Origin of the sequence: Nitrosomonas sp. H1_AOB3, assembly GCF_015709435.1 — a bacterium.
Taxonomy (GTDB): Bacteria; Pseudomonadota; Gammaproteobacteria; order Burkholderiales; family Nitrosomonadaceae; genus Nitrosomonas; species Nitrosomonas europaea.
Genome location: NZ_CP054389.1, coordinates 749,731 through 865,073, shown reverse-complemented (window position 1 = coordinate 865,073; position 115,343 = coordinate 749,731). Strand labels below are relative to the sequence as shown.

The window sequence follows — 115,343 nt, the reverse complement described above, 5'->3', positions numbered from 1 at the left end:
TGGCAGAAAATCATCATTGCTGCCTGTGAGCAATGTGGAAGGAACCAAATCCCTCTACTTTTGCCGCTCATGCCCCTGTCACACTGGCTGGAACAGAAATTGGCAGAAAAATACAAAAACGACAACCCAGCCGGGCACGATATCATGCTTTCCCCCGCTGCCCATCAGCGCCTGGTCGAATTATCCCCTCCCCGGACCGGAGAATGCCTGACCTTACTGACGGGCCCGGAAGGGGGATTCACCGGGGAAGAGACTGATGCCGCCCACCTCGCTGGATTCATACCCGTTCGCCTGGGCAACCGCATTCTGCGCACCGAAAGCGCAGCACTGGCTGCCATTGCCGCCGCTCAGACGCTCTGGGGGGACTATTGATAACATTTCTATTTTGATCAGCCATGAAATCGGATACCGAATTTGTCACCTGGTTTCGTTCCGTCACCCCCCATATCCATGCCAGCCATGGAAAAGTCTTCGTCATCGCTTTCGGGGGTGAAGTCGTTGAGAACGGAAAATTCGTTGAGCTGGTGCAGGATTTCAATCTGCTTGCCAGCCTCGGCATCCAACTGGTGCTGGTACATGGTGCACGCCCGCAAATTGAATCCCGGCTTCGGGCAAATCAGCAGGAAATGAGCTATGTGCAGGGCATGCGTGTTACTGATGCTGCAACCCTGCAATGTGTGAAAGAAGCCGTCGGCAAAGTACGAGTCGAGATCGAAGCCCTGCTGTCGATGGGCTTACCCAACACACCCATGGCCAATGCCGCCATACGGGTAGCCAGCGGTAACTTCGTAACCGCCCGGCCGGTCGGTGTGTTGGAAGGCGTGGATCTGCAATATACGGGAGAAGTACGTCGTATCAATACCACGGCAATTCTCGATCAGCTCGAACAAGGGACGGTAGTACTGCTCTCCCCTCTGGGTTATTCGCCGACAGGGGAAATTTTCAACCTGACGCTGGAAAATATTGCCGCTGAAGTAGCTGCCGCTCTCCAGGCCGATAAATTAATTTTTCTGGTGGATACACCAGGAATCCGGCAGCAAACTGAATCAGGCGCCGTATTACTGCCGGAACTCACTGTCAGGCAGGGTAAAACACTACTTGCAACAATGGAAACAGCAACAGATCAGCCGGATGAGGATACCCGGCTCTACCTGCCATGGGCGTTACATGCGTGTGAAAAGGGAGTGAAGCGCGTTCATCTCGTCAGCCGCCATATCGATGGCGCACTGCTGCTCGAACTGTTCACTCATAGCGGTATTGGCAGCATGATCACACGTGACCCGTTGCAAATCATCCGCCAGGCTGAAATCGAAGACATCGGTGCTATTCTCCAATTGATCGAACCATTAGAGAATGCAGGTATCCTGGTACGGCGCAACCGGGAATTGCTGGAAATGGAAATTGAGCGCTTCACAGTGATCGAACACGACAACATGATCATTGCTTGTGCGGCACTCTACCCTTTCCCGGATGACAAGGCATGCGAACTGGCCTGCCTCGCAGTACACCCCGAATATCGCAAGGCAGGTATCGGCCGGATACTGATCGATCACCTTGAAGATCGGGCCAGGGAACAAGGTTACCGCCGCCTGTTCGCACTCACCACCCGTACCACTCACTGGTTCGTAGAACGCGGCTTTTCGGAAACCACCCCTGACCAGCTTCCTCGACTGAAACAGAATTTTTACAACTACCAGCGGCGTTCCAAGGTATTCGTCAAATTGATCTGAAGAACCACAGATACTGCTCTGGTCAATATCTTGCGGTAAGGGTGATGAGTAGTTTGTAACAATGGGAAACCTGTTTTTTTATAGGGAGATGTGATGAGTGATCCAAACAACGGGGCTATCATTTTTGTTCATGGATTGCTGGGTTTTTCATCTTTTTCCATTTTCGGAAAAAGGGTGCATTATTTCCGGAATCTGCGCTCCAGTTTGAGGAACAGCACTCGGCAGGTTCTCTTTCCAGAATTACCTGCTACCGGATATATCGAAGATCGCGCACGTGTTCTGGCAAATTTCTTAGCTCACATCAGCGCGGATCGTATCGATCTGATCGCGCATAGTATGGGGGGTCTGGATTGCCGATATTTGATCCACCATCTGGACCCGATGCACCGGGTACGGAGTTTAACCACGGTTGCCACGCCTCATCATGGATCACCTTTAGCAAAATGGACTATCGAAGGATCAGATATGTGCTTTCGTTTGATGCACTCCATTTCCATACCCGCCGTCAATGATTTAACCCCCGAATCATGCGCCCGATTCAACATAGAAATCAGTAATCGGAAGGATGTCAGATATTGCTCGTATGCGAGTACGCGCTGCCCTACTGACATGTCATTCATTCTGCGTTCCTGGGGAAACAAGATTGCTGCAAACAGTGGCGATAATGACGGGATGGTGCCCGTGGCATCGGCACAATGGGGAGAATTCAGAGATGTATTGCAGGCAGACCATTTTGAACTGACCGGCTGGAGTTTCGCCTGGCCGGATGCACGCAAAGCACGACCGTTTAATCATCTTCAGTTTTATCTCAATCTGGTGCGGGAACTTACTGAAAATCACTCATAACGTTTAACCATTCTTCAAGCTTGGGAGGATAAAAATGTCTGGCGAGAAATCTGGAAGAAACTTTATCTTTTACTTTTACCCAAGCTTGTTCATTGCGGCGAATGCGCTTTTTATCGGCATGGTACTGTTTTTATTCTATGCCAGCATGCAGCCACCCCACCTGCTGGAAGATACGGTAAATACCTCGCCCTACAGGCAGATCGCGTCATGGTTTGATCCCATATTTTTTCAATATAACCTGGTATTGCTGGTTTTCGCTGTCGGGATTATTCCACTGATCACACTTTGTTATACCAGCTCGATGCGCGAGGAAAAGAAGCGCCGCCTGCAACGGGAACTTCCGCCCGCGATCTATTCCGCCAACAGCAACTATATTCAGAATTACCTGAGCAAGATTTCCAGCATACGCAGTTATCTTGGTAGCATGATGAGCCTGATGTTCGTGGTGATGTTTGGCTGCATGATCATCTTGCTGCTGAAACCGGCTCCGTTGGCACTTCCGGATCTGGCATACGCTAACGGAGTCGATTACAGCAAAGGAGCCAACTTTCTAATGCTTGGCACGTACATGAAATCTTACATGGTAGGAAACAGAGACTATATCAACGTCCTCGTCTATACCCTGACCGCGTTTCAGTTTGGCTTCCTGGGCGGGTATGTCTACTTTATCGGGTTAATGGTCCGGAGCTACTTCACTCTGGATATGACGCCCAACATCTTTATCAACAGCAGTGTGCGCATGATTACGGGATCTTTACTGGCGGTGGTTCTGAGTTATTTCCTGATCGATCCCGACAAATTTTCAGAACCCGATGCAATCCTAATCAGAAGTCTGCCCGTATGGAGTTTCTTCATCGGCCATTTTCCTGATCGTGGTCTGGTATTTCTCGAAAATATCGCAACCAAGGCACTTGGTTTAGTCCGGATTCACGAATTTGCCTCACCACTCTCAGATTTACCGGGTATCAACTATAACCAGGAAATTCTTCTGAAACGGGAGGGATACGACAATATTGAAAATCTGGCTAATGCCAATGCGCTGGATATCGCCCTGCGAACCGGTTTCAGTTACCAGCAACTCGTGCAGTGGATCAGTCAGGCACGTTTACACGGTCATCTCCGGAACGATTATCACGCGTTCGTCAATTGCACCGGCATTGTTTCATTGGATGATTTCGTTCATTTCTACCGCACGGTTAAATTACAGAATGGCGCTGCAGACCCGATTGAACTGATCGTCGCCAGTCTCAAGAACGAAAAACATGATCTCGATGACAAAATTCGCATTCTCAGATATCTGGCAGATCCCCGCGATTTGGCCACTGACATACCTCATTCCATGCGTGATGAAAACAGTGCTGCTGATCAGGAAACAATTTCAAATAAATCCTGATGATCGACTCATGGAAAGGCAGATTTCATCTGCTGCCCATGCTGTTCTCGTGAAAATCACCAACACAGGTATCCTGCCGGACTTTCTCAAATAAACAGATGGCTGCTGCCGTAGCGACATTGAGTGATTCGGTACACCCTGGCATAGGTATCATCACTCGCTGATGTACGGTTTCCAGAAGTTCTTCTGAAATCCCGCCCCCTTCATTCCCGAAAACAAACACGACCGCCCCTCGTAAATCTGTGTGAAAAAGATTGCTGGCATCATGCAATGTCGTTGCCACGACATTGCCGGCAAACTGGCGGGCAACTTGGATCAGGTCGACATTCTCATGAATTTTCAATGAAAAATGCGCTCCCATGCCTGCTCTCAGTGTTTTGGGCGACCAGGCGTCGGCACAATCGGAGGAAAGGAAAACACCTTCTACGCCGGCAGCAGCGGCAGAGCGCAGCATCGAACCCAGGTTACCGGGATCCTGAATACCTTCCAGTAAGATACTAAAAGAATTCTGGTATGTGTCTGCAGGTAGTGTATGTTGAGGAATATCAATGAGCGCCAGTATGCCAACCGGCGTTTTAACAGGCGATATCTGATTGAATAATGTATCACTCAGCATCAGACAATCTGTTTTCTGAGGATCTTTATCAATATGAATCAGTAACTGACTGATTTCAGGATGCTGGCTACCGGATTCACTGACAATCAGCAACACCGGGGTCTTGCCAGATGCCAGGCAGGACTGCAGTAAATGGATGCCATCAAGCAGCGTCATGCCTTCATCATGACGCTGACGTGCCGAGTGTTGCAGCTTAAACAGCTTCTTGAATAAGGGATGTTCGCGAGAAGTAATATGGCGCACGCCGCTGCAATCTGTAGATTACTTGAATGACGGCATACTATCAGGAATACTGCGAAGGGAAAAATATCCCTGTTTGAAAGCAGGCTACAACAGCCAATCAGACATTGCTTATGTAACCTGCGAAGCTATACCAAAGCCTGGTTATCACAATGGCAACCAGTAGAAACCTGCAATTTCCTATTCGATTGATCTGGGTTTTCCCCCTCCTTCCTGATCTTCAGCAGGAATCTGGTGAAATGGCTGAACAGTTTTTCCATACGATGACGAGTCAGGCGAATTGGGTACAGATGGTTTGCAAGCGGCCACAGCCATTACCATCGATACGATGACCATCAATTTGATCTTCATACTTATCCTCTTATCCTTGAGATTTACGAAATGTTTCCCGGAACTGCATCAAGAGAGTAGAGGAAAGAGGACATCGAAATACTGATCCAGATCAAACTCACATGATTGCGATACCGGGAAATAGCAATGCCGAGGTCAGCAAATTGCATTTATCTCGTTATTTCAAGGTCGATGGAAAGCAACGGTCTTGACTACCTTTCCTGCAGAAGGCAGAATACGCGCTCTGTCGTTCAGATACATGGCGAATTAGCTCAGTGGTTAGAGCAGCGGAATCATAATCCGTTGGTCCGGGGTTCAAATCCCTGATTCGCCACCACTCATCATCATTCAGCAGCTCACACCGCAATATAGACCCGTACAGCCAATCCATAGCCCTGTTGTAGTCAGCCATATTTTAGTTTGGCTCACCATCACGGCTCGAATATGGCTTTCAGTCAAGCGCTTCGGCATTAAAGGGGCCGCAAACAGCCAGATCCGATTCGCTGCATGCAGGTAGTTTCGAAGCCAGGTTACGTAACGCAGTACGCAATCCTTCTTCCAGCACCGGATGATAAAACGGCAATCGCAATAAATCCCATACACTCAAGGACTGATCGATTGCCAGTGCCAGCAAATGCGCAAAATGTTCTCCAGCCGGTGCACACATTTCTGCACCCAGCAGCCGGCCACTGTTTGCAGCAGCATACACACGCAGCACACCACGATTAGACTGGGCCGAACGTGCCCGCCCCTGACGGCTGAAATCTACTTCACCCGTCCGGATATCCTCATGTTCGAGCAATCGAAAAGATTTTCCAACCACGGCGATATTAGGATCAGAAAATACAATAGCCAGTGGCACGCGCCGTTTGAAACAAACCAATTTTTCTCTGGTTGCATTCAAGCCGGCAATATGTCCGTCATCCGCAGCTTCATGCAATACAGGAGAACGTTGATTGACATCACCCGCCAGGAATACCGGCAGATCAGCAATCTGTAAAGTATCAGGATTTACGGGTGGCAAACCTCTTTCATCAAGCGGCACACCCAATGCTTCCAGATTGATATCATCAATGTTTGGTCGCCTCCCCAAAGCAGCCAGTACACTGTCGACCTCGATTCTAATGTCACCCGAATTGACCGTAATCACGTCACTATCGGCATTTACCGTAATATCCGCTCTGGTTCCAAGATGCAAAGAAAATTCTTTGGATAACAGTGTCACTGCTGCCTGATTGATAAGAGGGTCAGTAATACCGCCGATCATTCTGCCGGAACCAAAGCCGGTAACACGCACACCCAGCCTGGATAGTGCCTGCGCCATTTCCAGACCTACCGGCCCCATACCGATAACAGCGATGCGTTCTGGCAAAGCTTCCTGTTCAAACAGCGTATCTGTCGTAAGCAAACGTTTGCCAAGACTTTGCCAGGGCTCCGGTACGACGGGCCGGGAACCAGTTGCAATGATGATTTTACGAGTATGAAATTTTTCACCATTGACCATCACCTGATGCGGAGAAAGAATATGAGCACGGCCTGATATGGCCCGTTCACTCAATTCCCTGGTCGCGCCAAGTGTACTGGTGACAAAATCATCCCGTAGTCTGCGCACACGCTGCAGAACCCGTTTATGATCCACTCCCAACTGATCTGCACCCGTAATGCCGAATTCATTAAAACTGACTCGCCGGTAAAAAGCATTGGCAGCCTCGATCAATAATTTGGAGGGCATGCACCCCACCCGGGCACAAGTAGTTCCCCATGGACCTTCATTGATCAATATGAAGTTGTCAGTGTGTTTTTTTACCTCACGCAGAGCAGATAAACCAGCGCTGCCTGCACCAATGATTACCACATCAAATTTATGCATAAAGCTCTGATCCGGATAATTTGTTTAGCATATAAGGAAAGTATATTGTGATTTCTGTATTCAGATCATTTCTATTATTTTTTACTCTCAACCAACAAAGTTACAGTCCAGGTGACGCTTACCTTTCTTGATGTTGAGATTTGCCGGTATAATTCCTAACTGTTTTTTCCACCCGATCTCTTTTCCCACTGGGAAATATATCAAATACTCAAGGAGCAGGATTTGGTGTCTTCACCCATTCGTATTGCCGTCACCGGCGCAGCAGGACAAATCAGCTACAGCCTGTTATTCAGAATTGCCGCCGGAGATATGCTGGGCAGCAGCCAACCCGTAATTCTTCAGCTCCTCGATATTCCGGAATCCGGAAAGGTACTGGATGGTGTTCTCATGGAGCTTCAGGATTGTGCTTTTCCGTTGTTGACGGACATTATCGTAACGCATGATCCGATGATAGCATTTGATCAGGCCGATATTGCAATACTGGTTGGAGCACGCCCACGCGGTAAAGGTATGGAGCGCAAGGATTTACTGCAGACCAACGGCGAAATTTTCAGGGAACAAGGCAGAGCCTTGAACCAGGTGGTAAAACGAGATGCGAAAATTCTGGTAGTAGGAAATCCTGCTAATACCAATACCCTCATTACCATGAAGAATGCACCAGATTTGTCGCCAGAGAATTTTTCAGGAATGCTCAGGCTTGATCATAACCGGGCGCTATCACAAGTTGCCATGAAGCTGAACCAGCCGGTCAGCCATATCAGAAAAATGATCGTATGGGGCAATCATTCATCTACCCAATTTCCTGATTTATCTCATGCAGAAATCGATCATCAAAAAGTGATCGATCTCATCAAAGATCAGACCTGGGTTGAAAACAGTTTCATTCCTACTGTCCAAAACCGAGGTGCTGTGGTGATCGAGGCTCGCGGCCTATCCAGCGCAGCCAGCGCAGCAAACGCCATTATTGATCATATGCGTGACTGGATTTTTGGAACCAGAGACGATGACTGGATCACAATGGGAATTTTGTCTGATGGCAGCTATAAAATACCGGAAGGTGTAATTTACGGATTCCCGGTAGTTTGTAAAAATGGCGGAAGGAAGATTGTGCAAGGGCTTGAAATCAGCCCATTCTCTCGTACCAGACTGGATATCGCTTATGATGAGCTGACCCAGGAACTGGATTCAATCAAGCATTTGTTACTCTGAGATGACAAAGCCAGCTTTCGCCGGCTCCGAATGACAGATCAGCCGTTCTCAGGCTGTAACTGATTTGATAAACGCCAGAACTTCCTCTGCATGCCCTGGAACCTTGACACCTCGCCATGCCTTATACACTTTGCCATCCCGATCCAATACAAAGGTGCTGCGTTCTATTCCGCGTACCTGTTTACCATACATGTTTTTCATCTTCATGACACCAAACAGCTCGCATACCACTTCATCACTGTCACTCAGCAAATCATAAGGTAAATCGTACTTTCCTCTGAATTTATCGTGGGATTTCAGGTTATCGCGAGAAATACCAACAATCTCACACCCTATCTGCACAAATTCCGGATATAAATCCCTGAATTGCTGGCTTTCACTGGTACAGCCAGGCGTATCATCTTTAGGGTAAAAGAAAATAACCAGGTATCTGCTCTTTACGTCTGACAGACGAAATTGCTTGTTACCTGTAGAAGCCAGCTCAAAATCCGGAATCAGATCATCAGACATAAGAATACGGGTTCTATCAATAGTTAAAATTTATGGAACGACGTGATCGATCGTAATGGAAACCTCTCCATCACCGATTTTTACAGGGTCACTATGGCCTTCCAGATCTCCACTGGCAGGAATAGCCTGCCCGGTTTTGCTGATTCTCGCTCCAACCACCACCTCCGGAAAACTGGAAAGTTTCATCGCAGGAGTCATGGCCATATTGTCATCGAGTTTGAATGAAACAGGAATATCTCTGGCATTCAATCTCAAGATTGCCAATGGCATTTTTGGCCCCTGACTGGCTCTTGCAAAAACGAAGAGCGTATCATCCGGAGAGACTTTGTCAGCCAGAGAGGGATCCAGCGTCACCGAACCCGAGATACTTGGCACACCAGCAGAAATTTCCTGTTTTTCCGCAGAAGAAGATCCCGCCGTAGCATCAGTTCCCACATTTGAATTCTGAGCGAGCTGTACGGGAGCAGATTCACCTTTACCTCTCATCGCCAGAGATTTAGCCTGTACGATACTGTCACTCACCGATTTATGAAGTCTCGAATCGGCAGGTATGGCACTCAACAGGCGTTCCCAGTAAGCAACTGCCTGATCAAATTTATCCTGTTCAAACTCGAGAGTACCAGCCAGAGCCAGTGCCTTGGGAAAATTCGGATCGATAGCAAGCGCTCTGGCAATCATTTCAGCAGGTTTACCCAGTAAACTGCCATTATTTATCATGGCCAGCATATCTGCGTAATCACTCAGAAACTGGGGATTATCCGGAACCATCTGGACCAGTTTGGCATAGGTTGCACTGGCATCATCAAAACGCTCCATGATTGCATAAGAACGTCCGAGCATCACCCAGCCCTCTATATCCTCCGGGTTTTCCCTGAGGCGGGCTGCAAGACTCTCAACCATTGAACTGATATCGATATGTCCTTCCTCTCCTCCCGCCCCATTCTGAGAAAACTGGGTAGCATTGGCCAGTTGTGACTGAGGCAGCAACCCGCGCGTATCTCCGATTACCAGGTAGAGATAGATAGCGGCAAGTGGAATTACCAGGGTAACAATGATACCCGCAACGACACCATGGCGACTGGTTGGAACCAGATGGGTGACAGATTCACCATTCTCCGATACATCCTGCAACATTCGTTTCTGCAACTCCTGTTTACTGGAGCCGTACTGTTCTCTGGAAAGGGTATCATCGCGTAAATCCCGCTCCAGTTCTGCAAGCTGGTCACGATAAATAGTGATGTTTGCAGCCTGGCGTTCAATCTGTTCCTGGGATTCGTTTCTTTTACTTCTCAGTAATACAGGAATCACGAACAATAGCGCCACTACGATGAATATACCGGCCACCACCCAGAATGCGGTCATATGCTTTGATCCTTGTTCATTTCTTTGATGAGAGACTCGGCCCGAAGACGCTGACTTTCAGTCAACGGTAAGTCCTTTTCATTTATCTGAATACGACGCCGCCGCAAATAAAAAATGAGAGCGGCACCACCACCCAGAAACAAGGCAAACGGGCCAAACCACAATAACCAGGTCGTTGATTTCAAGGGAGGGTTAAAAAGTATAAAATCACCGTAACGGGCAACCAGAAATTCTACGATTTCATCATCGCTTTTATTCATCCGCATCTGTTCCCGGATTTCACGCCTCATATCATTGGCAAAATCCGCACGGGATGCAGCCAGTGATTCATTCTGGCACACGAGACAACGAAGATTTTCTGCCAGATTCACCAACCGTTTCTCAAGTTCGGGGTCTTCTGCAACAGGTACTGCTTCAGTTGCTGCATAGCCCTGCAAAGACGTAAAAGACAAAATCAGTACTACCAGATAACGCTTCAGTGAACTATGTATCAATCGTTTCATCATGACCAGCTCAACCCTTCAGTTCCTTGATTAAAGGAAGAATTTTGTTTTTCAGCGATTCGACTGTTACCGGACCAATGTGTTTGTACCTGATAATTCCTTGTTTATCAATCACATAAGTCTCCGGCACACCGTAAACACCATAATTGATACCAACTTTCCCATCCGCATCAACGATACTGATTTCATAAGGGTTACCAAACTGTTTGAGCCATTGCATGGCGGTATCGCGCTGATCCTTGTAATTCAGACCATAAATGGGAACGATACCCAGTTTTGAAAGCTCAACCAGCACAGGATGCTCATCGCGACAGGCAACACACCAGGATGCCCAGACATTCAGCATCCATACCTTTCCAAGATTTTCTTCGGATGAAAGCGTCTTAGTAGTATCGTAGAGCTGTTGCAGACGGAAAGGCGGCGCGGGTTTATCCACCAGTGGAGAAGGAACCTGACGCGGGTTCAAAGTCAGGCCAACCCCCAAAAATATCACCAGTACTACAAATGCCGCGAGAGGCAGCAGAAATCGCATCATACCTTACCACCTTCCTCCGAGAGAATAACTGAATTGGTAACCATGTTCCCGGCCGGTATATCTGCAGTTTCCGGTGCTACTGGTCCTGAAGCTGCCTTATTCCTCGATTTCTTGCCAATTGCGAGACGATAACGTCGATCACTGGCAGCCAGCGCTCCTCCTAAAGCCATCAACATACAACCCAGCCATATCCAGTTAACAAAAGGTTTGTGATAGACACGAACTATCCAGGCACCGTTTTCCAACGGCTCACCCAGTGCAACATACAAATCACGCAACAGCCCCATGTCAACCGCCGCCTCAGTCATAGGCATACCTGATGCGGTATAGGTTCTTTTTTCAGGCTGCAACTCACTGACTTTTTTACCTTCCCTGAATACCTCGACTTGTCCCTGAGATGCATTGTAGTTAGGGCCGGTAACCGACTTGGTTCCATTGAACTGGAAGGTATATTCCTTGAGTGTCACGGTACTGCCGACTTCCATTCGCACATCTTTCTCGGTTTCATAACCATTAACCAGCGTCACACCGATGATGAACACTGCAATACCCAAATGTGCACAGTGCATACCGTAATAACCCCTTGGCTGTTTTGCCAGTCTGGTAAACAATCCACCTTCACCACTATTCCGGAGTCGATGGCTGATGCTGACAAATATACTGGCGATGACCCAGAAAGCCAGAAGCAATCCAAAACTGACCATAGGTTTCCACTCGCCCATGATGAACGGCATAATCCCTGCCGCTATCAGACTTACAACGAATGCCCATCTCATCAGCACCGCCAGGGCTGGCAAGCTGGCTTTCTTCCAGCGAGCAACCGGCCCCAACCCGATCAGAAAGATTGCCGGTGTCATCAGAGGCACAAAAACAGCCTCAAAATAAGGAGGGCCCACAGAAATTTTCCCCAGATCCAATGCATCGATCAGGAGAGGGTAAAGTGTACCCAACAATACGCTGCCTGCAGCCACCAGCAGCAATACATTATTGGCAAGTAGAGTAGTTTCACGTGAGACAATTTCAAAATTACCGCCGAGACCTACTTTCGATGCTCGCCATGCAAACAGTGTCAATGAACACCCTACGACCAGCGAGAGATAGACCAGAATAAATATCCCGCGTGCCGGATCTGTTGCAAAAGCATGTACGGAAGTCAGAACCCCAGAACGAACCAGGAAAGTCCCCAACAGACTCAGTGAAAAAGCAGTAATTGCCAGTAACACCGTCCAGCTCTTGAAACTTCCGCGTTTTTCAGTCACGGCCAGTGAATGTATCAGTGCGGTACCTACCAGCCAGGGCATGAATGATGCATTTTCAACCGGATCCCAGAACCACCAGCCACCCCACCCCAGCTCATAATATGCCCACCAGCTGCCGCCCATGATGCCAATAGTCAGGAAAATCCAGGCAACAACGGTCCATGGACGTGACCATCTCGCCCAGGCCGCATCCAGCTGGCCGTTAAGCAGTGCTGCAATTGCAAATGCAAATGCCACTGAAAAACCTACATACCCCATATACAACATGGGTGGATGCATAACCATTCCCGGATCCTGCAGTAGTGGATTGAGGTCATTCCCTTCGATTGCTGCCGGCAACAACCTGTCGAAAGGGTTGGAGGTAAACAAAAGAAACAGCAGAAAACCAGCACTGACCAGCCCCAGCACACCCAAGACACGAGCTACCATATCGTCCGGCAACTGACGACTGAAAACACTTACAGCCACAGACCAGCCGGCAAGCATGGTCACCCATAGCAATAATGAACCCTCATGAGATCCCCATGTTGCAGCAAAACGAAAATGCACAGGAAGATCAGAATTCGAGTTGGATGCCACGTTCAATACAGAGAAATCATTATTTACGAACGAATAGGCAAGGCACCCGAAAGCAATCGCGATAAATACAAAATGTCCCTGTGTGACCGGACGCGCCAAAGCAATCCACGAGGGTATACCACGTGCCGCGCCAATGATGGGTAGTGTTCCCTGGACCAGGGCCAGCAGCATTGCGAGGATGAGGGCAAAGTTACCAAGTTCCGGAATCATGGTTTGAAGTTATCCCTTGTTAAATTACGAAATGAACAAACTCACTGCGCAAGTGAGGTTTTCTGTGCTTTGGCCGCCTGCTCCAGTGCACTGGCAGCTTCGGGCGGCATATAATTTTCATCGTGTTTGGCAAGCACTTCATCAGCATAAAAAATACCATCATCTGCCATTTTTCCTTGTGCCACGACACCTTTCCCTTCTTTAAACAAATCAGGAAGAATTCCTGTATAAACCACTCGAATGACTTCAGCAGTGTCAGTTATGGCAAATTTCAGGGTAGTGCCATCTCCCTCTCGTTTAAGTGAACCTTCTTCCACCAGCCCACCTATTCTGAAACTTTTTCCGATAGGAGCTTCTTTGGCAGCCACCTGACTGGGACTAAAGAAAAAAACCAGATTACTCTGAAATGCATTCAGCACCAATACGACAGCAACTGTCAAAGCACTGACGCTCAATGCAATAACAGCCATTTTTTTATGACGTGGCTTCATTTCTCTCCTCGCAGAATTGATCTTTTTCTCAGACCGAGATGCTTGTATAAAGTTCGCCTACGAATACGAATCGCGACAACCTCGCCAATTATGCACAGTATTGCAACCAGGTAAGATCCCCATACATAAAGGCCATATCCCCCCATGGCAAAAAAATCAGATACGCTTTCCCACTTCATTCCAACACTCCTTCTTTCAATTCTGACACCCATGCCGTGTGGCGTTCACGCTCCAGAATGATGAGACGGGCCCGAATCAGAATCATTACAATCGAGTACATCCATACCGCCAGCGCCATGATCAACATGCCCGACAGCATAGCAGTTGCCATTTTGGGTGATTGAATCAGGCTGACTGAGGCACCCTGATGCAAGGTATTCCACCACTGAACCGAAAAATAAATGATCGGAATATTGACCACCCCAACCAGAGCAATAATGGCTCCGGCTTTGTCCGCACGCCTTGGGTCATCGATTGCGGCCTGTAATGACATAAAACCGATATACAGAAAAAACAAAATCAGTTCGGAAGTCAAACGGGCATCCCAGACCCACCATGTTCCCCACATCGGCTTACCCCACCATGCCCCCGTCCACAGAGCAAGGAAAGTAAACATGGCACCCGTCGGTGCTATGGCACTTGCCACCATGGATGAAAGCCGGGTATTGAATGCCAGTCCTATCCCGGCCCAGAATGCCATGACTACGTACAAAAACATCGACATCCAGGCAGCTGGAACATGGATAAAAATAATCCGGTAGGCCTCACCCTGCTGAAAATCGGTCGGGGCAGAAAAAAAGGCGATATACAGGCCCACGATCAGAAAAATGATTGCCGCAATGGAAAAATAGGGAATCATCCGCCCCGCCAGAAAATAAAAACTCGCGGGAGAGGCATATTTAAACCAATTGATTGTCATGTCCTGAATATTCTCTCTTAATTAATCCGGCAGAAAACGAAATTACTTGCTTTTACCTTACCAAATACCTCACCATCCGCTACTTGCAGCCCTGATTGCTGAGATCAGCCCATGGAAATCCGGAGAGATGCAGCAGTCGCCCAAGGTGAAAAAACGATGGAAACCAATAAAAATGCACCTAATATCGAAAAATGCGCCCCGAACCCCATTCCCGCAGTACTTGCCTCGACTGCGCCTGTTCCAAAAATCAACACGGGAATATAGAGCGGCAGAACCAGTATCGATACCAGTACACCTCCTCCCCTCAACCCCAATGTCAACGCAGCACCGATCGCACCAATCAGACTCAGCACAGGCGTCCCCAACAACAGTGAGAGCGTTAGCACAATCAATGCCTCTACCGGCAAATCGTACTGGATCCCCAATACCGGTGCCATCAGCACCAGCGGAACCCCGGTCACCAGCCAGTGTGATATTGCTTTACCCATGACCAACGCAGACAAAGAAACCGGGGAAAGCAGCATCTGTTCCAGAGTTCCATCCGCATAATCACTGGAAAACATACGGCCCAGCGACAACATCGAAGCCAGCAAAGCAGCCACCCATACCACACCCGATGCCATTATCCGTAATATACTAGCCTCAGGCCCCACACCCAGCGGGAACAGGCTGACAACGATGACAAAAAAGAACAGAGTCGTCAGCACGTCGGAACGTCGACGCATTGCCAGCAACAAATCCCGCTTGATTATCCACCAGATCATATCGAATCAGGACAAGACCAAATGATGCACCATCACAGTGCTCATCACGAGCTCCTGGTGAGTAGTCATAATGACCATACCTCCTTTTGCCAGATTATGCTCCAGTATGCCTTTGATCAGCTCCACCGCTGCAACGTCAAGAGCAGTCAAGGGCTCATCCAGGATCCATAACTTGGTTCGAGTCACCAGCAAACGAGCCAGAGCCACTCTCCTGCGCTGCCCTTGCGACAACACTCTGGCGGGCAGCATTTCACGTCCAGCCAGCCCGATCTGCCCCAATGCATCTGCCGCCTGATCCTCATCGATCTCACAACCTGCCAGTGCGCAGGATATCCGCAGATTCTCGATAGCTGTCAGATCATCCTTGATGCCTCCCAGATGCCCCAGGTAAGTCATCACGTCGCGATAATCCCCTCCCAGCTTCCGGATATCAGTTCCATTCCAGTAAATTTCCCCATCATCAGGCAAAGATAATCCGCACAACAATCTGAGCAGGCTGGTCTTGCCACTGCCGTTGGGGCCACCCACAAACATCAGCTCACCGGGATTTACGGAAAAAGAGAGATTACTGAAGAGTCTGTGCTCCCCCCGTATACACTCCAGGTTCCTGGCTGTCAGCATCTCAATCGGTGATGGGCCTGTGGTCATAAAAGTCGGAGATTATAGCGTATTGCTGTCCGCCTGGTGTCGTTGCCGCTCATCAGGCAATAAAAACTTACTGTAAATCCACCGAACCGGCTATCGCACCCGTAACAGCTTCATGTAATGAAATCATTCTTCTAGGCACGATGACTTCAGGATCGATCCGTTCACCGAGGCCAAGAAAAACATTGCGATCATCGTACAACTTCAATTGCGTGTTGACCGGTAATCCATATCGAGACATATTTTTCCTGATTTTCTGTCCCTGTCGCAAACGTAATGCCTCATCATCATCAAGTACTATGGAAGGAATATCGTTTAGAAGACTGTCGATCGGACACAAAAGTTTCTGACGATTGACAGGAGTCTCGGATTCGAGCTGATCCAAATCACAGGCCTGAGATAATTCAAAATGACCGACACTGATACGGGAAAGCGCTGTGAGATAGGCACCGCCATAACCAAGTGCCTTTCCGATGTCCTCAGCCAGTGTTCGGACATATGTACCTGAACTGCATCGAACCGTAATCGTCATCTCAAAACCTGACAAAGTATCGAGTGACACGGCATGAATTACGATTTCCCGTGCTTTGCGCTCAACCGTAATTCCCTCACGTGCATACCGGTAAAGCGGTTTGCCATGTTGTTTCAATGCGCTGAACATAGGTGGAATCTGACTGGATCGACCGAGAAATGTTTGCAGAATCCCAGTCACTTGCCCGAAATCAGGTGGGTTTACATCAGAACCGACCACCTGTCTGATTTCACCTTCGGCATCTCCCGTGTTGCTGATATAACCAAGTCTGAGGGACGCAACATAGGTTTTATCCACACCTAGCAAAGTAGAGGAAAATTTGGTAGCCTCACCGAGGCAGATTGGCAGCAGCCCCTGTGCCATTGGATCCAATGTTCCGGTATGCCCTGCCTTGGCGGCCGACAATAAACGCTTACTGATCTGAAGTGCTCGATTGGATGAAATACCGGAAGGCTTGTTGAGCAACAAAACTCCGCTGATGCTGGCAGATTGGGACAGGGGAAGACCTTACAGTAAGTTGAATCAGAAAATCGAAGCGGCAGGATTCAAATATCAACCTTCCGGGTCAGGCTTTACCTACAGCCTCATCGATCAGCCGAGAGAGTTTCATACCGCGTTCGACCGATTCATCGTAAACGAATTGCAACTGTGGAACGACTCTCAGCCTGATTTTGCCAGCCAGCTGACTGCGCAGAAAGCCAGCTGCGTGCTTCAATCCCTCTTCAACAAGCTGAATATTTCCATCCCCTCCCAAAGTGGTGTAGAAAACTTTGGCATAGGCATAATCACGTGTTACTTCCACGCCGGTCAGTGTCACCATCCCGACTCTTGGATCCATGATTTCATTCTGGATCAGCAAAGCCAACTCACGCTGAATCTGGTCAGCCACCCGTACAGTACGCGAAAAATCCCTAGACATGATCACCTCCTGTTCAATCCGGAGAACCACTCACTTCACAGAATGCTCAATATCACAGCACACGAGCAGTTTCGACAATCTCATACACCTCGATCTGATCACCCTGCTGAATATCATTGAAATTCTTCAATGAAAGCCCGCATTCGAAACCGGATTTCACCTCCCGAACATCCTCCTTGAATCTTTTCAGAGAATCCAGACTACCACTATGGATGACCAGACCATCACGCAATAACCTTACCAACGCATCACGTTTGATCAATCCTTCGAGCACATAACAACCGGCCACGACTCCGACCTTGGATATCCGGTAAATTTCACGAATATCGACCATACCCAGGATTTTTTCCTTGCGATCCGGCATCATCATTCCTGACAATGCTTTTTTGACTTCATCGACCGCTTCGTAAATGATGTTGTAGTAGCGCACATCCACCCCGGTTGAAGTGATCAGCTTGCGCGCGCCCAGATCGGCACGACAGTTGAACCCGATGACGACAGCCTTGGATGCCAGAGCCAGATTGATATCAGATTCGATGATCGCTCCCACTCCACTGTGCACGACATTGATTTTCACTTCATCGGTTTCCAGCTTCTTCAACGCATAGACCAGTGCTTCGCAAGATCCCTGCACATCTGCTTTGATGATCAGATTAAGTGTACTGACGTCCTCATGCTGACCGAATACATCCTCCATTTTTGCCACCTGAAGCTTGTCCAGTCGCACATCACGGAATTTACCCTGGCGAAAAAGAGCAATCTCACGAGCCTTGCGCTCATCATCCAGCGCAATAAACACTTCTCCGGCGACCGCGACTTCTGACAACCCCTGAATCTCGACGGGAATCGAGGTACTCGCTTCACTGATGGATTTACCCCGCTCATTCAGCATGGCCCTGATTTTTCCAAACACGGCTCCAGTCAGAACCGCATCACCCCGTCTCAAAGTGCCAGATTGAACCAGAACCGTCGCAACCGGACCACGCCCCTTGTCCAGACGGGATTCGATCACCACGCCTTTGGCTGGCGCCTCCCGGACAGCCTTGAGTTCCAGCACTTCTGCCTGCAATAAAACTGCCTCCAGCAATTCGTCGATTCCCAGACCGGTTTTTGCTGAAACACCAATGAACATGGCATCACCTCCCCAGTCCTCGGGGACGACACCATGATTGACCAGTTCCTGCTTGATACGATCAAAATTGGCTTCCGGCTTATCCATTTTGTTGACCGCTACGACAATAGGGATATTCGCCGCCTTGGCATGGTGAATGGCTTCAATCGTCTGGGGCATCACACCATCATCCGCAGCCACAACCAGTATGACGATATCGGTAATCTTGGCACCGCGAGCGCGCATCGCAGTAAACGCTTCATGTCCTGGCGTATCGAGAAATGTAATCACCCCGCGTGAAGTTTCGACATGGTAGGCACCAATATGCTGGGTAATTCCACCGGCCTCCCCTCCTGCAACACGGGTTCTGCGAATATAGTCGAGCAGCGAGGTCTTGCCATGATCGACGTGTCCCATCACCGTGACTACAGGGGCGCGTGGTTCCATCCTGGCTTCATCGGAAGATACATCGACTTCCTCCAGGAAAGACTCAGGATTATCCGACGCAGCAATCTTGGCGATATGTCCCATCTCCTCGACGACGACCATGGCAGTTTCCTGATCGAGCATCTGATTGATCGTCACCATACTGCCCATTTTCATCAGTACCTTGATGACCTCTGCTGCTTTGACTGCCATTTTCTGCGCCAAAGCTCCCACTGAAATAGTTTCAGGAATCAAGACTTCATGAATGACCGGTTCAGTAGGTACCGAAAAAGCATGCTGGGATTGCAATTCATCTGACTTATATTTGCCGTGCTTATCCTTACGCATGCGCCATTCCTGCCCGCCAGACAGATCACCACGTGCTTTCGGTTCACGACGTTTGACCGGCTCATCCTTCCAGGCATCCTGCTTGGTTGGCTTCTTTTTCTTTTCGCCCTTCTCTTCCGGTTTGACAACCGGTTTCTGAGGAGCATGTCCCTTGGTCGCTGCAGTCGTCGAGGTTGTCGCTGGAGCAGTTGAAGTAGCAGGCGTGGCTGCCGCACCTGTTTCCGGCGATTTGGATGAAATTTCAGTCACTGATCCCGGCGTGACAGCTGTCGCCGGCCCAGATTCCTGCTCAGCCGGGGCCGGTTCTTTTTTCACGTTCGCCTGAGCAGCTGCCTGTTGTCTCCTTTTTTCCTGCTTTTCTTTCAGCTCAGCAGCCTGACGGGCAATCAACTCTGATCTTTTCCTGGCTTCTTCAGCACGCAAGGCCATCTGCTCAGCATCGACAACCGACTTTACAATCGTCGGTTCCGGCGTTTCGACCATTTTCAAAGGTGCGGGTTCTTCACTCACACTTTTTTCAATCACCTCAGGTTCATTCTGTCTGGTCAGCACCCGCGTTTTCTTGACTTTGACCTCAATGGTCCTCGGCCTGCCTGTGCTGTCTGACTGTTTTATCTCTGTCGTTTGTTTACGCGCCAGAGTGATCCTGGTTCTTGGTCCGCTACTTCCATGCGATTTACGCAGATAATCGAGAAGCCGGGTCTTATCCTGCTCCGTGAGAAAATCTGCTGCAGAACGTTTATCTACCCCGGCAGCCTGAAGCTGTTCCAGCAACAAGCCAGGTAACATACCCAGATCATGCGCAAATTGCTCTACAGTCATTTGAGTCATCAGCAACCTTTTACTTCAAATCCAACAAAAATCCGAAAACACAACAAACATTCCCTTTTCCCTGCCCGCATGTACGAGACTATCCGGCCCTGACCGGGAATCATGCGAACCAGGGTTCACGTGCCTTGATAATAATTTTACTTGCACGTTCAAAGTCTATGCCCGTCAATTCGACCAGATCATCTGCCGCCAGATCAGCAAGCTCTTCCTGAGTACTGATCCCTTTTGCCGCCAATTCACGCACCAGCTCGATATCCATTCCTTCCAGGGCAAGCAGCGCTTCGGATGCATGGCCAATTTTTTCTTCAGTCGCAATAGCATCCGTCAACAAGGCATTACGGGCACGGTTACGTAACTCCTCAATTGTCTCACGATCAAACTCCTGTATTTCCAACATTTCTTCAATTGGAATATAGGCGACCTCTTCCAGAGTGGAGAATCCCTCTTCCACCAGGATACGCCCAACGTCTTCATCGACATCGAGTTTTTCCATGAACAATCCACAAATGGAAGCAGCTTCTTCTTCAGTTTTTTCCTGCGACTCTTCCTCTGTCATGATATTGAGCTGCCAGCCCGTCAATTCAGATGCCAGCCGGACATTCTGCCCGCCCCGGCCGATGGCCTGAGCCAGATTCTCCTCATCCACCACGATATCCATACAATGCTTCTCCTCATCCACCACGATACTGCTGATCACAGCAGGTGCCAAAGCATTTACGACGAATGTGGCCTGATCATCCGACCACTGAATGATATCCACCCGCTCACCGGCAAGCTCACTGGTAACTGCCTGTACTCTCGAACCGCGCATACCCACGCAGGTACCGATCGGATCCACGCGACTGTCATTCGATTTAACAGCGATTTTTGCTCTGGAACCAGGATCTCTCGCTGCTGCTTTGATTTCCAGAATCCCCTCTTCTATCTCGGGCACTTCAAGCTCGAACAGCTTGGCCAGAAACGCCGGTGAAGTCCTGGACAATACCAGTTGTGGCCCTCTCACTGACCGATCAATTCTCAGAAGATAGGCACGGACACGGTCGCCCATGCGCAGATTTTCATGTGAAATCATCTGGTCGCGTGGCAGAACTGCTTCGATCTTGCCAAACTCAATGATTGCATTTCCACGGTCCATACGCTTGATCACGCCGTACACCAGATATTCCCCGCGATCAAGAAAATCATTCAGATTCTGTTCGCGCTCGGCATCACGTATCTTCTGGAAAATGACCTGTTTGGCAGCCTGTGCACCGATCCGGTCAAAAGTGACATCCTCCATCAGCTCCTCTATATACTCCCCAGGAACAGCCTGTGGATTGCGCCCTACAGCCTCACTCACCGTAATTTGCCGCTCCGGGTGCTCTGCCGGATCATCTGCAACGATCAGCCATCTGCGAAAACAGTGAAATCCACCGGTATCACGATCGATCGAGACACGCACATCAATATCATCCCGGGTATGCTTCTTGGCAGCAGAAGCCAGCGCCATTTCGAGTGCGGTAAAAACGATATTTTTATCCACATTCTTCTCATGCGCCAAAGCATTGACCAACAGTAAAATCTCGCGGCTCATATTCCTCCAGCCCTATTTTTCAACCCCAAACCCATCGTCAGATCTACCAGAATCACAATTTTGGAATCAGCCGAGCTTTTTCCAGGTTTCTCAATTCAATCTGCAACAATTTTCCATCAGTATTCAATGTCAGGACATCATCATTCACTTCGACCAATGTTCCCACAAAATTTCTTTGCCCCTGCAAGGCGATTCGCAGCCTGATCCGCGCCGATTCCCCCATATAACGAACAAAATCAGCCTTTTTCTTCAATGGCCGATCCAGACCCGGAGAAGAAACCTCGAGCCGGTTATAATCGATATTCTCGACTGCCAGCAACTGGCTCAAATGATTACTGATGGCAACACAGTCGTCGAGCGTTATCGATCCCTCTTTTTTATCGATAAATACCCGCAACAACCTGCCAGGAGCAGACTGCTCGATATCGACCAGCTCGTATCCCATGCCCGCAATCGTTGGTTCGAGCAGCTCAAACAATGACATAGTCTCACCACAAATAAAAAATGGGCTAACCAGCCCACCCTCAAAACCATGCTTGCCATTATAGCAAGAATTGCAACTCATAAAAACAGAAATTTATATTACACCAATGTTTCCAATAGGTTATCAAAACCTCTCTTCAAAAATCCACTGATATACAGTTTATCCCATCAACATAAACAGATGCACCAATATCCTTACACAAACGGATAAAGTCATTTATTTTCAAAATTTCAGACAACGAAATCGAAACAGCAATATCACAACTCCTGTACTGCCTCGAAATCGATCATAAATATTCTATTTTTTTCCGATTCAGGGTCAATGTGACAAATTGTCGCATTGGCATATCGAACCCTCATACATTCCCCACAGCTGCAAGGCAATTATCGACCCGTAAAGACTCCCCGTTCATCCGTCGATGATCCTGAAATTTGCCTCAGGAAATGCTGCAGACGCCCTGGCTGCGACAATTTGTCACATTGATCAAACAACGCGTTAAACACAATAATGAAAAAAAAATTCAACAACGACTTGTTTATCATGAAGAAAACCGCCTGTATTTTCCTCGTTTCAAACCTCACACTGCCGTTATCTCCCAACGCTCTGTACGCTGCACACGAAACAGGTATCTCCAAAAAGAAAGATGAACCTGTCGTATTCAATCCCATGGTCATCTCAGCCACACTCTCTGATAAATCCATCGAAGAAATTCCCGGCACATTGCACCTGTTCGACAAAGAAAAAATCCGGCTGCGCAACGTACGCCGTGCCGGTGACATCCTGCAGGAAACACCAGGCGTCTATATCTGGGGAGCCAGTCAGGGCAGCCAGGCGCCCTCGGCAAATCGCGGCAACCGTATTTCGATCCGCGGAGTCTCAGGTGTCTCAAGAACGCTGGTTTTGCTGGACAACCAGAAAATGAACGACCCCGCATTCGGAACCTTCAACTGGGCTACCCTGTTTCCGGAAGATATCGAACGCATCGAAGTCATTCCGGGTGCTGCTTCTGCGCTTTATGGCGGCAATGCTTTTGCCGGTGTCATCCGGGTGGTTTCAAAGAAGCCAACCGAAAAAGAAATTTCGCTGACTGGCGGCTACCAGTTCAATTCACCTGAAAGTGGCTACGGCAGCGCAGTTTATCGTGATGTTTTCGATAACGGGCTAGCCATCAGCATCGGCTATCGCTATGAAACGAGCAGTGGCTACAGGGACAGCTGGTCTTTCAGCGATCCGGCTACCAATCAGGCAGGTCCGCAAGGCACTCGCGTCACCGGTGCAATCCCGACGCACACTACCAATGGTACACCCACTTTCCAGATCGGAGATCGTGGCAACGTGCCGTGGAATTACCATGTCGGACAAATCAAAGCTTATTATGATTTCAGTCCGACTACCCGCATCTCGGGCGGATTGCGCTACCTTTTTTCTGATGTCGGATCGGAAAATCCGACCTCATATCTGCGTGATCCCGGCGGCAATACGGTTATCAGCGGCACAGTCAATGTTGGTGGAACAATCTTGGGCCGAATCACTCCTTCACTTTTTCTGAATGCCGAAACCCACGAAGATGATCTGCGCAGCTTTCTGGATTTCGAACATGAATTTGCCAATCATTCCAAACTTTCACTGAGCTTCAATCACCTGTCGCGCGGTTACTGGTCAACCCTGGTCGGACAGAATTCCACATTCGATGGTGGCCCGGGCACCTCCGCACACCGCCCCCAGCAATTGATCAACGGCCAGGGAATGTATTCGTTTCATCTCGGCGACCGTCACTTTCTCACCACCGGATTCCAAGTTGAACATGGCACGTTAAAACGGCGTGAATACACACTCAGCAACTGGCAGGACATCGATTCTCGCACCGCCCTCAACCTCACCGGCGACTCGGAAAGCCTGACTACGTCATTTTTTGTTCAGGATGAAATCTTTCTGACCGATCGTCTGACCGCCTACTTTGGCACACGACTGGACTGGTGGACGGCTGAAGGGAAAAGCAGGAATCTGCAGACTGGCGTGGTCAAACCTACCGAAAAACAGTCAGTCGTTGAAATCAGCCCGAAACTTGCACTGGTGTATCAGGCACCCTGGCAAGGCGGAGTACTGCGTGCCTCGGCCGGACGCGCATTCCGCCCGCCGACACTGCAGGATATGTTTGCCGATTCCAGACGAGGAGTTGTCATAAATTATGCCAATGCCAGTTTGAAACCTGAAACCGCACTCTCCTGGGAAGCAGGCATCGAACAACACCTGGCTGCAACCGGCACCCGGCTCAAGGCCACTTTCTTTGAAAACCGCCTGTTCGATCTCATTACTTCAAAAAATCTGACATTTACCACTACCCTGCGGGAAGCGACCGATGTCAATGCAGGGACAGGGATCACACGCGGAATCGAGCTCTCGGTCGATCAGGTACTGACCGGCTGGCTCAAGCTCCACGCCAACTATACCTGGACGCCAACCGCCAGAACACTGAAAAACAGCGCCAGCCCCGATTCCGAAGGCAAACGGATGCCAAACAGCCCTAAACATATCCTGACTGCCGGGCTGGAAACCAACTGGCACGACTGGTCAGGCAGCCTGACCGGCCGTCATGTATCAAAATCCTTCAATACCGCAGAAAACATCGATGTCTTTCACAATGTTTACGGGGGAAATCAGGCTTTCTGGCTGCTCGATACCAAACTCATTTATACCTGGAACAAAATGGCCGAGCTCAGCTTTGCCGCAAACAACCTGCTGAATGAGCGCTATTTCCAATCGCTGATCAGTACTGGCCGCAACTATGTCGCGCAAGTCAATTTGCGATTCTGACACACGGCATCCAGCCAAATGACGACACGTTCCTATCAGCAGAAACCACTTACAGCCAATTGGTCCGGGACGGCATGGAATGTATCAATCTGATGGCGGTGACCGATTTACATTCTTTGTACATGACAACAGATACATGAAACGAATATTTCTCCTGATCACACTGATACTGCTAGCCCCTGCCGCTTTTGCACACAAGGTCGCCCTGTTGTCGACCCAGTTCGTCCTGGAACACAAGTTCCGTCTGATGCAAGCTGCTTCGGAGGGCTCGGGGATCGATCTGCACTGGGTACAAGCAGACCGGGAAGGTGAAGAGGGAGTGCGCAAGGCACTGGCAGAAGCACGGCTGGTCATCATCGATGCTCCCCGTGCCGAAGATCAGGCACAAATCGAACATATCGCCGGCAAGCTGCTGCGCGAAACTGCTGTACCTGTCGTCACCTTTCAAACCTTCGGCGGCCAGATCAGCCCGATACGATTGGCACCGGAAATTGCCGAACGACTCCACGGCTATTATGTGGCCGGCCAGAAAGTGAACCGGGAAAGGCTTTTTCATTATCTGCGCATCTGGATGCAGGGAGGTGATCTGAGCGAAGTACCACCCCCGGCAGATCTTCCTGATGGTGGCATTTATCACCCGGGGCATGCCGACAGTATTTTTCCGACACTGCCCGAGTATCTGAACTGGTGGGAAAAACAGATGGCAGACCCTGCACTGGAAAGACCGGTGATCGCCATGGAAATCCCTTCCACCTATATCGCCGACGGACAGACACGCATGCTGGACGAAGTCGTGTCGGCATTGGAGCAGGCAGGCGCATTGCCGCTCGTGTTTTACCGCAGCACGCGCATATCACGCGGGTCAACCGTGCAGGTATCGGGTTCCAATGAATCTAACAGGCGACCCGGGGCAACTGGCAACCGAGGTTTTGGCGAAAGAGGATCCGCCGGCGCCGGAGCAGACAACTCCCGGGAAAATCCCGTTGATATCGTTCAGCCACGCGGAAGTGCCGATTTCCCGAATCCTGCTGAACGTCGGAATATCACAATCGATGAGCCGCTCATCACCTATCAGGGAAAAATCATCCCGCAGGTCATACTCGTCAATACCTTCCTTGGCAGCGCTCCGGAAAACCGCAAGGCATGGCATCAGGCACTCGGTATACCGGCTATCAATGTCCTTTCCTACCGCGGCGGTACACGCACCGACTATCTGAAGGATAGCGCCGGGATCGGCAGCTACTTCGTTCCCTTTACGCTGACTACCGCCGAATACATCGGATTGCAGGACCCGGTCGTACTCACTACCAACGAAGGTGGAGAATTCGTTCCTCTGCCGGAACAGCTGGATCTATTGGTCGGAAAAGCTATCAATCTGGCACGTCTCAGCCTCAGGGCCAATGCCGATAAACGTGTCGCTTTGCTGTTCTGGAATCATCCCCCCGGTGAGAAAAACCAGGGAGCCTCCAATCTGAACGTACCCAGGTCACTTGAATATCTGGTGGAACATCTGCGTTCGGAAGGCTATGCCTTTGAAGCCGTAACCGAACAACAAATGATCGATACGGTCGGACAGATGCTGCGACCAGCCTATCGTGCTGGCGATATTCCGGAACTGATGCGCACCCCGCATTGGGATTTCCTCCCGCTTGCCCGCTATCGCGCGTGGTATGCAACCTTGCCGGAATCGGTGCGAAATGACATCGAAGCTCACTGGGGAAATCCGGAAGAAAGCGTGTGGCTTGCGCACAAGGATGGCGCAAGTGGATTCGTGATTCCGCGTATGCAACTGGGCAATCTGGTCGTGATGCCGCAGCCTTCACGCGGCGAAATGGCGGGTATGGAAGAAGAAAAGAAACTGTTTCACGATACCCGGCAACCTCCCGGGCACGCCTATCTCGCCAGCTATTTGTGGATACGCGAACAATTCAGCGCCGATGCCATCGTACATTTTGGCACACACGGTACCCAGGAATGGACACCGGGGAAAGAGCGCGGTCTGTGGGCGTATGACTATCCCAACATTCTGGTTGGCAACCTGCCGGTGATCTATCCCTATATCGTGGATAACATCGGCGAGGCCATTCACGTCAAACGCCGGGGACGCGGGGTCATCATCAGCCATCAGACGCCTGCCTTTTCTCCGGCTGGTCTCTCCGATGATTTCGTCCGGCTCAATGACCTGATCCGGGAATACCAGTCACTGGACCAGGGCCTGGTGCGCGACAATAACCGCAAGCTGATCATCGAACAGGCAGTCAGAATGAATATCCATCAGGATATGCAATGGAAAGTCGCTGAACTGGAACGAAATTTCGACAATTTTTTGCGGGACATCGAAGATTATCTCGAAGATCTCGGGACAGCCCAGCAACCACTGGGTTTGCATACTCTCGGACGCGATGCGGAACAGGCTCATCAGATCAGCAACGTCATGCAGATGCTCGGGCAACCCCTCTACGATCTGCTGGGTATCGAAGATGCCCGCACTCTGCTGCGCGAAGACTACCGCAAAATTCAGCAATCCGAACCCTATCGCTTCGTTGAGACGTATGTCTTCTCCGATCAGCCACTGAACGATATCAACGATCCCGGATTGCGAGCAATGGCTGAACGCGGCCGCACATTTCGCATGAATCTGCATGCAGCCCCGGAAATAGATTCAATCGTAAAAGGATTATCATCGCGCTGGATCGATCCTTCGTATGGTGGAGACCCGATCCGCAACCCGGATGCACTGCCGACCGGCCGCAACATGTACGGATTCGACCCCGGAAGAGTCCCCACTCGTGCGGCTTATGAAGCGGGCAGGCAGGCAGTCGAACAATTGATTGCCAGCTACAAACTCACACACGACAAATTTCCGGAAAAACTCGCCTTCTCGATGTGGAGCACTGAAACCATGCGCCATCTCGGCATGCTCGAGGCACAGATATTCTATGCCATGGGTGTGCGACCTGTATGGGATGAGGGTGGGCGGGTAACCGGTATGGAAGTCATTCCCCTGAGCGAGCTGGGGCGTCCCCGTATCGATACGGTCATTTCACTGACCGGACTGTATCGTGACCAGTTTCCAAATGTAATGGAACGATTCAACCAGGCAATCACACTATTGGCTGAACAGGACGAACCCGACAGTGAAAACCCCATACGTGCCAATACCCGGCGTATCCGGGCACAATTGGAGAAGCTGGGAGTAACACCTGAAACGGCCAGGGAATTTGCCTTGACACGTATTTTTGGCAATGAAAGTGGTGACTACAGCACACGCCTGACCCAAGCCACTCTGGCTTCGGATAAATGGGACGAGAAGGACGGCAAGCTCGAGAACCTCTATCTGTCACGCATGTCCTGGGCTTACGGGCCGAACCCGGCACACTGGAGCCAGAAACTTACCGATGGCAAAGGAAACGAAATAAACGCCTACGCGGAACATCTGCGCGGCACGAGTGCTGCAGTGTTTTCACGTTCATCCAACCTGCGCGGCCTGCTCGATACGGATCATCCATTCGAATATCTGGGAGGAATATCGATGGCAGTACGGCATCTGGATGGGACGAGCCCGCAACTCTATATTTCCAATCTGCGCGATCCGGCACGCGCCAGGCTTGAGTCGGCAGAAAAATTCATGGCCAGGGAATTGCGTGCGGTTTACCAGCACCCGAACTGGATCAGGGAAATGCAGAAAGAAGGCTATTCCGGAACATTGCAGATGCTCGATACGATCAACAACTTCTGGGGATGGCAGGTCATGGATCGTAATATCACCCGGGATGATCAATGGGAGGAATTTCACCAGAGCTATATTGCCGACCGTTATAACCTCGACATGCGTGACTGGTTCGAGAAATCGAATCCTGCCGCGCTGGCCCAGATCGCTGAACGCATGCTGGAAGCTATCCGCAAGGATTACTGGGAAGCAAGCGAACAGACCAGACGCGAACTGGTCGAGGTCTATACCGACATCGCAAATCGCCATGATATCCAGACCGACAACGCCACTTTCAAAGCATATGTCGCTGAACTGGCAGCCGGCTATGGTCTGAATACCCCCGATACTCCTGTTGAAAGCCAAGCCAATCCACAACCTGAACCACAACAGACTGCGGACATCGTACGCGGCCAGCAAATGGTCGAGACCCCTGTTCAGCCAATGATCGAAGAAGTCCTGTGGAATTATGCCTGGCTGCTCATCGGCATCATCGCTGCAGGCGCTGTCTACCAGTCCTGGCGCACCTACCGGGAACGGCAGGCATTCTCCGGCTTGAAACTTTCTTAAACACAAAAATTCCTGACTGACCTGACTTAAAAAACCATGAATGCGCTTGAATCATTATTTTATGAAATCTCCCGGCTGTTTCTGACACCCGTCCTGATCGTGCTTGGCCTGATGTTTATCTATGCCCTGTTTACTGCAGGCACTCTGCTGATGGATACATTGCTGCGTACTGTCGGCAGCAGGCAGAGACAGCCACTCGTCCTCTTTATGCGTGCTCATCCGGCCGCCACCCAGGAAATGCTGGAGCTGAAACTGCTCCGTCTGATCGAGCCTTTGCGCATCACCAGCCGGGTTGCTCCGATGCTCGGGCTGGTAGCTACCATGATTCCAATGGGTCCCGCACTTGTTGCGGTATCTGCAGGGAATGCGCAAGGAATGGCCGAAAGCCTGATCGTCGCCTTTTCTGCAGTAATCATTGCCCTGCTCACGGCTTCTTTATCGTATTTCGTGCTCACTATCCGTCGGCGCTGGTTGCTGGAGGAACTCGAGCATATCCTCGGTTCACATGAAATACCCACTCACCTGGATGGAGTCGTTCATGGCTGAGCGCAGATCGCTTTCAATCCTGGAAGATGAAGATGGAGATGATCCGATCCTAAGTGTTGTCAATATCATCGATGTCTTTCTCGTGATCATCGCCGTATTGCTGATCGCAGTGATGGAAAACCCGCTCAATCCGTTCACGCTGCAGGACGCGGTGATCATCAAGGATCCCGGCAAACCATCCATGGAAATGATCATTAAACAAGGTGAGGAACTGAAACATTACAAATCCACGGGACAGATCGGAGAAGGGGAAGGCACCAAAGCCGGAACAGCTTTTCGCCTCAAGGATGGTTCGATGATCTACGTACCAGAACAGGAGCAGTGAAATCAGATCGGCACACGATATTTCGACTGGCGACAGAAGTCCAGCACACGTATGGCGCATCGGCTGGCTCAATGAAAAATCCGGATTCAAACCCAGCCGGCTCGTCTGGCTGATTGCCCTGGCGCTGTCCAGCGCTCAGGCACAGGAGTCAATGGTCGTACTGGGGGAAGTGACGATCAATTCCGGCAACACCGGCTCCTTGCCAACACGCAGCATCCTGACTTCGGTCGACGTAATGGGTGCCGAGCGTGTGCAGGACAAAAACGTGATGAACAGCTGGGAATTGATCGGCCAGATGCCCGGCATACAGTTGACCGAATTCCGTCTCGGCGCCGAATCCGGCAAGCCCTCCTTCCGCGCCTTCAACGGCGAGGGCTACATCAACGGCATCAAGCTGTTGATCGACGGTGTACCGGGTAATATCAATAGCGGGAATATGCGCCATCTCGACATGATCTTCCCGCTAGATATCGAGTATATCGAAGTCGTCCGTGGCACCAACGATCCACGTTACGGTCTGCACAACATCGGCGGCAACATCAATGTCGCTACCCGCCAGGGCGGCAACTACATCAACGCCCGACTGTCCGTCGGCAGCTTCAACACACAGGAAGTGCAGGCAACGCTGGGTCATGAATCGGGTGGCTTCGCGCAGAACTATTTCGTAGCCAAGCAGGATTCCGACGGCTATCGCGATCATTCCCGTTCCAAAAAATACGGCGTCGGCGGCAAATGGTTCTACACCTCGGATGCCGGCGGCCTGAAGGCCGGCCTGATTGCTCGCATTTACAGCCATGAGGCGAAATCCCCTGGCTACATGACTGCCAGCGAACTCGCCGCTGACCGCTGGCAGTCCGCCCCCCGCAATGCCAACGACCACGACAGCCGCGACATGCAGCAGTTGAGCGGCCATCTGGATTATCAACTCAGCCAGAACCTGGCCTACAGTAGCAAACTGTATTACAACAGCATCGATGATGATCGTCATGTCACCTACAGCAGCTACTCAGGCAGTACCCTGCCACGCCAACGCCGCCTATGGAACGAGAAACACCTGGGCTGGATCAACACACTGACTTGGCAGGCTAACGAGCAAATCGCCATCGAGGGCGGCTTCAACTACGAACACCAGAACAACCGCTATCGTCGCTATCGTTACGCCTATGCCGAGCCGACAAATTTCTCCACACCTGCCTCGACAGCCAACGACGACAGCTATACCCTCGACAACTTCGGCGCCTACGTTCAGGCAGTCATCAAACCGGGTAGATCCTGGAAGATCGTACCAGCGATCCGAACTGACACGTTCAAGGGACACACCACGCTCAACGCGACCGGACAGACCTATCCCTTGCAAGATTACGACTGGATCAACCAGCCCAAGCTGAGCATCGTATATAGTCCGTCGGCAGCCTTCAGCGTCTATGGCAACTGGGGACGTACCTTCCAGATCGTCACCGGATCCCGCTCACCGGCCTACCTGACTACTGGTACTGCTGAAATCAAGCCGTCAATCAATACCGGCATCGAACTGGGCACCAAGTTCCGTCTGACTGAGCGGACAGAAGCCCGAATCGCGCTCTGGCAGCAGGATGCCACTGCCGAGGTCGCCAACCTGCCGAGCGCCAATGCAACGCAGAACCTGGGAGAAACACGCCGCAAAGGCGTCGATTTCCAGATCAACGCTCACATTACCGACAAGATCAAATTGTGGTTCTCGCACGCCTACCAGGAAGCCAAGATCGTCGGCGGCTACACCTCCGACGGCATTTCTCTGGTCGGCAAGGAAGTCTTTTCCACACCGCGTCACATCACCAATGTCGGCATGGACTACCAGGTCACCGAAAGCCTGCGTTTCGACCTGCAAGGGCGTGCCCAAAGCAGCTATTACATCGATGACCAGAACAGCAAGGGCAAGTACGGTGGATACATCTTGTTCAACGGTGGCGTGCACTATGCGCTGACCAAGAACCTGGAAATCGACCTGCAGATCAAGAATATGTTCAACCGCAAGTACGAATACGTCTGGTACGACAATTTCTTCTACCCGGCCTCGTCCTATCAGCCGATGTTCTCGCCAGGTGCCGGCCGCTCTTTCTATGCCTCGCTCAACGTGAAAATATAAACGCTCGAAACGAAGGGGGCGGATATACTCGACCTATCCGCCCGAGCTCAATCCGGTTGAGCAGCTTTGGATACACCTTCGGGAGAAGTATTTCCACAATCGTGCATTCGACAGCTTGGGCGCCTTGGAGGATCACTTGGTCAATACGCGCTACACGAGCTGGAGGCCAGCCCCAATATCGCCAAACACATCACCCTGTGCCCCTGGATTATTAATGTGTTTCTAACGAAAATTAGAATTACATCACCGGATACTGATAAACAGTCGGCCAGAATCCGGACAAACGGTCAAAGTTCTGTTTTCTTATCTGTAACATATTTCGTGCAGATTTACGAGGCAGGAGGTGAAGTATAAAATCTATGATTGCAACCGGATGATCGGCTTGATCGTGATGCCCTTTTCACTATCCTCGGCAGCCTGATTGATCTGATCGAGGGAATAAAACTTCACCAGCCTGTCGAAAGGAAATTTCCCTTGCTGGTAGAGCTCGACCAGTGCCGGGATGAAAAGGTCCGGCTTACTGTCCCCTTCGACGATCCCGATGATGCGCTTGCCTGTCGTCATTACGCCATTGACATCGAAACTCGCCTCAGTACCCAGTGCAGGCGCGCCGACGATACCGCATGTCCCCCGGATCGCCAGTGCATCGATGGCCTGGCGCAATACGGCCGGGCGTCCACTCGATTCCAAAGTGAAATCAGCCCCTCCATTAATAATCTTGTGAACCGCTTCAACAGGATCCGTTTCACGACTGTTGATGGTATGGGTCGCGCCAAGTTCCATTGCCAGCGCCAAGCGTGAAGGAACTACATCGACAGAAATGATTGTCGTAGCACCGGCAGCATGTGCCGCCATCACCGCACTCAATCCTACCGCACCCCCGCCGAATGCTACAAAACTGCTGCCCGGGCTGACTTTAAGTGTATTAATGACCGCCCCGGCACCCGTCTGAATGCCGCAACCCAATGGCCCAAGTAGTTCCAGTGGTGCAGTTTCGGGTACTTTGATCACATTGCGTTCATGCACCAGAGCAAATGTGCCAAATGACGATTGTCCAAAAAAATGATCGTGAATCGGTCTCCGGGTGTCGTTTGCCAGAGAGGTCGAAGTACTGCCGTCTTCACGTACTCCCCCGAAATTCAGCGCATAAAAATGCTCGCAGTAGGTCAGGTCGCCACGCAGGCAGGGTTTGCAATGACCGCACCACATATAGGTAAGTACAACATGGTTACCAACTGCCACTTTTCTTACACCATCGCCGATCTGTTCAACGATACCTGAACCTTCATGCCCGAGGACTACCGGTAGCGGTACATCATAAAGCTGGTCACGAGCCACCATGTCGGTATGACACATCCCGGTCGCTACGATGCGTACCAGCACCTCATCGGTACGCGGCGCTTCCAGCCTCAGATCTTCGATCTGAAAAGGCCCGCCTTTCTGGTAAACCACTGCAGCCCTGATTCGTCTCATCTGTACTCCTCGCTTTGAGATGGTCATTTCTTGTACAAAGAACAAATACAGTCAACGAATGCCTGATTTTCCCGGTGCCAGGATCCCGTTAGGATCCAGCGCCTTTTTAAGTGTTCTGTGAATATTTCTCTGTACCGGGCCATAGGTTTCAGCCACCTTATCCATGAACGCCGTATTGACACGATAAATTCCATACCCTCGTGCAGAAAATTCGGTCAGTAACTCGTCAAAACACTGATAGGCTGCTTTCGTCTGCTCTGCATCGGTCTTGTCGTACAAGACATCGACGATATGGTGCATATCACGCATCCCGACGATAAATTCACCGGAATAATCCAGCCCGTACTTGGCAAGAATCTGCTTGGTCAGCGCCATCTGCTTGAGTGTTTCGCTTCCTCGCGCCTGGGAAACAGGTGCGAACCACATCGACCCGCCACCTCCACGCCAGTTATACAGCGAAAATTCTGTCAATGTCATTTCTCCACGCATGAGCTTGGTGCGATAAGCAAATGCAGGATCATTTGCCGCTTCCTGCTCTGTCAGGATTTTGGCCTTGCCCGACTGACCAAATGCCTGTGTCACGATCTTCCAGTTCACATCAATCTGTTCCTGCGTGCCATAGAGCGCCGCATACACATTCCAGATCCCGAGTTTATGATCTTTCATAATCCGGTAAACGGCCTCATCCGGAATCGAACCCGGTCCGCTCACATAATCACCCCGCCGCGCTTTCACAGGTGCTTCATACAGCGCATGTGCAATAACGACTGCATTTGGAATGACTCCACTGATACGCAGCGGGCGGATCGTTTCCACGATTTCCACGATGTCTTCTTCATGTTCGTATTGAATCACGAATGGCTTGAACGCCGGGGGTTCAGGCATCAGCCAGAATCCGAATTTGGTAACGATGCCATAGTTGGACTGCGTAAAAATACCATCCAGATAGGGGCCATACCCCCATTTGAATACCTGCCAGGTATTAGAGTTAGGCATCGATCCCATCCCCGTGCGCAGCACTTCACCATTGGCAAGCACCACTTCCATACCGCAAGCGAACAGAAAATGTTCTCCATAGGGTGTATACCCGACACCACGATCCAGCGTATTACCAACCGGCCCGGCAATGGCTGAAGGCGCAGGCATGGATAACCACAGACCCAGTTTATGTTCTTTGATGTAATCGTAGAGCTGCTGGTACGTCACCCCGGGCTCAACCAGGGCAAAGGCCAGATCCTTATCCACTTCGAGGATACGATTCATACGTTTGAGATCGAGCACTATCTGACCGCGCTCCGCCGGAGCTGCCGAACCATAACCTGAATTTTTGCCGGTGGAAATCGTCCAGACCGGTATCTTGTACTGATTACAAACCGCAACGATTTTCTGGATCTGTTCAACCGTTGTCGCCAGCAATGCGATGGAGGGCGTATGCTCGGCATCAGGAACCGGCATCATGGTCTTGGTATAGGGTATCAGCTGTTCCGCACTGGTGAGTACGGCGTCATCACCCAGTATTCCGCGAAAATGACTGACGGCCGCCTCGAAATCTTTTTCTGATACTCCTTTCGGCAATGCAATATATTTACTGGCCATACTGTATTCTCCCTACACGTCGATTACAAATGAGGCAAAATTTACTCCCGACAACCCTTTATGATCCGGATGACCCTGACCTGACCGATATACGAATGCGCGCTCAGAACATGATTCCCGGTTTATTTTCATCCCCAGTGCAGCTGCTGCAACTGCATAACCGGTAGCTTCAACCCAGTCACCGGATTGCGGATATTCAACTGTCGTACTACCTGCTGTTTCATTCCGGCTGGCAGTAGAGGCAATGGCCCGGGAAAATAAGGATTCCTGATTTTTTGATGTTTCCCAGCCGAGCAGCCGGCCGGCTTCCGGAAGCGGTACACCAGCACAATACAAACGGGTTACAGGCTGATCAGCCCGGTGATACGGCAAAAATTCCGGGAGAGATGGTGCACCATTCTCTATACCTTCCCCCGCTGATTGCGTGAGAAAACGTTCGACAATCGAGAAACTGTACTGCTCGCGAGCCAGCATCGATGCCAGCAGCCCTCCTGTACTGTAGGCTGGTGATGCCGCAGCCCATACATGACGCAACGGCAGAGCCGCATGATCACCGGCTGCAAAAGCATGTGAGCCTGATGCCAGCAGGTGAGCGGCGGAATTTCGTATCAGCTCAGTAAATATGGCTGCATCGGCATGATCCATGACAGCAATCCAGCGTGTATTCCGCGATTGCATCAACAAATCGACCAGATGCAAAAAACCGGTTGATAGCTCACTTTCGAACCGGAATACCGGTAACGCACCATGACGGCGGCTGCCATGGTTGAAACAGGCAGACTGCACACCTTTTGCAAATGATTCGGCACCGGTGGTATTTCCCAGCAATAACCGGCAATTCCGTGTGCTGTCGAAAAGTGACCCAACCGATGCCGCTCGAGCAATTCCGGGCACACCAAGAGCCAGGAAAGTTCCACTGGCAAACATACCTTTGATGAAGTCACGTCGGGTTTCATCCATGGAACAGGACCTCCTTCAATACTGAGATGCTTTCTGAGAAATGAAATCTGCCACTTTTGCCAGTGATTCATCGTCGATTTCAGAAGAGCGAAAAGCGGGCATGGCCCGGCTTCCATTACGAACGATCGCACGGATATAGATTGCAGGAAGTTCACGGTTACGAATTTGCGGCCCGACATTGGCCTCATGACAATAAGCACAGATTTTGGCGTAAATTTCTGCACCATCCTTCCACGCGAAACCGGTACCGGGCTTCTCTTCTTGTGCCGACCATGCACTGTTCATTAACATGGCAGTAAACAGGAAACCAGATACCGCGGCTTTTAATTTCAGTTTTTTCATACGGATTCTCCACTGAGTTTCATCACGATTCCAAATGTTCCAGGCCGATGATACTGAATTCGCATGTTCCGTCAGCAGCCTACTGCCAGAGAAAGCTCGTTACTTTCCTGCCCATGATTTCTCCGTTGAATACAGTCCGTGCTGTCGGGGTATCGACACAAGCGACACCATAACAGACATGCAATGGCAACAAGTGTTCTTCTCTTGGATGACAGAATCGGGCAAAAGGCGCCTTTTCCCACTCGATCAACCGCTGTTCACGTGCTTCGGGTGCAATTGCCGGATGGGTGCATGTTTCAATCAGCCAGTTGTCAAATGCCTCATTTTCTCCGCGGCCATCAACCGTGCTCGAGAAAAATGCTTTCAAATTGTGAAATGACATGCCTGAACCGACGATCAGAATATTTCTGCTTCGCAAAGCGGTAATGGCTTTGCCAAGCGCAATATGCATTCGGGGATTCAGGTTATTCAACAACGACAACTGGACACAAGGAATCCGGGCGTGTGGAAACATCAGCTTGAGCGGTACAAACATCCCGTGATCGAAACCGCGTTGTTCATCGAGTCTCGCCGGAATACCGTTTGCTGTCAACAGGGTATAAATTTCATTCGCCAGCCCGGGATAACCAGGCGCTGCATATTGAATTTCGTAAGCCGCAGCAGGAAATCCATAATAATCATAAATTATTCCAGGTTGACTATTGCTCGTTATCGTCGCCTGTTCCTCTTCCCAGTGGGCACTGATAATCAGAATTGCTGGCGGTTCACCCAGCTCGATCGCGATTTTTCTCAGAAAGGAAACCATCTTCTCATGCCCTTTGTCACCCAGGATAGGTAACGGCCCGCCACCGTGCGGTAAAAATAAAACGGGCGCAAGTGCTTGTGATACCCGACTCATCATTAAAAACCATCCGTTGACAGAAAACACGAGTGTTGCCGGTCTAGTGTACTACCATCGATCAGGAAAGGTAAGCACTTCAAACCTACCCGATCAAATCAGGGCAGGGATATTCATGCACCCGTCATGAATCAGGTTGAAATTGCGCAGTTCCACCTTTACCGGAAATCATGTTTTCTTCGGTGTATGATGACAGCAGAATTATCCTGTCATCTTCTGGTATCACCCTTTACAAAATCTGCGGTAATGTTCAACCCATCGAGAGATCAAGCACGCCGGCTGTTTTTTGATACCTGGCAGAAATATCATCGAAAAGAACCGTTATCCGGCATGGAAACCATTGCGCTGGAAGTCATTCTGCAGCACCCGGAATATCATTCCATGCTGCAGGACGTGGAACGTTATCTCGACAAAGACTTCCCGCCTGAACTGGGTGAGACGAATCCCTTTCTGCACATGAGTATGCATGTCGCTATCCGCGAGCAGCTTGCCATTGATCAGCCGGCTGGTATCTTGCAGCGTTTTGAGCAACTGAAAACCAGATTGCAGGGAGATGAACACGAAGCGATGCATCACGTAATGGAATGCCTTGCAGAGATGCTCTGGCATTCACAGCGCAATCAGACTGCACCTGATGCCGAAATTTATCTTGAATGTATGGATAAACGCATTGGAAACAAATAAAAAAGCGGAATGTACCCGACCCCGGGACACACTCCGCTTCTCAGCCTCCGTATAAATAACGGAAGCGGTTTTACCGCTTGACTTGTAATCCTGACTGGCTGGAATAGTAAAACGCCAGATTGTCGATATCTTCCGCACTCAAGGCAGCTGCCATACCGGCCATGACCGGATCCTTACGTACCCCTGATTTGTAATCTTTCAATACTTTCTCGATGTAGGTTCTGGGCTGGCCGCCAATTTTCGGAAACATTGGCACCGGACTGTTGCCATCCAGACCGTGACAGGATGAGCATATCTCCTCTGCTTTCTTTTTCCCGGCTTCAATATCTGCTGCGCTTACCTGTCCCGATAAAAAAAATATCAACCCGCTGACTGCGGCCACCAAATAGCTTTTCATGTTGTTTATATCCCCCTGGATTAAGAAGAGTAATCAATTACCGGCGTAATAAGCAGCCAACGCATCGATATCCTCATCGGAAAGTGTCCCTGCAATACCAACCATGGTTGGATGGTTACGCTCTCCGGATCTGTAATCTTTCAGTGCTTTGACCAGGTAAGCTGAATGCTGTCCACCCAGTTTCGGCACATGATAAACATGTGGGTACGCAGTACGATATCCCTCTATACCATGACAGCCTTGGCACATGACAATTTTGCTCTGGACCGAATCAGTATTCCCGGCTGCACTTGCCATGCCGGAAAACGACAGAATCATGCCAGAAGCGATAAGTAGTTTAATGGCTGCTGCCTTTTTCACTTTTGCATCCTCCTCTCAAAAAAAGCGAACTTTAAACGATGGGGGTCGTTTAGTCAATGAAGCCTATCGCTATGTCCCTGTTGTGTATAAGGAAATTTATTTTTCTAGTTCTTCTTGCGGGCTGATTCTGCCATGGTCTGCTTATGCTCCAGCGCCTCCCAGCGAGTATAGTATAGGGAAAGCTCCTTTTCCAGTGCTGCAGCACGCGCCTGCAATTCCATTGCTTCATTATGGTTATTCTTGTAAAGGGCAGGATCACTCAGTTTCCGGGTAACCACTATCTGCTCTTGTTCGAGTACATCGATTTTCCCCGGCAGCGCTGCAAGCTCATTTGTCTCCTGATAACTCAAACCGGCAGGAAGAGATGACTTGTCTTTCCTGATCTGGCCGAGTCCGGCTACCGGCACGGGAGAATCACTGTTCTCTTTTCGGATGGCTTTCGTAGCTGATCTGGATTGCAGCCATTCCTGATAGCCACCTGCATATTCACGCAAATGCCCGTTTCCTTCAAATACGATGGCCTGAGTAACCACATTATCAATGAAGGCACGATCATGGCTGACCAGAAAAAGTGTGCCGGTATAGTCCTGCAATAACGTTTCCAGTAATTCGAGCGTCTCGATATCGAGATCATTGGTAGGCTCATCCAGAATCAGCACATTGGCCGGACGCGTAAACAGGCGAGCGAGCAGCAACCGGTTGCGTTCACCACCGGACAGAGATTTCACGGGTGAGCGGGCACGCTGAGGCGGAAACAGGAAATCCTCCAGATAACTGATGACATGCCTGCGCTTACCATCGATTTCAATAAACTCCGAGCCCTGGCTGATGGAATCGACCAGCGTCATATCTTCATTCAGCTGCTCTCGCAACTGGTCAAAATAGGCAACGGACAAACGGGTACCCAGCCGAACCGTCCCGCTATCCGGCTGCAATTCGCCCAGTATCAGTTTCAGCAGGGTAGATTTACCAGCACCATTGGGGCCCAGCAATCCGATACGATCACCCCGCATGATGCGACAGGAAAAATCCTGAATGATGGTCTTATCTCCAAAATTTTTGGTCACATGCTCCAGTTCCGCGACCAGCTGCCCGGAATGCTGCCCGGCATCCACCCGGAAATTGACATTACCGATCCGCTCCCGCCGGGCAGCACGTTCCAATCTCAGTGCTTCCAGCCTTCTCACCCTGCCCTCGTTGCGGGTGCGTCTGGCCTGAATGCCTTTGCGTATCCAGACTTCCTCCTGATCCAGTACCTTATCGAACTTTCTGTTATGAATCGATTCGACTTCCATCAATTCAGCTTTCTTTTGCTGATATGCAGAGAAATTACCAGCAAAACTTTTCAGCTCACCGCGATCCAGTTCAATGATACGGGTCGCCACGTTATCCAGAAAACGCCGGTCATGGGTAATGAAAATCACGCTGCCGGGAAAATTCTGCAATGTTTCTTCCAGCCATTCGATGGAGGAAAAATCCAGATGATTAGTGGGTTCATCCAGCAACAGCACGTTTGGCGATACAACCAGTGCCCGTGCCAGCGCCACCCGTTTTCTGGCCCCCCCTGACAATGTGCCCGCAATGGCATCTTCCGGCAGTTCGAGCCGGTTGATCACTGTTTCCACCTTATGATGCAGACTCCAGCCATTTTGGGCTTCCAGCACTCCCTGCAAATGCTGCATGCGATCGAGCAGTGCTTTGGTATCCGCCCCCTCCTCTCCCAGTGCGTGAGAAACTTCATGATAATCCAGCAGAGTCTGCGCCAGCGTACCCAGGCCGCGCGCCACTTCGGCAAATACGGATGCGCTCTCATCCAGCGTCGGTTCCTGCGGGATGTAGGCGACATTCATCCCTGGCGCCACCCACAGTTGTCCATCATCCAGCTTGATCTCACCTGCCAGAACGCGTAACAGGCTGGATTTACCGGCACCATTGCGCCCGATCAGCCCGATCCGTTCACCCGGGTCGAGTTGAAGCGCGGCATGATCGAGTAAAGCATGATGACCAAAAGCCAGGCAGGCGTTGTCGAGCGTAAGAAGTGGCATGGCAGAATTATTGATAACGAGACAGGTTAACCCTGGCGCTATTATATACCGTCACCGACCATGGGGTTTCAGTCCGCCAGCGGACAACCGCAATTCCACTGAATTTGCCATGGGCCGGTACTGCCGGAGTATTTGACACATCAACCTCATTCCCTATACCTTCTTCCTCTCAAGAACGCTTTCTCTTTCGAACAATCATGCCCTCAGAAAAAATTGCACTGACCCAGACGGTACAGAAAGGCGGGTGTGCTGCCAAGGTTGCAGCAACGGAACTGCGCCGGATTTTGCAGCAGGTCGGTTTTCCAGTTGCGCACCCCGCACTGATGGTGGATGGCCGGTATTTCGACGATGCTGCCATCTACCGGGTCAATGAAGAAACTGCTCTAGTACAGACGTTGGATTTCTTCACGCCAATCGTCGATACCCCGAAGCTTTTCGGTGAAATCGCTGCTGCCAATGCGCTCAGCGATGTTTATGCCATGGGCGGCAGACCGGTGACAGCCATGGGTATTCTGGCATTTCCGCTGGCGGCTCTGCCCGAACATGTCATCGTCGATGTTCTGCAAGGCGCCAGCGACAAGATTGCCGAAGCTGGTGCCAATTTCGTTGGAGGCCATTCGATCGACGATGACACCCTGAAGTTTGGCCTGTCGGTCACCGGGTTTGTCAATCCTCGTCAGGTATGGACCAACGCTGGCGCCAGACCCGGAGATCATCTGATTCTGACCAAGGCGCTGGGAACGGGCACCATGACAGCCGCAGTGAAACGACAGCAACTGCGTGAGGAAGACATCATCGAAGCGCTCGATAGCATGACAGCCATCAATAACGCTATCGACTGCATGTCGCCGGATTTACAGGCATTCATTCACGCTGCCACCGACATCACGGGATTCGGTTTTTCCGGCCACGCCATGCAACTGGCGAATGCCAGTGATGTCACCCTGCGCATCGAAACCGGCAGCCTCCCCCGGTTTGACAAGACTTTCCATTGCCTGGAAAACGGTTGCCTGACCAAAGCACACCGGACAAACGCGGAATACACCACACCACACATCGACGATTCAACACTGGATGCGCTGCATAAACTACTGATCCATGACCCGCAGACCAGCGGCGGTTTGCTGCTGAGTGTAGCACCCGAAACCAGTCAGACCATGCTGCAGGCGTTGCACACCCGGTTCCCATCTGCCGTCATAGTGGGAACCGTTCACCCCCATCAAGACAAAGCGGTACAGTTTGTGTAATCCAGACATCGGCATCGATGACCTGACGGCCTTATTCATAGCAGATACGCCGCTGATTGACGTACGTGCACCCGTCGAGTTCACGCAAGGATCTCTGCCCGGCGCAGTCAATCTGCCCATCCTCAACGATGAGGAACGTGCCCTCGTTGGCACCACCTACAAGCAACAAGGCTCTGAAGCGGCCATCAAACTGGGCTATGAGATGGTTTCGGGTTCAGTCAAACAAAATCGACTGCAGCAGTGGCTCGATTTCATCCATCAGCACCCTCAAGCCATACTGTATTGTTTCCGCGGGGGCAAGCGTTCACAGATCACACAGCAATGGCTGAGAGATACCGGTATTGACAGCCCCCTGATCACTGGCGGTTATAAACGGGCAAGACAATTTTTAATCAGTACCATCGACCGGTTCAGTGAACATCGTAAACTGCTGGTGATTACCGGGCCGACGGGCAGCGGCAAAACCCGGCTGATCCATGACATCAGCAACAGTCATCCAGTCCTCGACATCGAAGCCCTTGCCCGGCATCGCGGCTCCGCCTTCGGCGGAATGTCTGTTCCTCAACCTTCACAAATCGATTTCGAAAACCACCTGGCCGTCAACCTGCTCAAGCTGGAACAAAACAACCTGTCTGAACCAGTAATCGTGGAAGATGAAAGCCGGCATACCGGCAAAGTATATTTGCCTGACAGTTTTTTCCATCATCTGCGCAATTCGGAAATCATCTGGGTAGATGAACCCCTTGCCACCCGAGTAGATAACATTTTTGAGGATTACATCCTCACTACACCGATCGGCCAGGCACAACGGATCCGGCAAGCGATCCCGCCACTGGCTTCAACGGTTGAAACTCGGGAAATACTGCGTCAGCAGGCAAGACAGCTATTTGACAAATACGCCGGTGCCTTGCAGGCAATCAGTAAGAAACTGGGAGGAGACAGATTTCAGGAAGTGTCAGAAGATCTGGAAAATGCACGATCCGACTTTGAAAACAAAAATGAAATTCAATCGAACAAAATCTGGATCGAAAAACTGGTGAGATACTACTACGACCCACTGTATCTCGGATCGCTGCAGCGCCGTCGCGTAAACCCCTGTTTCAAGGGATCAGGGCAGGCCGTAATGGATTATCTTCAGGCTCGTAAAAATAAGGCTCTATATTAACGCAGTCCCGCAATATTGAGCCCAATAGCGGCACATCTGGTCACAGCCAAACAACCTCTGCGGAAATAAATTCCCGCAGAGGTTGCCCAGGTTTGTATTCACCCGACTGGCAGGATACTTATCTGCCTGCCATACAACATCAGAATTTTAAGTTCAGGTTGACAAACGCAACACGTCCCGGTGCCGGTATAGCATAGTGGCGAAAATAGGTCGTATTGAAATAACGTTTGTCCGTCAGATTCTGAACATTCAACTGCACGTCCAGATTCTGGCTGATGTTATATTTTGCCATCAGGTCGAAACGCACATAGGACGGGAGATAGCCATTGTTACTGGGATCAGCATATACCTTGCCGGTATAGAATAGCCCCCCACCAAACGTTACACGTGGCAGCACCTTGTAGGTAGTCCAGAAGCTGGCAGCATGCTTGGGAGTACCATGCAATTGTTTACCTTTGGTACTGGCTGAGCCAACTGCATTCTGGTCGGTGCTGTCGCCTACCCGAGTCTGTTCCGCATCGAGGAAGGTATACCCCCCGAATACATTCCACTTATCAGTCACGTTCCCTGCAAAACCAAGTTCAAAACCATTCACTACAGCTCTACCTGCATTCTCAACAGATGGGCCCACGTTGACGCGTGCATTGGTTTTGATCGTGTGGAACACTGCGGCAGTCAGCGCCAGATCGTGCAATACATGCCACTTGGTACCTACTTCATAAGTTTCGGTACGTTCTGGCTTCAAACTTTCTGTATTAGCATTTAGATCACCGCCCGCATAACCGAAATCTCCCATGGACAAACCAACAGGTGAAGAAGATGTGGCAAAGGCTGCATAAATGTTCGCATTGGGCTGCATCTTATAAACAGCCCCTACCTGATAATTGAAGAAACTTTTGTTCTGCTTGAAAGAAGTCGTATTGGCACCGGTACTGGCATTGCGATTCTGTAAATCGACCTGATAATTATCAAATCGAATACCGGCATTGAGCAGTATTTTTTCTGTCAGCTCCATACTGTCAAATATATAAGCTGATTTGTTATGAGCTTCTATTTCTGCACTGGGATACGGGTTGCGGGTGACGGGATCGAACGCAACTGATGAATCAGGATTACCCAGCGGCGCCAGACGGTCAGCCGCATTTGTGATCCTACCACCGGCATAGGTACGATTCCGATAATCTTCCCAACTGACTTCAAAACCGGCATTCAAACTATGTTTGATGAACCCGGTATCAAAGATGAACGATACATCCGTCAGGTTGGCAACCGTCTCGGTTCTGGTGCCACGGTTTCTCGTAGCGTCCCTGTTCACAAGGCCCGCTGCAAAATCAGCACTGCTGATGTTAGGGCGACCGACGAAGAATTCATTGGTCGTGATGCTATAGCGCGTAGTATTGCGCACGACCAGATTATCGCTGAATGCATGTGAAATTTTGAATGTACCGATATCGGCTGAAGTATCCTGAAAATCCCGGCCCTTAACACCATACCAGGCGCTTCTGGAACCCACCGGCTTCCCTTCCGGAATGCCGCCATTTGCAGTATTCTGAATGAACGGAATTCCCCAGTCCGACTTATCATCCGTTTCAAAATGATACCAGCTGAAGGTAGCACTGGTCGCGGTATTCAGTCCCAGAGTAATGGAAGGCATCAACCCCCAGCGTTCAACATCGACGCCATCACGTCCCGGGGTATCCGCTTTGTGTGCCATTCCTACCAGACGGACAGCAACATTTTCCCCAATCGTATAATTACCATCGATTGTCCCGCGCTTGAATTTTTCGGTACCGAGCCCGGCAGAACCCTTGAAAAAGTTGCCTGCCCGCGCCTGCTTGGTGACGATATTGATACTACCCCCTGCAGAACCTCTACCGTCAAAACTACCGCTCGGGCCTTTCAGTACTTCCATCTGCTCGACTGCGAAGATTTCACGTGTCTGAGTACCGAGATCGCGTAAACCATCCACATAAATCGATGAAAAAACGTCGAATCCACGAATGAACGGGCGATCACCTGACGCAATACCCCCTTCACCACTACCGAAAGTAATCCCCGGTGTGGTCCGCAGCGCATCCTGGAACGTCAGCGAACCGCTATCCTTGATGACTTCATCGGTAATGACAGTGATCGATTTGGGTGTATCAATGAGCGGAGCGGTAAATTTCTGACTGGCAGATTTATCTACCTTGTATTCATTGCTTCTTTCACTGGTTTTCCCTGATTTGACCTTGATTTCAGGTAGCGGCACAGGCTCACTTGCATTTGCACCTGCCATCCCACCAAAAGCCAGTGTCAATGCAGATACAACCGGCCTGATCGGGAATATCCCCCATGAACGAGAAGACACCTTTGCCATTTTCAATCTCCCTTAAGTTAAATAATTGGTTGAAAACCAAATTTTTGTTATAAAAATAGTAAATACAAAGAAAATATGAGTATCAATCAGGTGACAATCATTGTTTTTTCATCTGAATACTCCTGTTTTTGAATCGTGCCCATCCGCTGGATCGGGTGTGATGCCCCTCCCTGCTGCCGGGAATACCGGAAAAATGTATAGCACATACGCCCCTTCATTTTGGCTGTTCATTTCACTCGCACTCAATTGGCCAGGTCACATCAGATGCCTTATTCTTTCGACGCCTGGCAGGGAGTAATGGCATGGAATGTTGAAGTGTCGGAGAAGTATTCTTTTCATGAAGAGCCTTTTTGTCTGACGCCCCTGCACAACGACCACAGGTCATATGAATCGTCACGGGCTGTTCCGTCAGGACAAAACCATGCCTGGAAGCGAGTTGTCTCAGGTGTTCATGCAGTAATACAGAATCGTCCATAGGCACACTGGCTCCACACTGACGACATACGATGGCTCCTTTACGATCTTGCAAATCATGCGAGCTCAACCTGTAGACAGCCTTTCCACCACTGGCCCCGACGCGCCATTCACGTAACAGCACCCCGCGATGATCGAGATCCTTGAGCGCACGATATACAGTTGCCAGGCTGATGGTCGTCCCGCGTGCAATCAGTTCCCTGAAGATCGCCTCACCTTCAATCCATCTTTGCGAATCAGCCTCCAGGACTTTCAGTATGCTCAATCGTGTGGATGTGGAGCGCAAACCCGCTGCCTGCAACTTCAAAGAACAAGGATGACCCGCTCTGGAACCCATTATTTATCCCCTCCACACTCGCACAGTACAATCAGCCCACGGCACTCTCTACCGTATGGCACTATGAATATAAACAGAAATCGTTCGTGTTTTTGCTATGATACAAACCGAAATGTCGTCGTTTTGTCAGCAACGTCTGAAATAAACCATGAATCCTTCTTTTCAAGCCCGTATTCTCATCCTCGAGGATAATGCCAGCCTCGTTGCCAACCTTTTTGCCTACCTGGAACCGCGGGGATACCTGCTGGATGCAGCCCAGGATGGTCTTGCAGGTCTTACGCTTGCACAGCAGGGGAATTACCATGCGCTGATCATCGATTGGGGGCTGCCAACGAAGGAAGGAGTAGATGTCATCCGCGCTCTGCGTGCACGGGACTGCCATATACCCATCCTCATGCTGACCGCTCGTGACGATCTCGATGACAAAATTTCCGGATTCAGAGCAGGTGCGGATGACTACCTGATTAAACCATTCGCGTTCGCAGAGCTTGAGGTGCGCATCGAAGCGCTGCTTGCCCGAAGTCGTGGCAGAAGGCGCAAGCTCACTGTGGGCGACCTTTCATTCGATCTGGATACTCAGCATATATGGCGCGGATCACGGCAGATACAACTGTCCGCAAGTGAGCGACGGCTTCTGGAAGTACTGATGCGCGCAAGCCCGTCAGTCGTTTCTCGTCCTGAACTCGAAGAAACGCTTTGGGGTGACGAGCCACCGGAAGGCAATGTGCTCCGCTCACATATGTATGAACTCCGGCGGGCTGTGGACGGAGAGCAGGAAGAAAAACTGCTGCACACACTTCGATGTGTCGGCTATCGCCTTGCTGTGCAGGAGCAAAACTGATGGCGACCAAAAGCCTGCGACGACAGATCATGCTCGGAATGCTGGCGTACACACTGCTGCTTTCACTCGGGATAGCAACCTATGGCGTAACCGTGATCAAAAATGTGGAACACCTTATCTGGGAGTCACTGCTGCGGAGTGAGTTCGAATACTTCCTGGAATGCCAGCGCACCGAAGCCGGTTACCGATGGGATGACACGGAGCTGCTGCGGCTCTTTGGAAAAGGCAGCGATACACCCATTCCTGCAGAATTCGATCTGCCAGCAGGAGTTCATGACGGAATATCTGTCGAAAAGAAACAATTCGTCGTGCTGGCAAGTGGTATCGGCCCGGATCGCAGTGTGATGACACTGGACATTACGAACATAGAAAGAGTGGAACGGCAGCTCATCTGGATGATTCTCGGATCCGCTGCTGTACTGGTATGTATCCTCGTTCTGGTTACGATTTTCGGTGCCAGACGACTGGTACGACCGCTGAGCAGCCTTGCACGAGCAATTGCAGAATTGTCACCCGATCAGAACGGACAGCGTGTACAAATTGAACCACATGCCCCGAAAGAAGCCCAGGTCATCGCTGAAAGGCTCAATTCCTATCTCGTGCAGATCGACGATTTCGTGGAGCGCGAGCGCAAATTCATCCGCATGGCCAGTCACGAATTGCGCACCCCGCTTGCCGTGGTCGTCAGTACCGCCGAGGTGGCACTCGACCCCCTGGTATCACCGCATTCAACCGAAGCACACCTGCGCCGCATCCTGGCAACGGCTCACGAAATGCAGAATCTGGTCACACTTCTCCTCGCTCTTGCCAGAGACCCTGCACGCCTGCAGTCGATGATGGAGCTGGTCGACCTGGCTGAGCTGGTACCCTCCATCGTCCAGGATCATCGGCTGCTGGCCGGATCAAAGGAACTGGCTTTCGACATCATCACAACGCCCCCTTGTTCAATCCACGCTCCTCGCCAGATTGTGAGTGCCACCATCGGCAATCTTGTCCGCAATGCGATTGAAAACAGCGAGCACGGTACGATTCGTGTGATCACCACCGGTTCCGGTGTCACCGTTCAGGATTCCGGGCATGGTGTTTCAGAAAGCGAACGCAGTCGTATTTATACACAGCTTGCACGTGCTGGCTCCGCTGCAGCCGGTGGCATTGGGCTCGAACTGATCGCCCGGGCATGCGCTCATCTGGGCTGGCGCCTGGATATCGACAGTCTGGAATCCGGTGGCACCAAAGCCACACTCACCTTCCGTTGATCTTCCCGGTATCCGGTCGACAGTGGTTCATACCAGTTTCCAGCGAGCGTGTTCCCCTGCTCTGAGGGGGATCAATTTTTCTTCACCCAATTCAACCTGCTCCGGAATCTGCCAGCTTTCCCTGATCAGGGAAATCCGATCACTGTTGTGCGGCAAGCCATAAAAATCAGGGCCGTGAAAGCTGGCAAAAGCCTCCAGCCGATCGAGCCGGCCAGCCTGTTCGAATACCTCGGCATAAAATTCGATGGCTGCATGAGCACTGTAAATACCCGCACAACCACAGGCCGATTCTTTGTCTCTGACCGGATGCGGTGCGCTGTCCGTACCGAGGAAGAATCTGGAATGACCACTGGTCGCCGCTTCCAGCAGTGCCTGACGATGTATTTCCCGTTTCAGTACCGGCAGACAGTAATGATGCGGCTGCAACCCGCCGGTAAACAAAGCATTCCGGTTCAGCATCAGGTGGTGTGCGGTAATCGTGGCAGCAATCCGGTTTGGAGCCGTCTGTACAAACTCGACTGCCTCTCTGGTAGTGATATGTTCGAATACCACTCGCAGCCCGGGAAAGCGTTGCAGTAGCGGCGTCAGTACCCGGTCAATGAAAATTTTTTCCCGGTCGAAAACATCCACTGCAGGATCGACCACTTCTCCATGCACGAGTAAAGGCATGTCGAGCTCTTCCATCCTCTCCAGCGTAGCTTCGCAGCGTGCAATATCCGTGACACCCGCATCGGAATGTGTGGTCGCTCCAGCAGGGTAGAGCTTGATACCTTGCACGATACCACTTGCCTGAGCCCGGGTAATTTCTTCGGGTGATGTCGTATCCGTCAGGTATAGCGTCATCAGCGGCTCGAACCGCCCGGCCAGCTCAGCCGGTAAAGCAGACAGAATACGGGCACGATAGGCAGCTGCCTGTTCAGTCGTCACGATGGGCGGCTTGAGATTCGGCATGATGATAGCGCGTGCAAAACGCCTGACAGTGTCAGGCAGCACTGATCGCATGGCATTGCCATCACGCAAATGCAGATGCCAGTCATCCGGACGGGTAAAAATCAGCTTGTCTGCTGTGTCGTTCAATTTGTTGCCTCGCTGATTCAAAGTAAGAATCAGCCACTATATGTCATCCGGGTGGCATACGTCATGGAATCCGGAACATCACGCAAACTTTGCTCCTCAGATTGGTCTGCTGCGGTACCGTGTCATCGATCCAATCAGAATCAGGCCAGTCAGCATGATAGCCAGCATGTACGGTTCCGATACCTGGGCGATATCCACCGCCACTTGCGCAAGCGATATAAACGGTTGATTTGTAAGATCAAACTCGAAATGATTTACCGTGTTGGCAAAATACCACAGCCCAAGATACTGGTTCAAATCATGATCGGTCACGGAAGTGCCCGTGAAAGTCCTGGTCCAGCTGGATGCAGCAAGACCATTGAGCAGAGGCGCAGCAGGCTCATCTCCCCACATCTCGACCTGCAATGCAACGACGAGCGGGCCGCTGAACAAAGATACGGGCGATATACGAATGAAGAATTCTTGCACTACACTAGGGGTAATGAGATTACCCGTGCTGGTGACAAAAACACCCGGGTTCCAACTAAGATAAGCATCAGCCACGTTATGGGTACCTATATCAGGCGCAGCTGTCCGATCACCACTACCACCATAACTGGCATCGGAAATGGTATCCCACTCGGCATAAAGCGTACTTGCACCACCTCGCATCCAGCCACCCCAGCCGGCTGTTCAGTCTGTTTTTCTTTGAACCAGCGGACTTGCACCACCTCGCATCCAGCCACCCCAGCCGGCCTCATCCGGTGTATCGAAACCATACCCGGCATCATAAGGATTCGGGCTGTTGGAAATATCGGCAGCAGCCTGACCACTCAAGCCGACCAGCAAGAGACTGATGATGATTCTGCATAAAGACAACATACGATTACGCTCCTGAAATTAAACTGACAGCACGACATGTACTGACGGATTTTTAAGGAACCTCTGCACGAATCCCACATGGACGGCTCATGAAGGATTCGTGCAGAGGTTCCCACTCAGAGCTGGCGGACCGAAAACAGGGTCTGGCTGGCAACCAAATACTGACTCCTGGCAATACGAAACACGAGGCTGGCAAAAGCTGGCAGAAATGTTGGCCGGGTAGAAAACCAGAAGATGCTTTCCTGGCCAGAGAAAAGAAATTTATCTAAAACTTAAAACTTCAGCCAATCAGCCGACTGAAGTAAAAACATTTATATGCAAATCCAATTTTTCCGGAAAATAGCAGATAATGAGAATCATTGTCAACTATCCATCCCGGACTGAACGAACTTCTCCGGTAATCAATCGGAATAAATCTGGTTCCGCCTGACTTTGTTCGTATTTTCATGTAATACGCTACTATCAGAGGGTCATCATCCTGTTTCAGCCTCATTCAGCTGCACTGCTTTAGAAACAGGATGATCCATAAACAAGCTTCTTTCGTTTCCGGATACGAGATTATTTATGATAAGGTTGAAAGGTAACTTCGCCCTACATCTTTGGCCAGTGCGAGATAGGTATTGTGCGAATCAAACGCCGATCATGCGGGATAGGATGATCATCCTTCCCGGAAAATCCGGAAACTTGCCCCGATCGAATATGAATAAAATGAATTCCTCTGAAAAGGAATACTTTCTTTTTTCTATGTGAGAACGACGATGACGACAACGAATGATGCAGATAATGAAACTTACGATCAGTCTCTTGAGAATGACATGAGCAGATTATTACCCGATCAGTCAGTGCTGGGAGAGCCCGAGCCCTGGGAAAGCTGGGAAACCAGCCTGTGCCTGTGGAGTATAGGAATCGGTATCGCGGCACTGGTCATTCTGGGTATTCTGGTGGACTGGTTCCTCCTTCCGGGACAAAAATGAAAGCTGATCTGGAAGTTCGGTTGATACATGATGGAATCAAATGGATCGCATACCATCAGGATTTCGAAGCTTGCGGACAAACCCTGGCAGAACTGGATCAGGCTCTGATCAGGTATCTGCTGGACAGGCAATTATTTCCGGAAAATAGCTGCGTGACAGTATTCATGATTTTCGATCATAGCTGCATTCCCGCCTGGATACGCCAATACGCCTACCATTACTTCAACCGTTACATCCGTCTGGACTTGAAATCACCCGTATCAGCGGTGCAATAAAAACAAGGAAACAAGCAAGAAATGAATGCAATGAATGACAAATGGTATTCAGGTATGGCAAGAACGGAAGACTGGTGGGCAGTCTGGCTGGGATTGATCATGTTCATGGCAAGTGTCAGCTCGCTCTGGGGGCTGGAGCTGACCGGCTGGATGGCCAAACCCGAAACCTGGGTATGGGAAAAATTTTCCATCGAAGGCGTACTGAAATCCAGTGGCAAGCCGGAATGGCATCCAGCATTATCGTTACTGGTGACTTATCTGGTATTTACCGCCCTGACCTGTCTGGCAGCATGGTCGATGAAATTTGACCTGAAACAGTTTTTTATCGGTTGGACCATTCTTTTCATCATGACCTGGGTCATCTGGATCATCGGCAATGAAGCTCATTTCAAGGCCTCTGTCTATGAAATGGACAAATATGGCCTGTCCTGGGGATTGTCTCTCGGCAGCGGTTTTTCTTACCTGCTGGCGTTGCTGGTCGGGCTCGTCATCGGCAATTTCTTCAAAAATACCGCCAGGTTTCTCAACGAAGCAGCAAAACCGGAATGGTTCATCAAAACGGCAATCGTATTCCTGGGTATCAAAATCGGCGTCATGTCCATCGAAGCAGCCGGTTTCATTACAGAACTGGTCATGACCGGGGTTGCGGCTACTTTTGTCGCCTACATGCTGTTCTGGCCGATCGTCTATGCGCTTGGCCGCAGAGTATTCCATTTATCACGTGATGCCGCAGCGGTCCTTTCTTCCGGCATTTCCATCTGCGGCATATCGGCTGCCATCGCCACCGCCGGTGCCATTCGTGCCCGCCCGGCACTTCCGGCATTCGTCTCGATTCTGGTCGTAATCTTCGCCATGTTCGAACTCATCATCCTGCCGGGGTTTTATACGGCAATAGCACCGGAGCAGCCTATCGTCAACGGCTCCGCTCTGGGGCTGACAGTCAAGACGGATGGTGCCGATGCAGCTGCCGGAGCCATGCTGGATGAATTGATGCGTGCCAATGCCGAGGCCAACCTGGGCATCGTATGGAAAGAAGGCTGGATTTTGATGGCATCACTGACCACGAAAATCTGGATCGATATGTTTATCGGTGTCTGGGCCTTCGTTCTGGCGCTGGTGTGGGTATATAAAGTAGAACGCAAACCCGGCCAGTCCAAAATCGGACTGATGGAAATCTGGCACCGGTTCCCGAAATTTGTACTGGGTTATCTCCTGGTCTGGTTTTCGTACATCATGCTCGCCTCCAGCGGATCAGAAGCCGCTGAAACCCTGCATAAAGCTGCTGCCGCAGTCGAGGGGCCAATGCGTAACATGATGTTCATGCTCACCTTTATCAGCATCGGCATCATAACTGACTTCAGCAAGCTCAAAGGAATGGGCAAGTTGGCATTGCTCTATGCAATTGCGCTGTTCGGCATCATTGCCCCGATTGCTTACGGGGTTGCATGGATATTTCATCGCGGCATGATGCCGCCCGTTCTCTGAAGAATTGCGCAAAAACTAATGACGAGCGGTGACAACAGATCGCTTGCTAAAAAAGCACATATTATCGTCGCCAATCGTCAGAAACCGATGCGCAGCACTGCAGTAGCGGCATGATCATGCCCGTTATGTGCGAAGCGGCCGGTATAGCTGGCACCAATCGCTGCACGCCTGCCCAGTGACAATTCGAACCTGCCCTCGATCAGCAGATTGTTGCGTGCGAGTGGCGTACCGGCGATGGTAAAGGGATCACCCATGGAAAAGCGATGGGTCGAACGCGGAATCACATCACCCCAAACATGCTGCCAACCGATCATGCCAACGGTTCTGATGCCTGTCCCGCGGAAAACATGTGCAGCTTCGATGCGTTGGCCCAGCGTCATGACAGTCGCAGACATCGTGCTGCGTCGGCCGGCCAGAGCCATACTGCCCCCGGTTTCGGTAAACCTGTTCGAACGTGTGTGAATATGGGCGAGGTTAGCAAATGGCTCATAGCGCACAATGCCAAAATGGAGGGTATGAGCCAGCTCTCCGAAAGCCTGGGTCGTACTCGCACCATGAGTACTGCGCAAAGTTCCGGAAAGACCGGGGACGGCAACCGTGCGCCGGGTGTCGATGTCATGCTCGCCATGCAACAAACCAAGACGCAGGCCCAGATCGCCCCATTGGGTGCCTCCATAGAGACCGGCATACCACGTTCCGGCCTCGGCGGTCGAGGCCCGGTCAGCAACCGTCACACCAGTCCAGCTACGGCCGGTCATGACGCCTGTCCGCCAGTTGCCAAGCTGACCATCGAGACCCAGGAGCAATCCGCCAGTATCGCGCTTGAGGGAGGCAGCGTTGCCATCACTCTGCCAACCGGCCCAGGCCCCATAGCCATGTGCCCAGAATGCGGTGTCGGTATTTGTGCCAAACGCGGATCGAAGCCGGTCATTGACTGCTCTGCGCGGAAAGCGGCTTTCTTCGAGCAGCACGCCGGATGCAGTGGCATGGATTTCTCCCGAAAGAAAGTCGAAGCTCCGGCGCACGGCGACCTCATCGCTCATGAGCGCAATCGTGTTCCATATCGGGTGGCCATAGGGCAGCATGTCGATTCCCCTGCCCGTCGCGATCTGGTTCGGAGTGAGCGCGACCGATGCAAAGGCAACGTCATTGCGCACGAAATCGAGCGTGATGTCGTTGCCATCGCCACCGGCATAATTCACGTATGGATCGAGGAACAACAGATTGTTGTTGACCGCGCCGAAGCTGCCAGCCACTGCGCTGGCACTCTGCTTGTCGATGATAGTGAACGGCCCATTGATGATATTCCAACCCGACGTCACAGGAGGAGAAAGCTGGAGATCGAGGGTGGCACCGGTAATATCGACGCCACCCTGCACAATGAGCATGTCCATCCCCGCCGGTGTACCGTCGATTCGCAGTGTGCCGTAATTGACGTAGTTGCCGGCAATGGTCTGAACGCCAACGCTGTTACCCGGCGCGTGCACACCGCCGCCAAGGATGGTGACGTCGGCCCCGGCGCTACCGACCGTGCCCGAACCGCCAAGTGTTGCGCCATCCAGCACATTGACCATACCGCCGAGCGTCCCGGCGCCGCCCATGCCAACGATCAGACGGCCATTCGTAACCGTCGTCGTACCGTTAAAAGCAGCGCTGTTGCCGGTGAGCATCGTCGTACCGGTGCCCAATTGATCGAAGACGCCAGTCCCGGAAAGGATACCTGCATAGGTCCAGTCATTTGAACGATCAATGCGCAGTGTTCCTGTGCTGTCGATCTGGATGTCGCTGGTGACCGAGCCGCTCGTGCCGCCATTGCCGAGCTGGAGCACACCGCCCGCAATCATCGTAGAACCGCTATAGGTGTTGTCGCCGGTCAGGATGGTCGTGCCGGAATAGTGATTGAGCGCCCCATTTCCGGTGATGACGGGTGAGAAGAGATAGGCGCTATCGGTATGATTGAAATTAAGCCTGCCGGTGCCGTCGCCAAAACGAACTTCGGCGGTGCCCAGCGTGCCGGCCCCGACCGGCGCACTACCCGCCGCAGCCCCGATATTCACCACGCCATTTGCTGTCGCGGCTTCAGCGACATGAACAATGCCGTTGCCGCCGCCGACACTAACATGGCCACCGTCTGCGACGGTCAGGGTGGCGCTGCCGTTGGTACCGACGGTTAAATCACCGCTGTTGATCCAGCGTGCGCCAGCGCCGGAAACCAGGGCCGCGCCCTGGCGGCCTGTACCGACGCCAATACCTGCGGTTGCATTCGAAACCATGCCGCCGTCTGAGACGGTGAGCGTGCCGTTGCCCAGTGCTCCTACAATGAGGGCGCCGCTGTTGGTCCAGGTGGAGTCCGCACCTGAGACGATTGCTTCGCCGAGACCCGAAGTGTTGGACCCGATAGTGGTCAGAGTGCTGGTGACCGAGCCGCCGTCTTCGATCGTCAGCGTGCCATGGCCGCTTGCGCCGATGGTCAGGATGCTGCCTGCGATCCAGCGTGAATCGGCGCCGCGAACCGCGACCGATCCGGTGCTGCCTGACGAGACCCCGACCGAGAGGTTGTTCGATTGGCCCACGCCGCCATTCTCGACGATCAGCGTACCCTTGCCCGCGCCGCCGACCTGCGTGGAACTGGTGTTGATGAGGCTCGATCCCGCGCCGCTTAAGGTCACGAGACCTTCGGCGCCCGCCTGGCGGCCAATCACGAAGCTGGCCACGATATTCGCCTTGCCGCCATCGGCAACAGTCAGCGTACCTTTGCCGAGATCGCCGATGTAGAGCGTACCCATGTTGCTCCAGGTGGAACCCGCATCCTTGATCGTCACGGTACCGATAGCGCCAGCCTCCCGCCCGATCCGGCCATCCGTGTTGCTGAGTGCGCCACCGTCTTCGACCATCAACTCGCCCATGCCGAAACTGCCGATCTCAAGGGCTGCGCTGTTCGACCAGGAAGAACCCGCGCCTGAGACCATCACCTCACCGGTCGATCCGGTCTCGCGGCCGACAAAGCCTTCGACATTGCTTACAGCGCCACCATCTACGATCAGCAATCTGCCAGAGCCGCCGAAACCCACGGACATCGAGTTGTTCGTTGTCCAGCTTGAACCGGAACCCTGAACGATAGCCGTACCTATACCTGTCGAGCTCCAGCCGATCCGGGTCACGTTCGTGCTGTTCACCGTTGCGCCATCTTCGATGATCAAAGCGCCGGTGCCTTCGCTACCGACCTGCATCATGTTGCCGTTGGTCAGCCTCGATCCCGCGCCGCTCACAGTCACGAGGCCATCGGAACCAATGAAACGGCCGATATAAAGGAATGTACCGATATTGGCGGTGCCCCTGTCCTCAATCTTGAGAGTGCCCGTGCCACTACTACCCACGTGCATTTGCAATACGGTGGAGAACAGGGAATCATTACCACTGACCATCACCGTGCCAGAACTACCAACGGCAGCGCCGAGGAGCGCCTGACCCGGACCGGCAACCATACCACCATCAGTAATGGAAAGCGTGCCCGCTGCATTCACGCCCACACGTAAATTGGCAGGTTGCCATAGCGCAAGAGGCGGCGCCGGGATACCGGGAAGAATATTACCGCTGGCGATGATACTTTGCGCAAGTGCGGCAGGATATACGAAGGTGGTGCCACTCAGGAAGGTAAGGATTGTGGAAAATTTCATACGGACACATCTTTTTCATAACGAAACGGGATACTATTTTCGGTTGTCACCGAATTCTTAATCGTTATGAGGTCCGGGATTATTAAGTGCTTCGCCGGGATTCTTTAATTTTCATCCCCTTATACTTCATAATTTGAGACATTGAAGCCCAATCAAGGGGCTACCTGCGATTCCGTTGCAAGTTTTATCCGCTATATTTCTTCCCTTCACGATCGTTCGCGCCCATCAGGTAGAGGCGCAGCCCAAAAAAGAAGGAGAAGATTTCTGGCAGACAAAAGAATGATTGGGCGGCGAGAGCCCTACATCCGTGCGAATTGCCTGTTTGGATTCGATGATCTCGTCCATTCATCCGGTGGTGATCTCCATACCCTGGCCGACCAGGCAGGGCTGCCAAGGGAAGCGTTCAGCAATCCCGACATACTCATCTCCTGGCCCCGCCAGGGCATATTCTGCGAACTAGCGGCGCAGGAACTAGGACGTCCGAACTTCGGCCTGGATCATGCTTTTTCGCTGCCGAATACTTATCCCACCGCAGGAGCAGCAATCTTTCTTTCACAGATCACGCACACCTTTGAAGAATGGCTTGACGCATGCGAGCGCTATGCACGCTACTACACGAATGCCTGGGTTCCGTTACTGATCAGGGACGGCGGCCCGTTCGCATACGTGCGGCTGTTGAAGGACCCCCTGGCAAAATCCCCGCGCCAGCAGACAGAAGGACTGGTCGCTACATTCTACCGAATGGCCAGAACCGTGATCGATGCTACAGATGAAAAAGCCCATCTCATCCGGTTCCGCCATGCCCGTCCTTGTGACACGCAACCGCATGAAGCACTTTTCGACTGCCCGGTCGAGTTCGAAGCTGCGCACAACGAGCTCGTATTCCCGCATGAATATCTCAATCGACCGACCAATGGCCGCCTGGCCGGACTCGAGCCATTGCTCGATCTCTATCTGCGTTACCGGATTGCCAAGATGCCGCTCTATGATCAGTCGGTCGCGGCAACCGTCGCCGCTGGCATCCCGATCGTGCTCAATACCAGCCTGTGCAATCTCGAGTACTTCGCGGTATCGCTGGGACTCAGTCCAAAGAAGCTGCAGCGCCTGCTGCAGCAGGAAAACACCAGCTTTTCGGCGATCCTGGATAAAGTGAGGGAATCACTTGCATGCGAGATGCTGGAAACGACCGATGTTCCCATCAGCAACATCTGTGGCCTGCTGGGATATACGGCACTCCCGGCGTTCAATCTCGCCTTCAAACGCTGGGTCGGCGTGGCGCCGAGCATTTATCGCGAGTTTAATCGCAGGAAAGAAAAAGATTGTGACTCATGATCATTGCGAGTGGATAATTGTCTATGTTTCCGTTTTTCGTTCCAGCAGCGCCCGGGCATAGAGCTTTTTTCTGCCTTCACCGGTAATTTCTGCAGCCAGTTGCACCGCCTGTTTCAAAGGCAGTTCTCTTTGCAGGATGGCAAGCGCATGTACAGCTTGCGGGCTGATGTCCTCCTGCCCAGGTTCTTCTGCCGGCGCCAGCAACAGAACGAACTCGCCTCTCAGCCGGTTTTCATCGGCCTGCAGCCAGTCCAGCGCTTCTCCCAGCGCACAGGTATGAATCGTCTCGAATAGCTTGGTCAGTTCACGGGCAAACGTGATTTCACGGGTAGCACCCAATACAGCAGCCATATCCGCAACACATTCAAGCACACGATGCGGAGCTTCATAAAAAACCAGGATACAGGCGTATAGCGTTTTCAAACCGGCCAGCTTGCGCTGACGCTCCCCGCTTTTTGCCGGTAAAAATCCATAAAAGAAAAAATGCGGTGCAATCAGACCGGATGCGGACAAAGCACACAACGCCGCATTGGCGCCAGGAATGGGCACGACCGGGAGGCTTCGCGCCAGTACCTGCTGCACCAGCAAAGCGCCCGGATCGGAAATCGCCGGCGTACCGGCATCGGAAATCAGGGCAACCGATTTGCCGCTCTCCAGCAGTTCGATGATTTTCTCCACCGCACTACCTTCGTTATGCTGATGTAATGGCATGATACGGGTAGACGTGGTATGCAAAGCATGCCCTGCCAGCAGCTTTTGCGCATGCTGAATGTGTTCAGCCGCAATACAGTCGACCGCAGACAATATTTCCAATGCGCGCAGGGTAATGTCGCGCAAATTCCCGATGGGGGTACCAACCACATATAATGTCCCTTTGGATACTCCTGCTGCAGCTGGCATATTCGTGGCCCTGACTGAAAATGGCTGATCCCGGTGTTTTCGGCGGGTGTGGGCGCACTATACGGCAGTTGCCCGCTTTTTCCAATGTGCCGGATGCTGCCGGTAAAACAGATAAGGCTGTTCCATACCGCTTCCGATCTTTCGGATTTGCTCAATCCCAATTCAAACCAACCACCGTTCTTATGTCCAATCATTCATCCGCTCCGCTGATTCGCCTGCTGCGCTACGGCCATGCTTTTCGCGGCCGTATCTGGCTGGCTACATTATTTTCGATTCTCAATAAGCTGTTCGATCTGGCGCCGCCGGTATTGATAGGGATGGCAGTAGACATCGTCGTCAATCAGCAATCTTCGGTATTTGCCCGGCTGGGATTTCCGGAGGTCTCGACCCAGCTCTGGATACTGGCTACGATCACCCTCATCGTCTGGGGATTCGAATCCATCTGGGAATATCTGCTCAAGCTCTGCTGGCGCAACCTGGCGCAGAGTATTCAGCATACGTTGCGCCTGGATGCCTATGATCATGTTCAGAAACTGGAGCTGGCCTACTTCGAGGCACGCAGCACCGGCGGGATGATGGCGATCCTGAACGATGACATCAATCAGCTGGAGCGGTTTCTGGATGTCGGGGCGAATGATCTCATCCAGCTTCTGACCACCGTCATCACAGTGGGTGGCATGTTCATCTACCTGACACCTGGCGTGGCATGGATGGCGTTATTACCCATGCCATTCGTCGTTGCGGGTTCCTACCTGTTTCAGAAACGCATTGCTCCGCGCTATATGGCCGTCCGCGAGCAGGTCAGCATTCTGAACAGTTATCTGTCCAATAATCTCGGTGGCATTGCCACCATCAAAAGTTATACGACTGAACCGTATGAATTACGCCAGATCGAGCGCGAAAGCCAGATCTATCAGGAAAAGAATCAGCACGCGATTGCCCTCAGTGCTGCCTTTGTACCGATCATCCGTATGGTAATCGCACTTGGTTTCAGCGCCATCATGGTTGCAGCGGGGTTAATGGCCGCCGACGGTGAGTTGAATGTCGGCGCGTACAGTATTCTGGTATTCATGACCCAGCGCCTGCTGTGGCCGCTCACCCGCCTGGGGGAAACACTTGATCTGTACCAGCGCGCGATGGCCTCCACTCATCGTGTGCTGGATTTGCTGCAGGCTCAACCGACCATTACAGACGGGCCGCAAACACTACCCGCGGCACAGGTCAGCGGCGAAATCATTTTTGACGATATCAGCTTCAGCTATGAACGGCGGGCACTGACACTAAACCATCTCTCTCTGACCGTTCACGCCGGCCAGACGATTGCCCTGGTCGGAGCGACCGGCAGTGGTAAAAGTACGGTAGTCAAACTGCTGCTCCGTTTCTATGAGCCGCAACAAGGACGTATTCTGCTGGATGGTCACGATATCCGTGACTTGCGTCTGCATGATCTGCGCAAATCGATCGGCCTGGTCAGCCAGGATGTTTATTTATTCCACGGCACGGTGTATGAAAATATCGCATATGGTTCGTCGAGTGCCAGTATGGAAGATGTCATCGCCGCAGCCAGAACGGCTGAGGCACACGATTTCATCATGGAGCTGCCGGATGATTATCAAACCATCGTGGGAGAACGCGGGCAGAAACTCTCCGGCGGTCAGCGACAACGCATCTCGATTGCCCGTGCTGTTCTCAAGAATCCGCCGGTGCTGGTACTCGATGAAGCCACTTCAGCAGTAGACAATGAAACGGAAGCCGCCATCCAACGTTCCCTGGAACGCATTACCGTTGGCCGCACCACCATTGTGATCGCACACCGCCTGTCCACCATCCGTAACGCCCATTGCATTTATGTACTGGACAAGGGTGAAGTAGTGGAAACCGGCACACACGAGGCACTCCTGTCGCGTAACGGTCTGTACGCCAACCTGTGGCAAGTGCAAACCGGGGAAAAGATGAAAACACACGGATAAAAATGGATTCTTCCAGATGTAGTGCGTAACCGTAAAAAACTGTCTTTGCCCGCCTGTCTGCGGCACGGGTAGGAGAATCCTGAAAGGATGAAACAATCCAGAATCCTTTGCCAATAGTTACAGACGTTCCCATGTCATCCACAGAAAACAAAGGCAGTGATGCCGAGCAGCGAGCAGCAATCTTTCTCCAGCAGCAGAAACTGACGTTGCTGGAAAAAAATTACCGCTGCCGCTTCGGTGAAATCGATCTGATCATGCGGGAAGGCGATACGGTGATATTCATCGAGGTCAGGATGCGCTCCAGTGATCGGTTTGGTGGCGCAGCCGCCAGCATTACCGCTGCCAAACAACTCAAGTTAACACGCGCCGCTCGTCATTATCTGGCGGAACATGAAGGTGACTTTCCCTGCCGCTTCGATGCAGTCCTGATCAGTGGCAACCGGGAAAATGAAATCGAATGGATCAGAAACGCGTTTGATGAAAGCTGATGGCAGGATATCAGTCACCCTCATTCTCACCGCAATAAACAGATAATTCTTCCTTTACTCATTGATTAAGATCAACTGCAAACGCAGCAGAATGCCTGAAACCTCATTTTTGATATTTCAAAGCAGCTGTTTTTCTCTTGGTCAGGGTAGCAGGCTGCCGCGAGGTTGATTGAATGAATAATGAGTTTTGTTATACACCCACTTACAAAGAAGTATGCACCGCTTACGGTGCATACTGAACGTTAGCCGTCAACAACAGAAGAATCAAACATGGCGATACCTGATTACCAGTCAATCATGCTTCCCCTGCTCCGTTTCGCTGAGGATGGGAATGAACATTCTCTCCGGGAAGCAATCGAAGGTTTGTCCGAAAAGTTCGGGCTTACGGACACAGAAAGGAATGAGCTGTTGCCGAGCGGGCAGCAACCAAGATTCGACAACCGTGTTGCGTGGTCGCGATCTTATATGAGTAAGGCAGCTTTGTTAGAGTCCACGCGGCGTGGGTATTTCCGTATAACCCAACGCGGTCGGGAAGTTCTCTCCAAGAATCCGCCCGAAATCAATGTGAAGTTCCTGGATCAATTTCCCGAATTCGTAGAGTTCAGAGCAAAGCACCGAGAACGGGAAGAAACCACAGAAACTACAGAAACAGAAACCCTTCAAACACCCGGCGAGCTTCTGGAAACCGCGTACCAGAAACTGCGCGAAGATCTCACGGCTGAACTTCTGAAATTCGTAAAGGAATGTTCCCCGTCTTTCTTTGAGCGCCTCGTCATCGACATTCTCGTAAAAATGGGCTATGGCGGTTCCCGGAAGGAAGCCGGTAAAGCCATCGGCCGCAGCGGCGATGGAGGCATTGACGGAATCATTAACGAAGATCGTCTTGGCCTCGATGTCATTTATATTCAAGCTAAGCGGTGGCAGGCTACGATCGGGCGCCCTGAAATCCAGAAATTTGCAGGAGCGCTACAAGGACATCGTGCGAAGAAAGGAGTGTTCATTACTACTTCCGACTTCAGCCGTGAAGCCGGAGACTATGTAGCAAAAATCGATTCAAAGATCGTGCTCATAGACGGCGAGCAGTTAGCCCAACTCATGATTGACCATAATGTTGGGGTTACTCCTGTCACATCGTATGAAACGAAGAAAATTGACAGTGACTACTTCATTGAAGGTTAAGACGGCGAACAACGCCATCAACTCGGACAGTAAGCGGCGCGCCTTTGTCGCCCCGCTTTTTACTGCCGGTTATAGCGAGCGTTGGGCATATCTATGACGCTATCTCTAACCGCTCTTACCGTGGCGATTTACGTTCTGCCTGTGATTTTCTCTTTGCTGGCAGGCTGGGTTGTCTATCGAAAATTTTCCTTCAAGAAAGATGGAAGACGCCGATCGAAGGTCTTGCTTGTTCTAGGTCTTCTATTCTGCGGTTACATCGGCGCTTCTTTGCTTACTGCAACGACAATTGGTCTTATTTGCACCGAGAGTTCTGGAGCCGGTTGCGCATTCGGAATTTCGTTCGTGGCGCTTCCGCTCTACTGGGCTCTAAGCATTACCGCATTCCTCTTCGCGTGGGCTGCCTCTGGCCAGCAGGCCGAAAACGTCAACACAAGTGCTCGCTAAACCAGTTATGCCCAACCCTACATTCCCGAAACGGCTACCACAAACGCGACGAACGCTATCATGGGCAAGCGGCACACAAGGCCAAGCCCAATCCGCTCTGGGATAAGCGTGGACAGCCCGAAACGGTTCGATCCAGGTGATTTCCAGCTCGCAGGGAATGGCTCACACTGTCTCTGCCCGGCTGGCAAACGACTCTATTCGAATGGTTCGAACTGCATCTTCAACGGCTATGCAGCGATGAAGTTTCGGGGTGCCGAGCGGGATTGCCAGCCTTGCACTCTCCGAGCTCAGTGTTTGCGCACACCGGAGAAAACCAAGACCCGGCAGGTTGCATTTTTCCGAGGCAAACGCGACGGCTATGAAACCCATACTGACCGGATGAAGCGGAAGATCGATTCTGATCAGGACCGACAGATGATCACCCGCCGCTTTGCGACGGTCGAACCAGTATTCGGTAACCTCCGCAATAACAAACGCCTTGATCGATTTACCCTGCGGGGTCGGAGCAAAGTAGACGGACAATGGAAACTATACTGTCTGGTTCACAACATTGAGAAACTTGCCCATTATGGGGTAAGCCAATGAAAATAGGGGATCAAAGACAAAATACGCTGTTCATGTACCTGTGCGCATCAGGCCAGGTATAAACAATACGTTGGCACTATGAATATAGTTCTGAAAAAACCAATTTCCCGCTTGTCAAAGTATTTCAAAAATTTAAAGCTTGGATAACGCCTGAAAAACGAGTTTTTCTACATCCTCGTTAGGTTCGGTCAGTAGTGGTATCTCAGTTGAGCAATAAACAACGAGTCATCCGCAATTTTATAGACGATCCGGTGCTCGTCATTGATACGGCGTGACCAATAACCTGACAGCGCATGTTTCAGTGGCTCGGGTTTGCCGATACCCTCGTGTGGCGTTCTTGTAATCTCTTTCACCAGTGTATTGATTCGCTGTACGGTTTTTCGGTCTGTCTTTTGCCAGTGCAAATAGTCCTCCCAGGCCTGCTCAGAGAAAACCAGCTTCACTCTGTCAGGCTTCTCGTTTCGCCTCTGCCTGATTCAAGAGCTGCGATGCTCTCCAGCAGCCGCTTCGCGTTCTTTGGGCTACGGAGCAGGTAAGAGGTTTCCTCCAGCGCCTTGAAGTCGTCGAGCGACATCATTACAACGGATTGTTCTCCGTTGCGTGTGATTATGATAGGTTCATGGTTATCGCAAACGCGGTTCATGGTGTCGGCAAGTTTGGCTCTGGCAGTGCTGTAAGTGATAGTGTCCATAAGGTTCTCCAGTTGTACATTTATTTGTACATTACATTCTGCCAAAAGTCAATGTCGGCACCTGACTGCGCGTTCAAGCGGACAGTATGAAACAACGTGAACCACATGCCCAGTTTGAACAATGCTCGCAGCGTATTAGCGGTTCGAGACCTGTACGAACAAAAGGACATTCATTTTGTTTTTTTGGCAAGTGGAGATCAATCAACCGGGCACCCAAACTTGCTGCGCAGTCTCAGACTCCCCTTCACTGTGCTCCGATACCGGTTACTTTCAACATTAGATCTGGCAAAATGGCTACAGGTGAACAACCAAGGAGCACATTATGCTTTTAACTGTGGTTTTACTGCCGACCACCGAGGATGGCTTCACGGCTCTGAATCCTGAAACAGGGACAACCTCGCAGGGGGAAACGGTAGAGGAGACTTTGGCGAACCTTCGAGAAGCCACCGAACTGTATGTGGAAGAATTCCCCCTCACAATTGCCGGTCACCCGTTAATCACGACTTTCGAGCTTCCCGCACATGCCTAAGCTGCCTCATATCTCTGGTGCGCAAGCGATCCTCGCACTGGAGCATCTGGATTTTTCTGTTGTGCGGCAACGCGGAAGCCATGCCGTACTTCGCCGAGACGCAGCTGGCTGCGTTGTACCGAATCACAAGACAAACAAAAGCGAACAAAATGGATGTCCTTTCTTTTGGAACGTTAGGCATCAATGCCATGCGCATCACTCTGATCTGGTTGGTGGCACTCTTCCTGATGTTTTACCCACTGATTGCGCCGTGGAAAAGACCTTTCATCGCTGGATGGCTAGTGATCTGGTTTTCATTGTGGGCTCTATTTTTCGCGCGCGTAGACTATGAGTTGACCCATACCATTAAAGGTGTCGTTTCAAGCTCTGCATTGATTAGTGCCACCATTTTCATCTTTGCAGTTTCTAGTTTGCTAAGGACAGTTGGCTGGGGAATACTCCAATGGTGGAGAAGAAAGCAATGATTACTTGGAAAATAGATAATCCAGAAAGGGAATACTACCGCCCGGCACTGTAGTCAAGCAGCCCGCCTGCACAAACAAACAAAAGGATATCCATTTTGTTTTTCTGGACAAGGGTGAAGTAGTGGAAACCGGCACACACGCGGCTCTCCTGTCGCGTAACGGTCTGTATGCCAATCTGTGGCAAGTGCAGACCGGGGAGAAGATGAGAGCGCATGGATAAAAATGGATTCTTCCAGATGTGGTGCGTAACCGTAAAAACTGTCTTTGCGAATCCTGAAAGGATGAAGCAATCCAGCATCCTTTGCCAATAACGACAAATAACACCCCATGTCATCCACAGGAAACAAAGGCAGTGATGCCGAACAGCGAGCAGCAATCTTTCTCCAGCAGCAGAAACTGACGTTGCTGGAAAGAAATTACCGCTGCCGCTTCGGTGAAATCGACCTGATCATGCGGGAGGGCGATACAGTAGTGTTCATCGAAGTCAAAATGCGTTCCAGTGACCGTTTTGGTGGCGCAGTCGCCAGCATCACTGCTGCCAAACGGCTCAAGTTAACACGCGCTGCCCGGCACTATCTGGCGGAACATGAAGGTGATTTACCCTGCCGCTTTGATGCGATCCTGATCTCCGGTGAATGGAAAAATGAAATCGAATGGATCAGAAATGCATTTGATGAAATGCTGATGACAGGATATCAGTCACCCTCGTTCTCATCGAACTAAACAACTACCAGCTATGGCCGGTGAGCTGAAGAAAATGGCTTAACTGGGTTGTCACAAAATGCTTGACCACTCCAATGATCGTTACCCGGAGATAGGATTATTTGACCAATTACAGGCTGGATACCGCCATTTGAGATGAAGCCACCAACATAAAATCTTTTTAAAGCTTGTAAGGTGCATCGAGCATCTTGAATTTTAAAACCAAAATTAACTTTTGTTATAATGTGTAGCCACATTGGTTATAACATTAGGATACGAGATGATTGAGTTGAAAGTCAGAAAGTTTGGCAATTCTCTTGGCATTGTTTTGCCAAAAGAAGTAGTTAACCATTTACGCACTGGAGATGGGCAACGGCTGTTTTTAACCGAAGCATCTGATGGAAGGTATCTTATTACACCATACGATCCTTCATTCGGCGAAAAAATGGCAAAGGTAGAAGATATATGTAATCGGTACCGTAACACGCTCCATGTACTGGCCAAGTGACAACGCCTGTCTGGATAAACGAACAAGATGTCCTTGCCATTCATGAGCGTTTAATTTTTCTGCATGGCGGTGCATCAGGTATTCGTGACAGGAATCTTCTGAAATCAGCACTTGCAAGACCACTCAATTTTTTTGTCTACGATCAGCAGCCTGATATTTTCCTTTTGGCTGCTACTTACACAAGCGGAATTCTGCAAAACCACCCTTTTGTGGATGGGAACAAACGGACAGGATTTGTAATTGGCGTACTATTTCTTGAACTCAATGGCTACAAGTTTATCGCTAACGAAGAAGATTCAGCACAAGCCATAATTTCGCTTGCTGAAGGCTCTCTTGACGAGCCTGGATTCAGATTGTTCATTGAACATAACTCAATTGCAACGTAACGAACATCGATCCATCCGCACCACAATGCGGGACTAAACAGTTAGAGCACACATGCTCATCCGTTCTGCCAAGCCTGAAGACGCAGAGCTCATCGGTTCAATCCGAGTAGCGGCTTGGCAGGCCGCCTATCGCGGCTTCATGCCCGATACTTATCTCGCCTCCCTAGATCCGGGAGCGAACCTCGACGAACTTCGAGCAGCGTTGCGCGCAGAGAATCCGCCATTCACTCTTCGCATTGCAGAGACTGAGGGACAGCCAATAGCTTTCTCGATCCTGGGCAAGCCGCGGTATAATGCTGATCAATCCATTGCCGAGTTATGGGCATTGAATGTTCATCCTACACACTGGCGAAAAGGCGCAGGTCAACAGCTTGTCAGGCAGGTACTGCTGGACGCCAAAGAACAGAAATTCGTCTCTGTGGAACTCTGGTGCATTCAAGGTAATCTGGCCGCCCAGCGTCTGTATGAAATTTGTGGTTTCGTGCCCAACAGCCAGGTTCGTACCACAAGCTCGCTCACGGGCTACCCGCTACACGAGTTGGCGTATACGTATGCGCTCTAACAATGCAGTCAATCGGACACCAAACTACTTGCTCCGGTGCCGGTTACTTTCAACGTTATGCATCATGAGTATCGTTAGCCAGATGATAAAAAAATACGACTCAACTGTTTATTTTGTAGAAGATATACATAGCGCCTCTAAATGGTATTCCGATATCGTTGGAGTCGAGGTGAAATATGAAAACGAGATGTATGCCTATATTGAGAAAGACGATCTTAAAATTGGCTTTCATCCTGAAGACAGAAAGTCTTCTCATGGTGTGACCGGACAAACTACGTATTGGCGCGTTGGTTCACTCAGAACTTCGATCGAGTTTCTTGGCAGTAAAGGAGCTACGCTTTATCGGGGGCCAATTTGCACGTCACTAAACGAGTATGCATGCATTTTAATTGACCCGTTTGGTAATGCTTTGGGCTTAATCAGTGAAAATACATAACCCGGCACTCAAGCCAACATCCGAGGACGCCGCTTAGTTTTCTCAATCTTCGGCGCGAGCGCCGGCTTGGTTCTACGTAACAAACAAAAGAACATCCATTTTGTTTCTGGCAAGTGCAAACACCATGAAGGCCGCAGATTCTGCGGCTTTTTTATAACGCTCTCGCCCGGTTCAGCGCCGCCGCCCGCCACCAAAAATGGAACCCAGCACGCCACGGATCACCTGGCGCCCAAGCTGCGAGCCAATGGTGCGCGCCGTGCTTCTGGCTATCGTCTCCACGATACCCTCGCGTCGCCCGCCGCGCGGTCCGGTGCTGCCGCCCAGCAATTCGCCCCAGTTAAAGCCGCGATCGGCTTCAGCCGGCGCTTGTTCCGGTGATGTTGCGGCACGCGCCTTGAGGATTTCATAAGCTGATTCCCGATCCACCAACTGTTCATAATGCCCGTACAGCAGGGAACCGCGAATGGCCTGCTGACGCTCGGCCTCGGTAGCCGGCCCCACTCGGCTGCCCGGCGGTACGATCAGGCCACGCTCCACGGGGTGAGGACGTCCCTTTTCATCCAGTAGGGAAATCAGCGCCTCGCCTACGCCCATCTCGGTAATGGCCGCCTCCACGTCGATTTGCGGATTGGGGCGAAAGGTTTCGGCTGCCGCCCGCACCGCCTTCTGGTCACGTGGCGTAAAGGCGCGCAGGGCATGCTGGACACGGTTGCCCAGTTGTCCCAACACTGCATCCGGAATATCCAGCGGATTCTGGCTGACAAAATACACGCCAACACCCTTGGAACGGATCAGCCGCACCACCTGCTCGATTCTGGACAGCAGCGCGGCGGGTGCATCGTTGAACAGCAGATGCGCTTCATCAAAAAAGAATACCAGTCGGGGCTTTTCCACATCCCCCACTTCGGGAAGGTTCTCGAACAGCTCGGAAAGCAGCCACAAAAGCAGCGTGGCATAAGCGCGCGGTGAGTTGTAAAGCGTTTCTGCCGCCAGGATATTGACTACGCCGCGTCCGTCTTCTGCAATCTGCATCAGATCGTCAAAATTGAGCGCAGGCTCGCCAAACAGCTGGTCACCGCCCTCATGCTCCAGTTGCAACAATCTGCGCTGGATAGCACCAACGCTGGCGGTAGAAATATTGCCGTATTTCGCACTGTAGCTGCTGGCGTTTTCCGCCGCGTGCTGCAACATCGCACGCAGATCCTTCAGGTCCAGCAACAGCCAGCCATTGTCATCGGCAATATGGAATATCGCCGTCAGCACCCCGCTCTGGGTATCATTCAGATTCAACATGCGTGCCAGCAGCAACGGCCCCATGTCAGATACTGTTGCCCGCACCGGGTGCCCCTTCTGGCCAAACACATCCCAGAACACCACCGGGCAGGCCGCATGACTAAAGCCCTTCAATCCCAGCTCTGCCACACGCGCTTCCACCCTGGTATTACCCCCGCCCGGCTGGGACATACCGGAAAGATCACCCTTCACATCAGCCATGAACACCGGCACCCCGGCACGCGAAAACTGCTCTGCCAGACTTTGTAACGTGATGGTCTTACCCGTGCCAGTCGCCCCGGCAATCAGCCCGTGGCGGTTGGCCATGCTCGGCAGGATGGCCAGTTCGGTGTTGCCGGATTTAGCGATGAGGAGAGGCTCGGTCATAAGAGAGTTCCTGAGGTCGTGGATCAAAGTTCAGTCAAGGGGTTCGCCACACCACGCCCGTCTCTATTCAATACGTGAGTGTAGATCCATGGTATCGCCACATTCTCGTGCCCCGGCAACTCCTGTATGAGCGCCGCCTTGCAGCAAATACGTGACCAATGAAGGATGCAACGTATGGAGCGTGGCCGGTTTTATCATACCGGCATGGCGGTAACAAGACAAACCTACACATACTGCCCGGCCACGTAACCCGAGGACCAGGCCCACTGGAAATTGAAGCCGCCCAGGCGCCCGGTAACATCCACTACTTCACCGATAAAGAACAAGCCTGGTTGCTTGTTTGCCTCCATTGTCTGCGATGACAATTCACGGGTATCTACTCCACCCCGTGTCACTTCAGCCGTCCGGTAACCTTCGGTGCCCACCGGTTTGACATGCCAGGCGTTGACAGCCCCGGCCAGCGCCGCGAGTCGGGTATCGGATAAATTGGCCAATGGCCCGCTGTCGTTCCGTTCATCACAAATACTTTGAGCAAGCCGCCTGGGCAGGATTTCCGCCAGTGCGTTGTTGATATACAGCCTGGGCTGGCTTTGTTTTTGTTCTTTCAGAAATGCCAGCACATCCATACTGGGTGCCAGATTGATCACAATCGGCTCTCCTTCCTCCCAATACGACGAGATTTGCAAAATGGAAGGGCCGCTCAATCCCCGGTGAGTAAAAAGTAATCCTTCAGCAAAAACCTGTTTCCCGAAGCACACATCCGCTTCGACTGAAAGCCCGCTCAATGCCTGACAGCGAGCCAGCAACGTGCCATCGAACACCAGCGGCACCAGTGCCGCGCGCGGCTGAATTACGCGCAGCCCGAATTGTTTGGCAACCTCATAGCCAAAACGGGTTGCGCCGATCTTGGGAATCGAAAGACCGCCCGTCGCGATCACCAGCGAAGCACAAATCTGCTCGCCCCGGCTGGTTCTGAGCCGATAACCACCCGCAACGGTTTCGATGGTATGCACCTGCACCGGGTTTTCCAGTTTCACACCCGCTTCGCGCGCTTCCGCCAACAACATGGCGATGATCTGTTTGGCGGAATCATCACAAAACAATTGCCCCAGCTTCTTTTCATGGAAAGCGATGCCATGCTTGCGTACCAGCGCAATGAAATCCTGCGGTGTATAGCGCCTGAGTGCCGATTTACAGAAATGCGGATTCTGAGAGAGGTAACACTGGGGTTGGGTATGCAGATTGGTAAAATTGCAGCGCCCGCCACCGGAAATGCGGATCTTCTCGGCGATTTTAGTGCTATGGTCGATCAGCCACACCCTGCGCCCACGCTTGCCCGCCTCGATCGCACACATCAATCCGGCTGCACCCGCACCAATGATGATTACATCAAAGGAATGAATCATATGTAAAAATAGTTAAGACCGATTCCATGTCGATTCAAAGAAAATTGAACAATGAATAAATGCTTTCGCACCCTCACGCTCTACTTCACACATTTAATACCGGGTGTATTTCTGTTAATTGCCTTTACCAGTCCGGCTTATGCACAAGCCAATGCAGTTGAAGCATTGATCGAATTCAGAAATCCGGATGGACTCGTCAAATCTCTGAAGCCAACAGAACTGAATACCCTCGCCCGGCAGAAAACATTGAAAATTTTTGAAGTACACGAAGGCAGGGAGCGGCAATACAAAGTTTATCCAGCGCAAGCCATTTTTGACCTGATGTTTGGTTCAAGCTGGCGAACAGCGGATGAAATCATCTTCACCTGCCAGGATGGCTACCAGCCCAGTATTCCGGTTGCGAAATTCCTCATTTACGATGCTTATCTCGCTGTTGCCAGCGCGGACAACAAACCCTTCACACTCAGTAATGCACTCCAGAATCATGAAGTTGTCGCGCTGGAACCAGCTTACCTGATATGGGATAACCTGAAATCTCCCGCCTTGCTCGATGAAGGCGCATCCGACATGCCTTATCAGATCGTCCGTATTGAGCTGGCTTCTTTTGCAGCGCGTTTTCCGGAAATGCTTCCACCAGCCGGTGCATCTACGGAAACCAAGCGGGGGTTTCTACATTTTCGCAAATACTGCATGGCGTGCCATACGATCAATGGTCATGGAGGTGGCAAAGCACCCGAACTGAATTACCCGGTCAGCGTGACCGAATACCTCAAACCCGGATACCTGGAGCAATGGATCGATAACCCGGCCAGCCTACGCTACAACACCACCATGCCAGCTCTGGCTGCAGAAATACCGGAACGGGAAAAGGTCATAGAAGAAATCATTGCCTATCTGACAGCCATGCGTGATGTGAAGCACATGCAACCTAAACCATAATCACAACTGCCTGAAGAAAGCCATAAACAACACTGGAAATCCTTGCCGCCTGCCCGATAAACTTGATCCGGCCATTTCTTCCGTAACCGGAAGCGCATCCGGAAATCACTCTTTCAACCGGATATCAACTTTGCCATCCGTCACCTGGATGTGTTCAACGCCCTCGGAAAAAGATTTCCAGAAACCGGGATCCATACCAAATTCGCTGACCAGATCGATATTTTTCAATCCACCCAGCCAGGCATTAGGAACGGGAACGCCCATGATGCTGACACCCTTGAGGATGATGATAGGCTTATCGTTGCGATAAGCCATACCGAGACCAGCGTTCAGACGCAACGTTTTCCCGCCCAGTACCGGAAAATCCTCATCGAGCGGAAGGAGCAGACGTGCGCTCACCAGATCATCGGCAAAATCGATCGCCAGTTTTTGTGCAAGATCGGTATTTTTGGCCAGCAATGCGTTTACTTCCCGCTCGGTAAAGTTGACTTCACGTTTTGCTCCCTGCTCGGAATACGCTCGAGGTTTCAGAAAACCTTCCTCATCGATCTCACCTTTGAGATCATCATTCCGCTTTGCTATCGGTGACGAAAATGAAAAATCGTAACCGATCGTCCGAAGCTTTTGCTCCAGCGTTTTTTCTTCCTTTTTGCTCAAAATAACCGGTTCAAAGGATGAAACAAAAACATAGGTTGTGAGCACCCAGTAAGTACCGGCCACAGTCAGCACGATCGTAGCCAGAACGATCAGCAGCACATGCGACCAGTGCAAATGAGCGTTATTACTCGTATTTCCGGTTGAATTCATCTTTGTCCGTCCAAGTTATTCAGCCGAAATTATAGCTGCTGCTCTATAAACCTGTACGCTACTATGCAAATAATGCCAACCGGTAGAATCACTACGGTAACCGGTCTTGGTAAGGCATACGAATACAGGCTTTCAAACCGGGAAATATTATCGGCAGATCAGCCATTTATTCCTATAGCACTCCGATTTTTTGCACATCTGATGTTTCATTCTGAATGCTGCCGAAAGTACGTCATACTGGACCTTAACTTCTAAATTTTTTAATACTGTTGCCGGATCTGGAGGAAAATCATAAAGAAGATTTACTTATTTCAGTTCCGGTACCAGCAAATGCGTATAATTCTTGTTTGCATATAATCAGAAGAAACAGGTGAATTCACGGCGTAGAATCAGGGTTATTTCTCATCAAATGATAACGAACCCTGTAATTGATCCTTACGACAATTGATATTTTTAATCCACACAACTAAAGGAGGAAAACTGAAATGAATCTTCCATTCCAGAATGATGCACTGGGTAAATTAACCTTGCGACTCACTGTAGGTATACTCATACTCCTTCATGGCATACATAAAATATTTAACCCGGGTTCTCTTGACTACATCAGCACACTACTGGCAAATGTAAATCTGCCTCAGGTACTGGCTTACGGGGTTTATCTGGGGGAAGTCATTGCACCGCTGATGATCATACTGGGAATATTTTCCCGAATTGGCGGCTTGCTCGTTTTTGGTAATACGGTATTTGCGATAGGGTTGGCACATCGCAGTGAACTATTCGCATTCACTGACCATGGCGGATATGCGTTGGAGTTGCAGGCTTTCTTTTTACTGACAGGGCTCGCGGTATTCTTTCTCGGAAGTGGCAGATTCGCCATTAAACCTGATTAAATATCTGAAAATTTACCAGTAGTCGTCTGTACAAGAGTATTCAGTCAACATGCACAAACGACTGCCTGTCGAATGCCGGTTTGTGCTACGTAATAACTGGAACCATCGTCGGCAACGGTGTTGCCGACGAGCCATACATTCATAGTTGTTTCAGTGGCTTGCAGGAACCGACACTGGCTTTGGCGCTGGAACGACAGTCGATACCGGTTCAGGAGAAGCCACAGATTCATTCTCCACTCCTTCCTTTGCCGCAGGCTGAGGAGGCTTGTCAGCCTCGGTTTTCTGATCGTCAGCAGCTCCCTCTGCAGAGGATGCAGCAGGAATCTCTTGTGCGGTATTTGCTTCTTCTGTGCCAATTTCTGCTTTATCCGACAAGAAATGCTTTTTCAACGTGTCGACAGTACCCTGATTGAAGTAGCCACTGTGAAAAAGATAAGCAATGCTTCCCAGCAGGAGCAGAACGAAAAGATAGAATTTCCACGGGCGTTTTTTCTCTGCATAAGGATCGGTCAGGGAGCGCTGCGCGCCGGCAGGCAATGTCGCCATTTGAGTCAATGAGATGCCAAACGGAATATTGATGATTGCCCGTGTATTGATTGCCCAACCATTCCCGTCAAGTAACGGTGCCAGATTACGTTTTCTGAGCTTGAGAAAAGCAATCAGTACGGAAGGACCGGATATTACGAGAATCAGGCCAAGAACCGTGAGTGGCATTTGCCACCAGGCCAGACCCAGGAAGCCGGTTACGACCGATGCAATCGCAGTACCGATTGCACCGATTGCAAGACCGATCGCAGCAAAAATCCCTGCAAACTTACCTACATCGAAGGGCGCTGCCGCGGGTGGTTTACCTGCTTCCGCTTTTTGTGAAATATCCGCAATCCCTGCTGCCGCCTGATCCTGTACCGATTTTTCACGCGCACTGGCCACTTTCTCGATCTGTTCACCGATCATTTTGCCGATGCGCTTGTACGGATACCAGAAGGCCTGACGTACGCTGATGGGATGCTCGACGATCTTGACGATGGTGGCATCCCAATCCTGCCCTCTTCGATCATAGAAAATACCGTTCCGGCCAACCATCAAATTGTCTGCATCACCATTCGTAAACGCAGCCGCGATATTCATTTTCTCGCTGCCACCCCTGCGCTGACATTCGCAATAGGCCAGATAGATGCCACTCAGACCGGCCATGCTGCTGTGCTTTTCGATATCGTCGACACGCAGGCAAAAATCACAGTTACGGCCATCCAGATACAGTGAACCTGCCTGAAAAACCGCCTTGTTCTGTGCAGTATAAAAATCACGAAACGAAACGAAATTGTTCAACAGCTGAAAAAGATTTCGCTGATAGCGAATCAGCTTTTCAACTGAATCGATCGCATCGGATGCGCTGGCAAGCGACTGGTCTTTCTGCAGTAATGCACTGATCTCATCCTGATACTTTCCTGCCAGAATGGAACGAATACGATTGATTCCAAGAGATTCTACCGTTGCCCCTCGTTTGGTATCCAGCCAGGCCTGATGGGCAGTAAATCTGTCACAAAGCGCCTGCCATTCATCCGCACTCAACTGTTCTTTATCGGCCAGCAGAGGTTGAACGACTTGTCGTTTCAGTGCATCGATCGCACCGACCCAGGCCGGATTGATGCCTTCATTGAGTGGCAGCGGTTTTTTTGCCTCGATTTTTGCAAGCGGTAATGTGGCAAGTTGCTCAGTCGTTCGGGAGAGATCGGTATTGGCGAGTGCTTCATAATCCGATAACGCCGGGTTCAGCGGATCACCCGCCTTCTGGTCAAATTCAGCCAGCTTACAGCGGGTAAAGTAGTCATCTATTTTTGCTTTGACTGCATCAAAGGCCGCCTTTGCGGCTTCAGTATTTTCTCCCAGCGGTAATATGCTGGTAGCATCCCGTTCCGCATCCTGCCACCATTCCGAGTACGCTTTCGCTTCAGTAAAAAATTGTTCGATCAGTTCTGCTGAAACCCCCGGCAGACCGGATCGGTCCTGAACCGATCCGACACACTTCATCATATCTTCAATGACGGCCCGGGTTTCGGCATCGCTGGCAGCAGTGGCCGGAATGATGCCGTCACCATTGAAGCGGGTACTGGCAAAAATTCTGTTGAGATCAGCCGTATCTTCGACTGTAATCACCTCTTCATCTTTTTTACCGATGTTGAGCAAAATCTGTCTGGCTGACGCGAGCAGCGCCGCACCTTCCGGAGTACTGTCATCGATCGCACTCAGTTGCAGCGCTTCTGATCCGGAAGTGAGATCCCCGGGATTTTTCAGAACGGAAGACACCCATTCGACTGCAGCAATGATTTCCGGGACACGGATATGGCCATCATGATCAGTATCAATGAACTCGAGTGTTTTATCATCGAATTCCAGATTGCTCGTCGGGCAACTGAGCGCAGCCCACAGCTTGGGATCGAGCGTTCCGAGCGATTCGACATCCGCTCCGGTTTCCAGACGCACCTGATCAAAACCACCTGATCTGAAAAAGCGCCATTTATGAGCTGTATTCATTATTTTTCCTCTTGTGTGAATCAGACTGTCGGGGTGTTACTGTATGGAATAAGCCGTCCCTTTCATACGATGAAACGGCTGCGAACTGCTACTGATCGGCGTCATCGGACTGGCAACAGTTTGCCCATCCTGTTTTTTTTCACATCATGATGTGTTTCACCGGCTGCATTTCTCCTGTCCGGAAGCTCTATTGTTTCACACCAACGATACGAAACATGAATCGATTCTACCGCTCCTCCCTGTTTTCCCGGCATAAATCTTGACAAAATCATCAAATGGCGCAGGATAAAAATGCGCCACTAGAAAGTGGCAGTGTCTGCCACTTTTGAGTGCCTGTCGGTATTATTCGTTGCAAAATCAGTCAATTGCATGAAAGGAGATGTCATTATGAGTACTCCAGACATTCAACCCGGTTTTCAGCAAGTCACAAGGCACCATACCATTTTTCAGGAACGTGTCGACGATGCCTATAAAATCAAAGGAAAGCGGAACCGACCATATGCCCGCAATGCAGTGCGTATTCCAGAAAGGACGCTGACCAGCCTTCACCGTCCATTGTGCGTGCAATCGACATGAATCGGCAGATTTATTCCCGACTTTCCGGCTGTTCCCTTGAATTTCCATCAAAGCGCTCAATATTAGCGTCAGTGAATAATTCCTGAGAATGAGTGCCATGGAACAATCCCCCTCTAACCTGCCTGAACTGCCTGCCGATGTCATCGCCCTGGTGCCGATGCGTAATGTCGTGCTGTTCCCGCACGTGATCATGCCCGTTGCCGTCGGCCGCACCCGGTCGATTGCAGCGATTCAGCATACCTTGCAGTCGAAAGTACCTGTCGGCATCGTACTGCAGAAAAACTCTTCCGTCGATGAACCTGGACTGGATGCACTTTGCCAGATTGGGACCATTGCCAATGTCGTGCGCCATATCGCTTCCGAAGATGGCACACATCACGCTGTCTGCCTGGGAGTCGAGCGCTTCCGCATCGAAGCACTGGTTGAAGGCTATCCCTTCCTTGCCGCACGGATCCGGCGTATTCCGGAAGCCATTCCGGATACCACACAAGTGGAAGCACTGACATTGCAATTACGCGAACGCGCAATGGAAATTGTATCGCTGCTGCCTGGTGTACCGGCTGAACTGGCACATGCACTGCAGGCGACGCGTGCACCCTCCGATCTGGCAGACATTACTGCCAGCCTGCTCGATACTGAAGTGGCCGAGAAGCAGAAACTGCTGGAAACCATCGATATCGAGGAACGGCTGCACAGCGTGCTGCAAATTCTGGCGCGACGCATCGAAGTCCTGCGACTTTCTCAGGAAATCGGCGAACGTACCAAAGAACAAATGGAGGATCGTGAACGCAAGTTTCTGCTGCGCGAACAACTGAGGACCATCCAGAAAGAACTTGGTGAAGATGGTGAAAATGAGCAGGAAGTCGTCAGGCTGGAGGAAGCCATCACTGCTGCTGGCATGCCGACAGATATCGAACAGCAAACACACAAGGAGTTGCAGCGCTTACAACGGATGCCCGCCGCATCGAGCGAATTTTCCATGCTGCACACCTACCTTGAATGGATGACAGAACTGCCATGGCAACTGCCGGAAGAAAAACCGATCGACCTCGATGCTGCACGTACCATTCTCGAGGCTGATCATTTTGGACTGGAACGCATCAAGCAGCGCATCATTGAATTTCTCGCCGTACAAAAGCTGAAACCGCAAGGCCGTGCACCGATCCTCTGCTTCGCCGGCCCGCCGGGCGTGGGAAAAACATCACTCGGGCAAAGCATTGCACGCGCGCTACAGCGCCCGTTCGTCAGAGTATCGTTAGGCGGAGTCCATGATGAAGCGGAAATGCGTGGTCACCGCCGTACCTACGTGGGTGCCATGCCGGGCAATATCATCCAGGGGTTGCGCAAGGCGGGTGCACGCAACTGTGTGATGATGCTCGACGAAATCGACAAAATGACCGCCAGCGTGCATGGTGATCCAGCAGCTGCATTACTGGAAATTCTCGATCCGGAACAGAACTCGACATTCCGTGATAACTATCTGGGTGTCCCATTCGATCTGAGTCGCGTGATATTCATCGCCACGGCCAATGTCATCGATCAGATCCCGCCACCGGTACGGGATCGCATGGAAATCATCGATCTGCCGGGTTACACCCAGGAAGAAAAACTGCAGATTGCGCTGCGTTATCTGGTGCAACGACAAAGCGAAGCCAACGGTCTGCAGGCGAATCAATGCATGCTGACACCTGCAGCTTTGCAAAGCATCATTGCCAACTACACCCGTGAAGCCGGGGTGCGCCAGTTCGAACGTGAAATCGGCCGGATCATGCGTCACGCCGCCCTGCAAATTGCACAAGGCACACAGCAGCAGGTACAGATCGACGCTCAAAATCTGGAAGACATTCTGGGGCCAGAGAAATATGAACATGAACTGGCACTTCACACCGACCTGCCAGGTGTTGCAACCGGTCTGGCCTGGACACCGGTGGGAGGCGACATCCTGTTCATCGAGGCGACGCGTATCAATGGCAGTGGCCGCCTGATCCTGACCGGTCAACTTGGCGATGTGATGAAAGAAAGTGCACAAGCAGCGCTCACCCTGGTAAAAGCACGCGCCGAGGACTTGCACATTCCAGCCTCAGTGTTCGAGGGAATCGATGTGCATTTACATGTGCCTGCCGGCGCCATCCCCAAAGACGGGCCAAGCGCAGGTGTAGCAATGTTCATTGCACTGGCTTCGCTGTTTGCCAACCGGCCGGTACGGCACGATGTGGCCATGACCGGTGAAATCAGCCTGCGTGGGCTGGTTTTACCGGTTGGCGGCATCAAGGAAAAAATACTGGCGGCGCAGCGTGCCGGTATTCGAACTGTACTGCTGCCAGCGCGCAACCGGAAAGATCTGCATGATGTTCCGGAAGCAACACGCACTGCCATACAGTTCGTTTTTCTGGAAACTGCCGACAATGCTGTTCAGGCAGCTCTAGGTAAATCCGACAATCTGGAATCCGTTTGAGGACTGTAGCCGCCTGCCAGCCAGTTGCGCGGCAGCGGCAATTTGTCGCATGGCTATTTGGTGAAATCCGGGTTACAGTGTGAATCACCAGGCAGATACTTTTCTTATCTGTCATATATTTGTCTGGTGCAGTTGTTATCCTTGCATTTTGAATCAATGAAAGGAGAAAGCTTTATGCGAAATGAAACACAGACTACGCATTCCCACAGCAAGCATGAGCAACACTGCCAGCATGTGTACGAAACTGGACAGTTACGGCGTGCAAAAATGCATGTCGCACGCCTGACCGGTAATTTTGACAGCAGGAAAATTCTCTCGCCGTCATTACTTCAACTGCTTGAAACCAGCATTATTTTGGAGACAACCGACTCGAAAGTGCTTGCCTCCCGGTTAAAACGTAAACCAGCCGCAATCCGGGCTGACCTGCAGAAAATCTGCCATCTCCTTGCAGAAGAACCAAGGTTATAACAATATCAACCCGGGATCATTACCCGTACTCAAGAAGTTGCAATCGAACTGCCGAAGCCAGATCATTATTTCCAGCCCGGCAAAACCCATGTACCATTCTTTCATGAAGGCTGCACCACGGTCTTAAAAAGACTCCATTTCATGAAAGAACAGGAAAAATGAAATATCTTACAATAGTAGTTTTATCATTGTTGATGATCCCTGCCTCAATCACGGCTGGCGACTTGTCTAATCTGCAGCAGCAAACCAACCAAGCCTACGAACAGATGAAGCAGGCTGAAAGTCAGCTCAGCAGCGCCAGGAAGGATGTGCAGGTCAAGCAGGATAATTTGCGCTACCACCAGGAAAAGGCAGCTGAAACCGAGAAGGAGCTCCAAGCCGCACAGCAGGTTTTACAAAGCGCTGAAGAAAATCTGTCGGCAGCCAGAAAAAAATGGAATGAGAATTCCGAAGAGCTTTATCAGAAGTGGCACCGGAAAAAATGAAGTAATGCAGCCAAAACTGCCAGACATCACTGTACCTGCGCGAGTACCGTATTTATCCGAAAGGATGGTGAAAAACGATCGTTTCTGTTCGATCAGGACCGGTTGAAATCATGGATATGGGTGTCTGGCAGACTTCTTCCATACGTTTGAGATAGTTTTGTGCTGCCTGGGGCAGTTGATCGAAATTCCGGATACCTGCCGTACGTTCCTGCCAGCCTGGCAGCTCTTCATAAACTGGTTCCGCAGCAGCCAGATCATCCGCTCCAAAAGGCAGGGCGTCATACATCTCGCCTGACTGCTTTGATTTATAACCTACACCGATACGCAGTGTTTCCAATCCATCGAGCACATCGAGTTTAGTGATACACAATCCCGAAACTCCATTGATCTGAATAGAACGCCTGGCAGCCACTGCATCAAACCAGCCACAACGGCGCGGGCGCCCGGTAGTGGAACCGAACTCGTTACCGCGCTGTGCCAGGTGTTCTCCGGTTGCATCCGACAACTCGGTAGGAAAAGGGCCTGACCCCACGCGAGTGGTATAGGCTTTGGTGATTCCCAGCACGTAATTCAGCATCTGCGGCCCGACGCCACTACCCACCGAAGCCGCACCAGCGATACAGTTACTGGAGGTGACAAAGGGATAAGTGCCATGATCGATATCGAGCAAAGCACCTTGCGCCCCCTCGAACAGCAGGTTGTTGTCAGCCTGACTGGCTTCAAACAGCAGTTTTGGAACATCCGCCACCATCGGCCGGATTCTTTCGGCTTTTATCTGACAATCATCCAGGACCTGGTGATAGTCAACCGTTGCAGCGTGGTAGTAATTTTTCAGCAGGAAATTATGATAATCGAGTACTTCTTTCAGTTTGCAGGCAAGCCTTTCAGGACGAAACAGATCCTGCAGGCGTATTGCACGCCGCGCAACCTTGTCTTCGTACGCCGGGCCGATTCCCCTGCCGGTCGTACCGATTTTTTCCATCCCCTTCGCCAGTTCACGAGCACCGTCCACAGCAATGTGATAAGGCAGAATCAGGGGGCAGGTTTCGCTGATACGCAGCCTGCTGGATACATCCACTCCGGCCTGCTCCAGCATATCCACTTCTTCCAGTAAGGCACCGGGGGACAGAACCACACCGTTACCAATGTAGCAGGTCACATTCTCACGCAGAATTCCTGAAGGAATCAGATGCAATACAGTTTTCTCACCACCTACCACCAGCGTATGACCCGCATTGTGTCCGCCCTGGAAACGGACGACTCCTGTAGCCCGATCAGTCAGCCAGTCGACGATCTTGCCCTTACCCTCATCTCCCCACTGCGTTCCAATGACTACGACATTCCTGGCCATACACTATTGATCTCTCGAAATTATTCCAAAATAAAGCACCGCACTGTGAACAGCACGGTGCATGAGTATCCTTTTTCAGCGACTGATTACCAGCCTGCTTCTTTTAAAACAGGCAGTTGACTGAATCCGATAAACTTACACTTCCCCTGGTTGACGGGTATCAAGACTCCCGCTTCCCTACCTCAGTACAGCCGCCCCATCTGCAGGCAAAACCGTTCTCCTCCAGCGTCGTTTATCCTGTAACCGGATCGATTTCCCAGTTACCATTACGGAAAACGAGTTTCCTGTCGCAACCTGTTACTTCCTGATTTTCTTCTCCCGGCAGCTCAGTCACCACAATATGCCCTTCAGCACGTAATTGCCGAACCATTGCTGCCAGTTTCTCATCTTCCGGCTTCCATGGCGCCAGTATTCCCGAAGGATAACCATTCATATCCGTCAGCTGCGACAACTGTTTCAAGTCGAGACTGAATCCGGTTGCCGGCCTCGCTCTGCCAAACGATTTGCCGATTTCATCATAGCGTCCTCCCAGGGCGATGGGCGCAGGACATCCCGGTGTATAAACGGCGAAAACCATACCCGTATGATAGTGATAGCCCCGCAAATCAGCCAGATCAAACGTTATCCGGTCGACATAAGGTTGCAGTATTCTGGCAACATGTTCCAGTTGATCCAGTGCCTCACCGATTTCCGGGAAATCCGGCAAATGCTGACGCGCACTCAGAAGCACGGTACCGTCCCCATACAGTTCCGGTAACAACAGCAAAGCATTTCGCACCGACCTGGTCAGACGTTTATTCAAGCCTGTATGTACCAGTTCCTTCAGAGAGCTAATATCCTTGGCCCACAATGCAGCATAAAGCTCCATTTCGAACTCGGGCTTGATGCCTGAATCACGAATTAGGCTGCGAAAAACCCTGATATGCCCAAGATCGAGATGGATCGAATGAATGCCTGAAACTGATAGACACTCCAGTAACAAACACTGGATTTCAAGATCACTCTCGATACCGGAATGTCCGTACAATTCGGCACCCACCTGGAATGGCTCACGTGTGCGGGTAATTTCATCCGGTACCGTATGGACCACGCTGCTGGCATAACAAAGCCGCGTCACGCCACTGGTATTCAGTAAATGAGCATCGATCCGGGCTGCCTGCGGAGTCATATCCGCGCGTAATCCCATCATTCTGCCGCTGAGCTGATCGACGACCTTGAACATACGCAGATTCATACCGCTTCCGCTCCCGGCCAGCAAGGATTCCACATATTCCAGCAGAGGCGGCATGACAAACTGATACCCGTGGGCAAACAGCATGTCCATGATAAGACGGCGGATCTTCTCTATACGATAAGCATCACGCGGCAATACATCTTCGATATATTCAGGAAGCAGCCAGTTGCGCATTTTTCAACATTGACCGGAATGAGTCATATCCGGATCGATAGCAGGAACAATCAAAATTATCAGAGGAAAGATCGATCAGTTGACCAGAAAGAGGATAACCAGGCCGACCAGCATGGTACTGAGGCCCACGAACCTTATCTGGCTGTCTTCCAGTTGCATGAGTTTGAGAAAGGTTTCACGCCAGGCACCAGGAAATGAAAAAGGAAAGATACCTTCCAGTATCAGCATCAGTGCAATTGCTTGCAGAAAGGTATCCCACATATCAGTCTTGAACACCGATTAATGAAACGTTCCCTGATACGCTGCCACTTAAACCTGCCAACCAATATTCTCCAGAACGCCGGTTTTCAGTTTCGCAATCCAGTTTAAGAGGCCGCATATCAGGTTCAAATCTCTATTTTTTACGATCTAACGGGGTTTTCATATATTTGAAAAACTCCGAATTAGGTTCCAGGACGAGAATATCCTCCTTACTTTTGAAGGATTTTCGATACGCCTCCAGGCTCCGGTAAAATTCATAGAATTTCGCATCCTTCTGGAAAGCATCGGCATAAATTGCCGTTGCCTGGGCATCACCATCCCCCATGATTTTCTGAGCTTCGCTATAGGCTTCCGCCAGAATCACTTCATGCTGGCGATCAGCATCAGCACGGATTTTTTCCGCTTCGGCAGCACCGGTCGAACGCAGCTCGTTTGCCACCCGTTTACGTTCCGCTTCCATTCTGCGATAAACGGATTCACTGACTTCCTGGGGCAAATCTACGCGCTTGAGCCGCACATCCACGACTTCCACACCAATCTTTCTGGCATCCGCATTAGCTTTCTGACGCATGATCTCCATGATCTTGTCACGTTCTCCAGAAACCACGTCGTGCACGGTCCGGTTACCGAATTCATCACGCATGCTGGAATTGATGGTCTGTGCAAGGCGGGTCTGTGCCAGTGTCTCATCTCCGCGAACACTGACATAGTATTGTTTGACATCCACGATGCGCCATTTAACGAACAAATCCACCAGAACGTTTTTCTTTTCCGATGTGATGAAGCGTTCGGGTTCCTCTGAATCCATCGTCAGAATACGAGAATCGAAAAAACGAACATTCTGGGCGACAGGTATCTTGAAATAGACACCCGGAGAAGTTTTGACTCCCACGACCTCCCCTAGCTGGAACAGTAATGCCTGCTCACGTTCGTCAACAATATAGACAGCAGAACTGCCCAATACCGCCAGCACCAGCAGAAGCCCGCCAAATACAGATGAAACTGCTTTCATTATCTCATCTCCCGTTCACGACTACGAAAAGACTCACGCGAACGTGAGCCGACATCTGAGGAAAATTCCTGGGATTCATTTTGTGATCTGGCCGCTGCAACTGAAGATCTCGTCGCACTGGAATCAGCCTGAATCAGCTTGTCCAGTGGCAGATAAAGCAGATTGCTCCCGCCTTTTTCCTGATCGATCAGGATTTTGCTGGTACTGGATAAAACTTGCTGGATCGTATCGAAATACATACGTTCCCGGGTAACTTCGGGTGCTTTGGCATATTCTGTCTGTACCTGCGTAAAGCGGCTGGCATCCCCCTCTGCAGCGGCAACCACCCTTTGCTTGTACCCCTGAGCTTCCTCCAGCAAACGTGCGGCTCCCCCTCTTGCTCTCGGTATCACATCATTTGCATAAGCCTGGCCTTCGTTTCTTTGCCGTTCACGATCCTGACCTGCCTTGACGGCATCATCAAAAGCGGCCTGTACCTGCTCAGGCGGCTGCGCATTCTGCATCGTTACCCGGTTGATGGAAATACCGATCTGATAACGGTCGAGAATTTCCTGCATCAGCTCGGTCGTTTTGGCTGTTACCTCTTCACGCCCTTCGTACAGGACAAAGTCCATTTTACTGGTACCAATAACTTGCCGGATGGCTGTTTCTGCCACCTGCAAGACGGTACTTTCCGGATCACGGTTATTGAAGAGGAAATTCTCGGGACTGTTCAGAATGTACTGCACGGCAAACTGGATATCGACGATATTTTCATCATCCGTAAGTATCAGCGATTCCTTGAGTACCTTGCTGCGAACATTATTACGATAGCCGATTTCCACCGTGCGTACCTGACCAATATTGACAGACTCGACAGCTTCGACAGGCGAAGGAATATGCCAGCGCAATCCCGGCATGGTCGTTTCCACATGTTTACCGAAACGCAGTACCACACCGCGCTGACCTTCATCGACAATGTAAAAACCACTTCCTATCCATGCCAGAGCAAGCAAAGCGACGATTGCTACAAACCCTCTGCCGCTGGGAAGATTAGGGCTTCCCCCGCCAGAGTCTTCATCATCGTTACCCCCTCCCTTTTTGCCGAAAATTTCACTTATTTTCTGGTTAAAGTTACGCATAATGTCTTCAAGGTCAGGAGGCCCTGAGTTGCCTCTTCTTTTTCCCCACTGCGGATCATTCAAGCCCATGTGATTTAGTCCTTCTCATTATTTATAAAAGTGGCACGGACATTGTCGTTCATGCTTTCAGGTGTTGCTGAATGTTGCTCTAACCTCTTCAAATTCTGGTCAAACACCTCTGCCAGTGCGTCGTACAGATAACTAAAACCCGCTCCTGTCCTCGCGCTGAGATGAATGCTTTTGATTCTACCATACTCATCACGCGTGTAATTCCCGGACGGATACTGTTCGAGAAGATCGATTTTATTCAGAATCAGAATCTGCGGTATCGTATCGGCACCAATTTCTCGCAATAATTTATTGACTTCGCTGATCTGCGCATCCCGGTTGGAACTGGAGGCATCGACTACATGCAGAAGCAAATCAGCTTGTATGGTTTCTTCCAGTGTGGCACGGAATGCCGCAACGAGCGTATGGGGTAATTCGCGGATAAATCCAACTGTATCGGAAATTACTATCGTCCCGCGTCCGGGAAGTGTCAGCCTCCGGGTAGTCGTGTCCAGCGTAGCGAACAACTTGTCGGCAGCATATGTATCCGTTCGTACCAGCCGATTGAACAAGGTCGATTTACCGGCATTGGTATACCCTACTATGGAAACGGACAGGATTTCTGCACGCTTTCTCGCACGCCGCCGTACCTCACGCTGCCGTTTGAGCTTGGTCAGCTTCTCTTTCAAAAGTTTTACGCGCTTCGCCAGCAAACGACGATCCGTCTCCAGCTGCGTTTCACCCGGCCCGCGCAGACCGATACCACCCTTCTGACGTTCGAGGTGAGTCCATCCTCTCACCAGCCGTGTTGAAAGGTATTCCAGCTGGGCCAGTTCGACCTGCAGTTTACCTTCATGACTTTTGGCACGTTGCGCGAAAATATCCAGAATCAGACTGGTACGATCTATGATGCGGCAAGCCAGCACCATGGAAAGATTTCGTTGCTGTACCGGAGACAGCTCATGGTTGAATATCACCATTGCAGCGTGTGTCTGCGCCAGAATCTGGCTGATTTCCTCTGCCTTGCCCTTGCCGATAAAGGTGGCAGGGTCAGGTTGCTTCCGCGTCCCTTCAACTACAGCGACCACCGAGAGCCGATCGCTGCGAGCAAGCTCCCGCAGCTCTTCCAGGCTTTCTTTATCTCCTTCACCAAAATCGATGTCTACTAATATCGCGGTGTTATCGGACACCGTTCCAGTAGCAACATCATGGCTCATCTTGCTCGGTCTGGGTGTCGGCAGGTATCGGGATTGAAATAGCTTTGGCCGGAACTATGGTGGAGATGGCATGTTTATAAACCATCTGCGTGACAGAGTTTTTCAACAGAACGACATACTGATCAAAGGAATCAATTTGACCTTGTAACTTGATGCCGTTGACCAGATAAATGGAAACCGGAATATGCTCCTTGCGCAAGATATTCAGAAAAGGATCCTGCAGTAACTGCCCTTTGACGCCCATTGTTCATCCTCCCTGGTGAATTTTTTTAGTTATCTGATAAGAATAAATACCCTTCTGGGTTGGTCGGCCGTTTCCGGCAGTATTTTTGTCATGATCCGAGAATCTGACTGCATCATCAGATCGACAGAAAAAAATCAAAAATTCATAAAAACTCATCCCGGGTATTTTGATGTTACTAAAGTATAAGTCGCGCAAAACCATAAGTCTAACACGGTGTATCTCGCCGTCTACGCGATACAGTATTTTTGATTTACCTGAAAAAGGAAATCGCAGAAAAAACCAGAACGGTAGCCGACAGCATGAAATATCATCCTGCTTTACTGATACAAAGCTCTCAGGCAGCAGAATTTTGTTTCGTATGTTCTGGAGAAGAGCTGATCACTGGCGCGGTTTCGGCCGGTAGCACACGATTACTCGGAAACCATATCCTGAAAATGCTTCCCGCTCCAGGCTGGCTGGTAATTTCCATACTCGCCTGATGACGATTCAGAACATGCTTGACTATGGCAAGACCGAGACCGGTTCCGCCGGTTTCACGGGAACGGCTGCGATCCACCCGATAAAAACGTTCCGTCAACCGGGGAATATGATTTGGCTCGATGCCGATCCCGCTGTCCTGGACGTAAAACAACCCTTTTCCATTTTCCACTACCCAATTCAGGGAAATTATCCCGCTCTCCGGGGTATATCGCACAGCATTACTGATCAGATTCTCAAATGCGCTACGCAGTTCATCTTCACTGCCGAGCAACATGGCATGACTGGCAAGATTGAGAGAAATGACATGACGCCCTGCACTCAGTGACTGGGCTTCCTGGTAAAGTCCCTGCAACAGTTTGACGACATCCACCTGTTCTTCTGTCAGGTTGTTTCCGGCGTTCTCCAGCCGGGACAACGTCAGCAAATCCTCTACCAGGCGACGCATGCGGATGGCCTGGTCGGACATCAGCCGCAGTGCATTTTTCTCCATTTCGCCGGATATTTTATTTTCTTCCAGCAGTGTTTCAAGGAACCCGCCAATCACTGTCAGGGGTGTACGCAATTCATGCGAGACATTGGCAACGAAATCCCGCCGCATGATTTCAATTTTCTCAAAACGCGTCACATCCTGGCTGATCAGCAGTTTTTCCCTGTCACCATAAGGCACGATCTGGATGGAGAGCAGGACATCACGCAAGCGTGACTGATTGAGTAAAAAGGGTTTACTGAAATCTCCCATGTCGAGATAGGCCACGAACCTCACCTGGCGCACCATACGGGTAATGTGCTGGCCGGCATCCATTTCGAGATTGAGGCCCAGATGCCGCTCTGCAGCTGAATTGCACCACTCGATCTGATCCTTGTCACCCAGAATGACAATACCTTCCGGCAGTGCAGATGTCGCGCGCTGCAATCGTTCCAGGGAAGTATTCAATCCCAGGCGCTCCTTGTCATGACGCCGCACGAAGCGTGCCAGCCTGGCGAATACCACACCCCATAAGCCTGATCTGTCAGGTACCGTCGCGTAGGAAAGATCCGAATGATGCAGCCATTGTTCCAGACAATACAACGTATGAATATGGTAAATGACGATCCCTAACAGAATGATGCTGTACAGGCCGAATACGATTGCAGCATTGAACAGTATCCCCACCGGGATGGCAATGATAGTCAGCCATAAAACAGGAGCAAGGCTCAACCAGAAGGAGTTCATATGGTTATGGAGCAGTAGTGGAATCGATTTCCCTGACCATTCTGCTCAGCCATGGGGGTATCTGTTTTTTCGGGCTCATTCTTCATCCCGGAATAGCATCCAGGCCACATAACGATGAAAAAAATTCTATGATACGTTGTGGCAGCCAATCCAGTTTTCCCGGAAAAGTACCTTGTATGAAACCAACATGTCCTCCCTGCTGTGGAAATTCCAGTGAAACGAAGGAAGAAACCTCGGATTTTTGCGGCAGCACGCTCTCGGGCAGGAAAGGGTCGTTACGCGCATTGATCAGTAATGTCGGTACCTGAACCGATCCAAGCCATGGTTTGCTGCTGGACTGGCGCCAGTAATCGTCCGTATCCCGAAAACCATGCAGCGGTGCCGTCACCAGATTATCAAATTCATACAATGAGCGACAGGCTGCAACAGCTCTGGCATTCAGCAAGCCGGGAAATTGTCTGTTTTTCTCCAGTGCCTTGCGTTTGAGGGTAGTCAGAAAATGATGAGTGTAAACCCGGTTGAAACCGGAATCGAGTACCTTGCCTGCAGCTGCCAGATCGAGCGGAACCGAAACTGCAACGACCCCTGCAATCTGCCTGGCTGCTTGTGCGCCCTGCTCACCTAGCCATTTCAGCAGTGCATTGCCTCCGAGGGAAACACCCACAGCATAACAGGGGGTGTTCCATTCATGTGAATCGTTCCGATGCGCTATGTGCCGCAGCATACGATCGATTTCCATCGAATCACCGGCATGGTAAGCACGCGGAAGGCGATTGGAATATCCGGAACAGCCACGAAAATGAACGACGGCACCGCGCCAGCGCAACATCTGCAGGAGATTCATCAGGCTCAGTGCGTAATGACTTTGCGAACTACCTTCCAGACCATGTAGCATGATGACCAGCGGTTTATCCGATTCACCCTCCAGCCAGTCGATATCGATGAAATCTCCATCATCCATTTCCCAGCGCTCTCGCCGGTAGCTGATAATCGGACTCAGATTGATAAAGTAAGGAAAAATGGTTTGCGCGTTACCGCCCGGCAGCCATTTAGGGGCACGATAAGATTCGAGCAATCCGGAATCGGACAGAAAAAAAGGGTCAGTCATTGCAGATAATATAAAACCTTTTCAGGTGAATCCAGCCGGCCAGATCGTTACAGAATAACCAGGTTATCTCTGTGAATAAGTTCATATTCATCCACATAACCCAGCACAGCTTCAATCTGGCTGGTAGGACGACGCATGATCTTGCGTGATTCACGAGCATCGTAATTGATCAGGCCACGAGCGATTTCACGGCCGCTGGCATCGAGGCAGGATATGGCTTCTCCACGTTCAAATTCACCCTTTACCTCCACCACCCCGATGGGCAGCAGACTTTTACCTCCAGACAGCAATGCTCTGCTGGCCCCATCGTCCAGCACTACACTCCCCCGTACCTGGAGATGATCGGCCAGCCACAACTTGCGCGCCACCTTCACTGGCATATCCGCCAGCAGAATGGTTCCGATAGTCTCTCCACCTGCCAGACGAACCAGCACATCCTTCGCCCTGCCTGAAGCAATCACCGTATGCGCACCGCTGCGAGCAGCGCGCCTGGCAGCCATTACCTTGCTTTGCATACCACCGCGTCCGATGCTGCTGCCCGCCCCACCGGCCATGACTTCGATATCCGGATCGCTGACGCTGACTTCCGGGATCAGTCTGGCATCGGTATTTTTGCGCGGATCGCCGGTAAAAAGACCTTCCTGGTCAGTCAGGATCACCAGCACTTCGGCTTCGATCAGATTGGCAACCAGTGCAGCCAGATTATCGTTGTCACCAAACCGGATTTCATCGGAAACCACAGTATCGTTCTCATTGATGACCGGAATGATACCCAGATTCAGCAGCGTAAGAATGGTCGAACGGGCATTCAGATAGCGTTTACGACTCGACAGATCATCATGCGTCAGCAGAATCTGAGCCGTCTGTAATTCGTATTCACTGAAACAATCGGCATAGGCCTGGGCAAGCCCCATCTGCCCCACTGCCGCGGCAGCCTGCAGTTCATAAAGCGCCGCAGGACGCATTTTCCAGCCCAGACGCTGCATACCCTCGGCAACGGCGCCGGATGAAACCAGCACGACTTCCTTGCCCATCTGTCTGAGCCGGGAAATCTGTCCGGCCCAGCCTCCCAGTGCACAGCGATCAAGACCGTGTCCTTCATTCGTCACCAGGCTGCTGCCAACTTTTACGACTATCCGGCGGGCGGATTGCAGAATCGATTGCGTCATAAAAATCAGGTTTCTTCGCTATCAGACTGTAACTGTTGCAGATGCCCCATGATGGCATAAATCAGTGCCTGGCACCCCTTCCCGGTCAGTGCAGAAATAGCAAACCAGCGCTCCTGCCAGTTCATTGCCTGCAGCAACCGTGTGCAAACAGCCTGCTGCTCATCTTCGGGGAGCATATCCACCTTGTTGAATACCAGCCAGCGGGGTTTACGATAAAGTGTTTCATCAAATTTGCGCAGCTCATCCACCAGCGCTCTGGCCGAATGAACGATATCGACGTTCTCGTCAAAAGGAGCCACATCGATCACATGCAGCAGCAGGCGGGTACGGCCGAGGTGCTTGAGAAACCGGTGACCGAGACCGGCTCCTTCTGCCGCACCTTCGATCAGGCCTGGAATATCCGCCATCACGAAACTGTGCCCGGCATCGACCCGCACTACCCCCAGATTGGGATAAAGCGTGGTGAAGGGATAGTCGGCTACTTTTGGACGTGCCGCAGAAACAGCGCGAATCAGGGTGGATTTACCGGCATTGGGTAACCCCAGCAGCCCGACGTCTGCCAACACCCGGAGCTCTAGCCTGAGCTCGAACTGCTCTCCTGCTTCACCATGGGTAAATTGCCGGGGAGCACGGTTGGTACTGGACTTGAAATGGAGATTACCCAGTCCGCCTCTTCCGCCTTTGGCCAGCAGCACTTTCTGCTGGTCGTGTTCAAGATCGGCAACGAGTTCACCCGTCAGATCGTTGGTAATGATCGTACCTACCGGCATACGCAGCACGATATCTTCCGCTCCTTTACCATAGCAATCGGAGCCGCGCCCGTTTTCTCCCCGTTTTGCCCGGAAAACCGGTGTAAAACGATAGTCGATCAACGTATTGAGATTGTGATCAGCCAGTGCGTAAATACTGCCGCCGTGACCACCATCTCCCCCGTCCGGTCCACCTCTGGGAATAAATTTTTCACGACGAAAGCTGGCAACACCATTGCCGCCATCTCCCGCAGAGATCTGTATTTTTACCTCATCAATGAATTTCATGAGTGCCCCGAAGCAATTATTTTAATTGCGGGCGGAGAAATTTATTCCAGTAAAAAACTATAATCAAAGTAAAAAGCCCCATTCAGAAAATGGGGCTTTTCTCCAGCTTGCACGGTCGGGCTGATCGGACGATCAGGAGGGAATGACTGCAACTGTTCTCCGGTTCATCCGCCCTTTGACAGCAAAGACAATCTTACCATCCACTTTTGCAAACAGGGTATGGTCACGCCCGATCCCGACATTATCACCGGGATGGAACTGCGTGCCACGCTGACGTACGATGATTCCACCCGCCCGGATGATTTCACCACCATAGCGCTTCACACCCAACCGTTTGGAATGAGAGTCACGCCCGTTTCTGGAGCTGCCGCCCGCTTTCTTATGTGCCATGAATCATCTCCTTATGCAGAAATACCGGTAATCTGAATTTCAGTATAATTCTGTCGGTGTCCCTGTTGTTTCCGATAATGCTTACGGCGACGCATTTTGAATATGCGTATCTTGTCATGCCGCCCGTGACTGACCACAGTCGCGCTGACTTTTGCCTGATCGAGTAATGGCGCGCCAGCAGAAATCGCTTCACCATCCGCAATCATCAGAACCTGATCCAGTTGAATATCACTTCCCACTTCTGCGGGCAGCGTTTCCACCTTCAGCTTATTCCCGACCTCAACCCGGTACTGTTTACCACCTGTCTTGATTACTGCGTACATATACGTCTCCCGTCCTAGAACCGCGCATTATAATGATATCCGCGGATTTTGTGTAATAAATTCAAGTAACACGGCATACTCGTCAAACATTCGCTCCGGCTTTGATCGAGTCTGCCCTGCCGCAGACAGAATCTGCTGGCCCTGGTCAATGCTATAATCAGCCGGTTTATTTCCAAGTTACGGATATCTCATGCCGGTACCCCACCTCACCCATGCACTGAACGCACCCACCCTGGATCTGGAAAAACGCATCCTGGCTGCCAAACCGACGATCGAGCACTGGTTCCGCAAACAATGGCAGCATCACACCGTGCCGTTCTACTGCTCGGTAGATTTGCGCAACAGCGGTTTCAAACTGGCACCGGTCGATACCAATCTGTTTCCCGGCGGATTCAACAATCTCAACCCGGCTTTCATTCCGCTGTGCATTCAGGCAATGATGATCGCTGTCGAAAAAATCTGTCCGAATGCACACAATGTTCTCCTGATTCCGGAGAACCACACCCGCAATGTCTTTTATCTGCAGAACATCGCCATGCTGCAATCCATCATGCAGCAGGCAGGAATGAACATTCGTATCGGCTCGTTGCTGCCCGATCTTGACCAACCCCTGCCTGTCCTGCTACCCAATGGTGATTCCCTGTTGCTGGAACCGGTACAGCGTGAAGGAAACAGACTGTTTACCCGGGATTTCGACCCCTGTGCCATCCTTCTGAATAATGACCTGTCTGGCGGCATACCTGAAATTCTGCAAAATCTGGAACAGATCATCATTCCACCCCTTCATGCAGGCTGGGCCACTCGCCGCAAATCCTGGCATTTCAGTGCCTATGACAATGTGGCACAGGATTTCGCCGATCTGATAGGCATCGATCCCTGGCTCATCAACCCTTATTTCATTTCTTGCGGAAAAGTCGATTTTCATGAAAAAGAGGGTCTGGATTGTGTCGCGGCCGGCGTAAACGAAATACTGCATCTGATCAGAGAAAAGTATGCCCAGTACGGGATCAGTGAAAAACCGTTCGTCATCTGCAAGGCAGACTCGGGCACTTACGGCATGGGTATCATGAGTATCAAGGACGGCGCCGAGCTCTATAAACTCAACCGCAAGCAGCGCAACAAAATGGCAACCATCAAGGAAGGACTCGTTGTCAAGAACGTGCTGGTACAAGAAGGGGTACACACGTTCGAAAGTATCCATCAGGCTGTAGCCGAACCCGTTATCTACATGATCGATCGCCATGTAGTAGGTGGATTCTACCGGGTACATACCGGCCGGGGGATCGATGAAAACCTGAATGCACCGGGCATGCACTTCGTACCACTGGCCTTTGACACCACCTGTATGCAGACAGACCCCACTGCCCGGCCGGATGCCGCCCCCAATCGTTTCTATACTTATGGTGTCATCGCCAGACTGGCACTGCTTGCCTCAGCCATCGAGCTGGAACGGTATCTGCAAACACCCCTGCCTGTATTGGCGGAAGTCTGATGAAACTGGCTTTCATCCTGGATCCGCTCGACAGTATCAAAATCGGCAAGGATTCGAGCTATGCCATGATGTGTGAGGCCGCAGCCCGTCACCATCAGCTGTATACCCTGCAACAGAATGATCTGGCGTGGAAAGATCATCAGGTCATCGGCTTCGCACGACCGCTGACACTCCTCGATCCGCCGGAAGGTGATCACTACTGGTATGAAGAAGGTGCCATCGAAGAAATTCCGCTGTCCGGGTTTGATGCTGTGCTCATGCGAAAGGACCCTCCTTTCGATACCGAATATATCTACAGCACCTACTTGCTCGAACTGGCTGAACGCCAGGGTGCCTATGTCGTGAACAGCCCGCGAGGAATTCGTGACCACAACGAAAAACTGGCGATTACCGAATTTCCCCGATTCACCCCCCCCTCACTGGTAACCAGTCAGGAGCAGCTGATTCTCGAGTTTCTGGCCGAACATGAGGACATCATCCTGAAACCCCTGGATGGTATGGGAGGCGCCGGTATTTTCCGTATCCAGAATACCGACCATAACATTGGTGTCATTATCGAAACACTGACACGCTACGGTACGCGCACCATCATGGCACAGCGCTTTCTGCCGGAAATCCGGGAAGGCGACAAACGCATATTGCTGATTGCGGGAAGACCAGTCGATTATGCGCTCGCACGCATCCCCAAACCGGGAGAAACACGCGGCAACCTGGCAGCCGGCGGGACGGGTGTGACACGACCGCTATCAGCCCGTGACAGGGAAATTGCCGAAGAACTGGGACAGATACTCTATGCGCGTGGCCTGATGCTGGTAGGGCTGGATGTCATCGGCAACCATCTGACGGAAATAAACGTCACCAGCCCGACCGGCATGCGAGAAATCTCCGATCAGACCGGAACGAACGTTGCGGGACTAATGATCGATGCGCTGGAACAGAACATTGCCAGGAAAAACCGGTAAAAATATCGCACGGCACTAAACAGCTAATCTCCAACCGGGCCGCGCGCCAGATCAACCATTTTTCTCAATCTCTCGACATCGAGCACGCGCAATTCATGGCCCGTCCGCTGAATCAGCCGGTTCCTGGCAAGTTCACTCAATTCACGGGTAACGGCTTCGCGGTGGGTGCTGACAAAACACGCCAGCTCGGCATGTGTCGGGGCAGGCTTGATAATGGCCGTATTCGGAGAATCCATGTGCTGCCTTGCAAGTCTCAGCAGTTCTGCATGGATGCGATTACGCACCGCCAGCGTACTGAAATCGAAGACCCGTTCAGTCAGACGGCGCACCTGGCCTGCCAGACGCTGCATGATCGCCATGCAGAATACCGGGCTCTCATGCACCAGCCGTATGAACGCCTGGTTTGACATGACCGCCAGCAAAGAATCAGATCGGGCAACGACCGTAGCAGATCTCGGCTGACCATCGATTGCCGTCAGCTCACCGAAAAACTCCCCTTGCGATAAATCGCACAGAATCACTTCATCACCGGAATAACCGAAGTAATGAATCCGCACACCACCTTCAAGCACAAAAAACACATTGTCACTATGATCGAGGTAACGAACGATCTCTTCTCCAGCAAGAAAATGCTGCATTTGCAGAAGCTGCGCCACCATCTCCAGATCCGAAGCGGAAAAATCCCTGAATTCTCTGATGACTGTCAGTTGAGTACCGGTTACCTCTCTGGATTGATTGTAAAAATCATTGGCATAAGTACTCATACTCACCACTCCCTATGAGGCCTGTTGCGCGAATAGCTTCGATCATACGATCCTGCCGCAAATTACCAGGGGATACAGTAAACTTGTCCGCGGAATACCAATACTGACCTGCAGTTATCATCTCCAGCATAGGCATTTGTGCTGCCGCTCCCTAATTGCAGCATCAGTTCTTTTATACTTGAACCCGCTCCGGCTGTCATCCCTGCAAGCCCTTTACCATAAAAAACCAGATCAGCTTGTTCACCATCTTTCTTTTTGATGACAAGCACCCCCTCTGTTCTTTCAGAATCCAATTCGTTCCTGGTTAGCGTTTCCAGGTTCTTAACTGTCAGATCCTGTTTTTCATAGGATACGACCTTTACCGGAATACCCGTCTGGCTTAATTTAAACAGGTAAGCCAGGATTATTACCAACAGTATGATATTAACAAGAAAACTGATTCTGTATCTGGTCAGTAATCCTTCCCGATCATGAGTTCCCATCGTATCTCCCAAGTTAAAAGTTCAAGGTTATTCTGGCAAACAACGTCCGTTCAGGTATATATCTGGGCAAAGCCGGCTCCGACAGATAAAGATACTGATTCCGGTAGTAGAAATGTTTATTCAGTAGATTTCTGACTTCAAAACTCAGCAATCCTTTGCGTTTGGGCAATCTGTACCCTGCAACCATATCCAGCAGAAAAAAATTGGAATCCTTCTTCTCAATCCAGCCAAGCCATGTATCTTCGTCAAATCGCGCCCATTTTACATCCTGCATGACATAAGTGCCGGTCAGCTTCGCCCAGAATCCATTCTGGTCAAAATAGCTCACACTGATCGGCGCTCTCAATGTATGAATATTCGTAGGCAAATCTGCATATCTTTCCTTTCTATCGAATTTCTCGTATTCAGGTTCGATCGCAACAACCCAGTTCGGGCGAAACGTGCCATAAACATAGCCCCGGAGTAATTGTTCTTTCTGCTTATCCCAATAATAATCCCTGTCCGACACACCGAGCTCAGGAATCACCGGCACATCCAGATTACGCTCGGATACCTCCACTCCGCCATAAACGGCATTGGCAAAATGAATATCCAGCCCGACTGCCTTATGTCGTGATTTCGTTCCGGTCATTTCATCATAGAATTGATTAAATCCGGCGATCTGGGTCGGCTCGATTGTCGCCTGACCGATCAGATCCCGCTTCAGCGCTTCAAACCAGGCCATACGCAAACGAACATTTTTGTGGAAATCTACCTGCAGTCCAATTTTGGGATCAAATTCACTGACTTTTCGATTGATTCCTCCAGCATCATTGGAATAGGCTTGATAACTGAAACCCAGCGTGGCCATCGCATTTTTGAGTATATTCAGATTCGAATACAGATACGCAACATTCTGTTCCCTATCCGCTTTGGACTTCTCACATCCCATCATCATACAAATCAGCGGTTCGGTATTTTTTCTGAAATCATTCGTCAGATTGGTCCGGTAAATACCACCACCAGTAATCACATTCACCCGATCCTTGCGAAGAATATGTTGTGCTTCAACCTGGTAACCATGGCTGCGCTGATCCCCATAAAACGGGAAATCACTACCCAGATCTTCTATTACATCAGCATCCTGGTGCGTATAAATCGTCGAGAATAGAAAATTCTGCCGAGGTGAAATCCGGTACATCGCCCCTATACGCGCCGTATCTTCTTCGAGATTCAAGCGCGCTACCTCGGAAAATTTCTTTGGATCAAAATCCATCAGCAAATCCCCGTGCTTCTTTTCCCGCCGGCGTAACTCTGCCTGAACATTCAAATCCGGTGTAACCGCATACTGCACGAAAGCATTATAGATATTATGCGTCTGGTCATTGTTGGGCCGGAATCCATCGGTCTGATAATGAAACTGCCCCACACTGACCGAAGCCCGGTCATACACGCCGGACACAACGACTTCATCCCCCAGCACACCATGATTGCCAACTACACCGGAGGCCACCAGTTGCGCCTTATTGCGCTCCATCAGTGGTGCGAATTCGTTGAACCCCGGTGCTGAGGGGCCTGTGCCGGTAATGAGATTGAGGTCAGCTACCGCCATTCTGGGCTGTACCGGATTGACGTTGACTGGCTGCAGCAGTTGAGCCTGCAGCAGTTCGCTCACCCGCGCGATTTCGTGGCGCGGAACATTGGCATAAGCATCGGACAGAAACCGGTGCGCGGAATGACTGGCCGGATCAAAGCTCAGCGACTTGGCCGTTTCCATCAGAGCACGTTTTTCAAACCCGAGATTGTCATAAATCCGTGCCAGGCTGGAACCGCGCGCTGCCTGATCCTGATCCAGCAGCAGTTGCGAACGGTACACCGCACGATTATCGTTCAGCTCAATTGATTTCTGGACATCGCGCAACGCTTCCACTGGCCGGTTCTGGGTCTGTTTCTGGATCGCATCGTACAACCAGGGAGTGGGATCGTTCGGGTCGCGTGCTTTGGCCAGATCAAACTGGGTGCCGGCCAGCGGATAGCGCTTTTCTTCGAAATAGGCTTTCCCGAGATAACTGCGGATCAGCGAATTCGCCGGATCCAGGCTGGCTGCCGTTTCGATATCGATACGTCCGGCTTCGAGTTTATTCTCACGTATCCGGGCAATCCCGATCCCCAACCGGGGTATAGGATCAGCCTGATCGAGCACGGTCGCCCGGGCAAAAGCTACCTGCGCCCGGTGAGTATCAATCTGCAGAAGATGGGCAAAACCCAAAACGGTTTGTGTCCTGCTCAGATCAGGGTCGAGGCTGACAGCTCGTTCGGCTGACTGCAACGCATGGTCGGATTTCCCGGCAGACATCTGCAATTCTGCCAGGCGTGCCCAAGCCAGGGCATTTTGCGAATCGAGCCGGACAGCCTCCTCCGCACTGGCCAAGGCTGTTTCGATCTGAAAATTCGCTTGCTGCGCATAAGAAAGTGCCAGCTTTGCTGCAGATGAAGCCGGATTATTTCTGACAGCCTGTCCAGCCAGTGCCAGTGCTTCCTGCTTACGATTCTGTACCACGAATATCATTGCATGCAATGCCAGTGCATCACTGTTACCGGGTTCAAGCTGCTCTGTTCGTTGCAGATCCGATAAGGCTTCCTTTACCAGACCAGTGGTCAGCAACAGCTCGGAGCGAAGAATCAGAGCATCTACCGTCAATTCTTCAGCCAGCAGATGATCCAGTTCAGCCAGTGCTTCTGCCAGCTTGCCCTGCCGATACTGTTCGATTACATGATGCACCGCAGGTGATTGCTGATTTTCATGACCTGATCGGGAGTACAAATCGATCAGCATTGGATAGTGCAACGCCCACTGCACTGCATCGAGCGGGTGCACCATGACGGTCTTTCGGGCAGGCTGATTTTCCTGAAAAACCGCAGCCTCCTGATTTGCCAGAATCAGATTATCCTGATCACTACCAGCCTTAACCCGGCCTTCATAAACCGCGATCGTTACGCTGGGAGACGAGTCATCCTCGCCGCCTGCATCCACCAGAAATTCGGTTCCATCGACACTGGCATTGACCACAGGTGTTCTGATTTTGAAGGGTTTAGGCGTGCGGGTGATGATGTGCATCACGCCATTCATTAAATCCAGCAGAGTATTCTGCTCGACATCAGGGCCTGAGATAGTAATTGCCGTTCGCTGATTCAGCCGAAGCATGCTTTCGTTACTGAGCCGGAGCGCTGCACGACTGTTGGCGCGCACCCTCACTCTGTCACCGGCACAGAATGTGCTGTCGGAAGCAGCCATGTGCCAGCCCGAATCTCCCGGCCGGTGATATTCCACCACACCCTGCAATGAAACCATCCGTGCTACCGGTGCGTTGCATACCTCCTCCGCAAAGGCAATCGAAACAGCACCAGTCGTCATGAAAAAGCACAATCCCGGCAGAGCTCTGTAAAGTAATTTCAGTGTTGCAGGAATCCACCCGGTACATTGCGCATTTTTCATAAACTTATCATTTCGCCGTTGATAACAGACAATCATAACAAATTGTCGGAATATGATTTCAATACATCAGCATAACATCGCTACAGATTAACCGGTAAGGCGCTGTATCGACGTGATTTTTGACACAGTTGCCAACAGGAAATCTGCGGGCCGGATGTGCTGTCTGTATCCGGACATCATTTCGATTGTATGGATATGATCAGCTCACCCGCTTCCCGGACTGGAAACAATCGGGGTTCACGGCAATAGGTGAGCATGAATCGGGTGGGGCCATCTTCGGGGAAACGTTCATGGATCATTTCGAATCGATGCAATGCATCCACCCGGTTGCCGGTTTGACAAACGTGCAGTGCCTGCTCATACGCGGCACACAGCTGTCTCTGAGCTGCATTGCTGCCACTCTGACGAGCAACCAGTTCAAACAGGTTGACCGGTTGTGACTTTCCCGGCAGCAGAAACCGCCCGAGCGGACGCAGCAGCAGATCATTCAGCCCATTTACCACTTCTTCCGATACCAGCAACCGGGTACCCAGATGCTTATTGACTCCCTGGATACGGTTGGCTGTATTGACGATATCGCCCACCGCACGGTACTCATAATGCTGTCGTGCACCAATATTGCCCAGTACCATTTCACCAAAATGTAACCCTAGCCGGGTTGGAAGGGGCGGACGGCCGTATCCGCCCTGGTGATTGAAGCGCTCTATCGCGCTGATGATATCCAGGCAAGCCAGGCACGCCCGTTCGCGCACAAGCGGATCAGCAGAACCAGCCGCCCAGATGGCCAGCATGGCATCGCCGATCACATCGGATACTTTGCCCTGATAACGCTCAACCGGTTCAAACAAGCACTCATAATATGCATGCATGAGTACGGCAAGCTGGCGGGGATCCATAGTTTCAGCAAGCGCAGTATATTTTTCCGCATCTGTCGCCAGGCAGGCTCCATAGACCAGTTGCCCTTCCGTATGGATCGGACCTGCACCACGAACCATATCCCGCACCACCGGCTCTGGCCGATGTCCACCAAACAGCGCCTCGATCCGCCTGCGTTCCCGGTCAACTTCAAAATACAGCAGGGTGACGATCCCGATCACGCCTACCGGTAACTGCACCATCAGCGGAATCGCCAAAGGAATCCACAATTGCCATTGTCCGAACAGCCATACACTCGCACTGCCATAAGCACAAAACGACAGGATTCCTGCCAGTGCCATTCCCAGCGTATGCACCATGGTATTCCTTGCGGGAATGACAAAGCAGAGTAGACAAACACCCGTTCCCAGCAGCAACAGAATGAGGGCACCATTTACCGGTGCTGCCGGATGGATCGATTCGCCCTCCAGCAAATTGGCAAAGGCAGTCGCGGCAATTTCCACCCCGCTGAGCGTCAACCCGTCCGGCAAAGAGAAAACGGTCTGGTAATCATCTCTGACTTTGTCCTGCCCCGAAACGGTTTCTGCTGAAAAGCCGACAAAGATCGTTTTTCCTGCCAGACCCAGCTCACCGGCCGTTTCCGGTTGACCACCGCCTTCATCCAGCAGCAGATGATAAGGAATAGTCCTGATCGTGCGCGGTGGGCCGTAGAAATTCAAGTAACGCACTTCACTGCCGCCATAAAGATCAATCAGTGCTCGGAGAATACGCTGCTGCGCGGTATCGAGGTTTTCCCCTTCAGCCGATTTCTGCAACAGCTTTTCTGCCAGCACTGGTTTTTGCATGAATAGATTGCGCAAATCGAGAACCAGATTCTCGACATCGGCTTCATTCACACTTGCAGGAAGCTGTCGGATCAAAGCAGGATCGATACCGGCAAGCAAAGTGAGAAAATGCTCGTATACTTCAGCAGATGACAGCTGCAGCAAAAGTGATGGCAACGTAGGCATATCACTGCCACCGGGTCTGAACGTCCAGTAATAACTCACCCAGGAGGATTTTTGCAGCGGAAAAGGCGCATGGGCACGTGCGGCATCCGCAATGATCGGCAGAATCTTTCCGGTATATTCCCGCAGAATATGAGTGTATGACCCATCCGCAGCCATTCCCGGGAACCGGGTTTCCTCGAAATCCAGCCTTTCCACCAGCACCACATTACCCGCATGCTTAAGCGCCGCAGCAAACTGCTTATCATGGCGAGCATCGCTGCCGGGCCTGTCGAATACCAGATCGAACACCACTACTCTTGCCCCCGTCTCCACCAATCTGTCGATCAGACGGGCATGCAGTGCGCGCGACCAGAGGGAAGGTTTGAGCGGCAGCTCCAGATGAGTGGCAGAAGCCTGGTCAACAGCAATGACAACGACATCAGCGGGAGCGGTTCTTTCCCCGCGCAGATGAAACAGCCAGTAAAGGCCGAATTGTTCCTCGATGGCTGTACCCTGCGGTGACAGATATACAGCAGCCCCCAGCAGGCCAATAAACACGGCGAGAGCAAACCGCCAGCGCCACAATTTCATTTAACCCGGATTATCCATTGACTCGCGAGGCAGGAATATAACAGGTATCCAACAGGTAACCGGACTGGTGATGGTGGCAGTGGAATGTGTAACCGTGATACAAAACAGCCCTCTTTGCAAGGTGAAACGCCGAAGCAATCAGCCAACGTTGAAACTGTTTTCTACTACTCAGAAATCTACCGCGATCTCCTGCCAAACAGCCGATAGGAATACTGAGATCTCCTCTCCGCAATACAGTATTGCGTGGTTGAAGAGTGATTCTTCAAAAACTGCAGTCCAAAAAGAAAAGGCCTGTTCAACAGGCCTTTTCAATGGAAAAGGAAAAACCGGGATTAATAACCACCCTGCCAGGCGTCACCCGATTGTTCTCTTGCCTTCTGAACAAGCGCAACGATATCGCCACATTTTACTCTGACGATTTTCCCGTTCTCGACTTCAGTATGGCTTTTTACGACATCGGTCGGTTTTTTATCTTTGCAGGCCAGATAATCCAGCATATCTTTGGCACTGATCGGCGCCAAAGAAGACTCCAGATTTCCACTGGCAAACGTTGCTGTGGAACCCAGTACAAAAGCAGAAACAAAAGCTGCGACGATCACCTTGTTCATTTGCACTCCTCTTCAAATTTCCCAAAACAAATCCACTACCTGACAATCTTTCAGGCTCCCTCTAACCTGTCCCCTGATCGGCTTCCCGGCCTCTCATCTCAAAAACCGGCTCTGATCACAGATACAGATTACCGGCCGGCACCTTAACCCTCCCGCCGACCTTGGTTAATACAAACCGGCTACATTCTATCAAGTAATTCATTACCTTTGCATCTAAAAACAAGCGATTTTCCGTTTTTACCCCTGCCTTCCGTTTCAAATATTTTTCCATATCCGGTATGCTGCCTCGTCACAGAAAATTTATGGAACATCATGGATTACAACCTGCACCGCCCACGCACCTTGATTCTTCCGCCTGCCCCCTATGCTGCGGCTCTGTTTGCCGGCTGGTGGATCGACCGCAACCTCCAGTCACTCTCTTGGGATTGGGGTACAGTGACACAGTCACTCGGCTGGCTGGGAGTAATCACAGGACTGGCACTGCTGGCATGGACAGCCATTACGCTTTGGCGCCACCGAACCACCGTCAACCCCTACAAAGCGGCCTCCAGTCTGTGCACTACCGGACCGTTCCGCTACAGCCGCAATCCGATCTATCTCGGTGACTGGCTGATTTTCATCGGGATCTCGATGCTGCTGTCGACCTGGTGGCCACTATTCTTCGCACCGCTGATCTGGGCAATGCTGCGCTATGGCGTCATCCGTTATGAAGAAGCCCACCTCGAAGCCAGATTCGGGGAATCCTACCGGGACTACCAAACCAGAGTAAGACGCTGGCTCTGAAACCATACACCCGCTGTATCAAAGCCTTGCCGTGACAAACCCGCACAACTCTTCATCATTCCTGCCATTCACTCGGCACGCAACTATGCTCTCGTTCCATCTTCGCAAAGCTGCAGGCCGGTAGCCCATTGTTTTTTTGTTGAAATCTTGATCAATCTCCGAACACAGCTTCAATCGTCTGAGCAGTCAGGATTCGTTTTCCCCAAACCAGCAATGTTTGCGTATCCGCCGATCCAATCCGCGCGCGTACAGCATCGCTCACCGGGCCAAAACGCTGTTCCAGTAAATACAACAGAAATTCGGATTCTCCTTCCAATCGTCCTTCCTGCCGTCCTTCCTGCCGTCCTTCCAATCGTCCTTCCAATCGTCCTTCCAATCGTCCTTCCTGGATTCCTATTTGCTTGCCTTCCTCGATGCCTATCTGTTTGCCTTCTTCGATTCCCTGCTGTCTCCAGTCTTTAGTCCATTCCTTGACACGTTCTGAGAGCATGCTTTGTACCTCCTGTAAATCATGAATTTCACTGAAGCTGGTCCCCGGCATTCTGCCCGGCAGGAACACCCGTTTCAACCAGACGGTAAATGATCGCCGCAGTCCGCTTTGTTCGGGAGATTGCAGCCAGGCAATCAGGGCTTGCAGTACCTGTTCGACATCCTGCGGGGTGCGGCTGTTTTCCAGCCGAAACAATGCCGCCGTCAGGTTACGCAAGGTGGCCAGTTCGTGATCACTGTAGCTGCCTTCATCCAGCAGCAGGTAGTTGAGTTGCGGCCGGTAGCGATCCAGCCCGCCGGGTGCCGGGAAGATCAGTCCTTCCATGTTCACCGGTGCCTGCCAGCGGGTATCCCCATTGTACAGAACCACCGGTAGCACCGGCGGCAACCGTTCACCCGTTCTGATGGATTCGCTGCGGATGAGATCCTGATACAGCAAACCAACATAGGTCATGATCCGTACTGCCATGAACCAGTCCACAGTAGACTGGAATTCGAGCAGCAGATAGACATACAACCATTCACCCGTTTCGCCTTTCCCCCGGCGCAGGCGCCAGATGATGTCATCCTGCCGTTCTCTCAAATCATCGCTGATGTAGCTGCCGTTGATTTTCTCCAGCGTGGAAAAATCCAGCTCGTACACCCACTCTTCCCTGACGAAACCACGCAGCAAGTCAGCCACCATTTCAGCGTGGGAAAACAGTAGTTTGTAGCCATGATCATGCTCCATCGGACAAGTGTAACACCATAGCGTTTTCATGAGTCAAACCACACTCACCCTGACTTGCGAGGAAGCCGCAAGCTGATGCGGCAAACCAGTATTTTTATCAACACTGCCCTGACTTGCTTCGGCGTACACTGTTCGAGTCATGAGTGAGGCGGTATGGTTGAGCTGCTTGCTTCGCCAAGACGCCCCGGTAATACAATCACGAAAAGGGAGATCAATCATGTGGCAGACAATTTGTCGAGGTGCAATCGCGGGTGGGGTATTGTTGCTTACGGTTCAGCCGGTATCGGCGGCTGAACCGGACCCGGCGCAAGTGGAAAAAACGGTGCAGGCTTATATCGGCAAGGCCAATCAGGAGGCTGCTCAAAACCGTGAATCGGTGGAAGAAAGCCAAGTCGTCACTGCTGATTTGAATGGTGATGGCCGCGCGGAAATCATTTTGTGGTCAACCCGCTATGGCGGCACCTATTCTTTCAATGATGTAACGATATTTACCGATAGCGGCCGGGGTTATCAGGTAGCTGCCGGAACAGAGGATGCGCTGGGCATGGTGGAATCGATCGAAGTCAAAAACGGCCTGATTCATATCCATGCCCTGTGGCCCGGCCCGAACGACCCACGCTGCTGCCCGACAGTCAAGAAAATCGCCGTTTATCAATGGCAGGGCAAAGCACTGGCCGATGTAACCAGCCGGGTTTCCGGCAAGAAGTGAGCTTTGGCGATAACACCGACATGCCGGCGCCGGAATCGGCATGTCGCGCCTGCTTTTGAAATATCAGATTTGTTCGCGATTTATATGGCGAACCACCACTTTTGCACAGCCGCGCTGCTCAGCCTGCCATAAATCATACGCAAGCTGACCTTTCAGCCAGCTTTCCGCGCTCGGCCCATCAAGCCATGCTTCCAGGCGTAGAGCGAGATCGACGCTGATACCGGCCTTGCCGTTCAACACGCGCGAGAGGGTAACACGGTTGATTCCCAGCTCTTTTGCCGCTTGGGTTACGGTTAACCCAAGCGCAGGCAGTACATCCTCGCGCAGGGTTTCACCGGGATAAGGGGGGTTGTGCATTCTGGCCATATTGACTCCTGTTCAGTGGTAATCCCGGTAATCAACCAGGATCACATCTTCTCCATCAAATACAAAAATCATCCGCCAGTTACCATTGACCATTACCGACCAATATCCTGACAGATCGCCAGAAAGTGGGTGCAACTTCCAGCCGGGTATATTCATTTCACGCGGATTGACTGCATCATTCAGCTGCCGCAGCTGACGTGCAAGACGTGAGGCATGATCCGGCCGGATACCTGATTTATCTCCTGTTTCAAAGAATAATTGCAACCCTTTATGCTTGAAATGGCGGATCATTTAGAGATTGTAGCGTTATACGCTACAAGAAGCAATTATAAAAAAATACTGGATTGCTTCACTCTTGCAAATCCGCAATGACGGGTAATGAGCTGTTCTTCAAACAATCAGAAAAACGGTAGATCAATCATTTCGCTATTCCAAGGAACACAGCCAGGCAACGCTCAATCTCTACCATAGTATCCGGGTCGATACATCCGAGAACCGGCCCTACCTTGTCACGTTTCACCGTTATGATCTTATCCACCATTACCTGGGAAGGTTTTTGCAAGCCGTTCTCGGCACCAGGCTGTACAGTAATACGTAGCAATGGCGCAGCAACCAGCATGCTGGTGACAGGTAATACCGTTACGCTGGTGTGTTCACTGAACAGGTTGGCCTGAATCACCAAAGCGGGTCTGGGTTTACCAAAATCGCCCTGTACAGCGATGGTCACGAGATCGCCGTATCATTCCATCCAGCCATCACTATCGGCCAGAGCTTCATCCATGAGCTGTTGCATGGATATATCAGCTTTGTCCGCCTGAGCTATGAGAAGGCACTGGCGGCGGCATTCTTCTGCAAAATCCGGACGGCGGGTGTCCGGTACCCAGATTTGTACCGGACGTAATCCGGCCATGCGTAGTGTGTCACGGTGCTTTTTAACACGAGCATTAACGTGTGTGGTTTCCATGTGGAGTTCTCCTGGTGCGCCTGTTGCTCAACATATTTGATCGGCACAAATCGCATATTCAGTCAGCTCACCGCTTCACAGATTGCTTCTGCATCTGCTATGTCATGCTTGTTGGTCTTCACGTATGGTTTGACAAATTGGGGGGATATAAGCTTGACGGTATGCCCAAATTCACCAAGCTTTCTCGCCCAGTGGTGTGCACTACCGCAGGCTTCCATACCAATCAAGCAAGGCTCTAAATTGGCAAGAAACTTTGCCAACCCATTCCGGCGCAATTGCTTGCGCAGTACAATCTTGCCGTGATTATTGATACCGTGAATCTGAAACACTTTTTTTGCCAAATCAATACCAACTGTTGTAGCCTTCATCATAGAATCACTATCTTGGCACTCTGATGCCATTTAGAAAAGTGAACGTCTATTCCATTACGTCAATGATAGTGCGTCTGAGCCGCGCTGAATGCAGGTTGATCCAGTTTTAAATGTAGGTTGTTACAATTAGGCATCTGCTTCACTTACGGATAAAAGCCAAGCCGGCTTTTCATGAATTCCAAGTGCGGATCATTTTGAGGAGCCGTAATCTCCGCCACAGATCGCTCACACAATTGTTCTATGCAATTTACCATCTGCAGGATTAGCACAACCAAATTTGGAATACCCATGCACTGCAACGATTGATTCTTAACGATTCCTTTGTACTCGAACGGGCCAATAACTAGGTCATTCATAGTCTTATTGGCGAAACCATTGTTATGCAGAGAGTTTCTGATCAAGGTCAAATACTCAAATGATTTCTGGAACGGCACCATACTGTCACTCTGTTCGACAAGTGCACTACGACTCGTCCCCATGCTTGTGGGCAGATGCAACCGAATTTCCGACACGATCTCCTGCTTTGTTGACCCTGCAGTTTCCATGGAGAAATGACGGAGCAATGACAAGAAGTTGCTAGCTTTGTTCTGCCTAGAAAGTGCGACACCATGAATTTTTATCATTTGCGAAATGAAGTAATCAATCGCGAAATAGACGGAATCCAGATAGCCAGAGCGGTTCATCACTTCTCGCCATATCGCCGAGTGATCAATCGCAAACTCTTCGCTAAAGCTGTGGTTAACGATATCCTGTGCGTATTGATCGTGAAGCTTTAAGCTTGCAAGAATGTTCTGTTCGTACCAAATGGTCGCGTTTACGATACGGGACAGAGTCATTGGCCTTAAGTCAGTTCCCTCGAATGTCCCGGCTTTAATCCATTTGTCCTTGTACTTGAGACTAGCGAACCTCGAAAAAAGTATCGATAGCCACTGTTCTGCCCCATAGCTCTTTCCTGCCAATTCATATGAGTTCGCAAAGTTAACTAACTTTTTGAATTCGTTCATACCACATGCTTTACACAATATATAAGACATTTTATCCAATAATTCTGTGTGTAAGATAAACAGATGAGACGGCGTTCATACTCAATGACTTGAGTACGTCAATTGCATTTATTCCTGGTTCGTACAGTTCAAATGCAGGTCGTTACGCCTAATGCTGCCATGCTCACACTCTCGCTTTGGTGCAGCTGGCTTCTGATATCGGGCTATCAAGAGTCATCTGCACAACAGCCGTTACACCGAATCAACTGGTGCAATCGTCTTCTGAAAATGACAGCAAGGTTCGCCATCCATAATTTCATGGAATTAGTAGTGCGGTAATGATCCACGGCCAGGATACAATCGATGCAATTGTTGTGTGGTCTTGCTCGTAGGCTCTGAGTGCTTTGCTCAAATGATCTTCAAGAGCGTTCAGGCTCTTGAAGATCCGATTGTGGAAGAACTTTTCACGCAGATCATCCCAGATATGCCGGAATCAGAATGGCATGTCGCGCCTGCTTTTGAAATATCAGATTTGTTCGCGATTTATATGGCGAACAACCACTTTTGCACCGCCGCGTTGCCCAGTCTGCCATAAATCATACGCAAGTTGACCCTTCAGCCAGCTTTCCGCGCTCGACTCGGGATGCAAAGCAGGTTATTGGAGATTCTGTCTCCCTGATCTATCTCCTGTTATAAGCTGATATAACAATTGCCCGATACGATCGTTGCTTGCCATCCAGTCATAGGTCCGGCCGTTGGCCAGAAAAACTACTTTTGTTCCATCTTCGAAAACTGCGGCGAAGGCTGTAACGCCGGGCAGGCTGCCATCGCGCCAGTACATCGCTTTCTGGCCTACTGGTTTGTATTTATAAAAACCATAGCCATGGCAGGTACGCCATTTATTGAAGTCGCATTCAGGTGCTACTTTGAAAATCAATGTTTGTGACTGATCCGAGAGTAAAGCATGTTCATTCCGAGCGAAGAGGCTGATCAACAAACTCATAAAATCGCTTGCTGTACCACTCCAGGCCCCGGTGGCCAGAGATGCTGCATAGTCGATCGCCAGAAGATCATTCTGCGATTCATGCGCGTCATCAAAGAATGCTTGTGGTTCATCCTGAAAAATCTCGCCGTGTCGCAGGGCGCGGATTGATTGTAACGAGAGCGGATTCAGCAATCGGTCGTGAAATACCTGATCCAAAGACTTGTCCTCAATGCCGCTGATTACAGCACCAAGCAGGCAGTAACCGATATTCGCGTAGGCAAAATGGCTGCCTGGGTCGTGATCGAGCCGTATCGATTTAAGCGCTGCCAAATTCCCGGGACACCAGGGATGAGGCTGCATCATCGGATCTGGAGTCAGTGCCCGATCGAACCCTGCCTTATGCCTGAGTAAATCATCAATACGGATACTGGCCATACGTTCATCAACGAATGGCCCGGTCATTTTCAACAACTCGACCAGATGTAATTCAGGATTAAGCAAACCTTCATCGATTAACTGTATCGCTACGGATGAGGTCAGGATTTTCGACAGACTGGCATAACGCATGCGGTGGTTCAAATTCAGTGGGGCAGTTCCAGGTATGGGGCTTGACCAGCCTGCTGCACAATCCATCCGTTGCCCGTTCACATCTGCGACCGACAATTGAAATCCCGGATAGCCCAGGACTTTGATCTCCTCCACCAAAGTATCGAGCCATGCAGGTGATCCCCCCTCGCACTTGGTAAACCATGGTAGCGCGGCACTCGGCAGAGATGAAAGATAAAGTGTTGCGGCAGCGAACAACAGCGCAAGCAACAGAACAGGGCGAAAGCGGGTTTTCACACCATGATTCGCCGCAAGCGGCGATTGAAGCGGGCAAATAATCCTTCCTGCTCGATTCTGGCAGCATAGGCCGCATACTCCTCAAAGGCCAGCAAATGGCGCTCTTCGGTACGTGCACGCATGTAATACACCAGACTGACAAAACTCAATCCCAGAACATTGCGCAACATATCCTCGGTGTTTTCTACACCAACGAAAGGAACGGTATACAGCCACCAGTAGATATTCTTGGATAAATAGGCAGGATGTTTTGTATACCGATACAAGCCGGTATCGACCAGACCGCGCCAGCTCAAATTAGAAAAGCGCAGCCCGAAACTGACAGTGGAAAGCCAGTAAGCCAACCAGCTTGCCGTAATCAGGGCGGCCCACAACCAGTACAAAGGTTCGTGCGAATGCAGCCAGTCAGACCAGATCAAATCATCGGTTTGCTGCTTGATTGCATGCAGCATGGCCATCAGCGGTGGATAGCAGATCACGCAGGAAAGCCAGCCCAGCAAGGTGGCATCGGTGCTGAGAACATCGTTACCCAGCAGACGGCTGGCAAAAAAATAGCCACTGGCACCGAGCAGCAGATCGATGCATAACCCGAAGCTGAACAAACCACTGACCAGCACGCCAGGATGCAACCGCCAGTCAAACACAAGCAGCATCTCCACAGCCCCGACCAGCCAGGAATACATCAGCGGAATAAAAAACAACTTTACTGCCCAGGCCAGGAGTAAGGCTTTATGCTCCTGCATACGCCACGGCCTTTGCCGTAATATCGCCTGGCCAAAATAAAAATAGCCATCATTGGCGCGAGGCATGCGTCCTTCTGCCCAGCGCACATAATAAGGCGTTGCCAGCAACAGGATCGGCAGCACGACCAGAAATTCGAAATTGAATACCGCCGTCGGCCATTCCGGAAAAAGACGGGCCATCAATGTCGGATAGAGCAATAAAGCCAGAAGCCCGATACGAATTGCCAGCGATTTTGTGCGGACCTGATCTTCCTCCGGGCAGGTGTGGGAAAAAGCCAAGGCGTACCGTCGTGAATGCAGCGTATAGCCCAGACCAACCAGAAAGCAGGCCAGAATCAGCAGCCGGGCGCCTGTGAAGACGGCACTCGGCGAATCGATACCGATGATATGAAAAACACTCAAGCCGGCAACAAAAGTAAACAGCATTCGCCAGGCAGCAGGCATGATTTTGCTCCAGGTTTGTAAAAGAAAAAGCACCCGCAGGTGCTTTTTCAGGAAAAATAAACCGTAAGCGGCTTACAAATTAACCGCCGGTGGCAGGAGCTGCAGCAACATTTCTGCTTACATAAGCTTTGTCAACGCATCCGCCGGAATATTCCCATATGAGCCTCTCACCAGTAGGAGTTGGTGTCAGTACACAAGTTTCGGTTGCTAAAATACCTTTATAAGCATTGGGTGTCGCTGTAATTACTCCATTAGCTACGGTGAGTGAATTGAATGCGCCTGCTGTACTTGCAGTAGGCGCGGCCGGAATGCCATTGAGACCAGCATTACAATTAGCTAAAGCACCTGCCGAATTAAAGCATTCTACAACAGCCATTTTATACGGGGCCATTGCGCCAGTTACTTCAGTATAAGCAGCTTTCTTGATGTAGTTCTGATAAGCCGGAATCGCCACCGCCGCCAGAATACCGATGATCGCGACCACGATCATCAATTCGATCAAAGTAAAACCTTTTTGGGTATGTTGCATGGTTCAGTTCTCCATCGGGTTGAAAAAGAAAACAGGATTCTCAGAGTATTGCCTGCTTCATGAATACTGCTGGGGAGTATAACGACTGCTGCCATTCCGGCTTTAGGAAAATTTTGTGCATCCCTCGTTTTTAAGGAACCTCTACCCATCCATGCCGATACGGACTGATCAAGTCGCTACTGGCGTGTATTCGGGCACAGCGTGATCATTCCCGCGCTCACACTGGATTTGCACTGACAGGCTGTAGAAACGTTACAAACCCTCATCATTGCCGTCATCAAAGGTAAACAAAGCGGCTCGGCTGATTATTCTCTGCAAAATGCTCTGGATGAGCTGGAAAAGAAGATTAGATGGGATTGTCCACCCTTATATGGAAGGCCAGGGACGAATTACTTGCCATTGGATGTTATACAGGTAAAAAACGAGGGAAACTTAACAAGTACACTACCGACTCAAAATGTAGTAGTTGAGATCTGATCTGACAGTTACCCGATTTGACGAGTGCCTGTTAGATCAGATTCAGTTATTCAATTCGGTAATTTTATCGTCCCATATCTCCTTTGCGTCAATTAAAGTTTGCATCGGGGTGCGTCCACAGCACATTTTTCCCTGGTGAGTCCGCACACTGTTGTAGTACGCCATCCAATCATCCAGATCGTGTTGTAACTCTTCAATGGACTGGTAAATCTTGCGCCGGAATGTCACCTGGTAGAACTCCTGCAAGATGGTTTTGTGAAAGCGTTCGCAAATACCGTTGGTCTGCGGATGATTGGCTTTCGTTTTGGAATGTTCGATGTCATTGAGTGCCAGATAAAGCTGGTAATCATGATTTTCCGGCTTGCCGCAATATTCGGTACCGCGGTCGGTCAGAATGCGAATAATGCCCATACTCTGTTCAGCAAAGAACGGCAGTACCCGGTCATTGAGCATATCAGCTGATGTAATTGGTGTTTTGTTGGTATACAGCTTCGCTGCTGCCCACTTGGAATAAGTGTCGACGAAGGTTTGCTGGTAAATTCGTCCCACACCTTTGAGGGTACCGACGTAAAAGGTATCCTGACTACCGAGATACCCGGGGTGAGCCGTCTCAATTTCGCCTTGAGCAACATCATCTTCCTGCTTCTTCTCCAATGCTTGCACCTGTGCTTCGGTCAGCACTGCCCCAGTCTCAGCAATATGTTTCTCCAAGGCTGACAGACGCTTCTTGAACGATTCCAGATTCTGGCGCAGCCATACCGAACGGACACCAGACGGAGAAACAAAAATTCCATGCTTACGCAGTTCGTTGGAAACACGAACCTGACCAAAAGCCGGTTGCTCCAGAGCAAAGGCCAGGATCGCTGCTTCCGTCGCTTCTTCTACACGGTTCTTGATATTGGGCTTACGTCGGTTTGCATCTATCAGAGCTTCAACACCTCCTGTTTCCACAGCTGCCTGATAGCGATAGAAAGTATCGCGAGAAAAACACATCACCTTACAGGCACGGGATACATTGCCAAGCTCAGCTGCCAGATTAAGCAAGCCAATCTTGTGTTTAATGATTTTATGATGAACACTGCTCATGGGATTACTCCTTTACGCTTTCGCGTTTGGTTGATAAAGATTCGCACCTCTATCAAACCGGGTAATCCCACCTCTTGGCAAGACCTGCTGTCAGATCAAATCTGAACTACTACAACTCAAATAACTATATTTCCCCGTTTTTGACCATTCTTCCGACAACAAAAGCCACAACAAGTGATACAACAGTCGTTCCTCCCAGTATTCCTGCCAAAACAGAGTACCGCTATAAACGCGGAGAATACGGATGCACTGATTGCGGAGAGCCCTCTATTAAAAAACCAGGAATTTGACCTCGTGCTGCCTGTTTTTTTGATGCCTCAAGCAGTGCTTTATCATACTGCTGCTGATGTTTCATACTCGACTCTGCCATGATTAATATCCTTTCAGCAGCACCAGGTACTATTTTTTCATACCCTTCCAAGATAGCCGGGGCGGTATCGGACCTAAAAACGTAGCTGACTGAATTTCGGCAGAAACTCTAGTAGAGACATTATTTTCGTTTCTATTATTGCTGGAGTGAGCAGATGTACTTCTATTATTTTTGGATGGATGAGACTTGGGCATCATTCTCGAATTTGTTGCAGGCATCCTTCAATGCCATTCCCACGCGAACGAAATGTGAAGCAACGTCATTTGCTGCATGCTGACGTGCGGCTGATTTTCGGAACGTATCTGATGGCATGATATCCACCAGACTCCCGACCCCGTATAAGATATTTCTTGTCACTCTTTTCATGTTTCAGCTCTAACATATCAACAACGGTTAGGGAACCTCTGAAAACCGTCAGCGAGGTAGTCAGTTCAAGGCAAAAATCGGTGACGCGAGCAAAGCGTAGCGAACAGCCGTAAGGCTGGCCCGTAGGGCGAGGCGCTGGCGCCGAGTAAAAAGCGGAGTTTATACATAATAAATGAGCATTTTGATGCCGACTTTTAACGCAGAAATAGCAACGCAGGTAGTTTTTCAGAGGTTCCTTAGGCTAATAACTCTATCCAGAGTTCTGATCCGAGAAGGTAAGAACATCGTTATTATTCAGGTTTTAAACCAATTTTGTGCCTAAGCTCTCGTGGCCGGTTGCTATAAGACAGTCTCATCCTCCATGTCAGCAGCGGGCGCACTGAGCCTTCGTACTGTCAGGGCACAGCGTTGCTCGATCAAGATCACAATTTGCTCAACCACGGCATGGCCAGCAAAGCCATGCTCATGGCTGGATTGAAGCTCACGTGCCATCGGCAGCATTGACTTTGCCAAGGCCAAAATCCGCTTTCTGGCCTGCGCCTTGCCAAGGCCAACAGCTTCAGAAAACTGGTCCCAGTGCCGTGCCTGTACTTCGCTGAACTTGTACTTGCTGCCGATTTTCATCGCCATCTTGGGCGTCAGAGTCGGATAGATCGCCGTCGACAGCACGTCGTAGAACGGCGCCAAGATGGCAGACTTACCCGCATACAGCAGTGAGAAATTCTTGGCGTGCGCGTCATGATTGCCGATCAGCGCGTTGAAGATCACGTAGTCGAACAAGCGCAGGATCTGTGGTGCGCTGGGCCGCGTGATGCGCCGAACCAGATCGAAACATTGCGCCAAATCCGGGCCACCTTCGTTCTGGTACTTCATTTCCGGCACCACGCCCAGCGCCTGGCAAAAGTCCTCTTGGTGCAGGCGCTGCCGCTGGCCTTGTGCATCGACCACCCGATCGTAACGCTCGATCAGCAGGAACTGTCG

At 50.9% G+C, this 115,343-nt stretch carries 110 protein-coding genes, 1 tRNA gene and 2 pseudogenes (2 of these 113 only partly in view); 41 read left to right on the top strand and 72 right to left on the bottom strand.

All coding sequences use genetic code 11. The features are described from left to right. The 4 genes from HRU73_RS04180 to HRU73_RS04165 form a co-directional block, all read left to right on the top strand. Positions 1–372 carry the end of a 16S rRNA (uracil(1498)-N(3))-methyltransferase gene (locus HRU73_RS04180; RefSeq protein WP_287399580.1) on the top strand. Its footprint begins 387 nt before the window's first position, so the window shows 372 of its 759 coding nt (coding positions 388–759); its start codon lies beyond the left edge, outside the window; it ends in the stop codon at positions 370–372. Between the two features lie 23 nt (positions 373–395). Further along, positions 396–1,730, top strand: coding sequence for an amino-acid N-acetyltransferase (gene argA, locus HRU73_RS04175; RefSeq protein ID WP_287399579.1), 1,335 nt, complete (start codon positions 396–398; stop codon positions 1,728–1,730). Between the two features lie 93 nt (positions 1,731–1,823). Next, positions 1,824–2,576 carry an alpha/beta fold hydrolase gene (locus HRU73_RS04170; protein ID WP_287399578.1) on the top strand — a complete coding sequence of 251 codons (753 nt, stop codon included), beginning with the start codon at positions 1,824–1,826 and terminating at the stop codon, positions 2,574–2,576. Positions 2,577–2,610: 34 nt separating this feature from the next. Then, the gene (locus HRU73_RS04165; RefSeq protein WP_287399577.1) at positions 2,611–3,969 is read left to right on the top strand and encodes a helix-hairpin-helix domain-containing protein; all 1,359 of its coding nucleotides are present in this window, start codon (positions 2,611–2,613) and stop codon (positions 3,967–3,969) included. A 25-nt stretch (positions 3,970–3,994) separates the two neighbouring features. Here the strand turns inward: HRU73_RS04165 and HRU73_RS04160 are convergent, their stop codons facing one another. Together HRU73_RS04160 and HRU73_RS04155 are read right to left on the bottom strand one after the other, a co-directional pair. Continuing rightward, positions 3,995–4,828, bottom strand: a complete 834-nt coding sequence (locus HRU73_RS04160) for a TrmH family RNA methyltransferase (protein WP_287399576.1) — start codon at positions 4,826–4,828, stop codon at positions 3,995–3,997. Positions 4,829–5,005: 177 nt separating this feature from the next. Further along, positions 5,006–5,176, bottom strand: a complete 171-nt coding sequence (locus HRU73_RS04155) for a hypothetical protein (RefSeq protein WP_158297460.1) — start codon at positions 5,174–5,176, stop codon at positions 5,006–5,008. Positions 5,177–5,416: 240 nt separating this feature from the next. Between HRU73_RS04155 and HRU73_RS04150 the strand changes: the two genes are divergently transcribed. Next, positions 5,417–5,492 (top strand) — tRNA-Met (locus tag HRU73_RS04150). Positions 5,493–5,606: 114 nt separating this feature from the next. Here the strand turns inward: HRU73_RS04150 and HRU73_RS04145 are convergent. Then, positions 5,607–7,025 carry a dihydrolipoyl dehydrogenase gene (locus HRU73_RS04145; RefSeq protein ID WP_287399575.1) on the bottom strand — a complete coding sequence of 473 codons (1,419 nt, stop codon included), beginning with the start codon at positions 7,023–7,025 and terminating at the stop codon, positions 5,607–5,609. A gap of 225 nt (positions 7,026–7,250) precedes the next feature. Here HRU73_RS04145 and HRU73_RS04140 point away from each other — a divergent pair, with 225 nt between their 5' ends. Next, entirely contained in the window at positions 7,251–8,234 is a 984-nt protein-coding gene (locus HRU73_RS04140; protein WP_276678866.1) for a malate dehydrogenase, read from the top strand. A gap of 48 nt (positions 8,235–8,282) precedes the next feature. Here the strand turns inward: HRU73_RS04140 and HRU73_RS04135 are convergent, their stop codons facing one another. From HRU73_RS04135 to rimP, 15 genes are all read right to left on the bottom strand, one after another. After that, the gene (locus tag HRU73_RS04135; protein ID WP_011111384.1) at positions 8,283–8,744 is read right to left on the bottom strand and encodes a peroxiredoxin; all 462 of its coding nucleotides are present in this window, start codon (positions 8,742–8,744) and stop codon (positions 8,283–8,285) included. Between the two features lie 30 nt (positions 8,745–8,774). Further along, the gene (gene ccmI, locus HRU73_RS04130; protein WP_276678868.1) at positions 8,775–10,106 is read right to left on the bottom strand and encodes a c-type cytochrome biogenesis protein CcmI; all 1,332 of its coding nucleotides are present in this window, start codon (positions 10,104–10,106) and stop codon (positions 8,775–8,777) included. Continuing rightward, positions 10,103–10,609, bottom strand: coding sequence for a cytochrome c-type biogenesis protein (locus tag HRU73_RS04125; protein WP_327183662.1), 507 nt, complete (start codon positions 10,607–10,609; stop codon positions 10,103–10,105). Before HRU73_RS04125 ends, ccmI begins: the two co-directional genes overlap by 4 nt. A 10-nt stretch (positions 10,610–10,619) precedes the next feature. Beyond that, positions 10,620–11,144, bottom strand: coding sequence for a DsbE family thiol:disulfide interchange protein (locus tag HRU73_RS04120; protein WP_276678869.1), 525 nt, complete (start codon positions 11,142–11,144; stop codon positions 10,620–10,622). Then, the gene (locus tag HRU73_RS04115) at positions 11,141–13,192 is read right to left on the bottom strand and encodes a heme lyase CcmF/NrfE family subunit (RefSeq protein WP_287399572.1); all 2,052 of its coding nucleotides are present in this window, start codon (positions 13,190–13,192) and stop codon (positions 11,141–11,143) included. The genes HRU73_RS04120 and HRU73_RS04115 overlap by 4 nt, the downstream gene beginning before the upstream one ends. A gap of 41 nt (positions 13,193–13,233) precedes the next feature. After that, positions 13,234–13,683 carry a cytochrome c maturation protein CcmE gene (gene ccmE / locus HRU73_RS04110; protein WP_276678872.1) on the bottom strand — a complete coding sequence of 150 codons (450 nt, stop codon included), beginning with the start codon at positions 13,681–13,683 and terminating at the stop codon, positions 13,234–13,236. Further along, entirely contained in the window at positions 13,680–13,829 is a 150-nt protein-coding gene (gene ccmD / locus HRU73_RS04105; RefSeq protein ID WP_276678884.1) for a heme exporter protein CcmD, read from the bottom strand. The genes ccmE and ccmD overlap by 4 nt, the downstream gene beginning before the upstream one ends. Before the next feature lie 29 nt (positions 13,830–13,858). Next, positions 13,859–14,602 (bottom strand): heme ABC transporter permease CcmC, encoded by a 744-nt coding sequence (gene ccmC, locus HRU73_RS04100; protein WP_011111378.1) that lies wholly within the window; start codon positions 14,600–14,602, stop codon positions 13,859–13,861. 104 nt (positions 14,603–14,706) lie between these two features. Continuing rightward, the gene (gene ccmB, locus HRU73_RS04095; RefSeq protein WP_011111377.1) at positions 14,707–15,366 is read right to left on the bottom strand and encodes a heme exporter protein CcmB; all 660 of its coding nucleotides are present in this window, start codon (positions 15,364–15,366) and stop codon (positions 14,707–14,709) included. A gap of 6 nt (positions 15,367–15,372) precedes the next feature. Then, positions 15,373–15,987 carry a cytochrome c biogenesis heme-transporting ATPase CcmA gene (ccmA, locus tag HRU73_RS04090; RefSeq protein ID WP_287400028.1) on the bottom strand — a complete coding sequence of 205 codons (615 nt, stop codon included), beginning with the start codon at positions 15,985–15,987 and terminating at the stop codon, positions 15,373–15,375. Between the two features lie 94 nt (positions 15,988–16,081). Further along, the gene (truB, locus tag HRU73_RS04085) at positions 16,082–17,008 is read right to left on the bottom strand and encodes a tRNA pseudouridine(55) synthase TruB (protein WP_287399571.1); all 927 of its coding nucleotides are present in this window, start codon (positions 17,006–17,008) and stop codon (positions 16,082–16,084) included. 100 nt (positions 17,009–17,108) lie between these two features. Next, positions 17,109–17,462, bottom strand: a complete 354-nt coding sequence (gene rbfA / locus HRU73_RS04080; protein WP_276817541.1) for a 30S ribosome-binding factor RbfA — start codon at positions 17,460–17,462, stop codon at positions 17,109–17,111. A gap of 52 nt (positions 17,463–17,514) precedes the next feature. Continuing rightward, the gene (gene infB, locus HRU73_RS04075; protein ID WP_287399569.1) at positions 17,515–20,178 is read right to left on the bottom strand and encodes a translation initiation factor IF-2; all 2,664 of its coding nucleotides are present in this window, start codon (positions 20,176–20,178) and stop codon (positions 17,515–17,517) included. Between the two features lie 100 nt (positions 20,179–20,278). Then, positions 20,279–21,751, bottom strand: coding sequence for a transcription termination factor NusA (gene nusA / locus HRU73_RS04070; protein ID WP_287399567.1), 1,473 nt, complete (start codon positions 21,749–21,751; stop codon positions 20,279–20,281). A 52-nt stretch (positions 21,752–21,803) separates the two neighbouring features. After that, on the bottom strand, positions 21,804–22,235 hold the full coding sequence (gene rimP, locus HRU73_RS04065) for a ribosome maturation factor RimP (protein WP_287399565.1): 432 nt from the start codon (positions 22,233–22,235) through the stop codon (positions 21,804–21,806). 540 nt (positions 22,236–22,775) lie between these two features. On the opposite strand from rimP, the gene HRU73_RS04060 reads away from it, so the two are divergent. The 5 genes from HRU73_RS04060 to HRU73_RS04040 all read left to right on the top strand — a co-directional run bounded on the left by HRU73_RS04060 (position 22,776) and on the right by HRU73_RS04040 (position 32,324). Beyond that, the gene (locus HRU73_RS04060; protein WP_287399564.1) at positions 22,776–25,049 is read left to right on the top strand and encodes a TonB-dependent receptor; all 2,274 of its coding nucleotides are present in this window, start codon (positions 22,776–22,778) and stop codon (positions 25,047–25,049) included. Positions 25,050–25,185: 136 nt separating this feature from the next. After that, the gene (gene cobN / locus HRU73_RS04055; RefSeq protein WP_287399563.1) at positions 25,186–29,328 is read left to right on the top strand and encodes a cobaltochelatase subunit CobN; all 4,143 of its coding nucleotides are present in this window, start codon (positions 25,186–25,188) and stop codon (positions 29,326–29,328) included. A 36-nt stretch (positions 29,329–29,364) separates the two neighbouring features. After that, positions 29,365–29,874, top strand: coding sequence for a MotA/TolQ/ExbB proton channel family protein (locus tag HRU73_RS04050; RefSeq protein WP_287399562.1), 510 nt, complete (start codon positions 29,365–29,367; stop codon positions 29,872–29,874). Beyond that, the gene (locus HRU73_RS04045) at positions 29,867–30,199 is read left to right on the top strand and encodes a DUF2149 domain-containing protein (RefSeq protein WP_011111367.1); all 333 of its coding nucleotides are present in this window, start codon (positions 29,867–29,869) and stop codon (positions 30,197–30,199) included. The genes HRU73_RS04050 and HRU73_RS04045 overlap by 8 nt, the downstream gene beginning before the upstream one ends. A 151-nt stretch (positions 30,200–30,350) precedes the next feature. Beyond that, a complete protein-coding gene (locus HRU73_RS04040; protein WP_287399561.1) occupies positions 30,351–32,324 on the top strand; it encodes a TonB-dependent receptor in 1,974 nt (657 codons plus the stop codon). Between the two features lie 357 nt (positions 32,325–32,681). Here HRU73_RS04040 and HRU73_RS04035 read toward each other — a convergent pair whose 3' ends face one another. The 5 genes from HRU73_RS04035 to HRU73_RS04015 all read right to left on the bottom strand — a co-directional run bounded on the left by HRU73_RS04035 (position 32,682) and on the right by HRU73_RS04015 (position 37,596). After that, positions 32,682–33,797 (bottom strand): NAD(P)-dependent alcohol dehydrogenase, encoded by a 1,116-nt coding sequence (locus tag HRU73_RS04035; protein ID WP_287399560.1) that lies wholly within the window; start codon positions 33,795–33,797, stop codon positions 32,682–32,684. Between the two features lie 51 nt (positions 33,798–33,848). Beyond that, positions 33,849–35,393 carry an FAD-binding oxidoreductase gene (locus HRU73_RS04030; RefSeq protein WP_276679212.1) on the bottom strand — a complete coding sequence of 515 codons (1,545 nt, stop codon included), beginning with the start codon at positions 35,391–35,393 and terminating at the stop codon, positions 33,849–33,851. A 12-nt stretch (positions 35,394–35,405) separates the two neighbouring features. Beyond that, a complete protein-coding gene (locus tag HRU73_RS04025; RefSeq protein ID WP_287399559.1) occupies positions 35,406–36,353 on the bottom strand; it encodes a hypothetical protein in 948 nt (315 codons plus the stop codon). 15 nt (positions 36,354–36,368) lie between these two features. Continuing rightward, entirely contained in the window at positions 36,369–36,695 is a 327-nt protein-coding gene (locus tag HRU73_RS04020) for a c-type cytochrome (protein WP_276679214.1), read from the bottom strand. A gap of 79 nt (positions 36,696–36,774) precedes the next feature. Further along, positions 36,775–37,596 carry a DODA-type extradiol aromatic ring-opening family dioxygenase gene (locus HRU73_RS04015; protein WP_287399558.1) on the bottom strand — a complete coding sequence of 274 codons (822 nt, stop codon included), beginning with the start codon at positions 37,594–37,596 and terminating at the stop codon, positions 36,775–36,777. Positions 37,597–37,839: 243 nt separating this feature from the next. On the opposite strand from HRU73_RS04015, the gene HRU73_RS04010 reads away from it, so the two are divergent. Further along, on the top strand, positions 37,840–38,277 hold the full coding sequence (locus HRU73_RS04010; RefSeq protein WP_276679216.1) for a DUF1841 family protein: 438 nt from the start codon (positions 37,840–37,842) through the stop codon (positions 38,275–38,277). 70 nt (positions 38,278–38,347) lie between these two features. Here the strand turns inward: HRU73_RS04010 and HRU73_RS04005 are convergent, their stop codons facing one another. From HRU73_RS04005 to HRU73_RS03995, 3 genes are all read right to left on the bottom strand, one after another. After that, positions 38,348–38,674, bottom strand: coding sequence for a c-type cytochrome (locus HRU73_RS04005; protein WP_011111354.1), 327 nt, complete (start codon positions 38,672–38,674; stop codon positions 38,348–38,350). Positions 38,675–38,707: 33 nt separating this feature from the next. Beyond that, a complete protein-coding gene (locus tag HRU73_RS04000) occupies positions 38,708–38,992 on the bottom strand; it encodes a c-type cytochrome (RefSeq protein ID WP_011111353.1) in 285 nt (94 codons plus the stop codon). Positions 38,993–39,138: 146 nt separating this feature from the next. Beyond that, positions 39,139–41,079: an ATP-binding cassette domain-containing protein gene (locus HRU73_RS03995; protein ID WP_287399557.1), complete on the bottom strand. Its 1,941-nt coding sequence runs from the start codon at positions 41,077–41,079 to the stop codon at positions 39,139–39,141. A 197-nt stretch (positions 41,080–41,276) separates the two neighbouring features. On the opposite strand from HRU73_RS03995, the gene selD reads away from it, so the two are divergent. After that, complete coding sequence (selD, locus tag HRU73_RS03990) at positions 41,277–42,326, top strand: selenide, water dikinase SelD (RefSeq protein WP_287399556.1); 1,050 nt, start codon at positions 41,277–41,279, stop codon at positions 42,324–42,326. Next, positions 42,319–43,491 (top strand): tRNA 2-selenouridine(34) synthase MnmH, encoded by a 1,173-nt coding sequence (gene mnmH, locus HRU73_RS03985; RefSeq protein ID WP_287399555.1) that lies wholly within the window; start codon positions 42,319–42,321, stop codon positions 43,489–43,491. Before selD ends, mnmH begins: the two co-directional genes overlap by 8 nt. Positions 43,492–43,630: 139 nt before the next feature. Here the strand turns inward: mnmH and HRU73_RS03980 are convergent, their stop codons facing one another. Next, positions 43,631–45,850: a TonB-dependent receptor gene (locus HRU73_RS03980; protein ID WP_287399554.1), complete on the bottom strand. Its 2,220-nt coding sequence runs from the start codon at positions 45,848–45,850 to the stop codon at positions 43,631–43,633. Positions 45,851–46,082: 232 nt separating this feature from the next. Next, positions 46,083–46,661, bottom strand: coding sequence for a Fur family transcriptional regulator (locus HRU73_RS03975; protein WP_011111348.1), 579 nt, complete (start codon positions 46,659–46,661; stop codon positions 46,083–46,085). A 148-nt stretch (positions 46,662–46,809) separates the two neighbouring features. Here HRU73_RS03975 and HRU73_RS03970 point away from each other — a divergent pair, with 148 nt between their 5' ends. Both HRU73_RS03970 and HRU73_RS03965 read left to right on the top strand, forming a co-directional pair. Further along, on the top strand, positions 46,810–47,502 hold the full coding sequence (locus tag HRU73_RS03970) for a response regulator transcription factor (RefSeq protein ID WP_011111347.1): 693 nt from the start codon (positions 46,810–46,812) through the stop codon (positions 47,500–47,502). Further along, on the top strand, positions 47,502–48,758 hold the full coding sequence (locus HRU73_RS03965; RefSeq protein ID WP_276678914.1) for a sensor histidine kinase: 1,257 nt from the start codon (positions 47,502–47,504) through the stop codon (positions 48,756–48,758). The genes HRU73_RS03970 and HRU73_RS03965 overlap by 1 nt, the downstream gene beginning before the upstream one ends. Before the next feature lie 27 nt (positions 48,759–48,785). Here HRU73_RS03965 and pyrC read toward each other — a convergent pair whose 3' ends face one another. From pyrC to HRU73_RS03950, 3 genes are all read right to left on the bottom strand, one after another. Then, on the bottom strand, positions 48,786–49,835 hold the full coding sequence (gene pyrC, locus HRU73_RS03960) for a dihydroorotase (protein WP_287399552.1): 1,050 nt from the start codon (positions 49,833–49,835) through the stop codon (positions 48,786–48,788). 96 nt (positions 49,836–49,931) lie between these two features. Then, positions 49,932–50,486 carry a hypothetical protein gene (locus HRU73_RS03955; protein ID WP_287399550.1) on the bottom strand — a complete coding sequence of 185 codons (555 nt, stop codon included), beginning with the start codon at positions 50,484–50,486 and terminating at the stop codon, positions 49,932–49,934. A 21-nt stretch (positions 50,487–50,507) separates the two neighbouring features. After that, complete coding sequence (locus tag HRU73_RS03950; RefSeq protein ID WP_287399548.1) at positions 50,508–50,696, bottom strand: hypothetical protein; 189 nt, start codon at positions 50,694–50,696, stop codon at positions 50,508–50,510. Between the two features lie 758 nt (positions 50,697–51,454). Here HRU73_RS03950 and HRU73_RS03945 point away from each other — a divergent pair. From HRU73_RS03945 to HRU73_RS03935, 3 genes are read left to right on the top strand one after another with little or no spacing between them, the layout of a single operon-like run. Continuing rightward, positions 51,455–51,670, top strand: a complete 216-nt coding sequence (locus HRU73_RS03945; RefSeq protein WP_276679395.1) for a hypothetical protein — start codon at positions 51,455–51,457, stop codon at positions 51,668–51,670. Beyond that, on the top strand, positions 51,667–51,945 hold the full coding sequence (locus HRU73_RS03940) for a DUF5395 domain-containing protein (protein ID WP_287399546.1): 279 nt from the start codon (positions 51,667–51,669) through the stop codon (positions 51,943–51,945). The genes HRU73_RS03945 and HRU73_RS03940 overlap by 4 nt, the downstream gene beginning before the upstream one ends. Positions 51,946–51,975: 30 nt before the next feature. After that, on the top strand, positions 51,976–53,430 hold the full coding sequence (locus HRU73_RS03935) for a putative sulfate exporter family transporter (protein ID WP_287399545.1): 1,455 nt from the start codon (positions 51,976–51,978) through the stop codon (positions 53,428–53,430). Positions 53,431–53,507: 77 nt separating this feature from the next. Here the strand turns inward: HRU73_RS03935 and HRU73_RS03930 are convergent, their stop codons facing one another. After that, the gene (locus tag HRU73_RS03930) at positions 53,508–57,107 is read right to left on the bottom strand and encodes an autotransporter domain-containing protein (RefSeq protein WP_287399544.1); all 3,600 of its coding nucleotides are present in this window, start codon (positions 57,105–57,107) and stop codon (positions 53,508–53,510) included. Between the two features lie 279 nt (positions 57,108–57,386). Here HRU73_RS03930 and HRU73_RS03925 point away from each other — a divergent pair, with 279 nt between their 5' ends. After that, entirely contained in the window at positions 57,387–58,439 is a 1,053-nt protein-coding gene (locus HRU73_RS03925; RefSeq protein ID WP_287399543.1) for an AraC family transcriptional regulator, read from the top strand. Between the two features lie 21 nt (positions 58,440–58,460). Here the strand turns inward: HRU73_RS03925 and rsmI are convergent, their stop codons facing one another. Further along, complete coding sequence (gene rsmI, locus HRU73_RS03920) at positions 58,461–59,339, bottom strand: 16S rRNA (cytidine(1402)-2'-O)-methyltransferase (protein ID WP_287399541.1); 879 nt, start codon at positions 59,337–59,339, stop codon at positions 58,461–58,463. 20 nt (positions 59,340–59,359) lie between these two features. Here rsmI and HRU73_RS03915 point away from each other — a divergent pair, with 20 nt between their 5' ends. From HRU73_RS03915 to HRU73_RS03900, 4 genes and pseudogenes are all read left to right on the top strand, one after another. After that, positions 59,360–61,309, top strand: a complete 1,950-nt coding sequence (locus HRU73_RS03915; protein WP_353765090.1) for an ABC transporter ATP-binding protein — start codon at positions 59,360–59,362, stop codon at positions 61,307–61,309. A gap of 131 nt (positions 61,310–61,440) precedes the next feature. Then, positions 61,441–61,797, top strand: a complete 357-nt coding sequence (locus tag HRU73_RS03910) for a YraN family protein (protein WP_276678193.1) — start codon at positions 61,441–61,443, stop codon at positions 61,795–61,797. Positions 61,798–62,067: 270 nt separating this feature from the next. Further along, on the top strand, positions 62,068–62,976 hold the full coding sequence (locus HRU73_RS03905; protein ID WP_287399539.1) for a restriction endonuclease: 909 nt from the start codon (positions 62,068–62,070) through the stop codon (positions 62,974–62,976). A gap of 473 nt (positions 62,977–63,449) precedes the next feature. Further along, a pseudogene (locus tag HRU73_RS03900) lies at positions 63,450–64,005 on the top strand (transposase); the annotation flags it as partial. A 188-nt stretch (positions 64,006–64,193) separates the two neighbouring features. Here HRU73_RS03900 and HRU73_RS03895 read toward each other — a convergent pair. Continuing rightward, on the bottom strand, positions 64,194–64,448 hold the full coding sequence (locus tag HRU73_RS03895; protein ID WP_287399536.1) for a Txe/YoeB family addiction module toxin: 255 nt from the start codon (positions 64,446–64,448) through the stop codon (positions 64,194–64,196). Then, positions 64,445–64,696, bottom strand: coding sequence for a type II toxin-antitoxin system Phd/YefM family antitoxin (locus HRU73_RS03890; RefSeq protein ID WP_287399535.1), 252 nt, complete (start codon positions 64,694–64,696; stop codon positions 64,445–64,447). The genes HRU73_RS03895 and HRU73_RS03890 overlap by 4 nt, the downstream gene beginning before the upstream one ends. Positions 64,697–65,018: 322 nt before the next feature. Here HRU73_RS03890 and HRU73_RS03885 point away from each other — a divergent pair, with 322 nt between their 5' ends. Both HRU73_RS03885 and HRU73_RS03880 read left to right on the top strand, forming a co-directional pair. After that, complete coding sequence (locus HRU73_RS03885; protein ID WP_287399534.1) at positions 65,019–65,225, top strand: type II toxin-antitoxin system HicB family antitoxin; 207 nt, start codon at positions 65,019–65,021, stop codon at positions 65,223–65,225. After that, the gene (locus HRU73_RS03880; RefSeq protein ID WP_287399533.1) at positions 65,218–65,556 is read left to right on the top strand and encodes a type II toxin-antitoxin system HicA family toxin; all 339 of its coding nucleotides are present in this window, start codon (positions 65,218–65,220) and stop codon (positions 65,554–65,556) included. Before HRU73_RS03885 ends, HRU73_RS03880 begins: the two co-directional genes overlap by 8 nt. A gap of 167 nt (positions 65,557–65,723) precedes the next feature. Here HRU73_RS03880 and HRU73_RS03875 read toward each other — a convergent pair whose 3' ends face one another. After that, positions 65,724–65,903, bottom strand: coding sequence for a hypothetical protein (locus tag HRU73_RS03875; RefSeq protein ID WP_287399531.1), 180 nt, complete (start codon positions 65,901–65,903; stop codon positions 65,724–65,726). A 113-nt stretch (positions 65,904–66,016) separates the two neighbouring features. On the opposite strand from HRU73_RS03875, the gene HRU73_RS03870 reads away from it, so the two are divergent. The 5 genes from HRU73_RS03870 to HRU73_RS03850 all read left to right on the top strand — a co-directional run bounded on the left by HRU73_RS03870 (position 66,017) and on the right by HRU73_RS03850 (position 68,283). Beyond that, positions 66,017–66,412, top strand: coding sequence for a YraN family protein (locus HRU73_RS03870; RefSeq protein ID WP_287399529.1), 396 nt, complete (start codon positions 66,017–66,019; stop codon positions 66,410–66,412). A 259-nt stretch (positions 66,413–66,671) separates the two neighbouring features. Next, positions 66,672–66,899: an AbrB/MazE/SpoVT family DNA-binding domain-containing protein gene (locus tag HRU73_RS03865; RefSeq protein WP_287399528.1), complete on the top strand. Its 228-nt coding sequence runs from the start codon at positions 66,672–66,674 to the stop codon at positions 66,897–66,899. Continuing rightward, positions 66,896–67,285, top strand: a complete 390-nt coding sequence (locus tag HRU73_RS03860; protein WP_287399527.1) for a type II toxin-antitoxin system death-on-curing family toxin — start codon at positions 66,896–66,898, stop codon at positions 67,283–67,285. The genes HRU73_RS03865 and HRU73_RS03860 overlap by 4 nt, the downstream gene beginning before the upstream one ends. Before the next feature lie 52 nt (positions 67,286–67,337). After that, positions 67,338–67,847, top strand: a complete 510-nt coding sequence (locus tag HRU73_RS03855; protein WP_287399526.1) for a GNAT family N-acetyltransferase — start codon at positions 67,338–67,340, stop codon at positions 67,845–67,847. Positions 67,848–67,911: 64 nt separating this feature from the next. Continuing rightward, complete coding sequence (locus tag HRU73_RS03850) at positions 67,912–68,283, top strand: VOC family protein (RefSeq protein ID WP_287399525.1); 372 nt, start codon at positions 67,912–67,914, stop codon at positions 68,281–68,283. Between the two features lie 171 nt (positions 68,284–68,454). Here HRU73_RS03850 and HRU73_RS03845 read toward each other — a convergent pair whose 3' ends face one another. After that, positions 68,455–69,942, bottom strand: coding sequence for a helicase HerA-like domain-containing protein (locus HRU73_RS03845; protein ID WP_287399524.1), 1,488 nt, complete (start codon positions 69,940–69,942; stop codon positions 68,455–68,457). 224 nt (positions 69,943–70,166) lie between these two features. Then, entirely contained in the window at positions 70,167–71,348 is a 1,182-nt protein-coding gene (locus tag HRU73_RS03840) for a BaiN/RdsA family NAD(P)/FAD-dependent oxidoreductase (protein WP_287399523.1), read from the bottom strand. 51 nt (positions 71,349–71,399) lie between these two features. Between HRU73_RS03840 and HRU73_RS03835 the strand changes: the two genes are divergently transcribed. Next, positions 71,400–72,287, top strand: a complete 888-nt coding sequence (locus HRU73_RS03835) for a c-type cytochrome (RefSeq protein WP_287399522.1) — start codon at positions 71,400–71,402, stop codon at positions 72,285–72,287. A 105-nt stretch (positions 72,288–72,392) separates the two neighbouring features. On the opposite strand, the gene HRU73_RS03830 is transcribed toward HRU73_RS03835, so the two are convergent. Continuing rightward, positions 72,393–73,094 (bottom strand): arginine N-succinyltransferase, encoded by a 702-nt coding sequence (locus tag HRU73_RS03830; RefSeq protein WP_287399521.1) that lies wholly within the window; start codon positions 73,092–73,094, stop codon positions 72,393–72,395. A 485-nt stretch (positions 73,095–73,579) separates the two neighbouring features. Between HRU73_RS03830 and HRU73_RS03825 the strand changes: the two genes are divergently transcribed. Then, positions 73,580–73,984, top strand: a complete 405-nt coding sequence (locus HRU73_RS03825; RefSeq protein ID WP_287399520.1) for a DoxX family protein — start codon at positions 73,580–73,582, stop codon at positions 73,982–73,984. 150 nt (positions 73,985–74,134) lie between these two features. Here the strand turns inward: HRU73_RS03825 and HRU73_RS03820 are convergent, their stop codons facing one another. After that, entirely contained in the window at positions 74,135–76,519 is a 2,385-nt protein-coding gene (locus tag HRU73_RS03820) for a hypothetical protein (RefSeq protein ID WP_287399519.1), read from the bottom strand. A 357-nt stretch (positions 76,520–76,876) separates the two neighbouring features. Then, positions 76,877–77,194 carry a hypothetical protein gene (locus HRU73_RS03815; RefSeq protein WP_287399518.1) on the bottom strand — a complete coding sequence of 106 codons (318 nt, stop codon included), beginning with the start codon at positions 77,192–77,194 and terminating at the stop codon, positions 76,877–76,879. Here HRU73_RS03815 and lon point away from each other — a divergent pair. The 3 genes from lon (at position 77,193) to HRU73_RS03800 (ending at position 80,503) form a co-directional block, all read left to right on the top strand. Continuing rightward, positions 77,193–79,550 carry an endopeptidase La gene (lon, locus tag HRU73_RS03810; RefSeq protein WP_287399517.1) on the top strand — a complete coding sequence of 786 codons (2,358 nt, stop codon included), beginning with the start codon at positions 77,193–77,195 and terminating at the stop codon, positions 79,548–79,550. The genes HRU73_RS03815 and lon overlap by 2 nt on opposite strands. A 174-nt stretch (positions 79,551–79,724) precedes the next feature. Beyond that, complete coding sequence (locus HRU73_RS03805; protein ID WP_041357160.1) at positions 79,725–80,018, top strand: hypothetical protein; 294 nt, start codon at positions 79,725–79,727, stop codon at positions 80,016–80,018. 158 nt (positions 80,019–80,176) lie between these two features. Further along, positions 80,177–80,503 carry a hypothetical protein gene (locus HRU73_RS03800; RefSeq protein WP_276677495.1) on the top strand — a complete coding sequence of 109 codons (327 nt, stop codon included), beginning with the start codon at positions 80,177–80,179 and terminating at the stop codon, positions 80,501–80,503. A 52-nt stretch (positions 80,504–80,555) separates the two neighbouring features. Here HRU73_RS03800 and HRU73_RS03795 read toward each other — a convergent pair whose 3' ends face one another. The 13 genes from HRU73_RS03795 to rplU form a co-directional block, all read right to left on the bottom strand. Beyond that, complete coding sequence (locus tag HRU73_RS03795; protein ID WP_287399515.1) at positions 80,556–81,854, bottom strand: adenylosuccinate synthase; 1,299 nt, start codon at positions 81,852–81,854, stop codon at positions 80,556–80,558. Positions 81,855–82,086: 232 nt separating this feature from the next. After that, positions 82,087–83,262 carry an ATP phosphoribosyltransferase regulatory subunit gene (locus HRU73_RS03790; protein ID WP_287399514.1) on the bottom strand — a complete coding sequence of 392 codons (1,176 nt, stop codon included), beginning with the start codon at positions 83,260–83,262 and terminating at the stop codon, positions 82,087–82,089. A 75-nt stretch (positions 83,263–83,337) separates the two neighbouring features. Next, positions 83,338–83,523: a DUF2065 domain-containing protein gene (locus HRU73_RS03785; protein WP_041357161.1), complete on the bottom strand. Its 186-nt coding sequence runs from the start codon at positions 83,521–83,523 to the stop codon at positions 83,338–83,340. Positions 83,524–83,656: 133 nt separating this feature from the next. Beyond that, complete coding sequence (gene hflC, locus HRU73_RS03780; RefSeq protein WP_011111862.1) at positions 83,657–84,535, bottom strand: protease modulator HflC; 879 nt, start codon at positions 84,533–84,535, stop codon at positions 83,657–83,659. Further along, positions 84,535–85,725: an FtsH protease activity modulator HflK gene (gene hflK / locus HRU73_RS03775; protein ID WP_011111863.1), complete on the bottom strand. Its 1,191-nt coding sequence runs from the start codon at positions 85,723–85,725 to the stop codon at positions 84,535–84,537. The genes hflC and hflK overlap by 1 nt, the downstream gene beginning before the upstream one ends. 5 nt (positions 85,726–85,730) lie before the next feature. Further along, positions 85,731–86,921 (bottom strand): GTPase HflX, encoded by a 1,191-nt coding sequence (gene hflX, locus HRU73_RS03770; protein WP_287399513.1) that lies wholly within the window; start codon positions 86,919–86,921, stop codon positions 85,731–85,733. Next, positions 86,911–87,165, bottom strand: a complete 255-nt coding sequence (hfq, locus tag HRU73_RS03765) for an RNA chaperone Hfq (protein ID WP_276677504.1) — start codon at positions 87,163–87,165, stop codon at positions 86,911–86,913. The genes hflX and hfq overlap by 11 nt, the downstream gene beginning before the upstream one ends. A 334-nt stretch (positions 87,166–87,499) precedes the next feature. Beyond that, positions 87,500–88,858 carry a phosphate regulon sensor histidine kinase PhoR gene (gene phoR / locus HRU73_RS03760; protein ID WP_011111866.1) on the bottom strand — a complete coding sequence of 453 codons (1,359 nt, stop codon included), beginning with the start codon at positions 88,856–88,858 and terminating at the stop codon, positions 87,500–87,502. Between the two features lie 82 nt (positions 88,859–88,940). Beyond that, positions 88,941–89,966 carry a YheT family hydrolase gene (locus HRU73_RS03755; protein WP_276818731.1) on the bottom strand — a complete coding sequence of 342 codons (1,026 nt, stop codon included), beginning with the start codon at positions 89,964–89,966 and terminating at the stop codon, positions 88,941–88,943. 47 nt (positions 89,967–90,013) lie between these two features. Continuing rightward, positions 90,014–91,135 (bottom strand): glutamate 5-kinase, encoded by a 1,122-nt coding sequence (gene proB, locus HRU73_RS03750; protein ID WP_276677507.1) that lies wholly within the window; start codon positions 91,133–91,135, stop codon positions 90,014–90,016. A gap of 5 nt (positions 91,136–91,140) precedes the next feature. Then, positions 91,141–92,172, bottom strand: a complete 1,032-nt coding sequence (gene cgtA / locus HRU73_RS03745) for an Obg family GTPase CgtA (RefSeq protein ID WP_276677510.1) — start codon at positions 92,170–92,172, stop codon at positions 91,141–91,143. Positions 92,173–92,304: 132 nt separating this feature from the next. Continuing rightward, entirely contained in the window at positions 92,305–92,562 is a 258-nt protein-coding gene (rpmA, locus tag HRU73_RS03740) for a 50S ribosomal protein L27 (protein ID WP_011111870.1), read from the bottom strand. 11 nt (positions 92,563–92,573) lie between these two features. After that, positions 92,574–92,885, bottom strand: coding sequence for a 50S ribosomal protein L21 (gene rplU / locus HRU73_RS03735; protein ID WP_011111871.1), 312 nt, complete (start codon positions 92,883–92,885; stop codon positions 92,574–92,576). Between the two features lie 190 nt (positions 92,886–93,075). Between rplU and gshA the strand changes: the two genes are divergently transcribed. Together gshA and gshB are read left to right on the top strand one after the other, a co-directional pair. Next, entirely contained in the window at positions 93,076–94,377 is a 1,302-nt protein-coding gene (gene gshA, locus HRU73_RS03730) for a glutamate--cysteine ligase (protein WP_287399512.1), read from the top strand. Then, entirely contained in the window at positions 94,377–95,339 is a 963-nt protein-coding gene (gene gshB / locus HRU73_RS03725; RefSeq protein WP_287399511.1) for a glutathione synthase, read from the top strand. The genes gshA and gshB overlap by 1 nt, the downstream gene beginning before the upstream one ends. A gap of 23 nt (positions 95,340–95,362) precedes the next feature. On the opposite strand, the gene HRU73_RS03720 is transcribed toward gshB, so the two are convergent. The 5 genes from HRU73_RS03720 to HRU73_RS03700 form a co-directional block, all read right to left on the bottom strand. After that, on the bottom strand, positions 95,363–96,103 hold the full coding sequence (locus tag HRU73_RS03720) for a Crp/Fnr family transcriptional regulator (RefSeq protein WP_050731255.1): 741 nt from the start codon (positions 96,101–96,103) through the stop codon (positions 95,363–95,365). 62 nt (positions 96,104–96,165) lie between these two features. Then, the gene (locus HRU73_RS03715) at positions 96,166–96,585 is read right to left on the bottom strand and encodes a hypothetical protein (RefSeq protein ID WP_287399510.1); all 420 of its coding nucleotides are present in this window, start codon (positions 96,583–96,585) and stop codon (positions 96,166–96,168) included. Between the two features lie 13 nt (positions 96,586–96,598). Beyond that, positions 96,599–100,060, bottom strand: a complete 3,462-nt coding sequence (locus HRU73_RS03710; protein ID WP_287399509.1) for a TonB-dependent receptor domain-containing protein — start codon at positions 100,058–100,060, stop codon at positions 96,599–96,601. A gap of 176 nt (positions 100,061–100,236) precedes the next feature. Next, the gene (locus HRU73_RS03705; protein WP_287399507.1) at positions 100,237–102,516 is read right to left on the bottom strand and encodes a CHASE2 domain-containing protein; all 2,280 of its coding nucleotides are present in this window, start codon (positions 102,514–102,516) and stop codon (positions 100,237–100,239) included. Positions 102,517–102,848: 332 nt separating this feature from the next. Further along, positions 102,849–103,124 (bottom strand): hydroxylamine oxidoreductase, encoded by a 276-nt coding sequence (locus HRU73_RS03700; protein WP_011111878.1) that lies wholly within the window; start codon positions 103,122–103,124, stop codon positions 102,849–102,851. A gap of 312 nt (positions 103,125–103,436) precedes the next feature. Between HRU73_RS03700 and HRU73_RS03695 the strand changes: the two genes are divergently transcribed. Next, complete coding sequence (locus HRU73_RS03695) at positions 103,437–103,907, top strand: methyltransferase family protein (protein ID WP_287399506.1); 471 nt, start codon at positions 103,437–103,439, stop codon at positions 103,905–103,907. 151 nt (positions 103,908–104,058) lie between these two features. Here the strand turns inward: HRU73_RS03695 and HRU73_RS03690 are convergent, their stop codons facing one another. Beyond that, positions 104,059–105,156 carry an Rpn family recombination-promoting nuclease/putative transposase gene (locus HRU73_RS03690; protein WP_287399505.1) on the bottom strand — a complete coding sequence of 366 codons (1,098 nt, stop codon included), beginning with the start codon at positions 105,154–105,156 and terminating at the stop codon, positions 104,059–104,061. Between the two features lie 187 nt (positions 105,157–105,343). Between HRU73_RS03690 and HRU73_RS03685 the strand changes: the two genes are divergently transcribed. Next, positions 105,344–105,835, top strand: a complete 492-nt coding sequence (locus HRU73_RS03685) for an FG-GAP repeat domain-containing protein (RefSeq protein ID WP_276679418.1) — start codon at positions 105,344–105,346, stop codon at positions 105,833–105,835. Positions 105,836–105,898: 63 nt separating this feature from the next. Here HRU73_RS03685 and HRU73_RS03680 read toward each other — a convergent pair whose 3' ends face one another. The 6 genes and pseudogenes from HRU73_RS03680 to HRU73_RS03655 form a co-directional block, all read right to left on the bottom strand. Continuing rightward, positions 105,899–106,201, bottom strand: coding sequence for a HigA family addiction module antitoxin (locus HRU73_RS03680; protein WP_011111882.1), 303 nt, complete (start codon positions 106,199–106,201; stop codon positions 105,899–105,901). A 12-nt stretch (positions 106,202–106,213) separates the two neighbouring features. Further along, positions 106,214–106,492: a type II toxin-antitoxin system RelE/ParE family toxin gene (locus HRU73_RS03675; protein ID WP_276679419.1), complete on the bottom strand. Its 279-nt coding sequence runs from the start codon at positions 106,490–106,492 to the stop codon at positions 106,214–106,216. 127 nt (positions 106,493–106,619) lie between these two features. Further along, the gene (locus HRU73_RS03670) at positions 106,620–106,928 is read right to left on the bottom strand and encodes a type II toxin-antitoxin system PemK/MazF family toxin (protein WP_287399504.1); all 309 of its coding nucleotides are present in this window, start codon (positions 106,926–106,928) and stop codon (positions 106,620–106,622) included. 12 nt (positions 106,929–106,940) lie between these two features. Further along, positions 106,941–107,165, bottom strand: coding sequence for an antitoxin MazE family protein (locus tag HRU73_RS03665; RefSeq protein WP_287399502.1), 225 nt, complete (start codon positions 107,163–107,165; stop codon positions 106,941–106,943). Positions 107,166–107,230: 65 nt separating this feature from the next. Continuing rightward, a pseudogene (locus tag HRU73_RS03660) lies at positions 107,231–107,533 on the bottom strand (IS110 family transposase); the annotation flags it as partial. Between the two features lie 146 nt (positions 107,534–107,679). Next, positions 107,680–108,540: a hypothetical protein gene (locus tag HRU73_RS03655; protein WP_287399501.1), complete on the bottom strand. Its 861-nt coding sequence runs from the start codon at positions 108,538–108,540 to the stop codon at positions 107,680–107,682. Between the two features lie 355 nt (positions 108,541–108,895). On the opposite strand from HRU73_RS03655, the gene HRU73_RS03650 reads away from it, so the two are divergent. Further along, complete coding sequence (locus HRU73_RS03650) at positions 108,896–109,114, top strand: hypothetical protein (RefSeq protein ID WP_287399500.1); 219 nt, start codon at positions 108,896–108,898, stop codon at positions 109,112–109,114. Between the two features lie 60 nt (positions 109,115–109,174). On the opposite strand, the gene HRU73_RS03645 is transcribed toward HRU73_RS03650, so the two are convergent. From HRU73_RS03645 to HRU73_RS03625, 6 genes are all read right to left on the bottom strand, one after another. After that, positions 109,175–110,347 carry a serine hydrolase domain-containing protein gene (locus HRU73_RS03645; protein WP_287399499.1) on the bottom strand — a complete coding sequence of 391 codons (1,173 nt, stop codon included), beginning with the start codon at positions 110,345–110,347 and terminating at the stop codon, positions 109,175–109,177. Beyond that, on the bottom strand, positions 110,344–111,534 hold the full coding sequence (locus tag HRU73_RS03640; protein WP_287399497.1) for a DUF1295 domain-containing protein: 1,191 nt from the start codon (positions 111,532–111,534) through the stop codon (positions 110,344–110,346). The genes HRU73_RS03645 and HRU73_RS03640 overlap by 4 nt, the downstream gene beginning before the upstream one ends. Positions 111,535–111,613: 79 nt before the next feature. Beyond that, complete coding sequence (locus HRU73_RS03635; protein WP_287399496.1) at positions 111,614–112,063, bottom strand: pilin; 450 nt, start codon at positions 112,061–112,063, stop codon at positions 111,614–111,616. 519 nt (positions 112,064–112,582) lie between these two features. Beyond that, complete coding sequence (locus tag HRU73_RS03630) at positions 112,583–113,626, bottom strand: IS481 family transposase (protein ID WP_287399495.1); 1,044 nt, start codon at positions 113,624–113,626, stop codon at positions 112,583–112,585. Between the two features lie 223 nt (positions 113,627–113,849). Beyond that, positions 113,850–114,047: a DUF2335 domain-containing protein gene (locus HRU73_RS13380; RefSeq protein ID WP_353765087.1), complete on the bottom strand. Its 198-nt coding sequence runs from the start codon at positions 114,045–114,047 to the stop codon at positions 113,850–113,852. Between the two features lie 654 nt (positions 114,048–114,701). Next, positions 114,702–115,343, bottom strand: the 3' end of a protein-coding gene (locus tag HRU73_RS03625) for a type II toxin-antitoxin system HipA family toxin (RefSeq protein ID WP_287399493.1). Its footprint extends 648 nt past the window's final position; 642 of the gene's 1,290 nt are visible here — the last part of the coding sequence; its start codon lies off the right edge, out of view — the gene reads right to left on this strand; its stop codon occupies positions 114,702–114,704.

Excerpts from the sequence above, each read along its gene's own strand:
- argA (WP_287399579.1), top strand. The coding sequence starts at position 396 with ATGAAATCGGATACCGAATTTGTCACCTGGTTTCGTTCCGTCACCCCC.
- HRU73_RS04170 (WP_287399578.1), top strand. The coding sequence starts at position 1,824 with ATGAGTGATCCAAACAACGGGGCTATCATTTTTGTTCATGGATTGCTG.
- HRU73_RS04165 (WP_287399577.1), top strand. The coding sequence starts at position 2,611 with ATGTCTGGCGAGAAATCTGGAAGAAACTTTATCTTTTACTTTTACCCA.
- HRU73_RS04155 (WP_158297460.1), bottom strand. The coding sequence starts at position 5,176 with ATGAAGATCAAATTGATGGTCATCGTATCGATGGTAATGGCTGTGGCC.
- HRU73_RS04145 (WP_287399575.1), bottom strand. The coding sequence starts at position 7,025 with ATGCATAAATTTGATGTGGTAATCATTGGTGCAGGCAGCGCTGGTTTA.
- HRU73_RS04135 (WP_011111384.1), bottom strand. The coding sequence starts at position 8,744 with ATGTCTGATGATCTGATTCCGGATTTTGAGCTGGCTTCTACAGGTAAC.
- ccmI (WP_276678868.1), bottom strand. The coding sequence starts at position 10,106 with ATGACCGCATTCTGGGTGGTGGCCGGTATATTCATCGTAGTGGCGCTA.
- HRU73_RS04125 (WP_327183662.1), bottom strand. The coding sequence starts at position 10,609 with ATGAAACGATTGATACATAGTTCACTGAAGCGTTATCTGGTAGTACTG.
- HRU73_RS04120 (WP_276678869.1), bottom strand. The coding sequence starts at position 11,144 with ATGATGCGATTTCTGCTGCCTCTCGCGGCATTTGTAGTACTGGTGATA.
- HRU73_RS04115 (WP_287399572.1), bottom strand. The coding sequence starts at position 13,192 with ATGATTCCGGAACTTGGTAACTTTGCCCTCATCCTCGCAATGCTGCTG.
- ccmE (WP_276678872.1), bottom strand. The coding sequence starts at position 13,683 with ATGAAGCCACGTCATAAAAAAATGGCTGTTATTGCATTGAGCGTCAGT.
- ccmD (WP_276678884.1), bottom strand. The coding sequence starts at position 13,829 with ATGGGGGGATATGGCCTTTATGTATGGGGATCTTACCTGGTTGCAATA.
- ccmC (WP_011111378.1), bottom strand. The coding sequence starts at position 14,602 with ATGACAATCAATTGGTTTAAATATGCCTCTCCCGCGAGTTTTTATTTT.
- ccmB (WP_011111377.1), bottom strand. The coding sequence starts at position 15,366 with ATGATCTGGTGGATAATCAAGCGGGATTTGTTGCTGGCAATGCGTCGA.
- ccmA (WP_287400028.1), bottom strand. The coding sequence starts at position 15,987 with ATGCTGACAGCCAGGAACCTGGAGTGTATACGGGGGGAGCACAGACTC.
- rbfA (WP_276817541.1), bottom strand. The coding sequence starts at position 17,462 with ATGTCTAGGGATTTTTCGCGTACTGTACGGGTGGCTGACCAGATTCAG.
- infB (WP_287399569.1), bottom strand. The coding sequence starts at position 20,178 with ATGACTCAAATGACTGTAGAGCAATTTGCGCATGATCTGGGTATGTTA.
- nusA (WP_287399567.1), bottom strand. The coding sequence starts at position 21,751 with ATGAGCCGCGAGATTTTACTGTTGGTCAATGCTTTGGCGCATGAGAAG.
- rimP (WP_287399565.1), bottom strand. The coding sequence starts at position 22,235 with ATGTCATTGTTTGAGCTGCTCGAACCAACGATTGCGGGCATGGGATAC.
- HRU73_RS04060 (WP_287399564.1), top strand. The coding sequence starts at position 22,776 with ATGAAGAAAACCGCCTGTATTTTCCTCGTTTCAAACCTCACACTGCCG.
- cobN (WP_287399563.1), top strand. The coding sequence starts at position 25,186 with ATGAAACGAATATTTCTCCTGATCACACTGATACTGCTAGCCCCTGCC.
- HRU73_RS04050 (WP_287399562.1), top strand. The coding sequence starts at position 29,365 with ATGAATGCGCTTGAATCATTATTTTATGAAATCTCCCGGCTGTTTCTG.
- HRU73_RS04045 (WP_011111367.1), top strand. The coding sequence starts at position 29,867 with ATGGCTGAGCGCAGATCGCTTTCAATCCTGGAAGATGAAGATGGAGAT.
- HRU73_RS04040 (WP_287399561.1), top strand. The coding sequence starts at position 30,351 with ATGGTCGTACTGGGGGAAGTGACGATCAATTCCGGCAACACCGGCTCC.
- HRU73_RS04035 (WP_287399560.1), bottom strand. The coding sequence starts at position 33,797 with ATGAGACGAATCAGGGCTGCAGTGGTTTACCAGAAAGGCGGGCCTTTT.
- HRU73_RS04030 (WP_276679212.1), bottom strand. The coding sequence starts at position 35,393 with ATGGCCAGTAAATATATTGCATTGCCGAAAGGAGTATCAGAAAAAGAT.
- HRU73_RS04025 (WP_287399559.1), bottom strand. The coding sequence starts at position 36,353 with ATGGATGAAACCCGACGTGACTTCATCAAAGGTATGTTTGCCAGTGGA.
- HRU73_RS04020 (WP_276679214.1), bottom strand. The coding sequence starts at position 36,695 with ATGAAAAAACTGAAATTAAAAGCCGCGGTATCTGGTTTCCTGTTTACT.
- HRU73_RS04015 (WP_287399558.1), bottom strand. The coding sequence starts at position 37,596 with ATGATGAGTCGGGTATCACAAGCACTTGCGCCCGTTTTATTTTTACCG.
- HRU73_RS04010 (WP_276679216.1), top strand. The coding sequence starts at position 37,840 with ATGTTCAACCCATCGAGAGATCAAGCACGCCGGCTGTTTTTTGATACC.
- HRU73_RS04005 (WP_011111354.1), bottom strand. The coding sequence starts at position 38,674 with ATGAAAAGCTATTTGGTGGCCGCAGTCAGCGGGTTGATATTTTTTTTA.
- HRU73_RS04000 (WP_011111353.1), bottom strand. The coding sequence starts at position 38,992 with ATGATTCTGTCGTTTTCCGGCATGGCAAGTGCAGCCGGGAATACTGAT.
- HRU73_RS03995 (WP_287399557.1), bottom strand. The coding sequence starts at position 41,079 with ATGCCACTTCTTACGCTCGACAACGCCTGCCTGGCTTTTGGTCATCAT.
- selD (WP_287399556.1), top strand. The coding sequence starts at position 41,277 with ATGCCCTCAGAAAAAATTGCACTGACCCAGACGGTACAGAAAGGCGGG.
- HRU73_RS03980 (WP_287399554.1), bottom strand. The coding sequence starts at position 45,850 with ATGGCAAAGGTGTCTTCTCGTTCATGGGGGATATTCCCGATCAGGCCG.
- HRU73_RS03975 (WP_011111348.1), bottom strand. The coding sequence starts at position 46,661 with ATGGGTTCCAGAGCGGGTCATCCTTGTTCTTTGAAGTTGCAGGCAGCG.
- HRU73_RS03970 (WP_011111347.1), top strand. The coding sequence starts at position 46,810 with ATGAATCCTTCTTTTCAAGCCCGTATTCTCATCCTCGAGGATAATGCC.
- HRU73_RS03965 (WP_276678914.1), top strand. The coding sequence starts at position 47,502 with ATGGCGACCAAAAGCCTGCGACGACAGATCATGCTCGGAATGCTGGCG.
- HRU73_RS03955 (WP_287399550.1), bottom strand. The coding sequence starts at position 50,486 with ATGCGAGGTGGTGCAAGTACGCTTTATGCCGAGTGGGATACCATTTCC.
- HRU73_RS03950 (WP_287399548.1), bottom strand. The coding sequence starts at position 50,696 with ATGTTGTCTTTATGCAGAATCATCATCAGTCTCTTGCTGGTCGGCTTG.
- HRU73_RS03945 (WP_276679395.1), top strand. The coding sequence starts at position 51,455 with ATGACGACAACGAATGATGCAGATAATGAAACTTACGATCAGTCTCTT.
- HRU73_RS03940 (WP_287399546.1), top strand. The coding sequence starts at position 51,667 with ATGAAAGCTGATCTGGAAGTTCGGTTGATACATGATGGAATCAAATGG.
- HRU73_RS03935 (WP_287399545.1), top strand. The coding sequence starts at position 51,976 with ATGAATGACAAATGGTATTCAGGTATGGCAAGAACGGAAGACTGGTGG.
- HRU73_RS03930 (WP_287399544.1), bottom strand. The coding sequence starts at position 57,107 with ATGAAATTTTCCACAATCCTTACCTTCCTGAGTGGCACCACCTTCGTA.
- HRU73_RS03925 (WP_287399543.1), top strand. The coding sequence starts at position 57,387 with ATGATTGGGCGGCGAGAGCCCTACATCCGTGCGAATTGCCTGTTTGGA.
- rsmI (WP_287399541.1), bottom strand. The coding sequence starts at position 59,339 with ATGCCAGCTGCAGCAGGAGTATCCAAAGGGACATTATATGTGGTTGGT.
- HRU73_RS03915 (WP_353765090.1), top strand. The coding sequence starts at position 59,360 with ATGGCTGATCCCGGTGTTTTCGGCGGGTGTGGGCGCACTATACGGCAG.
- HRU73_RS03910 (WP_276678193.1), top strand. The coding sequence starts at position 61,441 with ATGTCATCCACAGAAAACAAAGGCAGTGATGCCGAGCAGCGAGCAGCA.
- HRU73_RS03905 (WP_287399539.1), top strand. The coding sequence starts at position 62,068 with ATGGCGATACCTGATTACCAGTCAATCATGCTTCCCCTGCTCCGTTTC.
- HRU73_RS03890 (WP_287399535.1), bottom strand. The coding sequence starts at position 64,696 with ATGGACACTATCACTTACAGCACTGCCAGAGCCAAACTTGCCGACACC.
- HRU73_RS03885 (WP_287399534.1), top strand. The coding sequence starts at position 65,019 with ATGCTTTTAACTGTGGTTTTACTGCCGACCACCGAGGATGGCTTCACG.
- HRU73_RS03880 (WP_287399533.1), top strand. The coding sequence starts at position 65,218 with ATGCCTAAGCTGCCTCATATCTCTGGTGCGCAAGCGATCCTCGCACTG.
- HRU73_RS03875 (WP_287399531.1), bottom strand. The coding sequence starts at position 65,903 with ATGCGCTCTCATCTTCTCCCCGGTCTGCACTTGCCACAGATTGGCATA.
- HRU73_RS03870 (WP_287399529.1), top strand. The coding sequence starts at position 66,017 with ATGTCATCCACAGGAAACAAAGGCAGTGATGCCGAACAGCGAGCAGCA.
- HRU73_RS03865 (WP_287399528.1), top strand. The coding sequence starts at position 66,672 with ATGATTGAGTTGAAAGTCAGAAAGTTTGGCAATTCTCTTGGCATTGTT.
- HRU73_RS03855 (WP_287399526.1), top strand. The coding sequence starts at position 67,338 with ATGCTCATCCGTTCTGCCAAGCCTGAAGACGCAGAGCTCATCGGTTCA.
- HRU73_RS03850 (WP_287399525.1), top strand. The coding sequence starts at position 67,912 with ATGAGTATCGTTAGCCAGATGATAAAAAAATACGACTCAACTGTTTAT.
- HRU73_RS03845 (WP_287399524.1), bottom strand. The coding sequence starts at position 69,942 with ATGACCGAGCCTCTCCTCATCGCTAAATCCGGCAACACCGAACTGGCC.
- HRU73_RS03840 (WP_287399523.1), bottom strand. The coding sequence starts at position 71,348 with ATGATTCATTCCTTTGATGTAATCATCATTGGTGCGGGTGCAGCCGGA.
- HRU73_RS03835 (WP_287399522.1), top strand. The coding sequence starts at position 71,400 with ATGAATAAATGCTTTCGCACCCTCACGCTCTACTTCACACATTTAATA.
- HRU73_RS03830 (WP_287399521.1), bottom strand. The coding sequence starts at position 73,094 with ATGAATTCAACCGGAAATACGAGTAATAACGCTCATTTGCACTGGTCG.
- HRU73_RS03825 (WP_287399520.1), top strand. The coding sequence starts at position 73,580 with ATGAATCTTCCATTCCAGAATGATGCACTGGGTAAATTAACCTTGCGA.
- HRU73_RS03820 (WP_287399519.1), bottom strand. The coding sequence starts at position 76,519 with ATGAATACAGCTCATAAATGGCGCTTTTTCAGATCAGGTGGTTTTGAT.
- lon (WP_287399517.1), top strand. The coding sequence starts at position 77,193 with ATGGAACAATCCCCCTCTAACCTGCCTGAACTGCCTGCCGATGTCATC.
- HRU73_RS03815 (WP_287399518.1), bottom strand. The coding sequence starts at position 77,194 with ATGGCACTCATTCTCAGGAATTATTCACTGACGCTAATATTGAGCGCT.
- HRU73_RS03805 (WP_041357160.1), top strand. The coding sequence starts at position 79,725 with ATGCGAAATGAAACACAGACTACGCATTCCCACAGCAAGCATGAGCAA.
- HRU73_RS03800 (WP_276677495.1), top strand. The coding sequence starts at position 80,177 with ATGAAATATCTTACAATAGTAGTTTTATCATTGTTGATGATCCCTGCC.
- HRU73_RS03795 (WP_287399515.1), bottom strand. The coding sequence starts at position 81,854 with ATGGCCAGGAATGTCGTAGTCATTGGAACGCAGTGGGGAGATGAGGGT.
- HRU73_RS03790 (WP_287399514.1), bottom strand. The coding sequence starts at position 83,262 with ATGCGCAACTGGCTGCTTCCTGAATATATCGAAGATGTATTGCCGCGT.
- HRU73_RS03785 (WP_041357161.1), bottom strand. The coding sequence starts at position 83,523 with ATGTGGGATACCTTTCTGCAAGCAATTGCACTGATGCTGATACTGGAA.
- hflC (WP_011111862.1), bottom strand. The coding sequence starts at position 84,535 with ATGAAAGCAGTTTCATCTGTATTTGGCGGGCTTCTGCTGGTGCTGGCG.
- hflK (WP_011111863.1), bottom strand. The coding sequence starts at position 85,725 with ATGGGCTTGAATGATCCGCAGTGGGGAAAAAGAAGAGGCAACTCAGGG.
- hflX (WP_287399513.1), bottom strand. The coding sequence starts at position 86,921 with ATGAGCCATGATGTTGCTACTGGAACGGTGTCCGATAACACCGCGATA.
- hfq (WP_276677504.1), bottom strand. The coding sequence starts at position 87,165 with ATGGGCGTCAAAGGGCAGTTACTGCAGGATCCTTTTCTGAATATCTTG.
- phoR (WP_011111866.1), bottom strand. The coding sequence starts at position 88,858 with ATGAACTCCTTCTGGTTGAGCCTTGCTCCTGTTTTATGGCTGACTATC.
- HRU73_RS03755 (WP_276818731.1), bottom strand. The coding sequence starts at position 89,966 with ATGACTGACCCTTTTTTTCTGTCCGATTCCGGATTGCTCGAATCTTAT.
- proB (WP_276677507.1), bottom strand. The coding sequence starts at position 91,135 with ATGACGCAATCGATTCTGCAATCCGCCCGCCGGATAGTCGTAAAAGTT.
- cgtA (WP_276677510.1), bottom strand. The coding sequence starts at position 92,172 with ATGAAATTCATTGATGAGGTAAAAATACAGATCTCTGCGGGAGATGGC.
- rpmA (WP_011111870.1), bottom strand. The coding sequence starts at position 92,562 with ATGGCACATAAGAAAGCGGGCGGCAGCTCCAGAAACGGGCGTGACTCT.
- rplU (WP_011111871.1), bottom strand. The coding sequence starts at position 92,885 with ATGTACGCAGTAATCAAGACAGGTGGTAAACAGTACCGGGTTGAGGTC.
- gshA (WP_287399512.1), top strand. The coding sequence starts at position 93,076 with ATGCCGGTACCCCACCTCACCCATGCACTGAACGCACCCACCCTGGAT.
- gshB (WP_287399511.1), top strand. The coding sequence starts at position 94,377 with ATGAAACTGGCTTTCATCCTGGATCCGCTCGACAGTATCAAAATCGGC.
- HRU73_RS03720 (WP_050731255.1), bottom strand. The coding sequence starts at position 96,103 with ATGAGTACTTATGCCAATGATTTTTACAATCAATCCAGAGAGGTAACC.
- HRU73_RS03715 (WP_287399510.1), bottom strand. The coding sequence starts at position 96,585 with ATGGGAACTCATGATCGGGAAGGATTACTGACCAGATACAGAATCAGT.
- HRU73_RS03710 (WP_287399509.1), bottom strand. The coding sequence starts at position 100,060 with ATGAAAAATGCGCAATGTACCGGGTGGATTCCTGCAACACTGAAATTA.
- HRU73_RS03705 (WP_287399507.1), bottom strand. The coding sequence starts at position 102,516 with ATGAAATTGTGGCGCTGGCGGTTTGCTCTCGCCGTGTTTATTGGCCTG.
- HRU73_RS03700 (WP_011111878.1), bottom strand. The coding sequence starts at position 103,124 with ATGAACAAGGTGATCGTCGCAGCTTTTGTTTCTGCTTTTGTACTGGGT.
- HRU73_RS03695 (WP_287399506.1), top strand. The coding sequence starts at position 103,437 with ATGGATTACAACCTGCACCGCCCACGCACCTTGATTCTTCCGCCTGCC.
- HRU73_RS03690 (WP_287399505.1), bottom strand. The coding sequence starts at position 105,156 with ATGAAAACGCTATGGTGTTACACTTGTCCGATGGAGCATGATCATGGC.
- HRU73_RS03685 (WP_276679418.1), top strand. The coding sequence starts at position 105,344 with ATGTGGCAGACAATTTGTCGAGGTGCAATCGCGGGTGGGGTATTGTTG.
- HRU73_RS03680 (WP_011111882.1), bottom strand. The coding sequence starts at position 106,201 with ATGGCCAGAATGCACAACCCCCCTTATCCCGGTGAAACCCTGCGCGAG.
- HRU73_RS03675 (WP_276679419.1), bottom strand. The coding sequence starts at position 106,492 with ATGATCCGCCATTTCAAGCATAAAGGGTTGCAATTATTCTTTGAAACA.
- HRU73_RS03665 (WP_287399502.1), bottom strand. The coding sequence starts at position 107,165 with ATGGAAACCACACACGTTAATGCTCGTGTTAAAAAGCACCGTGACACA.
- HRU73_RS03655 (WP_287399501.1), bottom strand. The coding sequence starts at position 108,540 with ATGAACGAATTCAAAAAGTTAGTTAACTTTGCGAACTCATATGAATTG.
- HRU73_RS03640 (WP_287399497.1), bottom strand. The coding sequence starts at position 111,534 with ATGCCTGCTGCCTGGCGAATGCTGTTTACTTTTGTTGCCGGCTTGAGT.
- HRU73_RS03635 (WP_287399496.1), bottom strand. The coding sequence starts at position 112,063 with ATGCAACATACCCAAAAAGGTTTTACTTTGATCGAATTGATGATCGTG.
- HRU73_RS03630 (WP_287399495.1), bottom strand. The coding sequence starts at position 113,626 with ATGAGCAGTGTTCATCATAAAATCATTAAACACAAGATTGGCTTGCTT.